Origin of the sequence: Pseudomonas sp. B5(2017) (assembly GCF_002112825.1) — a bacterium.
GTDB lineage: Bacteria > Pseudomonadota > Gammaproteobacteria > Pseudomonadales > Pseudomonadaceae > Aquipseudomonas > Aquipseudomonas putida_Z.
Genome location: NZ_NEIR01000016.1, coordinates 55,535 through 160,947 on the forward strand (window position 1 = coordinate 55,535; position 105,413 = coordinate 160,947).

Genomic DNA, 105,413 nt, shown 5'->3' on the forward strand with positions numbered 1-105,413 from the left:
CCGAGGCGGGCCAGCGGGTGGCACTGAACATCGCTGCCGAACGGCTGGCGGTGGAGCAGGTGCGCCGGGGTGACTGGCTGGTGCCCGAGTGGCTGCATGCGCCCAGCGTGCGGGTGGATATCGAGCTGAACCTGTTGCCGGGCGAGACCCGTACCTTCGAACATTTCAGCGCTGTGCACGTGCACCTCGGCACCCAGGACGTAACCGCCCGGGTGGCCTTGCTCGAAGGTGAAACCCTGGCGGCGGGCCAGCGCATGTTCGCCCAGTTGCTGCTCAACGCGCCGCTGCAGGCGGTACACGGCGACCGTCTGGTGCTGCGCGACCAGCGTGCCCAGCGCACCCTGGGGGGCGGCAAGGTGCTCGACCCGTTCGCGCCAAGCCGTCAGCGTCGCAGCGATGAGCGCCTGCGCCAATTGCAGGTGCTGCGTGATGCCGAGGACCTGGAGCAGGCCTTGCCGGCACTGCTCGCCAGCGCACCAGGGGGTATCGACCCACAGCGTCTGGAGCGGCAGTTCAATCGCCTGCGCGAAACCTGGCAGTTGCCGGAAGACGTGCTGGTGGTGGCCACGCGGCAAGGCCAACTGCTGTTTGCCAGTGCCCGGTGGCAGGCGCTCAAGCGCCAGGTGCTGGAGCAGCTGGCGCGGTTCCATGAACAGGAGCCCGACCAGCTCGGCCCGGACCGCGACCGCCTGCGCCGCTTTGCTGCCTTGCCGCTGGAGCGGCCCGCTTTTGTCAGTCTGCTGGATGAGTTGCTCGAGGACGGCGCCATTGCCAGCAGCGGGCCTTGGTTGCATCTGCCCGATCACAAGGTGCAGCTGAGCGAAGCCGACAGTGCGTTATGGGCGAGTCTGCAACCGAAGTTGCTGGCGGGGCAATACGATCCGCCCTGGGTCAGGACGCTGGCGAGCGAGGAAAATTGTGCCGAAGCCGATGTGCGCCTGTTGCTGCGCAAGCTGGCCCGGTTGGGCATGGTGCACCAGGTGGTGCGTGACCTGTTCTACCCCGAGGCGACGCTACAGCGCATGGCAGAGCTGCTGCTGGGGCAGGCCAGTGAAACGCCGATAGTGCAGGTTGCCGCGTTTCGCGATATGTTGGGCATCGGTCGCAAGCGCAGTGTGCAGATTCTGGAGTACTTCGACCGCATCGGCCTGACCCGGAGGGTGGCCGATCAGCGTCACATTCGCGCCGACAGCGCCCTGGCCCAGCAGCAGGCCAGGCACTGAGTTCAAGGAAGGCAATCGCGCCCGGTGGCGCGGCCGGGCTTCAAACCCGGTTGGGGACGGCAGCCGTTCCCGGGCAGGTTCGACTCCCGCTGCCTTCCGCCAATCATTTGTACAGGGGCTGCTTTGCAGCCCATCGCGACACAAGGCCGCTCCTACACAGGACTGCGCCGTACCTGTAGGAGCGGCCTTGTGTCGCGACGGGGCGCGAAGCGGCCCCAGTCAATCAGGCCCGCTCCCCACACAGGTCCAGGGCAAACCACCGCTCCGCCGTGTCGACATCCAGCCCGGCCCCCAGCAACGCAACCATCTTGGCCAGCGCCGCCTCCCGGGTCATGCCACCGCCACTGACCAGCCCGGCCCCGCGCAAGCGGTTACCCGCCGCATAGGTATCGAACACCACCGACCCCTCTGGGCACTGGCTGATAGCCGCCAGCATCACGCCCCGCTGGCGTGCCGCGCTCAGCACATCCAGCAACGCCTGGTCGTCCGACGGCCCGGTACCGCTGCCGTAGCACTCCAGCAGCAACCCCTGCACGCCGCTGCCCAGCAGTGCCTGCAAATGCCCGGCCTGCAGGCCCGGGAACACCGGCACTACCGCCAGGTTGACCGGCTGGCGCGGGTGCTTGTAGCCAAGCTCAGTAGGGATCGCCGTTGCGCGCTCACTGTCACGATGGCGCGGCAGCGCGGCAAAGGCATCGAACGCCTCGCTGCGCAGCTTCGACGCCCGGCAGCCATGCAGCAACTGCCCATGGAAGTACAGTTGCACGCCATCTTCCAGCCCCTGTTCGAACTGGCGCAGTGCGCCGCACAGGTTGTCCCAGGCGTCGCTGTCCGCGGTACCCGCCGGCAGCATCGAGCCGGTCAGCAGCACCGGCACCGGCAGGCCCAGCAGCAGGAACGACAACGCCGCGGCGCTGTAGGCCAGGCTGTCGGTACCATGCAGTACGAGCACGCCATCATGGCCAGCCACCTCTACCGCTGCGACGATTGCATCGCGCATCGCCAGCCAGTTGTGCTGTTGCATGTTGGCGCTGTCGAGCAGCGGGTTCAGTTCCTGCAAGGTCCATTGCACCTGAGGTGCATCGGCCAACTGGGCAAAGTGTTCGCGCATGCGTGCTTCGAAGCCACCGGCCGGCGCCAGGCCTTCGGGGGTTTCGAGCATGCCGATGGTGCCCCCGGTATAGAGCACGAGGAGATTCTTTACTGCTCGCATGGGAAGTATCCGTAGCGGTGAGCGGAAGAAGGTAAGCCGCCCACGGACGGGGCGGCTGGCAGGGGAGAATATCAGCGCTGCGTCTGGACTTCGCCGACTGCTTTGTCAGTGGCTGTTTCCGCCTGCGGATTGGCAGGCCAGGCATTGCGGTCCAGGTCCAGGTCGGTGAACTTGGCCGAGTCGAACACTGGCTGGTCGACGCCCGCCTTGCGCTGGTCGTCGTAGTCGCGCATCACCCGCAGGCCGACCTTGAACAGCAGGGCCAGGGCCACCAGGTTGACGAAGGCCAGGCAGGTCATGGTGATGTCGGCGAAGGCGAACACGGTCGACAGGTCTTGCATCGAACCCCATACCACCAGCGCCAGCACCAGGCCACGGAACACCATCAGTACCACGCGGTTGCGGCTGAGGAACTGCAGGCTGTTTTCGCCCAGGTAGTAGTTGTAGAGGATGCAGGTGAAGACGAACAGCGACAGCGCCACGCTGACAAACACGCGGCCCCAGTCACCGACCACGGCGGCCAGCGAGTTCTGGGTCAGGACGATGCCGTCACCTTCGAAGCCCGGGGTGTAGAAGCCCGACAACAGGATCAGCAACGCGGTGCAGGTGCAGATCACGAAGGTGTCGAGGAACACGCTGAAGGCCTGGACAACGCCCTGGGCACCAGGGTGTTTCACGGCGGCCACGGCGGCGACGTTCGGCGCACTGCCCAGGCCCGCTTCGTTGGCGAACACACCACGCTTCACGCCCATGACGATGGCGCTGCCGAGCAGGCCGCCGAATGCCGGGTCGAGGCCGAAGGCGCTCTTGAAGATGGTTTCCAGCATGGCTGGCACGTGCTCGATCTGGGTACCGATCACGTACAGGGTTACGCCGATGTAGGCCAGGGTCTTGACCGGTACCAGCAGGTCGGACACCGCAGCGATGCGCTTGATGCCGCCGATGAAGGTGATGGCCAGCAGCACGGCGAGGACGATGCCGGTGTGCTTGGGGTCGAAGGCAAAGGCGTTCTGCAGCGAGTGGGTCACGGTGTACGACTGCAGGCCGATGAAGGCGAAGCCGTAGGTGACCAGCAGCAGGATCGAGAACACGATGGCCATGCTTTTCAGCTTGAGGCCGTGCTGGATGTAGTAGGCCGGGCCACCACGGTACAGGCCGTCGCCATCGGCGCGCTTGTAGACCTGGGCCAGGGTGCATTCGAAGAAGCTGCTGGACATGCCCACCAGTGCGGTGACCCACATCCAGAACACAGCGCCTGGTCCACCCAGTGTCACGGCAATGCCGACACCGGCGATGTTACCGGCGCCCACGCGGCCGGCCAGGCTCAGCATCAGGGCCTGGAAGGAGCTCAGCTGGCCTGCCTGGCCACGCAGCGATTCTTTGAACACACCGAACATGTGGCCAAAATGGCGGAACTGGACGAACCGGGAACGGATGGTGAAGTAGCTACCCAGCCCTACGATCAGCACAATGAGAAGTTTCCCCGAGAGGAAATCGTTGAGTACTTCGAGCATTGGAAAATGACCTCGATTCTTATTGTTCGTGTGGAAAGATCAGCGGACGGCAGGCGCACCGCTATTCGTGGGGCGCATGGTTGGCTATGACAAGAGCGGTTACAATTTCGCGGGTTGCTCTGATTTGGTGCAACTTGATGCTACAATTGCGCCATTCGCGTCACCTGAGTCCCGAGTCATGAGCGATCATTTCGCTACCAACCTCAAACTGGCCTGCAGCCACTACCGCTCTATCTCCGAAGTTTGCCGCCAGCTGTCGATCAACCGCGCGCAGTTCAACAAGTACCTGAGCGGGCAGAGCCGCCCGACGGCCTACAACCTCAAGCGCATCGGCGATTTCTTCGGGGTCGAAGATTACGAATTGCATTTGCCACCCGAGCAGTTCAGCCGCCTGATCGGTGCTCGCGTGTCGACCCCGGCCGAGCAGCCTGGCGACCCGATCAGTGATCTGTTCCGTCCGTTGCACGCCCATGCGGGGAACCTGTCGCGCTATTGCGGTTACTACCTGGAATATTCCAACTGCATGTCGGTTCCGGGCACGGTCCTGGTGTCATTGGTTCACCTGTGGGAGGAGCGCGGGCAGTTCCTTTTCGAACGCCAGGAACGCCAGGAGCGTTCCAGCGCCACCAACCCCCATGCCGAGGTGCGTTGTCGCTATCTGGGAGCGGCGTTCCAGTTGCAGGACCGGATGTTCCTGGTCGATTACGAGTCGCTGACGTTCAACGAGATGAGCCAGACTATCCTCATCCCCAGTTTCAAAAGTCGCATTACCCGCCTCAACGGCCTGAAGGCCGGTGTATCCAGCGGAGACCGGCGCAACCCGGCCTGCACTCGGGTTGTGTGGGACTACCTGGGAGAGGAGATCAATCGCATAAATGTCTACCGGCAGGTAAAACTGTACCAGCCGGATGATCCCCGCATAGATGACGATGTGCGTGAGCGCCTCAGCGTGGGGCCGTTGCGTAACAGTCTGTTCGAAATCGAGTGATGCTTTTTTCAGAGAACAAGTTGATGTAACCACTCGCCAACAGGGTTGCCTGGGTCGAGCAGCAACTTGATTGCCATGATGCAGCAAACACAGACCAGCAATGGCTTGATCAGCCGTGGGCCAAAGTGCACTGCACAGCGTGCGCCCAATTGAGCCCCCACAAAAGCCGCGAACGCCATTGCCAGCGCCAGTGGCCAGATGATCGCCCCGCTCAGTGAAAAGACTGACAATGCGCCCAGGTTACAGGCTGCGTTCAAAAGCTTGCTGGTGCACACGGCTTGTATCAAGTGCTGGCCCAAGAGGATCACGCAGGCCAGCATGAAGAACGAGCCGACACCAGGGCCGAAGATACCGTCATAAAAGCCAATGATCGGTGCAACCGCCACGCAGAACAGGCTGGTCGATACCTTTGCCTTGCGCGCTTGTTCATTCGGCTTTGGGCTGAAGGCAAAGTAGGCGGCTATCAGAATCAGCAGTGGTGGGACGCACGCCTGCAGAACGCTTTTGGGCACGTAAGTTATCGACAAGGCACCCAACGCCCCTCCGATAAACGACATGACAGCCATTGGACTGCCTCGTCGCCAGTCGATCATGCCTTTGCGGGCAAAGGCGCACGTAGCCGAAACCGTAGCCGAAGCCGCCTGGAACTTGTTGGTGGCAATTGCCGCCAAGGGTTCGATACCGGCAATGAACAACACCGGGAGCGTGATCAGGCCGCCACCACCGGCGATGGCATCGAAAAAGCCGGCCATCAGTGCCACCAGTGCGAGTGTCAGAACAAGCGTTACGTCGAATTCGATCATGGGGTGTTTTCCTGTGATCAGCCACGCACGAGCAGTGGGTCTTCAGCGAGCACCAACGGTACTGCGAAGGGGGAGTATCCGAATTGACGGATGAGCAGCCGCCGGTTGTCCTGGACCATGTCGCGGCCGTGCAAGGCTCGGCTGTTGTTGATCAACAGTGCGCTGTCAGGCTGCAGGACAAACGCCAGTGGTCGAGTGTTATCCAGTGCTTTCTGAAAGGCGTCGAAAGCGCGCGCCACTGCGCTGCAGGCGCGTTCATTCAGGCTGAAGCGATAGCTGTTGTAACGAACAGAGAAACCACCATTGGGCTCGAATTGCAGCATTGAAACTGCTTTGCCTGCATTGCCTTGTCCGTGAGCGAAGCAGTCACTGCGGGTAAAGTCGAAGGACGTTGAAGTCAGCGCAAGTGTGTCCAGGCTACCCAGGCGTTCGATGATTTCCCGGAGCGGGAAGACATTCGTAGGTTCATTGGCGGGGTTCCAGCGCGCAGTCAGAATCAGTGCAGAGGGAGCAGGGGAGTTGGCATTGGTTGAAATTGTCGAGCAGTTGTAGGGCGCTTCAGTGTGCGGCCCCAAGCGCAAGCCCGCATGCGAGCTGGTTTCAACTTCCAGGCAGGGATTTTCGTCGAGCCGCGGGATGCGGCCACCGCCCTTGAAGTTGCCGACCAGGCGAACCTGTTTACCATCGTTGTCTATATCGAAGGCGAAACTGCGGTAGCGCACGAGCTCCAGCAGCAGTTGATTGCGGGAGGCAAGGTATTGGCAGCGAGGGTTTTGCGCCAGGGCGGAAATGTCGGGCAGGTACTCTGGTATTGGCTCGTTGGCACAAGGCATCTGCCTGTACATCAAGGCAGATAGCTGGCCTTCACTGAAGCGTTGTAACAGTGCACGCTGTTCCTCACTCAAGGCTTGCTCGAGTTGATCGGCGAATACACGAGCCTGAAGTGCTACTCCTTTGGTCTCCGGGCCACCCAAGTCAGCAATGGTCTGGCTTGCAAAGCTTATGGCCTTGCTTTGCTCCGGGCTGAAATCCAGGTATGCAACTTCCGAACGAGGCATTGAACGTTCCCTGTACTTGTTTTTGTGAAGCTCCCCGGCTGGCAAGTGGGGGAGTCAACTATTCAATGCGGTTGTGCTGCGGCATGGAAGTCAGCTCGTTCCTGGTATGTCGTAGGAGATTTCTGCCTATGGTGGTATTGAACTGTGGAACTTTGGAATCAATACCGCCTGTGGCATCGAACGGGTCCGGTGTTGGACTTCCCGGGCAGGAAACCGCAAAATGGCCCCTTTCCTTCAACCAACCTCTCCGGATCTGCTGACTCTATGCGTATGCGCCTAATGCTGTTGGGTGGTGGCAATGCCCTCGGGCAAGCGCTGATTCGTCTTGGGGCCGAGGAGGACATCGCATTCCTGGCGCCGCGCCCGCCCGAGAACGGCTGGACGCCGGCCAGCCTCACCCAGCTGCTCGACGATCATCGTCCCGATGCCCTGGTCAACCTGGCCTATTACTTCGACTGGTTCCAGGCCGAGTCGGTCAGTGAGCAGCGCCTGGCCCAGCAGGAGCGGGCTGTGGAGCGCTTGGCGGAACTGTGCCAGCACCACCAGATCACCCTGGTGCAGCCTTCCAGCTACCGCGTGTTCGATGGTTCGCGGGCCACGGCCTACAGCGAAAAGGACGAGCCGGTACCGCTGGGCCTGCGTGGCCAGGCCCTGTGGCGCATCGAGCAGAGCGTGCGCGCGGCTTGCCCGCAGCACGTGCTGTTGCGCTTTGGTTGGCTACTCGACGAAAGCATCGACGGGACACTGGGGCGCTTCCTGACCCGCGCCGAGCAACCACAGGAACTGCTGCTGGCCGATGACCGGCGTGGCAACCCGACGCCGGTCGACGACGCCGCCCGGGTGATCCTTTCGGTGCTCAAGCAACTCGATTGCAGTGCGCCGCTGTGGGGCACCTACCATTACGCCGGCAACGAGGCGACCACGCCGCTGGCGCTGGGCCAGGCGATCCTTACCGAAGCAGGCCAGTACCGCCAGCTGGCTGTGCAGGCACCGACGCCGCAGGCCCATGCCGCACGGCCGGATGCCAGCGAAGAGCCGCAGCACGCGGTACTGGCCTGCAAGAAAATCCTTCATACCTTCGGCATCAAGCCGCGCGCCTGGCGCGCCGGCCTGCCGCCTCTACTGGACCGGTTCTACCGCCATGGCTGACGCCCCCATCCTGATCACCGGCGGTGCCGGCTTCATTGGCTCCCACCTGTGCGATGCGTTGTTGGACAAAGGCTACGCCGTACGCATTCTCGACGACTTTTCCACAGGCCAGCGGGGCAACCTGCAGGTCGGCCACCCACGCCTGGAACTGGTTGAAGGCGATGTTGCCGATGCCGGTCTGGTCACGCAGGTTGCGGCTGGCTGCAGTGCCGTGGTGCACCTGGCAGCGGTGGCCTCGGTGCAGGCCTCGGTCGAGGACCCGGTGCGGACCCACCAGAGCAATTTCATCGGCACCCTCAACGTGTGCGAAGCCATGCGCGTGCATGGGCTGCGCCGGGTGTTGTTCGCCTCCAGTGCGGCGGTGTATGGCAACAATGGTGAAGGCGAGTCGATTGCCGAAGACACCCCCAAGGCGCCGCTGACCCCGTATGCCGTGGACAAGTTGGCCAGTGAGCAGTACCTGGACTTCTACCGTCGTCAGCATGGCCTGGAGCCGGTGGTGTTCCGCTTCTTCAATATCTTCGGGCCGCGCCAGGACCCGTCCTCGCCGTATTCCGGGGTGATCAGCATTTTCTCCGAGCGCGCTGTGAAGGGTTTGCCGATCACGGTGTTCGGTGATGGCGAGCAGACCCGGGACTTTCTCTACGTGGGCGACCTGGTGCAGGTGATGGTGCAGGCGCTGGAGCAGCCGCAGGTCGAGGAGGGGGCGGTGAATATCGGCCTCAACCAGGCCACGTCGCTCAACCAGTTGCTGGCAGCGCTTGAGAAGGTGGTGGGTAGCTTGCCGGCGGTCAGCTATGTGGCGGCACGTTCGGGTGACATTCGCCATTCGCGGGCGGATAACCAGCGCTTGTTGGCGCGGTTCGAGTTTCCGCAGGCGACGCCGATGGTCGAGGGCTTGTCGCGGCTTCTGGGCAAGGGCTGAATTGCTTGGGGGCGCTTTGCGCCCCTATCGCGACACAAGGCCGCTCCTACAGCGATCGCGCCAGGCCGAGGTTGCGCGGTCGCTGTAGAAGCGGCCTTGTGTCGCGATGGGCTGCGCAGCAGCCCCAGAATCACTCATGCCGCACCACTTTTCGCAGGCAATCCCCTGCCGCCAGCACCCGCCCGTCCCGGGCCCGCACCTGCAGCGTTTCCAGCGCCTGCCCCGTATCACCATCCACCAACTCCGAACGCACCTCGCCCGCCTCGAACAGAAACCGCTCCCCCCACTGCCTCAAGCCAACCACCACCGGGAATACCGATCGCCCTTTCTCGGTCAGCACATATTCCTTGTAGGCACTGCCATCCGACGCCGGCTGCAGCGTCAGCAGCCCGCTCTCCACCAGCCACTTCAGCCGTGAGGCGAGGATGTTCTTCGCCAGCCCCAGGTTCTTCTGGAATTCACTGAAGCGCCGCAGCCCATCGAAGGCATCGCGCAGGATCATCAGCGCCCAACGGTCTCCCAGCACCTCCAGGGCCCTGGCGACGGGGCATTGCGTATTGTTTTCATCGAGCATGGACGGGGCCTTTCGTGATCATCTGGTTGCAGATTAAAACCACATTTGCTAAATAGCCAGCATGTGGTTTCAATTCGAAACCAGATTGACGAGGCCAGCCCGATGAACCCTGCACTGACACTGACACGCTGGATAACCCTGCTGCTGGCCATCACCAGCGCCATGGCCGTGGCGACTGTGTATTTCGCCCAGCCTCTGCTCGAGTCGATGGCCGCTGACCTGGGCGTGGCGCAGCAGCAGATCGGTTGGGTAGTAGGCGCGACCCAGGCGGGCTATGCACTGGGGTTGATGCTGATCGTGCCGCTGGGTGACCTGATCGACCGCAAGCGCCTGTTGCTCGGGCAGTTGCTGTTCTCGGCCCTGGCGCTGGTTGGGGTAGGCATGGCACCCAACTGGGCGCTATTGCTGCTGGCCCTGGCCATCACCGGGCTGATGGCGGTCATGGTGCAGGTGATGGTGGCGCATGCAGCGAGCCTTGCCGCCCCCGGCCAGCAAGGGCAGGCCGTGGGCACCGTCACCAGCGGCATAGTGCTGGGCATTCTGCTGGCACGGCTGGTCTCGGGCGGGCTTGCCGACCTGGCTGGCTGGCGCAGCGTGTACCTGATTGCCGCAGGGCTGTTGATGCTGCTGGCCCTGGTGCTGTGGCGCAGCCTGCCCGCGGGGCAACCGGTGTCGCTGCGGTCTGGCTACCGGGCGCTGATCGTTGCCCAGTTCAGGCTGTACCGGCACGACCGGCTGCTGCGTCAGCGCGGGCTGTTCGGCGTGTTGATCTTCGCTGCGTTCAGCGTGCTCTGGAGTGCCATGGTCATGCCCCTGAGTGCCGAGCCACTGGCGCTGAGCCATACCGAGGTCGGTCTGTTCGGCCTGGCGGGTGTTGCCGGCACATTGGCGGCAGCGCGCGCCGGTCGCCTGGCCGACCAGGGGCTGGGGGAGCGCACCACCGGTCTGGCGCTGGTTCTGCTGGTGCTGTCATGGCTGCCCACGGCCTTCGTCGGGCATTCACTGATGGTCTTCGGGTTGGGTGTGCTGATGCTGGACTTTGCCGTGCAGGCGGTGCATGTCATCAACCAGAGCCTGCTGCTGGCCGGGCGTGGTGCAATGGCCAGCCGGTTGATCGGCGCCTACATGTGCTGCTATTCGCTTGGCAGTGGAGTGGGGGCAGTGCTGGCGAGCTGGGTGTATGCCCATTGGGGTTGGGCAGCGGTGTGTTGGCTTGGGATGGGCATCAGCGCGGTGGCGCTGGGGTACTGGCGATGGCTGCAACGCGCGAGGGCGGCCGAAGCCGCCCTGCAGTGTTCAGGTCAGAACTTGTAGCCAAGGCCGACCATGTACACCCACGGGTCGACATCGACGTCGACCTTGGTCTTGCTGTAGCCCAGTGCGCTCGGGCCGTTGACGCTGGCCTTGGTGTCGATGTCGACGTACCAGACCGATGCGTTGACCAGCAAGTTGTCGGTGATCATGTAGTCCATGCCCAGCTGACCGGCGATGCCGACCGAGTCTTGCAGCTTCAGGTTGCTGAAGCCCTGCTGCTTGCGTGCACTACTGAGGTCTTCATCGAAGAACAGGGTGTAGTTGATGCCGACGCCGGCATACGGCTGGAACTTGGAAGTCGGTTCCATCGGGTAGTACTGCAACGACAGGGTCGGTGGCAGCTGCTTGATGTCGGCGAGCTTGCCGTCCAGGCCGCCGCCCAGGCCTTTGACGCCGACGGTGTGCTTGAACGGGGTGGCAGCCAGCAGCTCGAGGCCGATATGGTCGGTGAGCATATAGGCGAAGGTCAGGCCCAGTTGGGTGTCGCTGTCCAGAGTCGCCTTGGTGCCCGAGACTTTGTTGCCGTCGAATTTCAGGTCGCCGCTGCTTTCGTTGGGAGCTGTGGTAATGGCACCTGCGCGGACGATGATATCGCCTGCCTGGTGGGCGTGGGCGACAGGGGCAGCGAGCGCCAGGGCCGCGAGGGCGGCGCTGAGCAAGGACTTGTTCATGGAAGCTCCCAGAGGACGTGAGTAATCGAGTAGTCCAATGGTACGGATGCCGTTAAACAGAAAGTTTGACCCAGCTCAAAGAAGCGTCGTCACGAATTCGAAACAGTTCTCATCTCAGCTCATAAGCGTATATTTTCTCGGCTTCCATCTGATAGCCGGCATCGGCCAGTTCGCTGCTGGAGGCTCTAACCTGCAGCTTTCCCTCGATCCAGTAGGGCTGGTAGAGGTCTTCTACGCGCACGCCCATTTCGCTGAAGATGTGCACGATCTGGTTCGAGGGTGGTGGTGGCACGTGGATGCACGCGCCGTAGTAGGGGACTAGCAGGAATTCGGTGGTGCGGCCTTCTTCGCTCACCTCCAGCGGCACGATGTAGCCGGGCAGTTTGATCTGCTGGCCGTCGAGGCTTTTTACCACCGGGGCGTCGGGTGCCTGCTGGCGCGCCGGTGGGGCGGACTCGGCGGACAGGGCGTTGCTGAGCTGCGACATGTCGTGCAGCGGCGCGAGTTGGGGCGGGATGACCGGGGCGCCTTCGGGGATGAGGGCGGGCCAGTCAAGTTCGCGGGGTTCCGAGGCCCAGGTGGGCGATGCCAGTGAAAGCAGCATGACCAGGAGTAGTTGTACTGCCTGTACTGGCCTCTTCGCGGGTGAACCCGCTCCCACAGGTCCTGCACAGGCTTTGAAGCTTGTGGTGGACCTTGTGGGAGCGGGTTCACCCGCGAAGAAGGCAGTGAGGTATTGGATCATTGCACGCCCTCAGAGGTGAATGGACAAGCCATCGGCCAACGACTGCCGATAGGCCCGCCACGCCGGCACGCTGCCCATCAACAGCGCAGCTCCCAGGATGATAGCCAGCAACGTCCATTCATGAGCGCTCGGCATGGCCAGCGGCAAATACAAACCGTAGTTGGCTTGCACATACCCCTGTGCCAGGGCGATTCCCGCATACAGCAAGCCAAGCCCGGCAGCGATCCCGATCGCCGCCAGCGACAGTGCCTCCAGCACCAGCAGCCCTGCGATATGCCACGGCCTGGCGCCAACCGAGCGCAATATCGCCATCTCCCTGCGCCGTTCATTGAGGCTGGTGAGAATCGCCGTAAGCATGCCGATCAGGCCAGTCAGCACCACGAACAGCGACACCACGAACAACGCCTGCTCCGCGGTGCCCATCAGGCTCCACAGCTCCTGCAGGGCTACCCCGGGCAGGATCGCCAGCAACGGCTCGCTGCGGTATTCATTGATCTCCCGCTGCAGGCTGAATGTCGCGATCTTGCTGTTCAGGCCGAGCATGAACGCAGTGATGGCGGCAGGCTGCAGGTCCATGGTCCGTGCCTGCTCGGCGCTGATACGCCCGGCGCCACGGGCCGGCACACCGTTGTGCCAGTCGATGTGGATGGCTTCCATGCCGCCCAGGCTGATATGCAGCGTGCGGTCTACCGGCGTACCGGTGCGCTTGAGCACACCGACCACGGTGAACGGTTTGTCATCGTGCTTGACCAGGCTGATCGCGGCGACACCATGTGCCAGCACCAGCTTGTCGCCCAGCTTGTAGTGCAACGCCTCGGCCACTTCGGCACCCAGCACCACCTCGAACGGATCATCGGCAAACGCGCGGCCCTGGCTCAATTCCAGGTGCTGGCGGCGGCCGTACTGGTAATGGCTGAAGTAGTCGCCGGTAGTGCCCATCACTCGATAACCACGGTGCGAATCGCCCAGCGAGATGGGGATGGCCCATTTCACCCGCGGGTCCTTGGCGTAGTGCTCATAGCTGTCCCAACGGATGTTGTTGGTGGCGTTGCCGATGCGGAACACCGAGTACAGCAGCAGGTTCACCGAGCCGGAGCGGGCGCCGACGATCAGGTCGGTACCGCTGATGGTGCTGGCGAAGCTGGCCCGGGCTTCGGTACGGACCCGTTCAACGGCCAGCAGCAGGCACACCGACAGGGCGATGGCGAAGGCGGTGAGGAATGCGGTGAAGCGGCGGTTGGCCAGGCTGGCCAGGGCAAGGCGGAGCAGGTACATCAGGCCTCCCGGGGCTTGGCGGCACGGTTGAGTTCGGCCAGCGACAGGTGGCGGTCGAACAGCGGCGCCAGGCTCTGGTCGTGGCTGACGAACAGCAGGCTGGCACCGGCGGCGCGGCATTCATCGAACAGCAGGCGGATGAACGCTTCACGGGTGTCGGCATCCAGCGCCGAGGTCGGTTCGTCGGCGATCACCAGTTCGGGTTGGCCGATCAGTGCGCGGGCGGCAGCGACCCGTTGCTGCTGGCCGATCGACAGGCTGTCGGCGCGGCGGGCGAGCAGGGCGGGGTCGTCCAGGCCCAGGTGGGCCAGCAGCGTGCTGGCTGCCTGGTCGACACTGCCATGGCGCTGCTCGGCGCGGGCCTTGCGGCTGCGCGAGAAGCGGCAGGGCAGCTCGACGTTTTCGCGTACCGAGAGGAACGGCAGCAGGTTGAACTGCTGGAAGATATAACCGGTGTGGTCGACCCGGAAGCGGTCACGGGCGCCTTGGCCCAGGCGGCCGAGGTCCTGGCCGAGCAACTGGATGCGGCCCTGGCCCGCTACGTTCACCCCGCCCAGCAGGCCCAGCAATGTGGTCTTGCCACTGCCGCTGGGGCCCTTGAGAAACAGGGCCTCGCCAGCTTCCAGGCGGAATGCCGGAATATCCAGCAGCGCCGGCTGGCCGGGCCAGGCGAACACCAGGTCATGCAGTTCGATCAACGGCTGGCGCATTCAGAACGCGACCGCGGCCTTGGCCGGCGTGGTTTCCACGCCTTTCTGGCCATTGGGGCCGATCAGTTGAACGTTGATCTTCTGGGTGGCCGGGAAGGCCTTGAACAGCGGAGCGAGGTCCACCTCCGTCAGTTTGTCGGGGTTGGCGCAGGTCAGTTGGTAATGGGCGCCGATGTCGCTGTGCTGGTGCTGGTGCTCGTCCCCATCGTCGTCGGCTTTCGGGGCATCACCGAACAGCGGGCTTTCCAGTTCCTGCTGGTCTTCCTTGCAGCCTGCGGCAGCGGGCAGGCCGAACAGCTTCAGTGGCTGCTCCAGCTGCTGGCGCACCGCCGCGACCTTGGCCTTGTCGGCGTCGCTGTTGGCGGCGTGTTCGAAGCCGACCAGGTTCATTGCCGGGCTGTCCAGCTCCAGCTCCAGGGTGTTGCCATCGAGCACGGCGTTGAGCTTGGCCACGCCATGCTCGTGGGCGCCGAGGGTGCCGTGGGCGTGGTCGTGATCATGGTCATCATCGTGGGCTTGGGCCACGGCCAGGGGCAGCAGGGCGAAGGGCAGGGCGAGCAACAGGCGACGCATGGACGACTCCGGAGCGGGCGGGAAGATTGGGTTATGTTATAACAACTTTTCGGCGTGCTGCCAGCCTGCGTGGCGCAGGTTTCATGTTGGGGTAGGATGGTGGCATTGACTTGGGTTCAGGGAATGCAGCATGAGAATTCGTGGACAGATTGGTGACTGGCCTGTGGATCTGACCATCGAGCTGGCGCCTGAAGAGTGGGCGCAACTGGGGCGGCAGATCGAATTGCCCGCTGTGCCGCAGAATGCAGCAACGGAAACCGTGGCGACAACTCGTCAGGATGACGGGCAATGGACTGCGGCACGTGAGGTGTTGCGCCTGGCAGGGCAGATGAGCGGGCCGGAATTGCTGGATCGGTTGGAGGGGCTGGCGGGGAGTACGGCGGCGGGTAAACGGCTGCTGGTGCGCTTGCGGCATAGCAGTGAAGTCAAGGTGGAAAGTGGCGTGGACGCGCCGGTATATCACTGGGTGGGATAAATCTGTATTGCCTGTGCTGGCCTCGTTCGCGGGCTTGCCCGCTCCCACAGGTATACCACCAGTATTGAATTCAGTGCATACCCTGTGGGAGCGGGCGTGCCCGCGAACGAGGGCAAAGCCCTCGCAATAGGCCTCAGGTCAGAACATCGCCGCCGACAACTTGCGACGATACACGCCGACCAGCGGGTGATCACCGCCCAGCAACTCGAACACCTGCAGCAACGCCTTCTGCGGCAGCCCGTTCTCATAACCACGGTTACGCTGGAACAGCTTCAGCAACCCTTCCAGCGCCGCTTCATACTGCTGGCGCGCCAGCTGCTGGATGCTCAGCTGATAGGCCGCCTCGTCATCCTGAGGGTTCTGTGCCAGGCGGCTTTTCAGGTCGGCCACTTCCGGCAGGCTGGCAGCCTGGCGCAGGAAGGTCAGCTGGGCCTTGGCGCCGGCCAGCGCAGCCTTGTGCTCGTCGGTCTTGACCGCATCCAGCACCACCTGGGCTTCACCCAGCTCCCCGCGCTCGGCCAAACAACGGGCATACAGGATCAGCGCCTCGGCATTGCTGTTGTCCTCACCCAGCAGTGCCTGCAACAGTGCTTCGGCCTCGGCAAAACGGCTTTCGGCAAACAGCCCCTTGGCCTGCTCCAGCGGAGATGCGCTGGGTGCGGCGGGCAGTTGCACATGTGGCTCGAGCATGGCGCGGATCGCCGATTCCGGCTGTGCACCGGCAAAGCCGTCCACCGGCTGGCCGTCCTTGAACAGCACCACGGTCGGCAGGCTGCGGATGCCGAACTGGGCAACCACCTGTTGCTCCACATCACAGTTGATCTTGGCCAGCAGCAGCTCGCCCTGGTAACCCTCGGCGATCTTCGCCAGCAGTGGCATCAGTGCCTTGCACGGTGCGCACCACTCGGCCCAGAAGTCCACCAGCACCGGTTTGTGGAAGGAGTTCTCGATAACCAGTTGCTGGAAGGTGGCATCGGTAGCGTCGAAAATGTAAGGCGTGTCTTGGGTCATCGCGACTCTCGCAAACTCGTGGATAACACCACTATAAGGTGTCGCGGCTGGCGTGGTACAGGCTGACCCGGCGGAATTCGTGCGGCTCGGCCAGGTCCGGCAGGGTCAGCGCTTCCAGCACGCCCAGCTGCTGGTACAGCGGGTGGCTGAAGTCGCGTACCCGCGAGTCGGCCACCAGCGCCTGGCGGCCGCGGCCGAGGAAGGCATCCAGCAGCGGCAGGTTGGCGCGGTCGTACAGCACGTCGGCAACCAGGATCAGATCGAAGCGGTCGTCTTCGGCGAAGAAATCGCTGCTGTAACCCAGTTCCACCCCGTTCAGCGCGGCATTCGCGCGGCAGGCATCGAGTGCCAGCGGGTCGAGGTCGCAGGCCACCACTTCCAGCGCACCGGCGCGGGCGGCGGCAATACCGGCGATACCGGAGCCGGCGCCAAAGTCCAGCACGCGCTTGCCGGCTACCCATTCCGGGTGCTGGGCCAGGTAACGGGCCATGGCCAGGCCGCTGGCCCAGCAGAAGCTCCAGTAGGGCGGTTCTTCAAGAATGCGCCGGGTCTCTTCGCTGCTGAAGGCGCGGTCCATGTTCTGGTCGTCGATCAGCCACAGCTTGAGGTCGCAGCCGGGCAGCTCGCTGACGACAAGACGCGCTTCGCCGATCAGGCCGCTGAGGGCCTGTTGCAGGGGCTGTTGTAGGCAGACTGGCGCCACTTACGGCGCCTTCTCGAAACGTAGCGGGCCGATGGCCTGGGTCTGGGCCTGGGTAATGCGCACCGGCGGCAGGTGCATGATCAGCTGGCCAGAGCTGCTGGCGCGGCCGCGCAGCTCGACCCGGGCACCGGCGGGGAAGGCCTCGGGGTTGAAGCGCAGTTGGTAGGGCAGGGCCTGGCCGGTGCCAGTCAGGTTGCTGCTGGCCAGCAGGCGTTGTGGGCGGTCGCGTTCGTCGATGACCAGCAAGGCCAGCTCCACGTCGGCACCGGCCGGGATTGCCAGCAAGGTGCCGCTCAGCTCGCGCTGGTAGGCCGGCAGCGGGCCCAGTACTGCGGCCGGCTTGGCCGTGCGGGCTGGCGTGGGGGCCGGAGGGGTGTCGGGCTTCGGCCTGTCGCTGCCGCAGGCGGCGAGCAGGGCGGCGCAGCACAGCACGACGAGCGCTCGGTAGTGCATGGGGTAGTCCTTCACGGGCAGATTTCCCATGGATGTTAACCCCTTTGGCTTGTCTTGCCAGTGGGATGCGCTACCATGGCCCTCCCTTTTTTTGTTGCCTGCCACCATGCACTGTCCCTTTTGCGGTGCCAACGACACCAAGGTCATCGACTCTCGCCTCGTCGCCGAGGGCGAGCAGGTGCGCCGCCGCCGTGAATGCGTCGCCTGCGGCGAGCGCTTCACCACCTTCGAAACCGCCGAGCTGGTGCTGCCCCGGCTGATCAAGCAGGACGGCACGCGCCAACCCTTCGACGAAGAAAAACTGCGCGCCGGCATGCAGCGGGCACTGGAAAAACGCCCGGTCAGCGTCGAGCGCCTGGAAGCTGCGCTGGCGCATATCAAGAGCCGCCTGCGTGCCACCGGCGAGCGTGAAGTCAAATCGCTGGTGGTGGGTGAAATGGTCATGGCCGAGCTGCGCAAGCTCGACGAAGTGGCCTATATCCGTTTTGCCTCGGTTTACCGCCGCTTCCAGGACCTCGACGAGTTCCGCGAAGAAATCGACCGCCTGGCTCGCGAGCCGGCTAAAGAGTGACCATGCCCAGCCAAGCTGCCATCCTCGACGCCCACTACATGGCCCGCGCGCTGGAGCTGGCGCGCAAGGGCCTGTACACCACCCACCCGAACCCGCGCGTAGGCTGCGTGATCGTGCGCGATGGCGAGGTGGTCGGCGAAGGCTGGCATGTGCGCGCCGGCGAGCCACATGCCGAAGTGCATGCCCTGCGACAGGCTGGTGAGCGTGCCCGTGGCGCCTGTGCCTATGTCACCCTCGAGCCGTGCAGCCACCATGGCCGCACGCCGCCGTGCGCCGAAGCGCTGGTCAAGGCCGGGGTAGCACGGGTGGTAGCCGCCATGCAGGACCCCAACCCGCAAGTGGCGGGGCAGGGTCTGCGGCGCCTGGCCGAGGCCGGTATCGAAGTGGCCAGCGGCGTGCTCGAGGCCGAGGCCCGCGCACTCAACCCCGGTTTCCTCAAACGCATGGAGCACGGCCTGCCGTTCGTTCGCGCCAAGCTGGCCATGAGCCTGGATGGCCGCACCGCCATGGCCAGTGGCGAAAGCAAGTGGATCACCGGCCCGGCCGCCCGCTCGGCGGTGCAGCGCCTGCGCGCCCGCTCCAGCGTGGTGCTGACCAGCGCCGCCAGCGTGTTGGCCGATAACGCGCGGATGACCGTGCGCGGCGCCGAGCTGGGCCTGGATGCCGAAACCACCGCCCTGGCACTCAGCCGCACACCGCTGCGCGTGCTGGTCGATGGCCGCCTGCGCCTGCCGCTGGATGCACCGTTCTTCCAGGCTGGCCCGGTGCTGGTGGTGAGCGCTGTCGCAGATGACCCGCGCTATGCCGCTGCCGGCCACGAACTGCTCAGCCTGCCGGGTGACAATGGCCAGGTAGACCTGCCGGTGCTGCTGCAGGCCCTGGCAACCCGTGGCGTCAACGAAATCCTGCTGGAAGCCGGTGCCGGCCTGGTCGGCGCCTTCGCCCGGCAAGGCCTGATCGACGAGTACCAGTTGTTCGTCGCCGGCACTTTCCTCGGTTCCCAGGCCCGCCCGCTGCTGGACTGGCCACTGGACAAGATGAACGAAGCACCGCGGCTGAAAATTACCGAAATGCGCGCAGTGGGCGATGACTGGCGGGTCACGGCCATCCCCCTGCCGGCGCCCGGCGTATAATGCCAGGCTTGCCCCGCGCAAACCGTTTTTGAGGAAGACCCCATGTTCACCGGCATCATCGAATCCATCGGCACCATCCGCAGCCTGACCCCCAAGGGTGGCGACGTGCGCGTCTACGTCGAAACCGGCAAGCTCGACCTGGGTGACGTCAAGCTCGGCGACAGCATCGCCGTCAACGGCGTGTGCCTGACCGCCGTCGAACTGCCGGGTGACGGCTTCTGGGCCGACGTCAGCGTCGAAACCCTCAAGCGCACCGCCTTCATCGACCTCAAGAGCGGCAGCAAGGTCAACCTGGAAAAAGCCCTGACCCCCACCACCCGGCTGGGCGGGCACCTGGTCAGCGGCCACGTCGACGGGGTCGGCGAAATCATCTCGCGCAGCGATAACGCCCGCGCCATCCAGTTCCGCGTGCGTGCACCGAAGGAACTGGCCAAGTACATCGCCCACAAGGGTTCGATCACCGTCGACGGCACCAGCCTGACGGTCAACGAGGTCAATGGCGCCGAGTTCGAGCTGACCATTGTCCCGCACACCCTGTCCGAAACCATCATGGCCGACTACCGTGCAGGGCGTCGGGTAAACCTTGAGGTCGACCTGCTGGCCCGTTACCTGGAGCGTCTGCTGCTGGGTGACAAGGCCGCCGAACCGAGCAAGGGCAGTGGCATTACCGAAAGCTTCCTGGCCGCCAACGGCTTCTTGAAATCCTGATTGAGAAGGGGGTGCCGCGTGGCGCTCAACAGCATCGAAGAACTGGTCGAAGACATCCGCCAGGGCAAAATGGTCATCCTCATGGATGACGAAGACCGCGAAAACGAGGGCGACATCATCATGGCAGCCGAGTGCTGCCTGCCCGAGCACATCAACTTCATGGCCAAGCACGCCCGTGGCCTGATCTGCATGCCGATGACCCGCGAGCGTTGCGAAACGCTGAAGCTGCCGCTGATGGCGCCGCGCAACGGCTCGGGCTTCGGCACCAAGTTCACCGTGTCGATCGAAGCCGCCGAAGGTGTCACCACCGGCATCTCCGCCGCTGACCGTGCACGCACCGTGCAGGCGGCCGCTGCCAAGGACGCCAAGGCCGAAGACATCGTCAGCCCAGGCCACATCTTCCCGCTGATGGCCCAGCCTGGCGGTACCCTTGCCCGTGCCGGCCACACCGAAGCTGCCTGCGACCTGGCGCGCATGGCCGGTTTCGAGCCGAGCGGCGTGATCTGCGAAGTGATGAACGACGACGGCACCATGTCGCGCCGCGCCGAGCTGGAAGTGTTCGCCGCCGAGCACGGCCTGAAGATCGGCACCATCGCCGACCTGATCCACTACCGCATGATCCACGAGCGCACCGTGCAGCGCGTCTCCGAGCAACCGGTGGAGAGCGAGCTGGGCGAGTTCAACCTGGTCACCTACCGCGACGCGGTGGAAGGCGACGTGCACATGGCCCTGACCCTGGGCAAGATCTGCGCCGAAGAGCCGACCCTGGTGCGCGTGCACAACATGGACCCGTTGCGCGACCTGCTGCTGGTCAAGCAACCGGGCCGCTGGAGCCTGCGCGCCGCCATGGCCGCCGTGGCCGAGGCCGGCAGCGGCGTGGTATTGCTGCTGGGCCACCCGCTGGACGGCGACGTGCTGCTGGCGCACATCCGCGAAAGCGCGGGCGATGCACCCGCCAAGGCACCGACCACCTACAGCACCGTGGGTGCCGGTTCGCAGATCCTGCGTGACCTCGGTGTGCGCAAGATGCGCCTGATGAGTTCGCCGATGAAGTTCAACGCGATATCCGGATTCGATCTGGAAGTTGTAGAATACGTGCCCTCCGAGTGACTTGAGGCGGCAGTGACGCCCTCCAGCTCGAGTCCATACCCCTGTCGAGGCCGCCAGCATGCGGCCTCGCTCTTGAAGATGAGAATATCGGAATGACCCTGAAGACCATCGAAGGTACCTTCATCGCCCCCAAAGGTCGCTATGCTTTGGTGGTTGGCCGCTTCAACAGCTTCGTCGTCGAAAGCCTGGTAAGCGGTGCCGTTGACGCCCTGGTACGCCACGGTGTCAGCGAAAGCGACATCACCATCATCCGTGCCCCGGGTGCATTCGAAATCCCGCTGGTGGCACAGAAGGTCGCCCAGCAAGGCGCCTACGACGCGATCATCGCCCTGGGCGCCGTGATCCGTGGTGGTACCCCGCACTTCGAATACGTGGCGGGCGAATGCACCAAGGGCCTGGCCCAGGTGTCCATGGAGTTCGGTGTTCCGGTGGCCTTCGGCGTACTGACCGTCGACTCCATCGAACAGGCCATCGAGCGTTCCGGCACCAAGGCCGGCAACAAAGGTGCTGAAGCTGCCCTGTCCGCTCTGGAAATGGTCAGCCTGCTGGCGCAGTTGGAGGCCAAGTGATTAGCGACGAAAGCGATCGTTTCAACCCGCGCGATCCAAAACCTGCGGATGCCGGCAAGCCATCGAAGAGCGCCAAGCGCCGCGAAGCCCGCAAGCTCGCGACCCAGGCACTGTACCAGTGGCACATGGCGCAGCATTCGCTGAACGAGATCGAAGCGCAGTTCCGGGTCGATAACGATTTCACCGATGTCGACGGTGCCTATTTCCGCGAGATCCTGCATGGGGTCCCGGCAATCAAGGGCGAAATCGACAAAGCGTTGGTGCCGTGCATGACCATCGCACTGGAAGAGCTCGACCCGGTCGAGCTGGCCGTGCTGCGCCTGTCCACCTGGGAACTGATCAAGCGCGTTGATGTGCCGTACCGCGTAGTGATCAACGAAGGCGTGGAACTGGCCAAGGTCTTCGGCGCCACCGACGGCCACAAGTTCGTCAACGGCGTGCTGGACAAGCTCGCCCCGGCCCTGCGCGAAGCAGAAGTCAAGGCGAACAAGCGCTGATCCTGGCGCTTGCGGACCATGGGTGAGTTCGAGCTGATCAGCCATTACTTCGCCGCCGCGCCCTGTGCGCAAGGCGGTGAAGGCGTGGCCCTGGGCATCGGTGACGACTGCGCCCTGCTGAGCCTTCCCGCCGGCGAGCAACTGGCGGTGTCTACCGACACCCTGGTTGCCGGGGTGCATTTTCCGGCGGTGTGCGACCCCTGGTTGCTCGGCCAGCGCTCGCTGGCCGTGGCGGCCAGCGACCTGGCTGCCATGGGCGCCACTCCCATCGGTTTCACCCTTGCCCTGACCTTGCCCGAGGTCAGCGCCGACTGGCTGCAAGCCTATGCCAGCGGCCTCAACCGCATGGCCGGCCACTGCCAGCTGAGCCTGATCGGTGGCGATACCACCCGTGGCCCCCTGAGTATCACCATGACCGTGTTCGGCCGGGTTCCGGCGGGGCAGGCGTTGCGCCGTGACGGCGCTCGCCCGGGCGACCTACTGTGCGTTGGTGGCGAGTTGGGCAACGCGGCAGGGGCCTTGCCGCTGGTGCTGGGTCAGCGCCAGGCTGATGCCGCGCTGGCGCAACCGTTGCTCGATCATTATTGGTCGCCATCGCCACAGTTCGCCCTGGGCCGACTGCTGCGCGGGCGTGCCACCTCGGCGCTGGATATTTCCGACGGCTTGCTGGCCGACTGCGGGCATATCGCCAAGGCCTCCCGTGTGGCGCTCGAGGTGAACCTGGAGCAGGTACCGGTGTCAGCCGCTCTGCAGGGGTTCCTCGGCGCCGAGGCCGCCGTGCAGGCGGCGCTGACCGGTGGCGACGACTATGTGCTGGCGTTCACCTTGCCGCCAGCCGAGCTTTCATCCCTGCAGGCACAAGGCCTGGCGGCGTTCCATGTCATCGGGCGGGTGCTCGAAGGGCAGGGTGTCAGCCTGCGCGATCAGCAGGGCCAGGACATCACCCCGCGGCAACGCGGCTATCAACACTTTAGGGAGACACCGTGACCGATCACCCCAACCAGGTGCCTGCGGAGTTCGTTCCGCCTTCGGTCTGGCGCAACCCGTGGCACTTCATCGCCTTCGGTTTCGGTTCCGGCACCTTGCCCAAGGCGCCGGGCACCTGGGGCTCGCTGGTGGCCATACCGTTCATTCCGCTGTGGCAGATGCTGCCCGACTGGGGCTACTGGCTGTTGCTGGGCGTGAGCATGCTGTTCGGCTTCTGGCTCTGCGGCAAGGTCGCCAATGACCTGCGCGTGCACGACCATGAAGGTATTGTCTGGGACGAGATCGTCGGCATGTGGATTACCCTCTGGCTGGTGCCGGAAGGCTGGCAGTGGCTGCTGGCGGGGTTCCTGATGTTCCGCTTCTTCGACATCCTCAAGCCTTGGCCGATCCGCTGGGTTGACCGCCATGTGCATGGGGGTGTCGGGATCATGCTCGACGATATCCTGGCCGGCGTGTTTGCCTGGCTGGGGATGCAGGTTCTGGTGTGGGCGGTTGCCTGATACAGGGAGCGTGTAAATGGCCATGAGGACGGTGCTGCTGGCAATGCTGCTGAGCGTTGCCCCGTGGGCGGCGGCTGCCGAAAGTGTGCCGAAGCAGATCCACCTGGTCAGCGAAGAGTGGCTCGACTACACCAACGCCGACGGTACCGGGGTGGCCTGGGACGTGCTGCGCAAGGTGTTCGAGCCGGCGGGGGTCAAGGTGGTGACCCAGAGCGCGCCTTACAGCCGTGCGATCGGGCTGGTCAAGCGTGGCGAGGCTGACGCCTGGGTAGGCTCGTACAAGGACGAGAACGACGACAACCTGTACCCGCGCTGGCACTTCGACATGGACCACATCTACGCCCTGGGGCTGGTCAGCAAGCCTGTGCCTACCCAGCAGACCATAGGCCATTACCGCCTGGCCTGGGTGCGTGGCTACGACTTCGGCAGCTACCTGCCCAATGTGCATGACTTTCGCGAAGTCCAGCGCCGCGAAGGCATTTTGCCGATGCTCGAGCATGACCGCGTGGACTACTACATCGATGCGCTGACCGAGGTCGACTACGTGCTCGGCCAGACCTCCCACCCCGAGCGTTTCCGCCGCACCCATGTGGCCGAGCTGCCGCTGTACCTGGCCTTTGCCCGCAACGACCAGGCCAAGGCCCTGCGCGACCTGTTCGACAAGCGCATGGCCGAGCTGGTGCGCAGTGGCGAGCTGAAGCCGATCTTCGAGCACTGGCAGCAGCCGTATCCGTTCAGCCCGAATAGCAAACCGCATTGAGGCGCAGAGCACCAAGGCCTGTGCGGTCCCTGTGGGAGCGGGTTTACCCGCGAACACCGGCGAAGCCGGTGCCAGGCACCGCGTTACCTTCTTCGCGGGTAAACCCGCTCCCACAGAAGCCCGCGTAGGGGGCAGGGTTGATCGATGGCCTAATAAGCATCGAACTTTTCGATCTTAAGCCACGGTATTCAGCCAGCCCACATCCCCCAACCTGCTGATACAATCGGCCCACGAGAAATTTTCAACTTATTCCAGGAGCACAACGTGCCCGTCGTCTTTGTTGCCGCCTCTAAACTCCCGACTCCCTTCGCGACCTTCACCATGCATGGCTTCCTCGACGAAGCCACTGGCCGTGAGCACGTGGTGCTCAGCCTGGGTGACATCGCGGACGGCCAGCCGGTGCTGGGGCGCCTGCACTCGGAGTGCCTGACCGGCGATGCCCTGTTCAGCCAGCGCTGCGATTGCGGCTCGCAGCTGGAAGCCGCGCTGCAGGCCATCGCCCGTGAAGGCCGTGGCGTGCTGCTGTACCTGCGCCAGGAAGGCCGTGGCATCGGCCTGCTGAACAAGATTCGCGCCTACGAGCTGCAGGATGGTGGCGCCGATACCGTCGAGGCCAACGAGCGCCTGGGCTTTGCCGCCGACCAGCGCGACTACGCCATGTGCCTGCCGATGCTGGAGCACCTGGGCGTGAAGTCGCTGCGTCTGATGACCAACAACCCGCGCAAGGTCAAAGCCCTGACCGACATGAACATCGTCGTCGCCGAGCGCGTACCGCTGCACACCGGGCACAACCCGCACAACCGCTACTACCTGGCAACCAAGGCCGGCAAGCTGGGCCACATGCTGGGTAACGAGCACCAGGGCGAGGTGCCTCAGGCGTGACCCGCGCCGAGGTCAAGCGGCGCCTGGCGCTGGCCTGGTGGCAGTACCTGGCGGTGGGCCTGGTGCCGCTGCCAGTGATGGCCTGGGCCTTCGGTGGCGGTGATGCGCTGGCCTCGGTGCTGGCCATGCCACTGTTCATTGCTGGCGCGGCGACCATGTTCCTCAGCCTGCCGCGCTTCGGTGCCTACAAGCGCGCCCTCATCGCTACGTCCAAGGTGCTCGGCACTGGCGAAGAGCCTGCCGCCTGGATCGAGCTGGCGCGGGTGCGGCGCCTGGCCATGCTGTATGCCTGCTTCCCGGCCTGGGTCGCCGCCTTGTCGGTGCTGGTCGGCCTCGAGGCGGTGCCGCAGATCCTGCTGGCGTTGTCCACCGCAGTAGTGCTGTACCTCTATCGCATTCCACGCCAGCTCGGCTGATGCGCCTGCTGCCCGGCCTGCTGGCGCTGTTCGCCTGTTCCGCACTGGCCGCCGAACCCCTGCGGGTGGTCAGCCTGGCCCCGTCGATGAGCGAGATCATGCTCGAACTGCAGGCCGATGACCTGCTGGTAGGTGTGCTCGACGGTGGCGAACGGCCGGCGGCGCTGCGCGAGCTGCCCTCGGTGGGGCGCCAGGGGCAACTGGACCTCGAACGCTTGCTCAGCCTTCGCCCCGACCTGTTGCTGCTGTGGCCGGGCAGCGTGTCGCCGGCCCAACGTGGCCAGCTCAAGCGCCTGGGCATCGCAACGTACAGCGCAGAACCCCATGACATCGACCAGCTGATCGAGCAGATCGAAGCCATAGCCGAACGTATCGGCCGTGCCGAACAGGGCCATCGGTATGCCCAGGCCCTGCGTGACCGGCTGCGGCAGCTGCGCCAGCAGTATCGACGGGACGAGCCCCTGCAGGTGTTCTACCAGGTCTGGGACCGACCGCTGTATACGCTCGGTGGCCGGCAGGTGGTCAGCGATGCCCTGGCCGTTTGCGGCGCGCGTAATGTCTTCGCCGATCTCACCCAGCCGGCGCCGCAGGTAAATGTGGAGTCTGTGCTGCTGCGCAACCCGCAGGTCATTCTGGCGGGTGATGAGGCGCAGCTGGAGAGTTGGAAGGCCTGGCCGCAACTGCGCGCGGTTGCCGATGATCGTTTACTGGTGGTGCCAGACAAAGGCCTGGAGCGGCCTAGTGGGCAGATGATCGAAGCTACGGCGCGCTTGTGTGCGCTGCTCGAGGCTAACGCGCCAGTATCCAAGTGAGCTTTTGCGAGGGCTGCGCCCTCGATCGCGACGCAAGGCCGCTCCTACAAATAACTGCGCGGTCCCTGTAGGAGCGGCCTTGTGTCGCGATGGGCCGCAAAGCGGCCCCAAAAAATCAAAGCCCGAGCCTGGCCATGCGGGCCTTCACCGAAGCCCCGATCCCGGCCGCATCAAGCCCACACTCAGCCAGCATCTGCGCAGGCTTGGCATGCTCGACATAGATGTCCGGCAACCCCAGGTGCAGCAGCGGTTTCACGATCGCCTGGCTGGCCAGGAACTCACCCACAGCCGCACCGGCACCGCCCATGATGGCGTTTTCTTCGATGGTCACCAGCAGCTCATGGTTTGCGGCCAGTTCCAGCACCAGTGCCTCGTCCAGCGGTTTGACGAAGCGCATGTCGACCACGGTAGCGTTGATCTGCTCAGCCACCTGCATGGCCTCGGCCAGTTGCACGCCGAACACCAGCAAGGCGACTTTCTCGCCCTGGCGACGGACCACGCCCTTGCCGATTTCCAGCGGTTCCAGGTCACCACTGATCGGCGCGTTCGGGCCGGTGCCACGCGGGTAGCGCACAGCCGCCGGGCCGTTGTACAGGTGGCCGGTGCTGAGCATCTTGCGCAGCTCGTTCTCGTCGCTTGGGGTCATCACCAGCATGCCCGGGATGCAGCGCAGGTACGACAGGTCGTAGCTGCCCGCATGGGTCGGGCCGTCTTCGCCGACCAGGCCGGCGCGGTCGATGGCGAACAGCACGTCGAGGTTCTGTACCGCCACGTCGTGGATCAGCTGGTCGTAGGCGCGCTGCAGGAAGGTAGAGTAGATCGCCACCACCGGCTTGCTGCCCTCGCAGGCCATGCCGGCCGCCAGGGTCACGGCATGCTGCTCGGCGATCGCCACGTCGAAGTAACGCTCCGGGTAGCGCTCGCTGAAGTCGACCAGGTCGGAGCCTTCCTTCATCGCCGGGGTAATGCCCACCAGGCGGTTGTCGGCGGCAGCCATGTCGCACAGCCACTGGCCGAACACTGCGGAGTATTTCGGGCCGCTGGCTTTCTTCGGTGCGGCGGGTTTGTCGGCCGGCTCCAGCTTGGTGATGGCGTGGTAGCCGATCGGGTCGATCTCGGCCGGGGCGAAGCCCTTGCCCTTCTTGGTCACCACGTGCAGGAACTGCGGGCCCTTGAGGTCACGCATGTTGCGCAGTGTGGCAATCATGGTCGGCAGGTCGTGGCCGTCGATCGGGCCGATGTAGTTCCAGCCCAGTTCTTCGAACAGCGTGCCCGGCACCAGCATGCCTTTGGCGTACTCCTCGGTGCGGCGGGCGATTTCCCAGGCGCCCGGCAGGCGCGACAGCACTTTCTTGCTGCCTTCGCGCATGCTCGCGTAGGTGCGGCTGGAGAGGATCTTGGCCAGGTAGTTGGACAGGCCGCCGACATTGCGCGAAATCGACATGTCGTTGTCGTTGAGGATCACCAGCATGTCGGCGTTGACTTCCTGGGCGTGGTTCAACGCCTCGAAGGCCATGCCGGCGGTCAGCGCGCCGTCGCCGATCACCGCGATCGACTTGCGGTTGCTGTTCTGCAGGCGGGCGGCAATGGCCATGCCCAGTGCGGCGCTGATCGAGGTGCTGGAGTGGCCGACGCCGAAGGTGTCGTACTCGCTCTCGCTGCGGCGCGGGAAGGCGGCGATGCCGTCCTTCTGGCGCAGGCTGAGCATGCGGTTACGGCGCCCGGTGAGGATCTTGTGCGGGTAGGCCTGGTGGCCCACGTCCCACACCAGCCGGTCGTCGGGGGTGTCGAAGACGTAGTGCAGGGCGATGGTCAGCTCGATGACACCCAGGCCGGCACCAAAATGCCCACCGGTCTGACCCACGGTGTAGAGCAGTTCCTGGCGCAGTTCGTCGGCCAGGGTCTCCAGGTCGGCTTCGGCCAGCCGGCGCAGGCCGGCAGGCGTGTCAGCGCGGTCGAGCAACGGCGTGACCGGGCGTTCGCGGGGGATCTCTTGAAACGTCGTGGGCATCAGGCGAGTCGTTATAGGTGTGTGAAGACGCGGCAGTTTACCCCATTGTAGGAAATACTGCCCATTCAACCACGGGTTACGCGGCCCCTGTGGGAGCGGGTTCACCCGCGAATGCGGCGGTAGACTCAACATCGCATTCGCGGGTAAACCCGCTCCTACAGGGATTGGTGTCGTTGCTTAATTGCGGCGTTCGACGATGTAACGCGCCAACGCCCGCAGCGGCTCGGCCTTGTCGTCGAACCCACTCAGTGCGACCAGCGCCTGGTCGCGCAGTTCGATCGCATAGGCCTTGGCCGCTTCCAGGCCCAGCAGTGCCGGGTAGGTCGGTTTGTCACGGGCGATATCGGCCCCCTGGCGTTTGCCCAGGGTGGCGGTATCGCTTTCCACGTCGAGGATGTCGTCCTGCACCTGGAACGCCAGGCCGATGGCCTGTGCATAGGTCTGCAGGGCATCCAGTTGCGCCTGTTCGGCGCGGGCGCTGGCCAGGGCGCCGAGGCGCACGCTGGCTTCGATCAGCGCACCGGTCTTGTGCCGGTGCATGAACTCCAGGGCCTGCTGGTCCAGCTTCAGGCCAACCGAGCCCAGGTCGATGGCCTGGCCACCGACCATGCCTGCCGGGCCGGCAGCCTTGGCCAGGGCCTGGACCATGGCCAGGCGAATGCTGTCGGCCTGCGGGCTCAGGCGCGGGTCGAGCAGGGCGCTGAAGGCCAGGCTCTGCAAACCGTCGCCGGCGAGGATCGCGCAGGCTTCATCGAAGGCTTTGTGGGTGGTCGGCTGGCCGCGGCGCAGGTCGTCGTCATCCATGGCCGGCAGGTCGTCATGCACCAGCGAGTACGCGTGGATCAGTTCCACCGCACAGGCTGCGCCGTTGGCCTGTTCGGCCGGGGCGCCCAAGGCTTCGCAGGCCGCATAGGCCAGCAGCGGACGAACGCGTTTGCCACCGTTCATCACGCTGTAGCGCATGGCGGCGTAAAGGCGTTCGAGTTCCTTGGTCGGGGCGACGAACAACGGTTCGAGGGCGGCGTCGACCCGCGCCTGGCAGCTGGCCTGGTAGGTGCCGATCATGCTTCCGGCTCCGCGTCGAAGGGCTGTGCTGCCAGTTCGCCATCGCGTTCCAGCAGGATCTGCACCTTCTGTTCGGCCTGGGCCAGGGCGCCCTGGCAATCGCGGGTCAGGGCGATGCCTTGCTCGAAGGCGGCCAGCGACTCTTCCAGCGACAACTCGCCGTTCTCCAGGCGCTCGACCAGTGCTTGCAGGTCTGCGAGGGATTGCTCGAAATCGAGGGAGGCTTTTTTGCGGGCCATGGCGACTGTCTCGGTGGCATTCAGAACGGCGCGACACTAGCAGAGCGGGGCGGGGGGAGCAAACTTCCGGCAACCTGAGGTTGGACTTGCCGGCCTCTTCGCGGGTAAACCCGCTCCCACAGGTACTGCACCGGTTCCGAGTCTGCGCGGTCCCTGTGGGAGCGGGTTTACCCGCGAATGGGCCGCAAAGCGGCCCCGTGCGGTGGATCAGGCTGGCTCTGCTTGCAGCTCCAGCATGGCCTCACGGTACCGCGCCAGTTCCTCGATGGTCAGCACCGGCAGATTGTATTGCCGCGCATACACCGCCACCTGTTCGCCACGGGCCATCGTGCCATCGGGGTTCATCAGTTCGCACAGCACTGCCGCCGGGCGCAACCCAGCCAGGCGTGCCAGGTCCACCGAGCCTTCGGTGTGGCCACGGCGGGTCAGCACCCCGCCATTGCGGGCGCGCAGCGGGAACACATGCCCCGGGCTGACGATATGGCGCTGGTCCGCGGTGGAGCGCAGTGCCGCGCCAATGGTGGTGATGCGGTCCTGGGCGGACACCCCGGTGGTGATGCCTTCCGCCGCCTCGATGGTGACGGTGAAGCCGGTGCCATGGCGGGCCTGGTTGTTCTGTACCATGGGTGCCAGTTGCAGTTCGTCGACGGTGGCCTCGTCCAGGCACAGGCAGACGATGCCGCTGCAATCGCGAATCATCATGGCCATGGTCTGCAGCGAGATGTTCTCGGCGGCGGCGATGATGTCCGCTTCGTCCTCGCGGTCGTCGTCGTCGAGCAGCAGCACAGGGCGCCCGGCCTGGAAGGCGGCGATGGCGGCGCTGACATTGGGGAATTGCGGGTGGTGCTTGGTGGACATGAAACGCTCCTCGTGAATGATCGATGAACGTCTCGGGGCGAACAAAATGCGCGCGCAGGGGCGCCCGGATGGCCCCTGCCTGACGCCTTCTTTCATCCGGACTATGACCGTCGGCTCTGGAGTCTCACCAGATCTGCTGACCCCCGGCATGGCCGGGGCGCTCGCGGGCTCATCTTTCGATTTACCGCCGGTGGGGACTTTCACCCCGCCCTGAAGACCCGCCAAGCATACAGCACATTGCCACCTCGCTGGCAACCCACGGCTCTACGACCTTTGGCGGTACCGCTTGCCCATGGTGCTTTGGCTTATCAGGGTAGCCTAGGTCAGTATCGCGGTTTCTTCCTCAGCCGGCCTGAGTTTAATAGAGATCATTGGCATTTATCAGATCAATTATCAAACACTCAAGTAGGTCACTGAGCCATTTCACTTCGATGACTTCCTTGTTGCTCAGGCCAATGATCCTGTCAAGGCGCTCTCCGTGAGCGGATTTGTTTCTAACGAAGTAAGCATACTTGATGCAGAGGATGGCAATGACTTCCTGGCTTTTCGATAAGCCTGCCTTGAGGTGTTTTTCTATATGTGCCTCTACGGCGCCGATGTGCTGGGCTTTGGTGAGCGAATCCTTACGGTAAGACAAAGTCTCTTTGAATACTTGCATGAGTCTTGCGTCTGTGTACCTCAGTACGAAATCTTTGAATGCGCCTGCCTTGCCGTCATGTTCGTAATCGTTGAGGATCAACTGCCTCCAGCGGAGTTTTTGGCGTAGTTCATCTGCTGTTATGTCTCCCAGCAAGGTTCTCGAGCTTTCCGACGCTCGGGCATGATCTAGGAGAAGTGATCTGGTCGTCTGTTGACATTCGAAATCAGTGCTTTTCCTGGCGATAGTCCGATAAAGAGCATTGAATGACTTCCACAGGGAGTCAAACCGGTCATAAATGTCATGTTTGGTTTTCGAACGAGTCAGGTGAGATACAGCCTTAAGAAGACCTGCACCTTTTTCTGATTCTGCGAGGATGGCTTCAAGTCGATCAATCTTGAAGCCAGAAAGGAATTCGCATGTGAGCTTGGCGTGGCTTTTGAAGTCGGTATCTTCGATCTTCTTTACACCGGCCGGGCGGTCGCGATATTGGGTAGATATGGTTATGGAGGTTAGTTCTGGGATTGTCGTTTTTCTGCAGATGTAGAAGAATATGGCTTTAGTGATCTGCCCATACAGTGCGCTTTGGTAGTTGTTGAATACGCCATTCAAATCTATTTTCGAGGCTCGGGTGCAGTTTATTGAGATTTTTCGGTTTGTGATTACCAGTTGGTCTTGATACGAACCGCCGCCGCTGTAATCGATAAACCCAGAAAAAAGTGTTTCTGGCTTTTCGCTGTTTTTCAGGTCTATCTCAATAAGGTAATGGTATCTTTGACGCATCGTTCATCCATGATTCAGAGAGCACATGAATGAACCGTATCAGTAAATCATGAGTGATGGCTATAGGCCATTTCTGGCGGCAAGGCAGTACTTCGCCCAGGCATCATGGTTTCCCTTCATTTCAATGTGTTCAGATCGTCATCGGCTCAACTGTGACATCCCTTCAATCACCCGCTTCAGCGAAGCCGGTAACATCGGCCCATGCCCCAGCCCGTCAATCCGCTCGAACCGTGCCTGCAACCCCGGCACCTTGGCCAGGTCTGCCACCAGCTCCCGCGCCGCCCGTTCTCCATCTCCTTGCACCGGCATGCGCGGGTTAGCCGGCTCCTCACTCCCGCGCATCAGCAACAATCGAGGCCGGCTGCTACCCAGGCGCTGGTCAAGCCCCTGCGCCTCACGCACGATCGCACCGTCATGCCACCACAGCGAAGGGCTGGCCGCCACATAGTCGCTGAAAGCCCCAGGCCGGGTGAACAGCGCATGCAGCACGGCCAACCCACCGTAGGAATGCCCCCACAACGTCTGCCGCTGCAGGTCGATCGGTGCCACACCCGCCACCAGCGGCCGCATGCGCTCGCTCAGCAGATCGAGGAACTCGTCCACGCCACCGCTCGGTTGCCCGGTCAACGGGTCCAGTTGCGCAGCCGGCCCAGGCAACGCCGGGGTGTAGTCATAGGTACGCCCGACCCGCTCGATCCGCTGATCGGTCTGGTACCCCACGGCCACCAGCAATGGCGCCTGGCCGGCGGCAAGCTTGCCCAGCAGCAGGCTGTCCAGCGCCCCCAGCGCGGCGTTGCCATCGAGCATCCACAGCACCGGGTAACCCGCCGCTGGCGCCGGGCGGTCTGGTTTGCCGATCCACAAGCGGTAATGACGCTGGCCATCGGCCGAGTCCAGGTCGAGCTGGCTGAAGCGGTAGGCCAGGTCCTGGCGCTGCAGCAGCGAGGTATCCATCCTCTGTTGATGCTCGGGCTGCGCCAGGGCGGCAGGGGCCGCAAGGGCCAGTGCCAAAGCCAGCGTCAGGGTCATTTTGCTCATCAGGTGTCTCATCAGGGCTTTGCAAGGAGCGCAAGGCAGAAACGCCAAGATGATAATCAGTCCTGATTGAGCGTAAAGCGCATTAACTTTCTAAACAGTCCCGGGCCATCGGCAAAGTCATGTGCAGGCACAGGCCTGGGTGACCGTTGCTGGCCCACAAGCGACCGCCTTGCAGTTCGATGGCGCGGCGGGCGATGGCCAGGCCCAGGCCGAAGCCCGCGCCGCTGTCGGCCAGCCGCTGGTAGGGCTTGAAGATGCGTTCGAGCTCGGCGTGCGGCACCCCGGGCCCCTGGTCACTCAGGCGCAGGTGCCAGCAGTCGCCCTCCAACCAGCCATCCAGGCTGACCCGGCCCTCGGCCGGCGAGTGGCGGATGGCATTGCGCATCAGGTTCTCCAGGGCTTGGGCCAGGCTGTCCAGGTGGGCTTGCACCACGCAGTCGGGGCCGAGCGAGCAGGGCAGGCGGGCGCGGTCCCAGCCGCTTTCGAAGCAGATGTCCTGGCACAAGGCTTCCCACACCGAAACCATCAATACCGGTTCGGTCGGCAAGCTGGGCTGTTCGGTGTCCATCCAGGCGAGGTCCAGCGTGTCCTCCAGAAGCTTCTGCATGTCGGCGACCTCGCGGTCCAGGCGCCCGCGCAACTGGGCCGGCGGCAAGCCGCTGTCATGGGCGATGCGCAGCCGCGCCAGCGGCGTGCGCAGTTCGTGAGACAGCGTGCGCAGCAACAGGCGCTGCTGCTCCAGGCTCTGGCGCAGGCGCCCGGCCATGTGCTCGAAGGCCTGCGCCAGTTCACCAAGCTCATCGCGCCGCTCCTGCAGGGGCAGGGCCGGGCTGTCGAGGTCGTCGGCACGCAGGGCGTCGGCGCGGTCGCGCAGGCGGTTCAGTGGCACCACAAGGTGGCGGTACAGCGCCAGAACCAGCAGCAGGGCGAGTAGCGTGGGGGCAACGCCATGGGTGATTACATGGGTCCATGGGGTCAGGCCGGTAGGCAACAGGTGTTCGGGCAATTGCATTACCAGGCGACCGTGCTCGGGGTGTCGCGGGAACTCGATGCTGACGTAGGGCAGTTCATCCTGCAGGCGCCGGCTCATCGGCCAGTCGAGCTTGCGCATGAAGGTCAGGTGGCTAGCTTCCTCAGCGCTCAGTGGGGTGCTGCCAAGGCTCTGCAGGTGCGGCCCGACCAGCGCCACCCAAGTGCCCTCGGCCTGTTCCAGTTGCCTGCGCCAGGCCTCGGCACCCTCCGCGCCGCCTTGCTCCCAGGCCTGTTCGGCTTGCTGTGCAAAGCGCGCCAGGTAGTCCTGGTCGGCTTGGGACAGGAAGTAGGTACTGCGCTCCACCGACAGGCCCCAGGTCCAGATCAGCCAGGTCAGCAACAGGCAGAAGCCAACCTGCAGTACGGCCAGTTTCCATAGCAGGGGATGACGGCGCATCAGGCTTTTTCCGTGTCGACCAGGATGTACCCCTGGCCGCGTACGGCCTGGATCTGCAGGTGCTGGGCATCGATGTCGGCCAGCTTGCGGCGCAGGTTGCACACATGCACATCCAGGCCGCGATCCAGGCGGGTGTAGGCCCGGTGCAGCACGGTCTGGTAGAGAAATGGTTTGCTCAAGGCTTCGGCGGGGTGGGCCCGCAGGGTGGCCAGCAAGCGGAATTCGGACGCGGTGAGACCGGCAGCCCTGCCGTTGTGGATAACGTCCTGGCGGTCCTGGTCGAGCATCACCTCGCCGACGTCGGCACGCAGCGCCGTACCACGATCGAACGCCACACGCCGCAGCAATGCATCGACCCGGGCGTCCAGCTCGGCCAGGCTGAAGGGCTTGGGCAGGTAATCGTCCGCGCCCCGGGTAAAGCCACTGATGCGATCCTGCTCGGCCCCCAGCGCCGACATCAGCATGACCGGCACCGCCTGCTGCTGGCGCAACTCGTCGAGCAGGCTGAGGCCGTCGATGCCTGGCAGCATGATATCCAGCAGCACCAGTTCGAACCGTGATTGCTGTATGGCAGCCAGGGCCTGGGCGCCGGTGGCGCATGCGTGCACCCGGAAACCCCGGTTTCGGAAATGGCGTTCCAGGTCCTGACGCAGGCTTGTGTCGTCTTCGGCTAGGAGGAGTGAGGTGGGCACGGCGAGCCTTGAATGAGAATTCGTATCAGTTACGAATCATCCCATTGCCGGCAGGGCGAGGGCAACGCCTGGATGTGTTAAGAAGGTTAATCCTGCTGCACCCCCGATTTCCCTTCGGTATCGTTCGCAAAAAGCAACTTGTTTCGTTTGCGAATTGCTACCATTTGGGGAAAGGGTGTGTCATGAGCAGTTTCAAAAGTTTGGGGGACTCGCGACGGGGTCGGGGCTGGCTGGTGCTGGGGCTGTTGGCGCCGTTTTCGTTGTCGGCACTGGCCGAGACGGTAGCGACTCAGGCGTCTGCCGAGGACAGCGCGCTTGACCTGCCGGCATTGACCATCGAAGGCAACCGCCTGTATGACATGCTGCCGTCGGAAGAAACTGGCGGCTACAGCGTGGATGCCGCCACCGTGGGCACCAAGACCCCCGCAGCGCTCAAGGACATCCCGCAATCGATCACCGTCTACACCCAGGACTACGTCAAGGACCGCCAGTTCGTGCACCTCGATGACCTGGCCAAGTACACCGCCGGCCTGCGCACCCTGACCAACGACAGTGGCCGTTCGTCGATCTACGCCCGTGGCTACGAGTACAGCGAGTTCAATATCGACGGCCTGCCGGCGCCCATGGCCAGCATCTTCGGTACAGTACCGTCGCTGGCGGCATTCGACCGTGTCGAGATCATGCGTGGCCCGGCCGGGCTGTTCAGCAGCACCAGCGAACTGGGCGGCATCGTCAACATGGTGCGCAAGCGCCCGACCGCCGAGTTCCAGGGGCATGTCGAAGGCAGCTATGGCACCTGGGACACCAACCACGAAGAAATCGACCTGAGCGGGCCGCTGGATGATGCCGGCCGCGTGCGCGGGCGCTTCATCGCCTCACGTGACGACACCAATGGCGAGGTCGACTACAACGCCAACACCAGCAACAGCTACTACGGTGCGCTGGACGTCGACCTGGACGACGCCACCACCCTGTCGTTCGGCCTGATTCATGAAGTGAAGAACATCACCCCGCACAATGGCTATCCGGCAACGCTGTCCGGCGAAGTGCCCGACTTCAGCCATTCGAAGTTCCTGGGGGCTGACTGGAATTACTTCGACGGCAAGACCACCGACCTGGTCGCCGAGCTGACCCACCGCTTCGACAACGGCGGCTATGGCCGTGTCGCAGCCCGTGGCTCGCATCGCGACACCAATTACCTGTACGCCTTCACCGCGACGAACGCCATCACTGGCGTGAACTCCGAGCGCGCCAGCGCCCGCGATTTCACCCAGGACACCTACTCGCTGGACGCCAGCTACAGCCAGCCGTTCGAAACCTTCGGCCAGGTCAGCGAATTCGTGGTCGGCAGCGACTACAAGAATTACGACACCGAGTACCTCAACGGCACAACCAACCTGGGCGCCATCAACGTCAATACATACTCGCCCAAGCAGTTCGCCAAGCCATCGCCCAACTACAGCACCGAGACCGGTATGCAGGAAGAGGAATACGGCCTGTACTCCAAGGTCACCTTCCGCCCGGTCGAGCGTCTGGCGCTGATCGCCGGGGGCCGCTTCAGCTGGTATCGCGGTGATTTCTACACCACTACCCTCAGCAGCGGCGCCACCACCAACGACAGCAAGCGCGTGGATGGCCACTTCACCCCGTATGGCGGCCTGGTCTACGACCTGACCGAGAACCATGCGCTGTACGCCAGCTATTCGCAGGTTTTCAAGCCGCAGTCCGACACCGACAGCAATGGCCGGGTGCTCAAGCCGCGTGAGGGCGAGCAGTACGAGTTCGGTCTCAAGAGCAGCTACTTCGGCGGCGACCTGAATACTCGCTTCTCGGTGTTCCGCCTGACGGACAAGAACCGCGCGACCACCGTGTATGACGCCGACGGTGTGGCTACCACTGACTCTGTTGCATCCGGCAAGACCCGTGTGAAAGGCGCCGAAGTGGAAGTGAGCGGCAAGCTGACGCCGAACTGGGAAGTGCTGGCCGGCTACACCTGGATGGAAACCGAAACCCTCAAGGGCGATGCCGAAACCACCTTCTTCATCATGCCGCGCAACCAGGCATCGCTGTGGAGCAAGTACACCATCAGCCAAGGGCCGCTGAACGGCCTGGCCATTGGTGGCGGTATTTCGGCGATGAGTAACTTCTATTCCGAGAACGGCGGTGTGCGCATCGACGCGCCAGGCTATGCGACGGTGGATGCAATGCTGTCTTATCCGGTTACCTCGAAGCTGACGGCCACCTTCAACATCAACAACCTGTTCGACCGGGACTATCTGTCGCGGGTGGGGTCGACCTCGACGTTCAACTTCTACGGGCCGTCGCGGAGCATGATGGTTGGGGCGCGTTATGACTTCTGATAATCAGATTTTTCCCGTTGCGCGTAGGCCATTTCTGAAATAGCTTCCTAGCGCCCTTGAGCCATTGCGGTGGTGCTCCTGGCGGCCTAGTGTGGCCCAGTCGTTGCCAAATCAGCGACCGGGCCTGCAAGCCCGCTCAGAGAACGATTACCGATCACCAATAGCCAATGGCATGCCATTGCGCGCGCTTGATGGTGGCTGCGTACGGGAGGTTTTCGAACCTGCCGGTTTCGTTCTCTGCCGGTCTTGCAGACCTGTACGTGGCCGCCACCCATCACACTGCAAGTAATGAATGGCGGTTCTGGCCAATCAACTGAGAACCTCACCATGCTTAAGATTGTCCCCGATCCACCCCACGATATTCATTCCCTTGAAGACACCCTGATCCAGGCCACGGACTATGCGCTGTGCGCTGCGACCGTTGTGCATCAGGCCATGCTGCTGCAGCCCAAGTCGCCGGCGTCGGCTTTGATGATGACGTCGATGCATGAACTGGAGACGCTGCGGGCTTTGCTGGAGTCGGCATTGATTCAGGTGCAGATGCCCACTGGGGCCAGAACTTTGCACTGAGGCTTGAGTGATGTGTTGTCTGGGCAAGCCCTTTCGCGGGTAAACCCGCTCCCACAGGATCACCACAGTCTTCAAGACTTGCACAGTACCTGTGGGAGCGGGTTCACCCGCGAAAGGGCCCGTCCAGGCAGTCGAGAACTTTCAGGGGATTCAAAAATGACCACAGAAGACACCCAATTCACTGTCGGCAAGACCACGTTCTACCAAGGCGAACATGGCACCCACCCACTGTTCCGCATCGAGCCCGGCATCCCCTGCCGCGATGCCCGAGAGCAGTCTTCGGAGTTGATGGGCTATGTCCGCGAACTGACCATCACCGGCCTGATGGATGAGAAGCCGATGATGATCTGGGCTGCGCACTACCTGAGTGCGATGGCCAAGGCGCTGATGGATGATGCTGAGTTGGGTATGAAGCAGTGAGTGTTTGCCTTCAGGTTGTGTGAAGGCCGCAAGGGGTTCGCCTTGGCAATTGCAGCGCCTATGAGACCGAGCGCCGCCCGCGCGGCGCTCGGTCTCATAGGCGCTGCAAACCTGTCGGTATACACCTGATGGCCCGCTTGATTAGAGTGGCGCCTGGGGTAATACAGGCCAGTCAAGCCTTTCGACAAGCGAGGTGCAGGTGAGCGTTGATATCGAGTGTGTGGTGGTCGGGGCCGGTGTGGTCGGCCTGGCGGTGGCGCGCGCCTTGGCCCAGGCTGGCCATGAAGTGCTGGTGGTGGAGGCGGGAGAGGGCATTGGCGTCGGGGTCAGCTCGCGCAACTCCGAGGTGATCCACGCCGGCCTGTATTACCCCGATGGCAGCCTCAAGGCGCAGCTGTGTGTCGAGGGCAAGCAACGCCTGTATGCCTATTGCGACAGTCGGGGCGTTGAATACCAACGCCTCGGCAAACTGATCGTCGCCACCGATGCGGCCCAGGTCGAAGGCTTGCAGCGCCTGCTGGAGCAGGGCCGGCGCAATGGTGTCGATGACCTGCAATGGCTCGACGCCGACCAGGCGCGTGAGTTGGAGCCGGCGCTGTCATGTGTCGCCGCGCTGTGGTCGCCGTCCACCGGCATCATCGACTCCCACGGTTTGATGCTCGCCCTGCTGGGTGACGCCGAGGCTGCGGGCGCCACCTTGGTACTGCATACCCCACTGCTTGCCGCGCGGGTGATCGAGGCTGGTTTCAACCTGGACATGGGCGGTGCCGAGCCGATGAGCCTGACCTGCCAGCGGCTGGTCAACTGCGCCGGGTTATCGGCAGTTGAAGTCGCTGGGCACATCACCGGCCTCGACCCGGCCCATGTGCCCCAGGCCTATCTATGCAAAGGCAGCTATTTCAGCCTGAGCGGTCGTGCGCCATTTCGGCACCTGGTGTACCCCGCACCGGAACACGCCGGCCTGGGCGTGCACATGACCCTCGACCTGGGCGGCCAGGCGCGCTTCGGCCCGGATGTGGAGTGGGTGGAACATATCGACTACCCGGTAGACCCCCGGCGCGGCGACAGCTTCTATGCCGCCGTACGGCGCTATTGGCCCGACCTGCCCGACGCCAGCCTGCAACCGGCCTACAGCGGCATCCGCCCGAAAATCAGCGGCCCGCAGGACCCGGCGGCGGACTTCGTCATCAGTACGCCCGCCGAGCATGATGTGCCGGGGCTGGTGAACCTGTTTGGCATCGAGTCACCGGGGTTGACCAGTTGCCTGGCATTGGCGGATCGCGTGCTGCATACCCTGCGTGACAACTGAGGGCAGTGCGAAGCTGCCTTCAGTCTTTATGCATGTGCTGCTTGCCATCGCGATGAGTATGGGCCTTTGAATGCCCCTCATCATGCTGGCCTGCGCCCGAGGCCTGCTCACCATGATGGCCAGGCACGTTGCCGCGGTGCTGGCCTTCATGATTGTGCATTTCACTTTCGCCACCACCATGCTGGTGGCCGCCACTGGCCGCGACCATCGTTTTGTATTGTTCTGCGTTCAACTGGGGTAACTGGTCCAGGAAGGCGACGATGCCCCAGATGTATTCATCGCCCATGCTCTTGCCCCAGGCCGGCATGCCAGAGGCCTTGATGCCGTGCTTGATGATCCAGAACGCCGCAGCGGGGTCGCCACCAATCCCGCTTTTGGCCAGGTTGGGGGGCGATGGATACAGAGCCTGGCTGAGCTCCGTCTTCTCGACGCCAGGGGCAAGGTGACAACCGATGCACATGGCGTTGTAGTTACCGGCGCCGGTACCAATCAGCGTTTTATCTTTCAGGTCCGGCACCTCGATGTCCCTGGCCCGTACTGCGATCGAGCGGTCCCGTGCCATGGCCAGAAAGGCATGCACGGCGGGGAAATGGGGATCATCGGCCCCGACGTTGACCAGGCCGGAGTACGCAGCACCCAGCACGGCCACGCTGGCCACCGCGCCTGCTGCAACAAGCGTTGTTATTGTTCTTTTCATGTCTGGTTCTCAAAACCACATGCGGATACCGGCCACGAAACGCGCTTCATCCACATCACCACCCTCGTCGCGGATGAAATCGGCGGTCTTGCCGTAGGAGCGGTTCCAGGTGATGCCGATGTAGGGGGCGAACTGGCGGACAATTTCATAGCGCAGGCGCAGCCCGACTTCGGTATTGGCCAGGCCGGAACCCACACCGCGCCCAGGGTCGTTCTTGCCGTAGAAATTGGCTTCAGCGGTCGGCTGCAGGATCAGGCGATTGGTCAGCAGAATGTCGTAGTCGCCTTCCAGGCGCGCGGCAGTCTGGCCGTTCTCGCCAATGAACGCGGTGGCTTCGGCTTCGAAGTCGTAAAGCGCCATGCCCTGGATACCGAACGCCGCCCAGGTCTGGGGGGATTCAGGCTTGAAGTCCTGTCGCACCCCGGCAACCACATCCCACCATGGGCTGATCGAGCGGCCGTACAGCAGCTGCAATTCGGCATCCTCGGTGACACCGTTGGTACGTTCACCTTCGGAGCGGATCCACAGCCGGTTGATATCGCCGCCTACCCAGCCAGAAGCATCCCAGGCCAGCGTGCTGCCTTCATCGGCGTCCTGGTACTCGAGTTGATCCAGCAGGAAAAAGCTGTTGACCGCACTGTCGTGCATCTGATGCCCGCCCAACGGGGGGAAGGCTGCCTGGCGGTCGGCATCGGTCAGCACCGGGATAGGGGTACGGCTGGTCGTCGGCGTATTCGCCGAGCCGTGGTTCATTTTCGAATGATCCATCGCTTCATGGTTCATGGCTCCATGATCCATGGCCCCATGATCCATGCCCGGCATGCTGCCATGATCCATCTTGCCGTGGTCCATCATCGAATGGTCCATTTCTTCAGCGGCGAAGCTGGGCGCAGCGCCCAGCACGCCGAGCGAAACGGTCAATGCCAGCAGCGATGGTCGTGCCAGGCTATTGAGCATCTTTCCCTGCCTCGGCTTTGTCGCTGCCATGGGATTCCATCATCTTGCCGTGGTCCATGCCTTGCATCGAGCCATGGTCCATACCCTTCATCGAACCGTGGTCCATGCCCTTCATGGCGCCATGATCCATGCCCTTCATCGAACCATGGTCCATGCCTTGGGCACCCTTGGCTTTTGCGGCATCGGCAGGCTGCTGATTGTTGTCGCCGGACCACGACGACGGGGCATAAACGGCAAACAGGCCGGCCATTGCAGCAGAGAGGAAAAACGCGCTTCGTTTCATTGGTTTGCTCATCTCGGATCTCCAGTTCATTCGTCCACACGGACTTCGCGGAACATGCCCATTTCCATGTGGAACAGCAGGTGACAGTGATAGGCCCAACGTCCTAAAGCATCTGCAGTGACGCGGTAGCTTCGTTTTGAGCCAGGCGGCATGTCGATCGTGTGTTTGCGCACCATGAAGTTGCCGTTCTCATCCTCCAGGTCGCTCCACATGCCATGCAGGTGGATGGGGTGGGTCATCATGGTGTCGTTGACCAGGGTGATGCGCAGGCGCTCGCCATACTTGAGGCGCAGTGGCTCGGCATCGGAAAACTTGATGCCGTCGAAGGACCAGGCGAACTTTTCCATGTGGCCGGTAAGGTGCAGCTCGATTGTGCGACCAGGCGCGCGGCCGTCCGGGTCCGGGAAGGTGCTGCGCAGGTCCGCATAGGTCAGCACGCGGCGGCCGTTGTCACGCAGCCCGATGCCCGGATCGCCCAGTTTTGGTGTCGGCGTCATCGTCTGCATGTCGACCAGCGGGTTGTTGCTCTCGGAGTCTGGGTGGCTCTGCATGGGCGCGCTGGTACCAGCCATGTCGCCATGGTCCATGCCGGCCATGTTGCCGTGGTCCATGCCAGCCATGTCGCCGTGATCCATGCCCATATCGCTCATGGAAATGATCGGCCGTGGATCGACAGCTGGAACAGGGGCTTGCAAGCCTTCGCGAACAGCCAGGGTGCCCCTGGAATACCCGGTACGGTCCATGGATTGAGCGAAGATGGTGTAAGCCTGCTCGCTTTCGGGCTCGACGATGACATCGTAGGTTTCGGCAACGGCGATGCGGAACTCGTCGACCGCAACGGGTTTGACATGCTGCCCATCCGCCGCGACAACCGTCATCTTCAGGCCGGGAATTCGCACATCGAAATACGTCATGGCCGAGCCGTTGATGAAGCGCAGGCGGATTTTCTCGCCCGGCTTGAACACGCCCGTCCAGTTACCGTCCGGGGCCTGGCCGTTCATCAGGTACGTGTAGGTGTAGCCGCTCACGTCAGCGAGATCGGTGGGGCTCATTTTCATCTCGGCCCACATCTTGCGGTCGGCTACCGCGGCGGACCAGCCCATTTCGCTCACATCGTTGACGAAATCACCCACCGTGCGCTTGTGGTAGTTGTAGTAGTCAGACTGCTTCTTGAGCTTGGACAGCACCTGTGCAGGGTCTTCATCCGTCCAGTCGCTGAGCATGACCACATAGTCCCGGTCATAGCTGAACGGCTCAGGTTCTTTCGCGTCGATGACCAGGGCACCATACACCCCGACCTGCTCCTGGAAACCGGAGTGGCTGTGGTACCAGTAGGTGCCGTTCTGCTGGACCTTGAACCTGTACTCATACATGCCGTCGGGGGCGATGCCATGGAAGCTCAGGCCCGGCACGCCGTCCATGTTCGCCGGCAGGATGATGCCGTGCCAGTGGATGGAGGTGTCCTGTTGCAAGCGGTTGCGCACACGCAGTGTGACGGTATCGCCTTCGCGCCAGCGCAGGATGGGCCCGGGAATGGAGCCGTTGATGGCCATCGCTGTACGCGCAGTGCCGGTAATGTTGACCGGCAGCTCACCGATGTAGAGGTCGAAGTCGGTGCCGCTCAGCACATTCGGTTGGCCGGGGCTGGTCACGGCCCAGACCGGCGTGCGCCACATGCCCAGCCCGCCAAGCAGTCCGGTAGCGGCCAGGCCTTTGACGAAGGAGCGTCTGGTGGTTTTGCTTTGCATGCCGTTGCGTCCAGTCAGTCGAAAAGTTGCTGGTGTTCAGGCGGTTGAACGCCCCAGCCCGTGGGTCGAGAAGCCCCACAATCTTCCTTCACGCTAGCGGACCTGCGCTGTCAGCTGGCTGAGCTTCAGATTACTTTTCTGTCAGCTTGCGGTGGGTCAAATTCAGTAAGCGCGCCGCGCACCCTGTGGGAGCGGGTTCACCCGCGAAGAATGCGACGCGGTGTATGGCACCGGCTTTGCCGGTGTTCGCGGGTAAACCCGCTCCCACAAGGCCCTGCGAAATTTTTGGGTTATGTATTCTGTGGGAGCGGGCGTGCCCGCGAAGGGCTGCAAAGCAGCCCCATCAAGCGGCTCTTTGGCCTGGCCGCTACTCGATGCGCAGCGCCGCCACCGGATGCAAGCGGGCCGCCCGCACGGCCGGAGCCAGGCCGGCGAGAATGCCGAGCATCGCCGCCAGCAGCAGCGCCAGCAGCAGAAACAGCGGTTGCAGCGCCAAGGGCAGGCTCGGCATGGCCAGGTGCAGTAGCCCCAGCAGCATGCCCATCAACAGCAGGCCAAGCAGGCCACCGGCCAGGGACAGCAGCGTCGCTTCAGCGAGAAACAACCCAAGTACCTGCCGCGGACTGGCGCCAATCGCCCGCAACAGGCCGATTTCTGCCGTGCGCTCGCCCACAGTGGTCGTCATGATGGTGAGAATGCCGACGGCGCCGACCAGCAGCGAAATGCCCCCCAAGGCACCAATGGCCAGGCTCAGGGTGCCGAGAACGCGGTTGAAGCTGCGCAGCATGTCGTCCTGGGTGGTCAGGCTGAAATCCTCCGCACCGTGTCGTTCGCCGAGCACCTCGCGAATCTGCCGGCTCAATGCCCTTGAAGTGGTACCGGCGCCGAACACCACATGGGCTTTGACCACCCCGGTGCGGTTGAACAGGCTTTCCGCCCAGTCCACCGGGATGTAGGCGATATCGTCGAGGTTGAAACCGAGCAACTGGCCTTTCTCCGCCATCACGCCGATTACCCGGAAACGCACGCCGCCGACGCGGATCAGCTCACCCAGCGGGTTGCGCGCCCCAAACAGCTCGGTACGCAGCTGATGGCCGAGCACCACATAGGGCGGCGAACGGCCGTCGCGGGCCGGAGGCAGGAACTCGCCCAGGCTCAGTTGCATGCGCCAGGCCTGCGCCATCTGATGGCCGCCACCGAGAATGTCGCTGCGCCGGCTCAGTTGACCGAACTGGATATTCCCGCTGCCCTGAATGATCGGCACCGCCGCCTCGACATGCGGCAAGCGCCGCAGGGCGTCGGTGTCACTGATGGTCAGTGGCCGCACGCTGCCAAGCAGGCCGCCGAGGCCGCTGGTCTGGGTCTTGCCCGGGCGCACGGTGATGATCCGCGTACCAAACTGCGAGAAGTTCTCCAGCACATAGCCGCGCACGCCTTCGCCTATGGCCGTGAGCAGTGCCACGGCGGCTATGCCGATCGCTACCCCGAGCAGGGTCAGCAGGCTGCGCAGCGGGCGGCAGGTCAGCGCCGAGCTGGTCAGCCGGAAACCATCTTGCCAGCGCATCAGTGCGCCCCCGGCGGGCGTAGCGCCGCCACCGGCTCCAGCGCCGAGGCCCGAGCGGCCGGCAGCCAGGCGAACAGCAGCGCCGTGCCGAGTGCCAGCAGCACTGCGCCAGCCCGCGCCCACCAGGGGGCATAGAGCGGCAGATCGAACGCCAGGCGCCCCAGCCAGAGCAAGGTTTCGGCCAGCAGCAGCCCTGCCAGTGCCCCTGTCAGGGCCAACAGCGCCGCCTCGCCGAGGAACAGCAGGCGCAGCTGCGCCGCCGTCACGCCTATGGCTTTGAGCAGGCCGATCTCGGCGCTGCGCTGGCTTACTGCAATCCAGGTCACGTTCATGATCAGGATGCCTGCCACCAGCAGGCTGATCGCGGCAATGCCGGCCACCGCCAGGGTCAGCACCGCGAGTATCTGGTCGAAGGCGCTGAGCAGGCTGTCCTGGCTGACCAGGGTGACGTCCTCCTCTCCCTCGTGACGCTCCTTGAGCGCGGCGAGTATCAGCTGCTTGCTACGGTCGAGAAAGCTCGGACCATGCACCTCGACAAACACCCGCGACAACCCCTCGCTATTGAACAAGGCCTGGGCGCTGGCCACCGGAATGATCAACATCTCGGCGAAATCCATCCCCAGCGATTCGCCCCGCTCATCGAGAATGCCGACCACCCGGAAGCGCCGGTCGCCAGCGCGCAACCATTCACCCAGGGCCGGGCGAGCCCCGAACAGCTCGCGCCGGAGTTTGCCGCCGATCACGCAGACGGCCTCGGCCTGTTCAGGGTCCAGCGTCGGCAGGGGTTGGCCCTGGACGACCGTCAGTTGGCGAATGGCGAAGAAGTCCCGGGTGGTGCCCAGCGTCAGCACCTCACGATTGCGGTTGCCGACTATCACCGCCATCTGCCCGGCCTGCTGCGGCGCGACCCGGCGGATGCCCGGCAACCGGGTGATGGCCTGGACATCCTGCAAGGTCAACTCGTGTGGCGTCAGCCCGGTGAGCGGCGGCATTCGCCCGGTGGTTTCCTTGCGCCCCGGGAAAACGATGAGGATGTCGCGCCCGAGCAGCGAGAACTCGTTCAGGACGAAGGCCCGCGCGCCCGCGCCAAGACCGGTGAGCAGGTTGACCGCGACCACCCCGATAGCGATGGCCAGCAGTAGCATCAGGCTGCGTGAGCGATGCCCACGCAAGGCACCTAGCCAGAAGCCCAGGGCATCGGCAGCGCGCATCAGGCCAGCGCCCACTGCGGCGCAATACTGTGGATCCGCCCGTCACGCATGTGCAGCTGGCGCTGTGCACGGGCGCCCAGGCTGGCATCGTGGGTCACCACTATCAGGGTCAGACCCTCGCCGTTGAGCTCCTCCAGCAGGCTGAAGACCTCTGCGCCGGCCTGGCTATCGAGATTGCCGGTGGGTTCGTCGGCCAACAGCAGCGCCGGTTGCATGACCATCGCCCGGGCGATCGCCACGCGCTGGCGCTGGCCACCGGACAGCTCGGCCGGGCGGTGGGCAATGCGCTCGCCCAGCCCCAGGCGTGCCACCAATTGGCTGCTGCGCTTGCGCCGTTGTGCCGCACCAATGCCGGCAAGGACCATCGGCAGCTCGATGTTTTCCAGCACCGTCAGTCGTGCGATCAGGTGGTAGGACTGGAACACGAAACCTATCAGTCGGCTGCGCAACTGGGCGCGGCGCGCCTCGCTCAGCGCCGCCGTGGCCTCGCCCTGCAGCCAGTATTCGCCGGCGCTCGGCGCGTCGAGCAGGCCGAGGATGTTCAGCAAGGTCGACTTGCCCGAGCCCGACGGGCCCATCACCGCCATGTAGTCACCGGCGGCGATGTCCAGGTCCAGGCCATCCAGGCCCATCACCTGCTGTTCGCCCAACTGGAAGCTGCGGCTGCCGCCGCGCAGGCGGATCATTTCTTGGTCTCCGCGGCATCCACCGGGATCACCGCCACGGTATCCTTGAGCCCTTCCTGCTCGTGGCTGGCGACTATGCGTGCGTCCTCGTCCAGCCCTGCGAGCACCTCGGTCCAGCGCCAGTTGCTCAGCCCGGTTTGCACCTGTACCTCGCGCAACACCCGGGCGCTCGGGTCATATCGCAGCACACGCTGCCCCTCCAGCAGGGTCTCGGTGGGGATGCGCAAGGCACCCGCGTGCTGCTCCAGGAGGATCTCGACATCGGCGCTATAGCCGGTGAGCAGGGCCAGGTCTGCCGGCGGCTGGTCGAAGCGCACCTCGACATCGACGGTGCGCGCCTGCTTCTCCAGTTCGCGCACATAGGGCGCAATGCGGCTGACGCGGCCGGTGAAATGCTGACCACGGAAGGCATCCAGGCTGATCCGTACGGCGGTTCCTGGGTGAACCCGGGCAGCGTCCACCTCATCGATCGGTGCCTCTACAAACAGGCAGCTGTCGTCGATCAGGTCGACTGCCGGCGGCGTGGGAATACCTGGCGGCGAAGGGGTGACGAACTCGCCGAGTTCGCCGTTGATTTCTGCGACGATGCCAGCGAATGGTGCACGCAGGGTTGTCTGTTCCAGCAGTGAACGCTGCAACTGCAGGCTGGCGTCGGCCTCGCGGATCAGCACGGCACTGGCACTGCACATCAGTTTCGCCAGGTTGGCCTTGGTCGCCGCCTGATCGAGGCGGTCGGCGGCAATCAGCTTGCGGTCGGCCAACTGGCCGAGGCGATCAAGGTCGCGCCGGTCCAGCAGAGCTTGCTGGCAGCGCTGTTCGCGGGTGTTGCGCTGGGCCTCCAGCCGCGCCTCGGCTTCCTGCAGCCTGGCCTGTTGCTCGTCCTGCCGCAGGCGCATGAGCACCTGATCCGGCTGGACCCGCTGGCCCTCGCTGACCAGCAACTCGGCAACCTGGCCGCCGACATTGAAGGACAGGTGCGAGCGTCGACAGGACTTCAGCGTACCCGCGCGCGTGTTGGCCACCACCGTCTCCACCGGCCCCCGCTCAACTTCCAGCAGCCTGACCGGCACCGGCTGCGGTCGACTCAACCAGCCGCCCAACACCACGAGACAAGCCAGGATCGACGAGCCAATCAATAATTTGCGCATGGACTACACCTCCTCCCATATGGCTTGAGCCTAGATCAGGAGGGTGAAAGCTCCACGCGAAACGTCATTTATCCGACGATTTTCGGATGAGCGTTAGTTTAGTGTCAGATAAATGGCGAATGAGATTTTTTTCGCTCACGCAACGGCGATTCCCCGGCCATGGGAAGGCTGCAGAAAGTTTCAGAGGATGAGAATGGCGGGCATTAAAAAGCCGGCTTGTGGCCGGCTTCTCGGGGACGCTTCCGACTAATTTATGGTAAGCCGCAATCGCCTTAACTGTGTGGCCATCAAGGGCCTGAAAGAGATGGCAGATGCCCGTGTGGGATATCGCCGAGCCCTCTGGACCGCGGCTCGCGCCGGTCGGGGCTGAATGTGCGGCGTAGCATACAAGGGCGCGCGCAGGATGCCCAGCAAAAAATGGCACAGGTTGTTTCAGTCGGGCCGTTGCTGGCGGAAATGCGACCAGTGGAACACCCAGCCCAGAATCTCCAGCCTTTGTGTCTGGCGCTGGGCGGTGGTGTAGCGTTCGACCGCATAGTTGCGCCGATCATGGCTGTGCAGGTACAGCGTGCCGTTCTGGCCGAGGCTGAGGTTGTTCACCCTGAGCACGCCGTTGTGCAGCAGGGCATAGGTTTCGCCCTCGAACACCTGGGTCATGCCCAGGTCGATGGCCAGGGTGGCCTGCAGCGGAATCAGCGGGGTCATGTTGCTGGCGGGCATCGCCAGGCAGATGGCGTTGTCGGCATGCACTCCCAACCCTTTCAGGGCTTTTGCGGGCAGGCACATGTGCTTGCCCGCCACGGGTGACAGCAGGCCGTTGTGCAGTTCGTAAAAGGGCACCTTCAGTGCCCGGCCGCCTTGCGCTGACAGCGGCGTGCGCGGGTTGGCAGGCGCCGGCCCTGGCGGGCAGCTGCGCAGGATCGGGTTGTGGTGTTTGGGGCCTTCGCCCGTGCGCAACCAACGACGATGCACGCAGAACAGGTCGGCCATTTCGTCCAGCCGTGCCAAAGGCACGCCGCGCTTGAGCCAGTTGTTGACGTGCTGGGGGGTGACGCTGCGCTGGGCGGCGAAATCGGAAGAGGTCAGGCCACATTCGTGGAGGAGGGCTTTGAGTCGGTCGCCGGATGTGTTCATGGCGGCGAGTGTAGCGGCGGGGTGCCAGCAAGGATATGAACCGGATGTTGATGGGGCTTGTGTGAAAAGCGCCTGTTTGTAGGGCGTTGGAGTAGGACTGCGTAGGATTTATTACCGCATCAGACGTTGGCGCGGTAGCTGTAGGAGCGGCCTTGTGTCGCGACGGGACGCGAAGCGTCCCCAAAACCATCCCGCACGATTTACCTGAGAGACCGCATTTGCTGATTTTACGGCCGCTTCGCGCCCGATCGCGACACAAGGCCGCTCCTACAACCGACCGCGAAGGCAGGTCATTCAACAAGAAGGCTGCGAACGAAGGTCGCTGACGAATGGCCATAAAAAACCCCGCCGAGGCGGGGTTTTTCATGCAACCGGCATCAGCCCTTGTAGGCAGCAACCGATTTGGTGATCGCGGCGCGGGCGGCGTCAGCGCCTTCCCAGCCTTCGATCTTGACCCACTTGCCCTTCTCGAGATCTTTGTAGTTGGCAAAGAAGTGCTCGATCTGCTGGATCAGCAGGGCTGGCAGGTCGGTGTACTCCTTCACATCGACGTACAGCTGCGACAGCTTGTCGTGAGGAACAGCGATGACCTTGGCGTCGCCGCCGCCGTCGTCGGTCATGTTCAGCACGCCGACCGGACGGGCGCGGATAACCGAACCTGGGGCTACCGGGTAAGGGGTAACGACCAGCACGTCCAGCGGATCACCGTCATCGGCCAGGGTGTTCGGGATGAAGCCGTAGTTGGCTGGGTAGAACATCGGGGTAGCCATGAAACGGTCGACGAACAGGGTATCGCTGTCCTTGTCGATCTCGTATTTGATCGGCGCGTGGTTGGCCGGGATCTCGATGGCGACGTAGATGTCGTTCGGCAGGTCTTTGCCCGCCGGAATCTTGCTGTAGCTCATTGGGCAGTGCCCCCGTGTTTGACCAAAAAAGTGGCGGCGATTATAGGCACATTCTGCATGGGCATGCCACGCCTGGCCTGATGTGCGGCCCCGTCAGGCGTGGCTTTCGCGGTATTCCGGGTGTTCGGCCTGCAGCCGGCACAGGCGCGCCAGTGGGTCCTGGCGGTAGAACAGCGACAACTGGCGGTAGACCTGTGGATAAGCCTGTTGCAGCAGGTCGGGGGCACTAAAGAAGTACTCGCTGGTGACGGCAAAGAACTCCGCGGGGTTCTCCGCGGCATACGGGTCGATGGCGGTTTCGGCGTCGGGGTTGGCGTCCAGCTGGCGGTTGAGGTCGTCATAGGCCTGTTGCATGGCGGTTGCCCATTCATCCACAGGCATGCCGCTGTGCAGCGGCGGCAGGCCGTTGGCATCGCCATTGAGCATGTCGAGCTTGTGCGCCAGTTCATGGATGACCAGGTTGTAGGCCTCCCAGCCACCGCTTGCCAGCACGCCGTTCCAGGCGAGGATGATCGGGCCCTGCTGCCAGGCCTCGCCGCTGTGCTCGCCGTCCCACACGTGCTCCACGCCACTGGCATCGCGGTGGCGCTGGGGGCTCTTGAAGTCGTCGGGGTAGAGGATGATTTCGTGGAAACCCTGGTACCAGTTCAGCTCGCCCAGGTGCAGCAGCGGCAACTGCGCCTGGGCCGCCAGCAACAGGCGCTGCTCGTCATCCGGCTCGACGCCGGGCAGGCAGGTGAGGTGCTTGTCGAGCAGGAACAGGATGCAGGCTTCACGCAACCAGCGATCTTCTTCGTCCGTGATGCCGTCCAGCATCGGCAGGCGCTCGCGCACGGCCTGCCATTGCTGGGGGGTGATGGGGTAGCGCGCCAGGGTGCGCTTGCGCCGCCAGGCGCTGAACGACCACATCTGCAGGTTTCAGTGGGCCTTGGCCGTGCGGCCCAGGCGGCCACGCAGCAGGCCGAGGATCATCGGCACCAGCGACAGGATGATGATGCCCACTACCATCAGCGACAGGTGCTGCTTGATGAATGGCACGTTGCCGAAGAAGTAGCCCAAGGTCACCAGGCCGCCGACCCACAGCAGCGAACCGGCGACGCTGAAACCGAGGAAGCGCGGGTAGTGCATGTGGGCGATACCGGCGACGAACGGTGCAAAGGTGCGCAGGATGGGCAGGAAGCGCGCCATGGTCACGGTCTTGCCGCCGTGGCGTTCATAGAAGTCGTGGGTACGTTGCAGGTAGTCGCGACGGAAGATCTTCGAGTTGGGGTTGTTGAACAACCGCTCGCCGGCCGTGCGGCCGATCACGTAGTTGGTGCTGTCGCCGAGGATTGCGGCGGCCATCAGCAGGCCGGCCAGCAGCAACGGGTCCATGCCGCCACCGGCGGCCACGGCGCCGGCAATGAACAGCAGCGAATCACCGGGCAGGAAGGGCATGACCACCAGCCCGGTTTCACAGAAGATCACGGTGAAGAGGATGGCGTAGATCCAGGGACCGTAGTTGGTGACCAGCAGATCGAGGTAGGCATCGAGATGCAGGATAAGGTCCAGCGGGTTGAAATCCATGTACAGCACCTGTGTTCTTGGGCGTAGGCTCGGTTACCTGGGGATGGGTAAATTTTCACACATGACAGGTGGGCCATTATACGGCTAAGTCAGGAACATGCCCGGGGAGTTTGTAGCGGGGGGTTACGGCAGGGGGGTATTCCTGTACCGGCCTCTTCGCGGGTAAACCCGCTCCCACAGGTACAGCACCGACTTCAGATGCGCCGCTATGCCTGTGGGAGCGGGTTTACCCGCGAAGAGGCCAGCACAGTCAATCCTGGCTGATCGGCAGGATATAGCTCTTGAACTCGTTATCCTCACGAAACCCGATGGATTCGTAAGTCTTGTGCGCTACCTCATTGTCCGCACTGGTCGACACCCGCATGCGCACGGCGTTGGTTTCCTTGGCCATTTTCTTCGCCTCGCGCATCAGGTGGTCGGCCACCAGCATGCGCCGCGAGTCCTCGGCCACATAGATATCGTTGAGAATCCATACCCGCTTCAACGACAGCGATGAGTAGCTTGGGTACAGCTGGCAGAATCCCAGCAGTTTGCCGTCGTCATCATCGGGTAGCGCCAGGTAGATCACCGACTCATCCCGCTTCAGGCGCTTTTCCAGGAAACTGCGCGAGCTGTCAGGGTAGGGTAGCTGCCCATAGAACTCACGGTATTTGACGAACATCGGCGTGAGCAGGTCGAGGTGTTCCAGGGTTGCCTTGATGATGCGCATGTGCGGCCCTCAGAGTCCATTAGGGGAAACAGCGGATTGCCATCAGCCTTCAAGGGCATGCTGCCCAATGCGCGGTGCAAGTGCAATCCGCCTTCCGTGACATGTTTTTTACCCTTTGCCGAGCAGGAAGTTACCTTTCTGGCCGGTGCTGTGTTCACTCTCCAGGCTATGGACCTCGGCTTCGTCCTTCAGATTCACCCCGGAAAGCTGGCGCCGGCAGGCTTCGCGCATCAAGTACAGCAAGCGGTGCGCCGCCATGCCATAACTCAGGCCCTCCAGGCGGATGTTGGAAATGCAGTTGCGGTAGGCATCGGTCAGGCCGACCTTCGGTGCATAGGTGAAGTACAGGCCAAGGCTGTCGGGCGAGCTGAGCCCCGGGCGTTCGCCGATCAGCATCACCGTCATCCGTGCGCCCAGCAGCTCACCAACCTCGTCGGCCACTGCCACGCGGCCCTGCTGCACCAGCACCACCGGGGCGCTGGTCCAGCCGTCGGCGGCGGCCTGTTCCTCGAAGCGCGCCAGGAACGGCAGGGTGTGGCGGTGCACGGCCAGTGCCGACAGGCCGTCAGCGACGACGATGGCCAGGTCGACCCCGCCGGGGTTGGCCTGGGCGTGCTGGCGCAGCGCGGCAACCGAATCTTCGTTCAGCCGTCGCCCCAGGTCCGGGCGTTGCAGGTACTGGTTGCGGTCGCTGGCGGCGCTGTGCAGCACCAGGCTTTCGCGCCCGCGGTCACTCAGCTGGGTAGCCAGGCCGGCATGGTCGAAGGCCAGGTGCACGGCATCGCGGGCCTGGGCGTGGGCAAACTGGAAGTCCAGCTGCGCACCGGTCGGCAGGCTGGTGCCGGTGCGGCCCAGGGCTATGCGCGCCGGGGTCAGGTTGCGCAGGGCCAGCCAAGGGTTGTCGGGGGTAGGCGTGCGGTGGTCCATGGTCATCCCTATGCAAGCTGTGCCAAGGCCTGGCGGAAGGCCGGCGGCAGGTTGTCACCAAAGCGCACCCGGCCATCGGCCTGGGTGAAGATGCCGGTGCGGGCCAGCCATGCCTCGAACTCCGGCCCGGGCTTCAGGCCCAGGGTCTGGCGCGCGTACAGCGCGTCGTGGAACGAGGTGGTCTGGTAGTTGAGCATGATGTCGTCGGAGCCGGGGATGCCCATGATGAAGTTGATCCCGGCCACACCCAGCAGGGTCAGCAGGGTGTCCATGTCGTCCTGGTCGGCTTCGGCGTGGTTGGTGTAGCAGATGTCGCAACCCATCGGCACTCCCAGCAGCTTGCCGCAGAAGTGGTCTTCGAGGCCGGCGCGGATGATCTGCTTGCCGTTGTACAGGTACTCCGGGCCGATGAAGCCGACCACGGTGTTGACCAGGAATGGCTTGAAGTGGCGGGCCACGGCATAGGCGCGGGTTTCACAGGTCTGCTGGTCGACGCCGTGGTGGGCGTTGGTCGACAGCGCGCTGCCCTGGCCGGTTTCGAAGTACATCAGGTTCTGCCCGAGGGTGCCGCGTTTCAGCGAAAGGCCCGCTTCGTAGCCTTCCTGCAGCACGTTCAGGTTGATGCCGAACCCGGCGTTGGCCGCCTCGGTACCGGCGATGGACTGGAACACCAGGTCCAGTGGCACGCCACGGTTGATCGCCTCGATCGAGGTGGTGACGTGGGTCAGCACGCAGGCCTGGGTGGGGATGTCGTAGCGCTGGATGATGGCGTCGAGCATTTCCAGCAGGGCGCAGATCGAGGCGATGCTGTCGGTGGCCGGGTTGATGCCGATCATGGCGTCGCCGTTACCGTACAGCAGGCCGTCGAGAATGCTGGCGGCGATGCCGGCTGGCTCGTCGGTGGGGTGGTTGGGCTGCAGCCGCGTCGACAGGCGCCCGCGCAGGCCCATGGTGCCACGGAACCGGGTGACCACGCGGATCTTCTGTGCCACCAGCACCAGGTCCTGCACGCGCATGATCTTCGACACCGCGGCGGCCATTTCCGGCGTCAGCCCGGGTGCCAGGTTGCGCAGGCTGTCCTCGTTGGCCTCTTCGCTCAGCAGCCAGTCGCGCAGGCCACCCACGGTCAGGTGGCTGACCGGGGCGAAGGCCTGGGCATCGTGGGTGTCGATGATCAGGCGCGTGACTTCATCATCTTCGTAAGGGATCAGCGCTTCGTTGAGGAAATGCGTCAGCGGGATATTGGCCAAGGCCATCTGCGCGGCGACCCGTTCGCCGTCGTTGCTGGCCGCGACGCCCGCCAGGTAGTCCCCCGAGCGGGCGGGGCTGGCCTTGGCCATCACTTCCTTGAGGCTGTCGAAGCGGTAGACCAGGTGGCCGACCGTGTGTACGAAACTTGCCATACAGACTCTCCAGAGCCGCGGGTTGCCCCGCGGCGGGTGGCGGCGATCAGTGCAAGGCCTCTTCGGCCTTCTGGATCGCGGCGAATTCCTCTTCCGGTGTACCCGCGACCAGGTGGTGGCGGCTGTAGAAAGCAAAGTAGGCAATTAATACCGCATAGATCACTGCGGCGCCAATCACCACCCGTGGGTCGACCAGGAAACCGGCGACCACGGCGATGCAGGCCAGTACCAGTGCCAGGCCCGAGGTGAAGATGCCACCGGGGGTGCGGTATGGGCGCTCCATCTTCGGCCGGCGGATGCGCAGGGTGATGTGCGCGGCCATCATCAGCACGTACGACAGGGTAGCGCCGAACACCGCCACCAGGATCAGCAGGTCACCCTGGCCGGTCAGCGACAGGGCAAAGCCGATGATCCCGGGGATGATCAAGGCCAGTACCGGGGCCTTGCTCTTGTTGGTTTCCGACAGTTTGCGCGGCAGGTAGCCGGCGCGGGACAGGGCGAAGATCTGCCGGGAGTAGGCGTAGATGATCGAGAAGAAGCTGGCGATCAGTCCGGCCAGGCCGACCAGGTTGACGAAGCCGCCCATCCAGGTGCTACCGCCGTAGGCTTTGGACAAGGCTTCTACCAGCGGGTTGCCGGACGCTTTCAGTGCTTCGGAGCCTGCGCCGCCCGGGCCGACCACCAGGATCAGCAGGGCGAAGGCCAGCAACACCAGCATGGCGCCGATCAGGCCGCGTGGCAGGTCACGCTTGGGGTTCTTGGTTTCTTCGGCAGCCAGCGGCACGCCCTCTACGGCGAGGAAGAACCAGATGGCATAGGGGATGGCCGCCCACACGCCGACATAGCCGAACGGCAGGAAGCTGCTGGCGCCCACGGCGTCCGTTTTGGCGATGTCGAACAGGTTGGCTGCATCAAAATGGGGCACCATGCTCACCAGGAACACGGCCAGGGCGATGGCGGCGATGGCGGTGATGATGAACATCAGCTTCAACGCCTCACCCACGCCAAAGATGTGGATGCCGATGAACACGATGTAGAACGCCAGGTAGATCATCCAGCCGCCGATGCCGAACAGTGACTGGCAGTAGGCGCCGATGAACACCGCGATGGCGGCGGGGGCGATGGCGTACTCGATGAGGATCGCCGTCCCGGTGAGGAAGCCGCCCCAGGGGCCGAAGGCACTGCGGGCAAAGCCGTAGCCGCCGCCTGCGGTGGGGATCATCGACGACAGTTCGGCCAGCGAGAAGCACATGCACAGGTACATGGTGGCCATCAGCAGGGTGGCGAGGAACATGCCGCCCCAGCCGCCCTGGGCCAGGCCGAAGTTCCAGCCGGCATAGTCGCCGGAGATGACGTAGGCCACGCCCAGGCCGACCAGCAGGACCCAGCCGGCGGCACCTTTTTTCAGTTCACGTTGCTGGAAGTAGTCCGAGCCGACTTTTTCGAAGTCGACGGAAGAGCCTGCCGGCGAGCCGGCGGAATGATCGCTTGGCATAGATTCACCTGTTGTTTTTCTTGGTGGCCGGACGGGTTCCGGGCCGATGGTGATGGGTACTGCAGGAAGCGAGCCAGAGCGGTTGGTGCACGGTTACCGCTCTGGGTTTTGTATATGCAGGCCTGGCCTCTTCGCGGGCTTGCCCGCTCCCACAGGGACTGCACAAGTTTCAAGACCAGTGCAATACCTGTGGGAGCGGGCGAGCCCGCGAAGGCCGCGACGCGGTTTAGAAGAAGCCCAACGGATTGATGTCGTAGCTCACCAGCAGGTTCTTGGTCTGCTGATAGTGGTCGAGCATCATCTTGTGGGTCTCACGCCCGACCCCCGACTTCTTGTAGCCACCGAACGCGGCATGCGCCGGGTACAGGTGGTAGCAGTTGGTCCACACGCGGCCAGCCTTGATCCCACGGCCCATGCGGTAGGCACGGTTGATGTCGCGGGTCCACACGCCGGCACCCAGGCCGAACTCGGTGTCGTTGGCGATCGCCAGGGCTTCGGCTTCGTCCTTGAAGGTGGTGACGCTGACCACCGGGCCGAAGATTTCTTCCTGGAACACGCGCATCTTGTTGTTGCCCTTGAGCAGGGTCGGCTGGATGTAGTAACCGGTGGCCAGCGAGCCTTCCAGTTTCTCGACCTTGCCGCCGGTCAGCAACTCGGCGCCTTCCTTCTGGGCGATGTCGAGGTACGACAGGATCTTCTCGAACTGCTGTTGCGAGGCCTGGGCGCCGACCATGGTGTCGGTGTCCAGCGGGTCGCCGCGCTTGATCTGCAGCACCTTCTTCATCACCACTTCCATGAACTGCGGATAGATCGACTCCTGTACCAGTGCCCGTGACGGGCAGGTGCATACCTCGCCCTGGTTGAAGAACGCCAGCACCATGCCTTCGGCCGCCTTCTCGATGAAGCTTGGCTCGGCTTGCATGATGTCTTCGAAATACACGTTCGGCGACTTGCCGCCCAGTTCGACGGTGGACGGGATGATGTTCTCGGCGGCGCACTTCATGATGTGCGAGCCGACCGGGGTCGAGCCGGTGAAGGCGATCTTGGCGATGCGCTTGCTGGTGGCCAGTGCTTCACCGGCTTCGCGGCCAAAGCCTTGCACCACGTTGAGCACGCCTTTTGGCAGCAGGTCACCGATCACTTCCAGCAGCACGGTGATGCCCAGCGGGGTCTGTTCGGCCGGCTTGAGCACCACGCAGTTGCCGGCGGCCAGTGCCGGGGCAAGCTTCCAGGCGGCCATCAGGATCGGGAAGTTCCACGGGATGATCTGCCCGACCACGCCCAGCGGCTCGTGGATGTGGTACGCCACGGTGCCTTCGTTGATTTCCGCGGCGCCGCCTTCCTGGGCGCGGATGCAGCCAGCGAAGTAGCGGAAGTGGTCGACCGCCAGCGGAATGTCGGCATTGAGGGTTTCGCGGATCGGCTTGCCGTTGTCCCAGGTTTCGGTGATTGCCAGCAGTTCGAGGTTCTGCTCGATACGGTCGGCGATCTTCAGCAGAACGTTGGAGCGGTCCTGCACTGAGGTGCGGCCCCAGGCGTCGGCCGCAGCGTGGGCGGCATCCAGGGCTTTATCGATGTCTTCGGCAGTGGAGCGAGGGAATTCAGCGATCAGCTTGCCATTCACCGGGGAGGTATTTTCGAAGTACTGCCCCTTTACCGGAGGAACGAACTCACCACCGATGTAGTTGCCGTAGCGGCTCTTGAAGGAAACCTTCGCGCCTTCGGTACCGGGATGTGCGTAACGCATGGTGTGTCTCCTGGCTATTGTGTTTGTTAGGGAGTTGGAAAGCGTAGAGCAAAGGTTGGGCCAGCGTTTCGAGCACCAGGCAAATCAATGACTTGGCTCGGTTCTTTGGGCCTGGCCCACGGTCGCTGTGCCAGCGCCGGTACGCGCGGGGGTGACACTTTGTGCCATTTGCGACACGTAACCGGAGGGTGCATTGCAAAGCCTTCCCGGGTGGAGGATGCTGGCGGGACTCTCTATCTGCGGAGAACTACAACAATGCAGAGCAATCATTTCAGTCGCCATGCCCAGCAAGTCCATACCGTCGCCCATGGTGGGGCCGGGGAGGGCGGCAGTGACCCGTCCATCGCCCGCTCCTGGCTGCGCTGCCTGGAGGACTACCACCTCGACCCGTCGGTGATCGAGGCTCCGGTGGTGCTCGAGCATGGGCGCCTGCTGGAAAGCCGCGAGCGCCTGCGCCAGGTGCTGCAGATTGCCGACCATGAAATGAACAGCCTGCACCAGCAGCTTTCCGGGGCCGGCCATGCAGTGCTGCTGACCGATGCCCGTGGGGTGATCCTCAATTGCGTCAGCGCGCCGACCGAGCGGCGCAGCTTCGAGCGCGCCGGGCTGTGGCTGGGCGCTGACTGGAGCGAGGCGCGCGAGGGCACCAACGGCATCGGCACCTGCCTGGTCGAGCGCCAGGCGCTGACCATTCACCAGAACGAGCACTTCCGTGGCCGCCACACCGGCCTGACCTGCTCGGCCAGCCCGGTGTTCGACCCGCATGGCGAGCTGCTGGCAGTGCTGGATGTGTCTTCGGCGCGGCCCGACGTTTCCCGGCAGAGCCAGTTCCATACCATGGCCCTGGTCAACCTGTCGGCGAAGATGATCGAAAGCTGCTACTTCCTGCGCCATTTCGAACAGCAATGGCTGCTGCGTTTTCACTTGCAGGCCGAGTCGGTCGGCCTGTTCAGCGAAGGCCTGCTGGCGTTCGGCGGTGACGGGCGCATCTGCGCCGCCAACCAGAGCGCGCTGAACCTGCTGGGCACGGTGCGTGGTGGCGTGCTGGGCAAACCGCTGGAACGCTTTTTCGCTTGCAGCCACGACGAACTGTTCAGTCGCGCCACGCCCGGTGGCAGCACGGCCTGGCCGCTGCATACCCTGGACGGGCGCCAGGTGTTCGCCAGCCTGCGTGGCCAGGCGCGCGCACCGGTGTGGTCGGTGCCGGCCGCCCAGCCGCGACCCGCACGGGAAGTGGAACCGCTTATCTGCCTGCTCGACCCGGCCTTGCAGAACGACTTCCGCCGCAGCGTGCGGGTGTTCGAGCGCGATGTGCCGCTGTTGCTGCGCGGCGAGACCGGCTGTGGCAAGGAGGCCTTTGCCCAGGCCGTGCACCAGGCCAGCGAGCGGCGCGGCAAGCCGTTCGTCGCCATCAACTGCGCCTCGATCCCGGAGAGCCTGATCGAGAGCGAACTGTTCGGCTACCGCGGCGGCAGCTTTACCGGTGCGCGCAAGGAAGGCATGCGCGGCAAGCTGCTGCAGGCCGATGGCGGCACCTTGCTGCTGGACGAGATTGGCGACATGCCACTGGCCCTGCAAACCCGCCTGCTGCGCGTGCTGGAGGAGCGCCAGGTGGTGCCGATCGGTGGCGAGCCGCAGGCGGTCGACGTGCGCATTATCAGCGCTACCCACCGAGACCTGCTGGAACGGGTGGAGCAGGGCAGTTTCCGCGAGGACCTGTATTACCGGCTTAATGGCCTGGAAGTGGCATTGCCTGCGGTGCGCGAGCGCAGTGACAAGGCGCAGTTGCTGGACTTTCTGCTGCGTCAGGAGGCGCAGGGAGAACCGATCGATATCGAGCCCAGGGCACGGCAGGCACTGCTCGACTTCGCCTGGCCGGGCAACGTGCGGCAGATGCGCAACGTGCTGCGTACCCTGGTGGCACTTTGCGAAGACTCCCGCATCATGTTCCCGGATCTTCCCGCCATTCTCCGCAACGGCACCGTCCCTGCAGGAGCGGCCTTGTGTCGCGAAAGGGCCGCAGAGCGGCCCCAGGGTCCCAGCCGCGCCGACCAATTTGCAGGGGTTGCTTCGCAGCCCGATCGCGACACAAGGCCGCTTCTACAGGATGCGGAGCGGCAAGCATTGTTGGAGACGCTAGAGGCAAAACACTGGCACCTCACCCGTGTCGCCGAGCACTTGGGCATCAGCCGCAATACCTTGTATCGAAAACTGCGCAAACACGGCATCACCAGGGCCGACTGAGCGAAACATCTGGTGCGATTTGTCGCGCCCTGGGCTACCCTGCCTCGATGTTTTGCGAGGTCGACCATGCATATTCACATTCTCGGTATTTGCGGCACTTTCATGGGCTCGCTGGCGGTGCTGGCCAAGGAACTTGGCCACCGCGTCACCGGCTCGGACGCCAACGTGTATCCCCCGATGAGCACCCAGCTCGAAGCCCAGGGCATCGAGCTGACCCAAGGCTATGACCCGGCCCAGCTGGATCCGGCGCCAGACCTGGTGGTCATCGGCAATGCCATGTCGCGTGGCAACCCGGCGGTGGAATACGTGCTGAACAAGGGCCTGCCCTATGTTTCCGGCCCGCAGTGGCTGGCCGACCACGTGTTGCAGGGCCGCTGGGTGCTGGCCGTTGCCGGTACCCACGGCAAGACCACGACCAGCAGCATGCTGGCCTGGGTGCTGGAACATGCCGGCATGAGCCCGGGCTTCCTGATCGGCGGTGTGCCGCAGAACTTTTCGGTGTCGGCGCGCCTGGGCGATACGCCGTTCTTCGTGGTCGAAGCCGACGAATACGACAGCGCCTTCTTCGACAAGCGCTCGAAGTTCGTCCACTACCACCCGCGCACGGCGATCCTCAACAACCTTGAGTTCGACCATGCGGACATCTTCCCCGACCTGGCCTCGATCGAGCGGCAGTTCCACCACCTGGTGCGCACTATCCCTAGCGAAGGCCTGGTCATCCACCCCACCACCGAGCTGGCGCTGGAGCGGGTGATCGGCATGGGTTGCTGGACCCCGGTGCAGACCACCGGCGAAGGTGGCCAGTGGCAAGCCCGTCTGCTCAGCCCCGACGGCTCGCGCTTCGAAGTGCTGTTCGACGGCGAAGCGCAGGGCGTGGTGGACTGGGCGCTGACTGGCCAGCACAACGTCGCCAACGCCCTGGCCACCCTGGCAGCGGCGCGCCATGTAGGCGTGGTGCCAGCCATGGGCATCGAAGGCCTGAGCGCCTTCAAGAGCGTCAAGCGGCGCATGGAGAAGGTTGCCGAAGTGCAGGGCGTGACCATCTACGATGACTTCGCCCACCACCCGACCGCCATCGCCACCACCCTCGACGGCCTGCGCAAGCGCGTCGGCGAGGCCCCGGTGATCGCCGTGATCGAGCCGCGTTCCAACTCGATGAAGCTCGGTGCCCACCGTGACGGCCTGCCGGAAAGCGTCAACGACGCCGATCAGGTGATCTGGTACGCCCCGGCCAACCTTGGCTGGGACCTGGCTGCCACCGCCGCGCAATGCAAAGTGCCCAGCGTGGTGGCCGACAGCCTCGAAGCGATCATCGAGCGGGTCAAGGGCCAGGCTCGCCCAGGTACCCATGTGGTGATCATGAGCAACGGCGGCTTCGGCGGCCTGCACGGCAAGCTGGCCGAGGCACTGAAGTGAGCGGGCCGGAACGCATCACCCTGGCCATGACGGGCGCCTCTGGCGCCCAGTATGGCCTGCGCCTGCTCGACTGCCTGGTGCGTGAGGACCGCGAGGTGCACTTCCTGATCTCCAAGGCCGCGCAACTGGTGATGGCTACCGAGACGGACGTGGTGCTGCCGGCCAAGCCGCAGGCGATGCAGGCCTTCCTCACCGAATATACCGGCGCTGCCGACGGGCAGATCCGCGTGTATGGCAAGGAGGACTGGATGTCGCCGGTGGCCTCGGGTTCCGGCGCCCCGGCGGCAATGGTAGTGGTGCCTTGTTCCACCGGCACCTTGTCGGCGATTGCCACCGGTGCCTGCAACAACCTGATCGAACGTGCTGCCGACGTTACCCTCAAGGAGCGTCGCCAGCTGATCCTGGTGCCGCGCGAAGCGCCGTTCTCCACCATTCACCTGGAGAACATGCTCAAGCTGTCGCAGATGGGCGCGGTGATCCTGCCGGCGGCGCCGGGCTTTTATCACCAGCCGCAGACCATCGACGACCTGGTCGACTTCGTGGTGGCGCGCATTCTCAACCTGCTGAACATTCCCCAGGACATGTTGCCGCGCTGGGGTGAGCACCACTTCGGGGTGGATGATTGAAGCGAGCGCTGGCGGGTTTGCTGGCGCTGGTGCTGCTTGGTGGCTGCGCCACGGTGCGCACGCTGGATGCCAACAAGCCCGGGGCACCGGTGGTGTATGCCGGTACCCGGTTGGACTTGTATGTGATCAATGGCGGGTGCTGCCCGCGGGATCATTACGGGGCTGATGCGCCGGCGTATCCGGGGCTGGACCTGCCGGGGAGCATGTTGCTCGATACCCTGTTGCTGCCGTTGTCTTTGCTGACAGCGGCCGGTGTAGGCTTCCAGGCCACCGGCGGCCTGTAAGGGCCCTTTCGCGGGTAAACCCGCTCCCACAGGTACTGCACCAGGTCTGAAATCGATGCAAATCCTTGTGGGAGCGGGTTTACCCGCGAAGAGGCCCTGGCAGGTAAAGCCTAATTCTTGCCCAACCTGCGCAACTCATCCGACTCCACAATCCGCACACCGTCCTCTTCCTCCAGCGCCAGCCGCCACAGCGCCCGGGCCAAGGTACAAGCCTCGATCCCCCGATACTTTCCGGGTATCAGCTTGGCAAACGGCGAAGCCAACTGTTCGCTGAGCCGCGGCTCGACCCGCTCGCCCAGCAGCAACGATGGCCGCACGATGGTCAGCTGCGGCCAATCCTGGGCCTTGAGTGCCTCTTCCATCTCGCCTTTGACCCGGTTGTAGAAAACCGACGATTTCGGGTCGGCGCCCAAGGCACTGACCACCAGCAGATGCCGTGCGCCCAACTCCCGGGCGCGCTTGCTGAACGCCACCACCATGTCCAGGTCCACCGCGCGGAAGGCCGATTCGGAACCGGCCTGCTTCAGCGTGGTGCCCAGGCAGCAGTAGGCGATATCGACCCGCCCGGCCAGCTGTGGAAGGAACACCGCCGGGTCGCCTACCGGGTTTTCCAAGTGCGGGTGCTCGGCCAGTGGCCGGCGGGTTGGCGCCAGTACGCGGGTGATGGTGGGCTCGTTGAGCAGGCGGTCGAGCAGGTGTTCACCTGTCAGACCCGTGGCACCGGCAAGCAGGACATGCTGAGGCGTCAAATACATGATGTCTCTCCCTTGTTACACACAAGCTTAGTGGTTGCGTGGCGTTTGCGCCTGTTCCCCCACGTTGGCCTGTGTGGCGTTACGCAATGCTTCTTCGGCCTGTTGCCGGCGCAGGTGCTGCCAGTGCTCAAGCACATTCGGCGGCGCCCACAGCTGCGGTTCGGAGGCCTCGAAACCTTCCCTTTGTTCTCTTTCGGCAACGCTGGCGCGCGCCAGTTCAAACGCCTGTTTCAGGTCGTCGGTCTGGTTCAGCGCTTCGGCGAACAGGGCATCGCCGAAGTAGGTGAAATCGGCTTCTTCCGAGCAACCGAAGGACACGCGGTCGGCCCGGGCGGCGGTCATGATCAGCGTGCGCTCATCCTTGAGCGGGGCGATATAGCCCCCTGAATAGCACGCGGATATGACAATGACCTTGTCGCGGTCCTTCAGCGGTGCCAGGGCGCTGGCGAGTTCGTCGGCGGACAGGTCGGCCAGCTGCAGGCGCGGTTGGTCGAACACCAGCTGGTGGTCGTGGCTGCCATGGCTGGTGAGGTAGATGAACACCAGGTCTTCGGGGCCGCTGCGCTCGGCCAGGGTTCGGGCGGCGCGGGTAAGGTTTTCACGCGTGGCCATGGGGCGGGTGGTCATGTGATCGCGGTGGTTGACCAAGGTCACCTGGCCACGGGCGCCAAAGCGCACCTTGAGCATGTTGCTGACGTAGTCGGCTTCGCGCATGAACACGCTCTGCTGGCCATCGCCGCCAACCACCAGGCTGTACAGCTGGACTGCTGGCGCCGACCGCGGCACCCGGGCCAGCGCTTCGTCCAGCAAACGGCCCTGGTTGAGCAGCGCCAGGTCCAGCGGGTCGGGCAACAGTTTGCCGTTCTGGTCCCGTACGCGCACGCCGTTGCTCCAGGTGCCGCTTTCGACCTTGCCGTTGGTCATGATCAGCCGGCCTTGGCCGTGGTAGGCATCGTTGAGGAAGCCACCGATGTACTTGCTGCCGTCGGCCAGTTGCAGGCTGCCCTGGCCCGACAGACGCCAGTCGGCGAAGGTGCCCTTGTAGTGGCTGCCATCGCTGCCCAGCAGTTCGCCTTCGCCGACCAGCGAGCCGTCCTTGAATTCGCCGATCCACACATCACCGTCGGCATTTTCGAAGCGGCCACGGCCTTCCAGGCGGTTGTCCTTGAACTCACCGATGTACTGCTCGCCGTCGACGCTGTCGTAGGTGCCGCTGCCTTCCAGCTGGCCGTTGATGAAGTGGCCGCTGAACTGGTTGCCGCTGGCATCGCTGCGTACCCCGGCACCGTTGGGCTTGCCCTTGGCGAACAGGCCCTGGTAGCGGCTGCCGTCGGCCAGTTCCAGCTCGCCGGCGCCTTCGTACAGGTCGTCCTTGAACTGGCCGCGGTAGGTCTGGTCGGCTTGCTTGAGGGTGCCTTCGCCGTCGCGGCGGCCGTGGCTGAAGGTGCCGGCATAGTGGCTGCCCGGGGTATTCAGCTCACCCAGCCCCTGGAACAGCCCCGCGGCGAACTGGCCGCGGTACACCTCGCCGTTGCGGCCGTGCCATTCGCCCTGGCCGTGCCATTGGCCGTCCTTGAAGGTACCGGCGTACCAGCTGCCGTTGGGGTAGTCGATCCGTCCTTCGCCTTGCAGCAGGCCATCGACCACCTGCCCCCGGTACCGCCCACCGTCAGGCAGGCGCGCGTCCGGCGGGAGCAGCGATTCGCCATCGCCGCAGGCGGCGAGCAGCAGGACCAGGGTGACGGGGAGCAGTGAACGCATGGCGAGAACCGGGCAATAGGTCTGCCGAGTATGACGCAGAATGGGATCCTGAAACAGCGAAGGCATGTGCTGGCGCAGCTCTCGAGCCTGCACTGCATCCAAAGCTGGCACGGAACCTGTGGGAGCGGGCGTGCCCGCGAACACCGGCGAAGCCGGTGCCATCCACCGCGTCGCCTGCTTCGCGGGCACGCCCGCTCCCACAGGTTCCGTGTTGCCTTTGAGGTGCAATCAGCGCACGCCCGGCGAAACGATGATCTTCACGTTCTCCTCCTTGTTGTTGACCAACTCCTCGAAGCCCAGCTCGACAATCTGCTCCAACCCGATCCGCCCGGTCACCAGCGGGCGAATGTCCAGCCTGCCGTCAGCGATGAAGGCAATCACATCGGCAAACTCGCCGTTATACGCCAACGCTCCCAGCACCTGCTTTTCGGGGGACACCAGTTCGAAGAAGTTGAACTCGCTAGGCTCCTCGAATATCCCCACCAACACGCACTTGCCCGCCTTGCGGATGGTGTCGATGGCCAGCTTGGCCGTGTGCTTGTTGCCGATGCATTCAAAACTCACATCCGCCCCCAGCCCGGCAGTCAGCTTGCGGATTTCCGCCAGGGCGTCGCACTGGCTGGGGTCCAGCACCACGCTGGCGCCAACCTCTTTGGCCTTGGCCTTGCGTGCCGAGGACATTTCCAGGGCGATCACCTGCGCCGCGCCTGCCGCCTTGGCACACATGATGGTGCACAAACCGATAGTGCCGGCCCCAACTACCACCACCGTCTGGCCAAGCAGGCTACCGGCCTTCTTTACCGCATGCATGCCCACCGCCAGCGGTTCGATCAGCGCCCCGGCCTCTGCCGGGAAACCCTGCGGCAGCCGGTACAGCAGGTTGGCGGGCACGTTGACCAGTTCGGCAAAGGCGCCGTTGTTCATCAGGCCGGTGAAGGCAAGGCGCTCGCAGATGTTGTACAGGCCGTGGGTGCAGTAGTAGCAGGTGCCGCAATGCTGGCAGGCGTCCGCAGCCACCGGGTCACCGACGGCAAAACCTTCCACGCCTTCACCCAGCTTGGCGATCTGGCCGCAGAACTCGTGGCCGAGGATGCACTGGCCCTGGATGCCGGTCAGCGGGTGCGGTGCCTCCACCGGGATGAATACCGGGCCGGCGACGTATTCGTGCAGGTCGGAGCCGCAGATTCCGCACCAGTCCACCTTGATCTGTACCCAGCCGGGCGCAGGGTCGGCCGGCAGGGGCACCTGTTCGACGCGAATATCATTGCGGCCATGCCAGACGGCGGCACGCATGTGGGTGTGGCTCAGGTCATTCATTGTTGTTCTCCAGGCTCACGGAAAGGGCTTAGTGCTTGCGCAGGAACGCGAGCAGTTGCTGGTTGACCTGTTCGGCCGCCTCCATCTGCACCATGTGCCCAGCCTCGGGCAGTACCAGCACTTCAGCCTCCAACCCTTCGGCATGGCTAGCCGGGATGATCGCGTCCTTGCCGCCCCACACCACCAGGGCCGGGTGCTGCCCCAGCACCCCGCGCAGGTCGTGGCGCTGCCGGTCGCCGTCGGCGATGGCCGATGCCAACAGGCGCAACGCGTCGTCCACCCCTTCCAGGCGCTTGAACTTGAGCATGTCCTCCAGCATCTGCCGGGTGACCAGTGCCGGGTCGGCAAACAGCTGCACCATCTGCGGCTTGAGGGCATTGCGGTTGGCGGCAGCGACGAAGCCTTGCAGGTACTGCCCGTTGATCGCCTCGCCCAGCCCGGCACTGGCCACCAGGCTCAGGCTGGCCACCCGCTGCGGCGCCAGGCGCGCCACGTTCAGGCTGACCGCGCCGCCCATGGAGTGGCCGGCCAGGTGGGCCTTGGCGATGTCCAGGTGGTCGAGCAGGGCCAGCACGGTTTCGCTCAACTCATCCAGGTCGCCCCGTTGCAGGGCCTTGGCCGACTCGCCATGGCCCGGCAGGTCGAGGGCGATCACCCGTCGCTCGGCAGCCAGCGCCGGGTGGTTGAACAGCCAGTTGTTGAGGTCGCCGCCAAAACCGTGCACCAACACCAGTGGCGTGCCGCCTTCGCCCAGCTCGAACCAGCGCAGCAGGCGGCCCCCCACTTGCGCCTTCTGCGGGGCCGGCCCCTGGGCCTGGTCGGCGCCACCCTCGGCGACGAACTCGGCCTGGAAGCGCTGCACCACGGCATCGATCTCAGCCTCTTCGGCTTCGCCTTCCACCACCACCGCCAGCAGGGCACCGACCGGCAGGGTTTCATCAGGCCTGGCCACCTGGCGGCGCAATACGCCGCTGAACGGGGCTTCGACGCTGCTGCTGATCTTGTCGGTCTCGACGTCCAGCACCTCGTCGCCCTTGTTGATTTCGTCACCTTCCTGCTTCAGCCAGGTGTCCACCCGGCCCTCGGTCATCGACAGGCCCCACTTGGGCATGGTCAGGGTATGGATCTGGCTCATGCGGCACTCCTTGCGGCTTCGATCACTTTGCGTACCGCAGCCTCGATCTTCGCCGCGTCAGGGATGTACAGGTCTTCCAGGGCATCGGAGAACGGCACGGGAGTATGCGGGGCGGTGACCATTTCGATCGGGCCCTTGAGCGCGCCGAAGGCCTTCTGTGCCACCAGCGCGCTGATGTCGGTGGCCATGGAGCAACGCGGGTTGGCTTCGTCGATCACCACCAGGCGGCCGGTCTTTTCCACGCTTTCCAGGATGCTGTCCTCGTCCAGCGGGCTGGTGGTGCGCAGGTCCAGCACCTCGCAGTCGATACCCTGGCGGGCCAGGTTGTTGGCTGCTTCCAGCGCCACATGCACCATGCGGCCATAGGTGACCAGGGTCACGTCGTCACCATCGCGCAGGAAGTTGGCTTCGCCGAACGGTACGGTGTAGACCTCTTCCGGTACCTCGCCTTGCATGCTGTACAGCAGCTTGTGCTCGCAGAAGATCACCGGGTCGTTGTCGCGGATCGCCTGAATCAACAGGCCCTTGGCATCGTACGGCGAGGACGGGCAGACCACCTTCAGGCCGGGAATGTGCGTCCACAGCGAGGTGAGCATCTGCGAGTGCTGGGCCGCCGCGCGCAGGCCGGCGCCGTACATGGTGCGCATCACCAGCGGGGTGACCGCCTTGCCGCCGAACATGTAGCGGAACTTGGCGGCCTGGTTGAGGATCTGGTCCAGGCAGCAGCCGGCGAAGTCGACGAACATCAGCTCGCACACCGGGCGCAGGCCCTGGGTGGCAGCACCAACGGCGGCGCCGACGTAGCCGATTTCCGACAGCGGCGCGTCGAGCACGCGCCCCGGGAACTGATGGTAAAGGCCCTTGGTCACGCCCAGCACGCCACCCCAGGCGTCATCCTCGCCGGGGGCACCGGCGCCGCCGGCAACGTCTTCGCCAATGATGAACACCGTGTTGTCGCGGCGCATTTCCTGGGCCAGGGCTTCGTTGATGGCCTGCTGGTAGCTGATCTTTCTTGCCATGGTGATTCTCCTGTTGTTCTTGTAATCCGCAGCTCAGGGGTAGGCGACGTAGACGTCGGTGAGCAGGTCGGCGGGCTGTGGCTTGGGATCGGACTTGGCGCGGCGCACGGCGTCTTCGATCAGGTCCTCGACGCGGGCGTCGATGGCGTCCAGTTGCGCAGCCGTGAGCAGGCCGGCGCGGGTGGTCTTGTTGCGGAACTGCATGAGGCAGTCGCGGGATTCGCGCAGGTTCTTCACTTCGTCCGGGGCGCGGTAGGTTTGTGCATCGCCTTCGAAATGGCCGTAGTAGCGGCTGAGCTTGACCTCGATCAGCGACGGGCCTTGCCCGGAGCGTGCACGTTCGATGGCAGCACCGGCGGCCTCGTACACGGCAAAGAAATCGAAACCGTCGATGGTGACACCGGGCATGCCGAACCCGGCCGCGCGATCGGCGATATGGTCGCAGGCAACCGACCAGGTCGAGGCGGTGGCTTCGGCGTAGCCGTTGTTCTCGGCCACGAAGATGCACGGCAGGTTCATGATCGAGGCCATGTTCATGGCTTCGAACACGGCGCCTTCGTTGGAAGCGCCATCGCCGAAGAAGGCCACCGACACATCGTCGCTGCCCTTGATCTTGGCCGCCAGCCCGGCCCCGGCCACCAGCGGTGCACCGGCACCGACGATGCCGTTGGCGCCGAGCATGCCTTTTTCCAGGTCGGCGATATGCATCGAACCGCCCTTGCCACCGCACACGCCGGTCTTCTTGCCGTAGATTTCGGCCATCATGCCGTACACATCCACGCCCTTGGCGATGCAGTGGCCATGGCCACGGTGGGTCGAGGCGATGCAGTCGCTGTGGCGCAGGTGGGCCATCACCCCGGCCGCGGAAGCCTCTTCGCCGGCATACAGGTGGACGAAGCCGGGGATCTCGCCGGTGGCGAACTCCACGTGCAGGCGTTCTTCGAAGGCGCGGATGGTGCGCATCACTTCATAGGCATGCAGCAATTGTTCGGTACTGAGTTGATTGGACATCTTGTTGTTCTCCAGGGTTGTCTCAACACGGGTTTGCAGGGTGCAACCGGTGGCCGCGCGGTACGGCCAGCAGGTGATGGCGGGCGGCATGCGCCAGCACGGCCTCGACATCCACGCTCAACGGGCCTTGGTGATCGAGGGTGATGGTTGGGGTGTCGTGCTCGGAAAATTCGATTTCGCGCTCGCCGTCCAATGCCAGGGTGCCGCTGGCCAGGCTCAGGCGATGGGCTACGCCGGGCGTCAGTGGGCCGCTGGCGGTGATGCCGCAGCCTTGCAGCAGGCCGGGTGCCAGTGGTGCGAGCAGCGCCTGCTCGGCGCCGGGGTTCAGGCGTACCCAGGCGCCGTGCGGGTCCTGGCGCGAGACCGGGCACCACAGGCCGCACAGGGCCGAGAGGCCAATGGCATGGGGTTCGGCGAAACAGGCGAAGACTTCGCAAAGGTCCTCGCTGCGGCTCAGTGCCCGAGCGCCGATGAAGCGCTGGGGCGACACCGCCACCTCCACCAGGGCCCATTCGGCAAGCTGTTGTTCGGGCACCTTAACCAGCAGGCGCTTGTTGCGGCGCAGGCCGATGCTGGCCGGTACCCGGCCGCTGGCAAGCAGGCCACCGGCCAGGCCGGCGCTGGTGGCCTCGCGCAGTTCGGGGAAGGCATTGTTGGTGCCGGTGGACAAGGTCAGCAGCGGTACGTCACCGGCCTCGGCAGCAACTGCCTTGTGGGTGCCGTCGCCGCCGAGCACGGCGATCATCGCCACACCGCGTTCGACCATGCGGCGGGTGGCTAGGCGGGTATCGGCAACGGTCTGGGTCAGCGGCAGGTCGAGTATTTCGATGGCCGGCCAGTGCTGGTCACGGGCGACCGGGCCCAGGCTGGCCTTGAGCACGGCGGCGGCAATGCCGGTCATGTCACTGGGCAGCAGCACCTGGCCGATGCCGGTGGCACCGAAGGCGGCCAGCAGGCGCTGGATCGCCGAAGCCTTGTCGGTACTCGAATAGAGCCCGGCGTTGGCGGTCAGGCGGCGCAGGTCGCGGCCAGAGGCAGGGTTGGCAATGATCCCGACGGTTGGGGCGGGTAGCGGCATGGCGCACCTCGTATTCTTGTTTTCCAGGGCAGGAGCAAGCACGGTGCCAGCTTCTTTGGAATTGGCTGAAGTGCCTGCAATAGAGCGGTTTTATTGCGCTCCGGCAGGTGCTGATGGTTCTGCTGGCGAGACGCCCGGTGCCAGTGCGGGGCCGACGTTGCCGAGACGCTGAGACGCTGCGTCTCAAGCGGGCCGGTAATCACGCAGTGCTTGTCGGGGCATGCCCGGAAGCGCTTAATGGCCGGACAACGATAAAAACAGCAACGAGAACCGGAGGGCCTGAATGCTTGCCGCGAACTCCCGAGCCCATGTCGACTGCGTCAGCAGGGTGCTGAAGAATGCCGACCGCCTGCCGCAGGCGCCGGTGCCACCGCTGATCCTCGATTCATGGCGCCGTTCCATGGAGCTGTACCGCCTCGACCCCGGGTCCCAGCAGGGGCCGCGCATCCTGTCCCAAAGCCTGCTCAACGAATGCCGTGAGCGCGCCGAACTGTTCCTGCGTATCGCCAGCGATGCCGTGGCCCGCCTGCATGAACGGGTGCGCGGTGCCGACTACTGCGTGCTGCTCACCGATGCCTTGGGGCGCACCATCGATTACCGGGTCGAGTCGGCCATCCGCAACGACTGCCGCAAGGCCGGGCTGTACCTGGGCACCTGCTGGTCGGAGGGCGAGGAGGGCACCTGCGGCGTGGCGGCGGTGTTGACCAGCAAGGCGCCGGTCACGGTGCACAAGCGCGACCACTTCCGCGCTGCGTTCATTGGCCTGACCTGTACGGCGGCACCGGTGTTCGACCCATTGGGCGAGTTGCTGGGCGTGGTGGATGTCTCAGCCTTGCAGTCGCCGGACGACCGCCGCAGCCAGCACCTGATCCGCCAACTGGTCGAGCAGACTGCCCGCGAGATCGAAAATGCCTTTTTCATGCACAGTGCCCAGGGCCATTGGGTGATGCGTGCCCATGGCACGCCGGGTTATGTGGAAAGCCAGCCCGACTACCTGCTGGCCTGGGATGGCGATGGCCGCCTGCAGGCGATCAACAGCCTGGCGCGCCAGCGGCTGGTGGAGCACCTGGGGCGTTTGCCCGAGCACATTGGCGAGCTGTTCGACATGGACCAGCTGCGCCGCGTGAACGCATCGTCCGCTCAACGCCTGCCGGGCCTGGGTGGGCTGTACGGCCGGGTCAGCGCACCCCGCCAGCGCCAGCGTGCGCAGCCGTTGCGCCAGGCCCAGGACGCCCGCATCGAGCAGCATTTGCGCCTGGCCACGCGGGTCAAGGACTGCAACCTGGCGGTGCTTGTGCAAGGCGAGACGGGGGCCGGCAAAGAGGTATTCGCCCGCCAGCTGCATCAGCAAAGCCTGCGTCGCGATGGCCCGTTCGTCACCCTGAACTGCGCGGCCATTCCGGAAAGCCTGATCGAGAGCGAGCTGTTCGGCTATGTGGCCGGGGCCTTCACCGGGGCTTCCAGCAAAGGCATGCAGGGGCTGTTGCAGCAGGCCGATGGCGGCACGCTGTTCCTCGACGAAATAGGCGACATGCCGCTGAACCTGCAAACCCGGTTGCTGCGCGTGCTGGCCGAGGGTGAAGTGGCGCCGCTGGGCGCAGCGCGGCGGGAGCGGGTGGATATCCAGGTGATTTGCGCGACCCACCGCGATTTGGCGGCGATGGTGGAGGATGGGCGTTTTCGTGAGGACCTGTACTTCCGCCTGGCCAATGCCCGCTTCGCGTTGCCGCCGCTGCGCGAGCGTGAGGACCGCTTGGGGTTGATTCACCAGTTGCTGGCCGAGGAGGCCGAGGCCTGCGGGGTCGAGGTGGTGTTGGCGGATGATGCGCTGCAGGCGCTGCTGGTTTACCGCTGGCCGGGGAACCTGCGCCAGCTGCGGCAGGTGTTGCGCTATGCCTGTGCGGTGAGCGAGGGCGGGCGGGTGCAGGTGCAGGACCTGCCGCAGGAAGTACGCGGCGAGGTGCTCGCTTCGGCGGAAAGCAGCATGTCTTGTCCGGCCCGGCAGTTGCTGCTGGATGCGCTGATCCGCCATCGCTGGAAGCCGGCCGATGCGGCGCGGGCTTTGGGAATATCGCGGGCGACCTTGTACCGGCGGGTGCATGAGCACCACATCGAGATGCCGCGGATGAAGGGGTAGGGCCCTGGGGGCGCGTTGCGCCCCTTTCGCGACACAAGGCCGCTCCCACAGGTACAGCGTCAACCTTGAGACCTTGCGAAACCCTGTGGGAGCGGCCTTGTGTCGCGATGGGCCGCAAAGCGGCCCCAGGATCCCCCAGGCAATAAAAAACCCCGGCACAAGTCCGGGGTTTCGGTACATCACACTACGCGATCACTCCTGGCTAGCCAGTTTGTGCTCGAGGTAGTGAATGTTGACGCCGCCTTTGCAGAAACCTTCATCACGCACCAGGTCGCGGTGCAGCGGGATGTTGGTCTTGATGCCGTCGACGACGATCTCGTCCAGGGCATTGCGCATGCGCGCCATGGCTTCGTCGCGGTCCTTGCCGTAGGTGATCAGCTTGCCGATCAGCGAGTCGTAGTTCGGCGGAACCGAGTAACCGCTGTACAGGTGCGAATCCACACGCACGCCGTTGCCGCCCGGGGCGTGGAAGTGCTTCACCTTGCCTGGGCTCGGGATGAACTTCTTCGGGTCTTCGGCGTTGATACGGCATTCCAGCGCATGGCCACGGATGACCACGTCTTCCTGGCGGAACGACAGCTTGTTGCCAGCGGCGATGCTCAGCATCTCCTTGACGATGTCGATACCGGTCACCATCTCCGACACCGGGTGCTCAACCTGCACGCGGGTGTTCATCTCGATGAAGTAGAAGCGGCCGTTCTCGTACAGGAACTCGAAAGTACCCGCACCACGGTAGCCGATCTCGATGCACGCATCGACGCAGCGCTTGAACACTTCCTGACGGGCTTTCTCGTCGATGCCCGGGGCTGGCGCTTCTTCCAGTACCTTCTGGTGACGGCGCTGCAGCGAGCAGTCACGGTCGCCCAAGTGGATGGCGTTGCCCTGGCCGTCGGACAGTACCTGTACTTCCACGTGACGTGGGTTGGTCAGGAACTTCTCCAGGTAGACCATCGGGTTGCCGAAGGCTGCACCGGCTTCGGTACGGGTGAGCTTGGCCGAGGAAATCAGGTCCTCTTCCTTGTGCACCACGCGCATGCCGCGACCACCACCGCCACCGGCGGCCTTGATGATCACCGGGTAGCCGACGTCACGAGCAATCGCCAGGGCGACTTCTTCATCTTCCGGCAGCGGGCCATCGGAGCCCGGCACAGTCGGTACGCCCGACTTGATCATCGCGTCCTTGGCCGAAACCTTGTCGCCCATCAGGCGAATGGTGTCGGCTTTCGGGCCGATGAAGGCGAAACCGGATTTTTCCACCTGCTCGGCGAAGTCGGCGTTTTCCGCCAGGAAGCCGTAGCCCGGGTGGATCGCGGTGGCGCCGGTCACTTCGGCGGCAGCGATGATCGCCGGGATATGCAGGTAGGAATCCTTGGACGATGCAGGGCCGATGCAGACCGACTCGTCTGCCAGGCCCAGGTGCATCAGTTCACGGTCGGCAGTGGAGTGCACGGCGACGGTCTTGATGCCCAGCTCTTTGCAGGCACGCAGGATCCGCAGGGCAATTTCCCCGCGGTTGGCGATCAGGACTTTTTCGAGCTTCCCAGACATCGTTGGCTCTCCGCGATTCAAACGACGGTGAACAGCGGCTGGTCGAACTCAACCGGCTGGCCGTCTTCTACCAGGATGGCGTCGATGACACCGCCAACATCGGCTTCGATGTGGTTCATCATCTTCATGGCTTCGACGATGCACAGGGTGTCGCCTTTCTTCACGCTCTGGCCAACTTCAGCGAAGTTCGGCGAGGTCGGCGAAGGCTTGCGGTAGAAGGTACCTACCATCGGCGAGCGGATCACGGTGCCTTTCAGGGCCGGGGCAGCGGCAGCGACTTCAGCGGCCGGAGCGGCAGCGGCGACCGGGGCAGCAACAGGGGCAGCGGCTACCGGAGCCGGTGCGAAGTACTGCTGGGCAGCTGGGGTCTTGCTGTGACGGCTGATACGGACCGACTCTTCGCCTTCCTTGATCTCCAGTTCGTCGATGCCAGACTCTTCCAGCAGCTCGATCAGTTTCTTGACTTTACGGATATCCATTAATCATCAACTCCCAAAGGTTCGGTCAGGGGGCGAAATACAAAAAACGTATCTGAAACGTTTCTCTCGAACCCTGGCCCACTGAGGCCAGGGTTTTCATCATTTGGGCTGTGCGTTGGCAGCCAGTTGTTCCAGCGCGGACTCCAGGGCCAGGCGATAACCGCTGGCGCCCAGGCCGCAGATCACCCCTACGGCAACATCGGAAAAGTAGGAGTGGTGGCGGAACGGTTCGCGTTTGTGCACGTTGGACAAATGCACTTCGATGAATGGGATGCTCACCGCAAGCAATGCGTCACGTAATGCGACGCTTGTGTGGGTGAAAGCAGCCGGATTGATCAGGATGAAGTCCACACCCTCGTTGCGTGCGGCGTGAATGCGGTCGATCAGTTCGTATTCGGCGTTGCTCTGCAGGTACTGCAGATGGTGGCCTGCGGCGCGGGCACGTTGCTCCAGGTCCTGGTTGATCTGGGCCAGGGTCACGGCGCCGTAGTGGCCAGGCTCGCGGGTACCGAGCAGGTTGAGGTTGGGGCCGTGGAGCACCAGTAGCGTTGCCATCTGCGGATTCCTTGGATTTGTAGGGCAATTCGACACAGCGCGGCGAGTGTGCCGTAAAGCGACGGCAAGTGTCCAGTTCCCGGCAATAGCCAGCACGATGTCCGAGGTTCGCGCGAAGTATGTGACCAAATAATTAAATTTGGTCACTGATTTCAGGATTTTTCACAGCTCGCGGGAAGTTATAGACCGACTTTGCCGCGCACGCGTGTCAGAATTTGCGCGAATTCACCGGCATTTATCTCGCCAATGACCCGATCAGCGGTTATTTCGCTACCGTTCGCGGCAAAGAACAACAGGGCGGGAGGGCCGAACAGCTGGTAGCGGTCGAGCAGGCTGCGTTGTTCGGCATTGCTTTCGGTGATGTCGAAACGCAGCAACTTGAAGCCAGCCAGTTGCGCTTGCACCTGCGGGGCGGTGAGCACCTCGCGCTCGATCACCTTGCAGCTGATGCACCAGTCGGCGTACCAGTCCAGCAGTACCGGCTGGCCGGCCGCCTTGGCCCGGGCCAGGGCGGCGTCCAGTGCGGCGGGGGTAGTGATGGTCTGCCAGCTATCCGCCTGCACCGCCGCCCCGTTGCCGGTGGCCACAAGGGTTGCCGGCGGCAGCGGGCGCAGTGGGTCGCCGTGGCCGCTGAGGGCGCCGTACCAGCAGGCCAGGGCGTACACCAGCAGGGCCAGGCCGAGCAATTGGGCCAGGCGCTGGCGCGCGGTCTTGACGACAAATTCGAGGGCACCGAGGAACAGCGCCACGCCAGCGGCGAGGAAACCGACCAGCAGCAAGGTCAGCGGGCCTGGCAGCACACGGCTGAGCAAGCCGATGGCCAAGCCCAGCAGCAGGACGCCGATGGCGTTCTTCACCGTGTTCAGCCAAGGGCCGCTTTTCGGCAGCCAGGCCGCGCCACCGGTAGCTACAAGCAGCAATGGTGCGCCCATGCCCAGGCCCAGGGCGAACAGCTTGAGTGCGCCGCCCAGGGCATCGCCGCTGGCGCTGATGTACAGCAACGCACCGGCCAGCGGCGCCGACACACAGGGCGAAACCAGCAGGCTGGAGAGTACGCCCAGTATTGCCGCGCCCAGCAGCGAGCCGCCCCGGGTGTGGCTGGCGACATTGTTCAGGCGGTTGCTCAGGGCTTGCGGCAGTTTCAGTTCGAACAGGCCGAACATGGCCAGGGCGAACACCACGAAGAACAGCGCGAAGGGCACCAGCACCCAGGCCGACTGCAGGCGCGCCTGCAGGTTCAGGCCGGCGCCGAACAGCCCCATCAGGGCGCCGAGTACCGCGAAGCTGGCTGCCATCGGCAGCACGTAGGCCAGCGACAGCGCCAGCCCGCGCAGGCCGCCGGCCTGGCCACGCAGCACCACGCCGGAGAGGATCGGCAGCATCGGCAGCACGCAGGGGGTGAACGTCAGGCCCACCCCGGCGAGGAAGAACAGCAGCAGCGACTTCCAGGTCCAGGCGTGTTCAGCGCTGGCCGGGGTGCTTGCGCCGCCTTCGCCATCAATGCTCAGGCGTGCGGTTTCCGGGGGGTAGCACAGGCCTTTGTCGGCGCAGCCCTGGTAGCCCACCAGCAGGGTGAAGGCACGCGGGTCGTTGCGCGGCAGCTCGATATCGAGCACGCCGTGGTATACCTCGACATCACCGAAGAACTCATCGTGCTTGGCCTCGCCCTTGGGGATGTTTGGTGTGCCCAGGGCAATGTCGGCCGGTTCGGTGCGGAACTGGAAACGGTGGCGATAGAGGTAGTAGCCGTCGGTAGCGACGAAGCGCAGCTTGATGGTTTGCGCATCGGCCTGGACCAGGCTGAGCTTGAAGGCCTCGTGTACCGGCAGGAAGTCGGCGTTGTTGGCCAGCGAAGCTGCGCCGAGGGTGGCGCTGGGGCGGTTGTCGAGCAGGCCCGTGGCGAAGGCAGGGCTGGCCAGCAGCAGGAACAGCAGGAAAAACAGGCGGCGCATGGCGGACTCGCGAGGTGGAACGTGCTGGGCATGATAGCGGAGTTGGTGCAGGTTGGGGCCATGCGGGTGGCGGGGGCGACACATGGCCGCTGGCTCATGTACTGCCTGTGCCTGCCTCTTCGCGGGTAAACCCGCTCCCACCTCGACCGCATAAACCTCAAGCCATGCGCTATCCCTGTGGGAGCGGGTTTACCCGCGAAGAGGCCGGTACAGGCCAACCTAGACCCTGAAGGCCCGCACCGCCCGGTTCAGCTCACCGCCCAGGCTCAGCAACTGCTCGCCTTGCTCGCGCCCCTCGCCAATGCGCTGCAGGTTGTCCTCACCCAGCTCATGAATCCGCTCGCTGTGGTCGCGAATCTCGCTCACGGCACCACTCTGCTGCGCCGTGACATCGGCAATCCGCACCGCAGTGTCCGAAATGGTGCGAATGGCACAGACAATCTCGTCCAGCGCCCCATCCGCCGCCTGCGCCTGGTTGGCCGTGGCCTCGGCATGCTCAAGCTGCGCACGCATCCCGGCCACCGAACTTCTGGCTGCCTGCTGCAAGCGGTCGATCAGTGTCTGAATCTCGCCGGTCGCACCGGTGGTGCGCTGTGCCAGCGAACGCACCTCATCGGCTACCACGGCGAAACCACGGCCCATCTCACCGGCGCGGGCCGCTTCGATCGCGGCATTCAGCGCCAGCAGGTTGGTCTGCTCGGCAATCGAGCGGATCACCGTCAGCACGCCACCGATGGTGGCCGACTCCTCCGCCAGTTGCTCGATCATGCGGGCGTTGCCCTGCACCTCGTCGACCAGCTCACGCAACCCCGACAGGCTCTGGCCGATCACCGCCTGGCCCTGTTCCACTGCACGCCCGGCATCGCGGCTGGCGTCGGCTGCGGCACTGGCGTCGCCGGCCACTTGCTGGATGGTCGCTTCCAGCTCACCCAAGGCATCGCGGATCTGCCCGGTGTCGCCGGCCTGGCGTTCGGCGCCGTCATGCAGGGCGGCGCTCATGCCGGCCAGGGCGTGGCTGCTGCCAGCCACCTGCTCGGCGTTGTGGCGGATGGTGCCGACCAATTCCACCAGGTATTGGCGCAGGCGGTTGAGCGATTCCTGGATGTCGCGCAGTTCGCGGTTGGTCCTGCCCAGGGCGATGGCCTCGGCGAAGTCACCCTCGGCCCAGCGCGACAGGGCCGGGGCCAGGCCGGTCAGGGTGCGCGCCAGGCGGCGTTGCAAGGTGTCGATCAGCAGGGCGATAAGCAGGATCAGGCCGATCATCAGGCCCTGGATGATGCGCACTTCGCCGGCAATTTTCCCATGCTGGGCGCGTACCTCGGGCTCCAGCGCCGCAATGGCCTGTTGCACGGCCTCCAGGCGTTGGCTGGTGCTGGCCGCCAGGGCGACGCGGCGCTCGATCTGTTCGCGGGTGCGCTGCAGTTCGGCCGGGTAGCGGCCGAGCAGGCTCTGCAGTTCGCGCTTGAGGCCGACGGCAATGTCTTCCTGCTGGGCGCTGGCCTGGGTTTCCAGGCCCATCATCGCGGCGAAGTCGTCGGCACCGGATTCGGCGCTACGGGTTACGCCCAGCAAGGGCAAGGCGTCGATCGCCTGGGCCTGGGCACGGATCAGTTGCAGCTCGCGCTCCACTTCGTCGGCCAGCTCCGGGCGACCGCTGCTGACCAGCTTGTCCCGGGCCAGCGACAGGCGACCGAGGTGCACGGTGGCGTCGAGCAGTGGCACCAGGTAGCGGTTGGCGTCGGCGCTGCCGCTGTCGCGGGCGTAGCCGGCCAGTTGTTCGAAGTTGGCACCCAGTTCCCGCTCGGCCTGCAGCAGCAGGGCTTGCGGGTCGCCGGCCAGCTTGCCAGCGGCCAGCAGCTCCGCGGCGGTAAAGGCCTGCAGGCTGTCCAGGCTGGGGCGCAGTTTGTCGGCCAGTTCGCTGGGCCATTCGGCCAGCGCGGCCTGCAGTTGCTGGTTGGCCTCCATCGCCGCGGCGTGGCGCAGGGCATCGCCACTGCCCAGGTACCCCTGGATGTTGCGGGCCGCCTGGTTCTGGAACTGCTGGGACAGGCCCAGGTAGCGCTCCATCAACTGGTAGGGGCGCTCAAGGGCCCGCTGCGACCACCAAAGGGTGGTGCCCAGGGCGATACACACGGTTACCAGCAACAGGGTGTTGAAATTGGTCAGCCACTTCAGGCGCATAGCCGCGAGCTTCCTGCGGGGGAGGGGGAGGTCGGTGGCTGAAGTTATTGCGATTTTGTGACGGGGTGATGACGACAGGGGGTTGGCGCCATAAAAAAGTGGCACAGTGCCTCCATATCAATCTGTGCCGGCCTCTTCGCGGCTAAAGCCGCTCCCACAGGGACTGCGCAATCCCTCAGTCCGGTGGATTACCTGTGGGAGCGGCTTTAGCCGCGAAGAGGCCGGCACAGGCAAAGCCTGATTCAGGGCTCTACACGCACCACGCAATTACGCCCGGCATGCTTGGCCCGATACAGCGCCTCGTCCGCCGCACTGGCCATGGTCAGCGCATCCAGCCCTTCATCCATTTGCACCACCCCGGCACTGAAGGTGCACTGCAAGTCCCGTGGCTGCGCCGGGTAGAGAATCTCGGCAAAGCGCCGGCGGATTTCGTCCAGCACCTTGTGCGCCGCGTCCAGCGCGGTATTGGGCATGACAATGGCGAACTCTTCACCACCGTAACGGCCAATGAAATCGGTCTTGCGCAAGCGTTGCTTGAGAAACAGCGCCAGGCTCTTGATCACCCGGTCGCCCATGGGGTGGCCGTGGCGGTCGTTGATCTTCTTGAAGTGGTCGATGTCGAGCATGGCAAAGCTCAACGGCTGCTGCTCGCGACGGGCGCGGAAGCTGCAGTCTTCCAGCAGTTGCAGGATGTGGGTGTGGTTGTACAACCCGGTCAGGCTGTCGCGCACCATGCGCGCCTTCAGGTGCCGGGCGCGGGCGGCGCGGTTGCGCACGGTGGTGATCAGGTGGCGTGAGCGAAATGGTTTGGTCAGGAAGTCATCACCGCCTTCGCTCATGGCATCCAACTGCTTGTCCAGGTCGTCCTCGGCAGACAGGTAGATGATCGGCACGCTCACATAACGGTCGCTGTGGCGGATCACCTTGGCCAGCTCAGGGCCGGTGCAGGCCGGCATGTACAGGTCGAGGATGATCAGGTCGGGCTGGAAGTCGGCCAGCTCGGCCATGGTGCGGATCGGGTCGGTCAGGCTGCGGGTGATCATGCCGGCACTGGCCAGCACGCGCTCGGTGTACAGCGCCTGGGTGCGTGAGTCGTCGATGATCAGCACGCGCAACGGGTCATGCTGGGTGGCATTGGTCAGCAGTTCGACCTTTTCCAGCAGGCTGGAGGCTTCCAGGGTGCCGGTGAGGAAGTCCTGGCCACCGGCGCGCACGGCGGCCAGGCGGGTCGGGGTGTCGGTTTCGTGGTGGCTGAAGAACAGCAGCGGTATATGCCGGGCCAACCCCTGCTGCACCTGGGCAGCCAGCAGCAAGCCTTGGCCGGCACCGTTGAAGTCGACATCCATGATGATGGCCGAGGGCGGGTATTCGCCGATCGAGGCCTGAAACGCCGCGGCGCTGGCCAGCGCCTGCACCACCAGGCCAAAGAATTCCAGTTGCTGGGCCAGGCGCTGGGCACGTTCGTGGTCCTGCAGCAGGATATACACCGGCTTGCGCAGGGGCGGCAGCAGCACCTGGTCGAGCGGGTCGTCCTTGCGCAGGCCGCTACGCGTCAGCTGTTGGGCGGGGCACAACGGGCTCGGCTCGGCTGCTTGGCTCATGTCCTGGCTACTTGTAGGTTGGGGTGTGCAGGGGCGATGATGGCTCTATGCTAGCAGTTCTTTTCAGGCGCGTGAGTGCGCTGCCTCAACAAAGCGGCCAGAACGAATATTCAGTTGCTGACCGATTGGTCGCTTATGCGTAAGGCGGTGTCTGCTTTATAGTGCTGCCACGCGGGCTTGCCGTGGCACCCTGGCGCAGGCCTGTGGTCCAAGCCCCTGAACCGTCGTGACTGATTAAGGACAAAGCCATGCTGGACTGGAAAAACCGCGAGGCCAAAGCCGAGCCCCGCGAGCGTGTCGACGGCCGTGGCGCCGCCGCCCGTAGCTACCTTGGCGGCCTCTGGAGCCGTGCCCTGGGGACCCTGATCGGGTTGTACCTGCTGGTGTGTATCGGCCTGGGCTGGTACTGGAGCCAGGAGCCGGAGCTGTTCCCGGTGCAGCAGAACGCCCAGGCCGCAGCCGAGCGTACCGGCCAGCAGATGGTGGTGGGCTACACCACTATCGAAACCCTCAAGACCGTGGCCGGCACCTTGCTGAACAAGCCCGGTGGCTACATTTCCAACGACCGCTTCCCGCCAGGGCTGTGGATGGACAACATGCCGAGCTGGGAATATGGCGTGCTGGTCCAGGTGCGCGACCTGTCCCGTGCCCTGCGCAAGGACTTCGCCCGTTCGCAGTCGCAGTCGACCGAAGACGCCGACCTGGCCAAGGCCGAGCCGCGTTTCAACTTCGACAACAAGAGCTGGATCCTGCCATCGAGCGAGTCGGAGTTCGAAGAGGGCATCAAGTCGCTGACCCGCTACCAGACCCGTCTGGCTGCCGGCGACAAGGGCGCAATCTTCTACACCCGTGCCGACAACCTGAACAACTGGCTGGGTGACGTGGCCACCCGCCTGGGCTCGCTGTCGCAGCGCCTGTCGGCCAGCGTTGGCCGGGTCAAGCTCAACACCACGCTGAAGACCGAGTCGCTGGTCGCCGGCCAGGCACCGCAGGTGGACGAGGAGCTGGTGGAAACCCCATGGCTGCAGATCGACAACGTGTTCTACGAAGCCCGAGGCCAGGCCTGGGCGCTGTCGCACCTGCTGCGCGCCATCGAGGTGGACTTTGCCGACGTGCTGGCGAAGAAGAACGCCACGGTCAGTGTGCGCCAGATCATCCGTGAGCTGGAAGCCTCGCAGGAAGCCCTGTGGAGCCCGATGGTACTCAACGGCAGCGGCTTCGGCATGTGGGCCAACCACTCGCTGGTCATGGCCAACTACATTTCCCGGGCCAACGCGGCGGTCATCGACCTGCGTCAGCTGCTGTCGCAGGGTTGATGATGGCGATCAGCCCGAACGAGGCCGCCCACCGGGCGGCTTCCGACCGAGAACTGGTCACCTGGGTGGACGAAGCCGACCAGGTGCTGGGTGCCTTGCCCCGCGCCGAACTGCGCGAGCGCGGCCTGATCGGGCGTTGCACGTTCATTCTGCTGTTCAACAGTGCCGGTGAGCTGTGCGTGCACCGGCGCACCCTGAGCAAGGCGCTGTACCCGGGGTACTGGGATGTGGCGGCAGGCGGCATGGTGACGGCCGGGGAGGCGTATGCCGATTCGGCGGCGCGGGAGCTGGCCGAGGAGCTGGGGATCGACGGTGTGGAGCTGCGTTTTCATGAGCGGTTCTACTTTGACCAGCCGGATAGCCACTTGTGGTGTGCGGTGTATTCGGCGGTGTCGGATGCGCCGTTGCGGTTACAGCCGGAAGAGGTGATCGAGGCACGCTTCATTGGCCTGGAGCAGGCTGAGCAAGAAAGCCTGACCAAGCCGTATTGCCCGGACTCGTTGGCGGCGTTGCAGCGCTATAAAGCCAGCCTCAAATAGATGCGTGGCCCATGCCGGCCCCTTCGCGGGTAAACCCGCTCCCACAGGGATTTCACAGGTCGTGAAACCTGCGCAGTACCTGTGGGAGCGGGTTTACCCGCGAAGGGGTCGCAAAACATTCGCAAAATGCCGCATTCCAGTACTTAGCAACGGCCGGATTTATCGTTACACTGCGCGCCCTTTTCGGGCTGCCGCAGGTCTTGCGGTGGTAGCGCCGCCCCTGCCAGAGTGGGGCTTCGCGGTCGGGCTCAACCCCCTGGGGCCGACCAGTTTTTGTCCTCAGCACAGAGGAACAAAAGTGGCCAAGAAAGCTTCTTCCTTCGCCGCCCTTGGCGGTCTCGTTTACTCCACCGACACCGGTCGGCACTGCCCCGACTGTAGCCAGCCGGTGGATGCCTGTACCTGCAAGCAGCAGGTCATCCCCGAGGGCGATGGCATTGCCCGTGTGCGCCGCGAAAGCAAGGGCCGCGGCGGCAAGACCGTGACCACCGTCACCGGCGTGCCGCTGCCGCTCGATCAGCTCAAGGAGCTGGCCTCTACCCTCAAGCGCCGCTGCGGTACCGGTGGCGCCCTGAAGGATGGGGTCATCGAAATTCAGGGCGACCATGTCGAACTGCTGATCGGTGAGCTGACCAAGCAGGGCTTCAAGGCGAAAAAATCCGGCGGCTGATGCGGCCACGCGATTTTTTGCCCAGTGCTTTCTAAACTCGTTGCCGTGACCAGGGTCTACCCGAGGGCACGGACGAATCGTCATTTTTGGCTTTTACACTGCGCCCGCCTCCTTGCGGGGCAGTGTCTTCGACTTATCTATAGGGGACTTGAATGTCCGTACGACGCACACGCAAAGACGATGGTAGCCAATGGACCGTGGCCGACAGCCGCAGTGTTTATGGTATCCGCCATTGGGGCGCTGGTTATTTCGCCATCAATGAAGCCGGGCGCGTCGAAGTACGCCCCAACGGCCCCAAAAGCGCACCGATCGACCTGTTCGAACAGGTCGACGAATTGCGCCAGAGCGGCCTGTCGCTGCCATTGCTGGTGCGCTTCCCCGACATTCTGCAAGACCGCGTGCGCCAGCTGACCGGCGCCTTCGATGCCAACATCGCGCGCCTGGAATACCAGAGCAAGTACACCGCGCTGTACCCGATCAAGGTCAACCAGCAGGAAGCGGTGGTGGAAAACATCATCGCCACGCAGAACGTCTCCATTGGCCTGGAAGCCGGCTCCAAGCCCGAGCTGCTGGCAGTGCTGGCGTTGGCGCCGAAGGGCGGCACCATCGTCTGCAACGGCTACAAGGACCGCGAGTTCATCCGCCTGGCGCTGATGGGCCAGAAGCTCGGCCACAACGTGTTCATCGTCATCGAGAAAGAGTCGGAAGTGGCCCTGGTGATCGATGAGGCTGCCGAACTCAAGGTCAAGCCGCAGGTCGGCCTGCGCGTGCGCCTGTCGTCGCTGGCCTCGAGCAAGTGGGCCGACACCGGTGGCGAGAAGTCCAAGTTCGGCTTGTCCGCCGCCCAGCTGATCTCGGTGGTGCAGCGCTTCCGCGATGCCGGCCTGGACCAGGGTATCCGCCTGCTGCACTTCCACATGGGTTCGCAGATCGCCAATCTGGCCGACTACCAGCACGGCTTCAAGGAAGCCATCCGTTACTACGGTGAGCTGCGTGCGCTGGGCCTGCCGGTCGACCATATCGACGTTGGCGGTGGTTTGGGCGTGGACTACGACGGTACCCACTCGCGCAATGCCAGCTCGATCAACTACGACATGGACGACTACGCCGGCGTGGTGGTGGGCATGCTCAAGGAGTTCTGCGACGCGCAGGGCTTGCCGCACCCGCACATCTTCTCCGAGAGCGGCCGTTCGCTGACCGCGCACCACGCTATGCTGGTGATTCAGGTGACCGACGTCGAGAAGCACAACGACGATGTGCCGACCATCGAGAACAAGGAAGCCCTGCCCGAGACCGTGCAGTGGCTGGTCGACCTGCTCGGCCCGACCGACATCGAGATGGTGACCGAGACCTACTGGCGCGCCACCCACTACATGGGTGACGTGGCTGCGCAGTATGCCGATGGCAAGATCAGCCTGGCCGAGAAGGCCCTGGCCGAGCAGTGCTACTTTGCCGTGTGCCGCCGCCTGCACAACTCGCTGAAAGCCCGCCAGCGCTCGCACCGCCAGGTGCTGGACGAGCTCAACGACAAGCTGGCCGACAAGTACATCTGCAACTTCTCGGTGTTCCAGAGCCTGCCGGACACCTGGGCCATCGGCCAGGTACTGCCGATCATCCCGCTGCACCGCCTGGACGAAGAGCCGATGCGTCGTGCCGTGCTGCAGGACCTGACCTGCGACTCCGACGGCAAGATCAACCAGTACGTCGACGAGCAGAGCATCGAGACCAGCATGCCGGTGCATGCGGTGAAGGAGGGCGAGGACTACCTGCTGGGTGTGTTCCTGGTCGGTGCCTACCAGGAAATCCTCGGTGACATGCACAACCTGTTCGGTGACACCGACTCGGTGAACATCTACCAGAACGCCGACGGTAGCGTGTACCACGCTGGTATCGAGACCCACGACACCATCGAAGACATGCTGCGCTATGTGCACCTGTCGCCGGAGGAGTTGATGACGCACTACCGTGACAAGGTGGCCAGCGCCAAGATCACTGCGCGGGAGCGGACCCAGTTCCTGGATGCCCTGCGCCTTGGTCTGACCCGGTCTTCGTACCTGTCGTCATAATTGCCAGGCCGCTCCCGCTTTTTTGTGGGAGCGGCCTTGCGTCGCGATATGAGGGCGAAGCCCTCACCGCGTCATACCTGGTAATGGTCCAGTCCTCGCCTATCGCATCAGCGCCGCTACCTTTGAATGCAATGTTCAAAGGAGGATGACATGGAAAGTCCCGGCTCCCATCGTTTACGTAGTGGCCGAGTGTCCGATCCAGGGCGTCTCTACCTGCTCACCACGACCACCCGCAACCGAACACCGTTGTTCAAAGACTTCTTGTTCGCCAGAACAGTTATCCAGCAATTGCGGCTCAGCGAAGAGCGCAAGGCGTGTCGGTCTCTGGCGTGGGTCTTGATGCCGGATCATCTTCACTGGCTTGTCGAGCTTGGGCCGTCGACCCTGGGTAGGCTGATGTGCGAGTTCAAGTCCAGAAGCAGTTGTGCGCTGTACAAGGTGGGGGCTGAAAGGCGGCATATCTGGCAGACCAGCTTTCATGACCGGGCTTTGCGCCGCGAGGAGGATGTGAAGGCAGTGGCGCGCTACATCATAGCCAATCCCATTCGGGCTGGCCTGGTGCGGCGGGCTGGTGATTATCCACATTGGGATTGTGTGTGGCTGTGAATCCGCAGGTGAGGGCTTCGCCCTCATTTCGCGACACAAGGCCGCTCCCACAAAGTCCTGAGTACGCCGATCAATGTGGGAGCGGCCCCGGCATTACTGAACCCAAAGCCCTTTTTCCTGCAACCGCCACCCCACCCACCCCAACGTCACCGCCCGCAACGCCATGAACCCGAGAAACGCCAACCACAACCCATGGTTGCCAAACCCACCCATGAGCACTCCCAAAGGCAGCGCAATCACCACCGACAGCAACATCGCATTACGCATCTCCCGCGCCCGTGTCGCGCCGATGAACAAGCCATCCAGCAAGTAACTCCACACCGCAATCAACGGCAGCAATGCCAGGTACGGCAGGTACGGATAGGCCGCTGCCCGCACACTCTCGATGTCGGTCTGCAAATCGATGAACAGGTGCCCGCCCAGCAGGAACAACCCGGCAAACCCCAGGCTGGTGATCAGCGACCAGCCACAGGCCACCACCAGCGAGCGGCGCAATGTGTCGCGGTCGCGGGCGCCAATGGCATGGCCGCACAGGGCCTCCACCGCATGCGCCAACCCGTCGAGCGCATAGGCAGTCAGCAGCAGGCCGTTGAGCAGCAGGGCATTGGCCGCCACGGTGGCTTCGCCCAGGCGAGCGCCCTGTACGGTTATCAGCAGGAACACCAGTTGCAGCGCCAGGCTGCGCAGGAAGATGTCGCGGTTCACCGCCAGCAGCGGCCGCCAGGCCTGCCAGCGCTTGAGCGCCGCCCACACGATCTGCCCCGGGTAGGCGCGCAGGGCCGGGCGGGTCAGGGCCAGGCCGAGCAGGGCGGCGCTCCACTCGGCAATCACCGACGCCCGCGCCGAGCCCAGCACGCCCCAATTCAGGCCAAGCACGAACCACAGGTTCAAGGCGATGTTCAGCAGGTTGGTGGTCAGCAGGATGGCCAGCGGCGCCCGCGCGTGCTGGGTGCCGAGGAACCAGCCGACCAGGGCGTAGCTGGCCAGTGCCGCGGGCAGGCCGAGCAGGCGGGTATGGAAGAAGTCTTCGGTGGCTTGCTGCAGGGCCGCGCTAGGTTGCATCGCCTGCAGCGCCAGCTGGCTGAAGGGCAGGGCCAGCAGGCCGATCAGCAGGGCGAAGCCGACCGCCAGCAGCAGCCCTTGTACCAGCACCTGGCGCAACGCTGCACCGTCGCCACGGCCGGCGGCCTGGGCGGTGAAGCCGGTGGAGCCCATGCGCAGGAAGCCCATCAGGCCGACCATGAAGGTGAACAGCGTGGCGCCCACGGCTACGGCACCCAACTGGTGGGCGTGGGGGAGGTGGCCGATGACCGTGCTGTCGACCAGGGCTACCAGCGGCACGGAGATGTTGGACAGGATCATCGGCGCGGCCAGGGCCCAGACCTTGTGGTGGGTGGGGCGGTGCTGCCAGTCGGTGGTCAGTGAGGTCATCGGGTGTCCTGGGGAATCCTGGGGCTGCTGCGCAGCCCTTTCGCGACACAAGGCCGCTCCTACAGGAACTGCAAGGCCTTCCAGGTTGCCGCGGTCTCTGTAGGAGCGGCCTTGTGTCGCGAAAGGGGCGCAAAGCGCCCCCCGCTTTTCTGAATAGCCAGCAGTGTACCGGCCATGCAGCCAATTCGCGCGACCACAGTCACACCTGACGCGCAACGCCAGGTACTGCACCCGCCATTGCGCTATAGTTGCTGCCCTCACGTACACGCTGCCAAAGAGTTCTACTCCATGTTCAACAAAGGATTGTTGCTGGCCTGCGCGCTGGCCTTGCTCAGTGCCTGTGACTCTTCGACGCCGGACAAGCCGGCGCCATCCGAAAAGCCGGCGGCCACAGCGCCCGCCGCCACCCCGGCACCCCAACGCGAAGACCCGGCCGTACTCGCCAAACGCTACGAGGGCCGCGAGCTGACGGTGCTGGATGTTTCCGAAGTGCAGCTCGATGGCGCCGCGACGCTGTCGATCAGCTTCTCCGCGCCGCTGGATGCCAAGCAGGACTTCGCCAGCAAAGTGCACCTGGTCGACACCGTCAAAGGCAAGCTCGACGGCGCCTGGGAGCTCTCCGACAACCAGATGGAGCTGCGCCTGCGCCACCTGGAGCCGCAGCGCAAGCTGGTGCTGACCGTCGACAAGGGCCTGCTGGCGGTCAATGGCAAGCAACTGGACAGCGAGTCGATCAGCCGCCTGGAAACCCGCGACATGCAGCCGACCATCGGCTTCGCCAGCCGCGGTTCGCTGCTGCCCACGCGCCTGGCCGAGGGCCTGCCGGTGATCGCCCTCAACGTCGACAAGGTCGATGTCGAGTTCTTCCGCGTGAAGCCGGACATGCTCTCGACCTTCCTGGTCAACTGGGGGCGCAACAGCAGCCTTTACTACTACCAGTCCAAGGAAACCCTGGACATGGCCGAACTGGTCTACAGCGGCCGCTTCGACCTCAACCCCGCACGCAACACCCGCGAGACCGTGCTGCTGCCGATCGCCGGCATCAAGCCGCTGCAGGAGCCAGGCGTGTACCTGGCGGTGATGCGAGCCTCGGGCACCTACGACTACTCGCAACCAGCGACCCTGTTCACCCTCAGCGACATCGGTGTGTCCGCGCATCGCTACCGCGACCGCCTCGATGTGTTCGCCCAGGCCCTGGAAGGTGGCAAGGCGATGAACGGCGTCAACCTGGAAATCCATGACGACAAGGGCAAGCTGCTGGCCCAGGCCAGCACCGATAGCGATGGCCACGCCCAGCTGCCGATCACGCCCAAGGCGGACACCCTGATCGCCACCCAGGGTGTGCACACCACCCTGCTGCGCTTGAGCAGCGCGGCGCTGGACCTGGCCGAGTTCGACATCACCGGCCCGCAGGCCAACCCGCTGCAGTTTTTCATCTTTGGCCCGCGTGACCTGTATCGCCCCGGTGAAACGGTGTTGCTCAACGGCCTGCTGCGCGACCAGGACGGCAAGCCGGTCAAGGCGCAGCCAGTGAGCGTGGAAGTGCGTCGCCCGGATGAGCAGGTCAGCCGCAAGTTCGTCTGGGAAGCCGACGGCAATGGCCTGTACCAGTACCAGCTGCAGCTGGCCAGCGAGGCCCCGACCGGCCGCTGGCAACTGCTGCTCGACCTGGGCGGCGGGCGCAAGCAGGTGTATGAATTCCTCGTCGAAGACTTCCTGCCCGAGCGCCTGGCGCTGGAACTCAAGGGCAGCAGCAAACCGTTGTCTCCGGATCAGGATGCGCGCATCCATGTAAATGGCCGTTACCTCTACGGCGCCCCGGCTGCCGGCAACCGCCTGAGCGGCCAGGCCTATGTTCGCCCTCTGCGCGAGGCGGTACCGGCGCTGCCTGGCTACCAGTTCGGCTCGGTCACCGAAACCGAGCTGAACCAGGATCTTGAGCTGGACGAAGTCACCCTCGACCAGGCCGGCAAGGCCGTGGTCGATATCGAAAGCCGCTGGGCCGAAGCCCGCTCGCCGCTGCAACTGACCGTGCAGGCCAGCCTGCAGGAGTCCGGTGGCCGGCCGATCACCCGGCGCCTGGAACAACCCATCTGGCCGGCCGAGCGCCTGCCAGGCCTGCGTGGCCTGTTCGACGGCGAGGAAACCGACAGTGACGGGCCGGTGGAGTTCGAGTTCCTGGTGGCCGACCGCAACGGCAAGAAGCTGGCAGCCAACGACCTCAAGGTGCGGCTGGTACGCGAGCGCCGCGACTACTACTGGAACTACTCGCAGAGCGATGGCTGGAGCTACGCCTACAACGAGAAGTTCCTCACCCAGAGCGAAGAGACCGTCAGCGTCAAGGCCGGCTCCACCGCCAAGCTGAGCTTCCAGGTGGAATGGGGCCCGTACCGTGTCGAGGTGGAGGACCCGGAGACGGGCCTTGTGTCCAGCGCGCGCTTCTGGGCTGGCTACCGCGCCCAGGACAACGCCGAAGGCGGCGCGGTGCGACCGGACCAGGTCAAGCTGGCACTGGACAAACCGGCCTACGCCGACGGCGCTACCGCCAAGGTCACCGTCACCCCGCCCGCAGCCGGCAGTGGCTACCTGATGATCGAGTCCAGCGATGGCCCGCTGTGGTGGCAGGAGATCGACGTGCCCGCCGAGGGCAAGACGTTCGACGTGCAGCTGGACAAGCAGTGGGCCCGCCACGACCTGTACATCAGCGCGCTGGTGATCCGCCCGGGTGAGCGCAAGGCCAACGCCACGCCGAAACGCGCGGTGGGCGTGCTGCACCTGCCGCTGAACCGCGCCGAGCGCAAGCTGGCGGTGAGCCTGCAGGCGCCGGAGAAAATGCGCCCGAAACAGCCGCTGACCGTGAAGGTCAAGGCTGCAAATGCCGATGGCAGCGTGCCGAAACAGGTGCATGTGCTGTTGTCGGCGGTGGATGTGGGCATCCTCAACATCACCGACTTCAAGACCCCCGACCCGTTCGCCAGCCTGTTCGGGCGCAAGGCTTACGGTGCTGACCAGCTGGATATCTACGGCCAGTTGATCGAAGCCGGCCAGGGCCGCCTGGCCAGCCTGGCATTTGGTGGCGACGCGGCGATGGCCAAGGGTGGCAAGCGCCCCAACACCACGGTGACCATCGTCGCCCAGCAGAGCCTGCCGGTGACCCTGGACGACAAGGGTGAGGGCCAGGCCACGGTCGATATCCCCGACTTCAATGGCGAACTGCGGCTGATGGCCCAGGCCTGGACCGAGGAACAGTTCGGCATGGCCGAAGGCAAGACCGTGGTCGCCGCGCCGCTGATCGCCGAGCTCTCGGCGCCGCGTTTCCTGGCCGGTGGCGACCGCACCAACCTTGCGCTGGACCTGGCCAACCTGTCGGGCCGTGCCCAGCAGCTGAACGTGGAGATCAGCACCGAAGGGCAGCTGAGCCTGGCGGCCAACGCCGTGCAGAACGTTGCCCTGGCTGAAGGCCAGCGCTCGACGCTGATGATCCCGGTGCAGGCCCAGGGTGGCCTGGGGCAGGGCAAGGTGCATGTGCGGGTCACTGGCCTGCAACTGCCGAACGAGCCGACCGGCGCGTTCGAGCGCGAGTGGACGCTGGGCGTGCGCCCGGCCTACCCGGCGATGCTCAAGCACTACCGCGTGGCCTTGAAGGACCAGCCATGGACCCTGCCTGAAGCAGACCTGGCCGCCTTCGAACCCGCCGGGCTTGAAGCCAGCCTGGCCTTGTCAAGCCGGCCACCGCTGAACCTGGCCGAGCAGATCCGTGCCCTCGAAGCCTACCCCTACGGTTGTCTGGAGCAGACCACCAGCGGCCTCTACCCGTCGCTGTATGCCGATGCCGACAGCCTCAAGCGCCTGGGTATCAAGGGCGAGCCTGCCGATGTGCGCAAGCGCAAGATCGAGATGGGTATCGAGCACCTGCTGGGCATGCAGCGCTACAACGGCAGCTTCGGCCTGTGGAGCTCGGACAGCGAAGAAGAATACTGGCTGACCGCCTATGTCACCGACTTCCTGCTGCGCGCCCGTGACCAAGGCTATGGTGTGCCGGCCGAAGCGCTGAAGAAGGCCAGCGAGCGCCTGCTGCGTTACCTGCAGGAGCGCAACCTGATCGAAGTCGACTACAGCGAGAACGCCGAACACACCCGCTTCGCCGTGCAGGCCTATGCGGCATTGGTGCTGTCGCGCAGCCAGCAGGCGCCGCTGGGTGCCCTGCGTGGCCTGTTCGAACGCCGCGCCGATGCCCGCTCCGGCCTGCCACTGGTGCAACTGGCGGTGGCGCTGGACAAGATGGGCGACAAGCCGCGTGCCGAGCAGGCCCTGCAGGCGGGCCTGGGCATCAGCCGCGGTAAAGGCTGGATGGCCGACTATGGTAGCGCCCTGCGCGACCAGGCACTGATCCTGGCGCTGCTGCAGGAAAGCAACCTGGCCAGCCGCCAGGTCGACCAGCGCCTGTTCGCCCTGTCGGATGAACTGGCGGCCAACCGCTGGCTGTCGACCCAGGAGCGCAATGCGCTGTTCCTGGCCGGCCGTGGCCTGCTGGGCAAGCCGGAAGGCCAGTGGCAGGCGCGCCTGGACAGCGCGGGCGAAGTGCGCGAGTTCAACAATGCCGAGGCCGGCATGAAGCTAGAAGGCCCGTTGCTGGCGTCGCCATTGAGTGTGCAGAACCAAGGTAGCGAAACGCTGTACCAGCAACTGACCTTGTCGGGTTACCCACGCCAGGCGCCTGCGGCCGGTGGCAACGGCATGCAGATCCGCCGTGAGTACCTGGGCATGAATGGCCAGCCGTTGGACCTGCACAACCTGCGCAGCGGCGACCTGGTGCTGGTGCACCTGGCGCTCAAGGCTGAAGACCGGGTGCCGGATGCGCTGGTGGTGGACTTGCTGCCGGCAGGCCTGGAACTGGAGAACCAGAACCTGGCGCAGAGTGCCGCCAGCCTGGACAACGCCAGCAGTGCGGTGAAGGAATGGCGCGAGTCGATGCAGAACGCCAGCGTGGTGCACCAGGAGTATCGCGATGACCGTTACGTCGCTGCGCTCAAGCTGGACAGCTACGGCACCACCCACCTGCTGTACCTGGCTCGGGCAGTGACCCCGGGCACCTACCGCGTGCCGCCGCCGCAGGTCGAATCGATGTACCGGCCAAACCTGCAGGCCGTGGGGGATGGGCAAGGGGAGATGACCGTAAAAGCCCGCTAAGCACCTGCCTTGCGCGCACTATGTGGGAGCGGCCTTGTGTCGCGAAAGGGCCGCAAAGCGGCCCCGGCATTTCAAGCGGCGGAGCTGAGATCCTGGGGCTGCTCCGCAGCCCTTTCGCGACACAAGGCCGCTCCCACAGGTCTGCGCCGGGCAGTTCAATGTCAGTGAATCACCCAGCTCATCACCCACAACCCCAGCAGCAGCCAGATGATCCCGAGGATGATCGAGGCGCGCATGAACGCGCGGATTGCCGAGTACAGCAGCACCAGCCCGATGATCAGGGCGAGGATGCTGAGCAGCGAGGTTTCCATGCCCAAGGTGCGCGCCAGGCCATCGATGAAATTGCCTCCGGCACTGGCCAGCAGGTTGAACAGCCCGCTCAATGCGTCGACGATGAAGCGGATCAACGACCCCAGCGCCTGGCCCAGCCACTCGAAAAAACCTTCTACATGCATAGTTGCTTCCTGATGAACGAATCGGCGATGTTGCCGTTCCCAAGCCTTTGGCCATCACCTGGCCAGGTCGGTTCCCGATGCCAAGCTTAACGCGGCCGCGTACCCGTGCGGGCAGGCTATTGCGCGCCACGGTGATCGGCATGCTGGTGCTGTTCGGCCTGTTGTGGCTGGCCGACCGCCTCTGGCCGCTGCCCATGCCCGGCGACGACCTGGCCCGCGTGGTGCTGGCCGAGGACGGCACGCCGTTGTGGCGCTTTGCCGATGCCGATGGCGTGTGGCGCTACCCGGTCAGCCCCGACGAGGTTTCGCCGCTGTATCTGCAGGCGCTGCTGACCTACGAGGACCGCTGGTTCTACAGCCACCCCGGGGTCAACCCGTTGGCCCTGGCCCGCGCTGCCTGGCTGAACCTGCGTGGCGGGCGTGTGGTGTCGGGCGGCAGCACGCTGTCGATGCAGGTCGCGCGCCTGCTCGACCCGCATGAACGCACCCTGGCCGGCAAACTGCGCCAGCTGTGGCGCACGGCGCAGCTGGAATGGCATTTGTCCAAGCGCGAAATCCTGCAGATCTACCTGGACCGCGCGCCTTTCGGCGGCACCCTGCAGGGCGTGGCGGCCGCCAGTTGGGCATACCTGGGCAAGTCGCCCATGCACCTGACCCCGGCCGAAGCGGCGCTGCTGGCCGTGCTGCCCCAGGCGCCCAGCCGCCTGCGCCCGGACCGTCACCCCGAGCGTGCCCAGCGCGCCCGGGACAAGGTGCTGCAACGCCTGGCCGAATACCAGGTGTGGCCGGCCCAGCAAATCCGTGAGGCAGGTGAAGAACCGCTGGTGCTGGCGCCACGTCAGGAACCGGCCCTGGCGCCGCTGCTGGCCCGGCGCCTGAACAGCGCCGACAGCCCGCCGCTGATCCGCACCACGCTCGACGCCGTGCTGCAGCGTCGCCTCGAAGACCTGCTGCTGGGCTGGCGCGCACGGCTGCCGGAGCGCACCTCCGCCGCCATCCTGGTGGTCGATGCGCAGACCATGGCGGTGCGTGCCTACCTGGGCTCCATCGACCTGGCCGACGAGCGCCGCTTCGGGCATGTCGACATGGTGCGTTCGTTGCGCTCGCCGGGCTCCACTCTCAAGCCGTTCCTCTACGGCATGGCGCTGGATGACGGCCTGATCCATTCCGAGTCGTTGCTGCAGGATGTGCCGCGACGCTATGGCGACTATCGCCCCGGCAACTTCTCCATGGGTTTCAGCGGGCCGGTGTCGGCCAGTTCGGCGCTGGCGCTGTCGCTCAACCTGCCGGCGGTGCAGCTGCTGGAGGCCTACGGCCCGAAACGCTTTGCCGCGCAACTGCGCATGGCGGGCATGCCGCTGATACTGCCGCCCCTGGCCGAGCCCAACCTGTCGTTGATCCTGGGTGGGGCGGGCAGCCGCCTGGAGGACCTGGTGGGTGGCTACGCGGCTTTGGCGCGGGGTGGCAACAGTGCGCGGGTGCGCCTGCAACCGCAGGATCCGTTGCTGGAACGGCGCCTGCTGTCACCAGGGGCTGCGTGGATCATCCGGCGTATCCTCAGCGGCCAGGCGCGCCCCGACCGCGACCCGCATGCCGAGCTGGTACAACGCCCGCAACTGGCCTGGAAAACCGGCACCAGCTACGGCTTTCGCGATGCCTGGTCGATCGGCGTGGGCCCGCGCTACCTGATCGGCGTATGGATCGGCCGCCCCGACGGCACACCGGTACCCGGCCAATTCGGGCTGGCTTCGGCGGCGCCGCTGATGCTGCAGGTGCACGACCTGCTGAGCAACCGTGACAGCCAGCGTGGCATCGGTGTGCCGGTGGAGCGGGTGCCGGCCAATGTCGGCGTGGCGGCGATCTGTTGGCCGCTGGGCCAGCCTATGAACAAACAGGACCGCAACTGCCGGCGTCAGCGTTTCGCCTGGACCCTGGACGGCACTACGCCGCCAACCCTGCAGGCCGCTGACCAGCCACTCGGCCTGGGCCTGCGCGAAAGCGTATGGGTCAACGACCAGGGGCTGCGCGTCGATGGCAGTTGCCCGGGCGCCAAGGCCCGCGATATCGCCCTATGGCCCGCCCCGCTGGAGCCTTGGCTGCCACGTGTGGAGCGGCGTGCGGCGCGCCTGCCGGCCATCGACCCGGCCTGCCCGCCGCAGGTGCCGGCCAGCGCGCCACCGCTTTCGATCGTGGGCGTGCGCCCGGGCGACAACCTGCGCCGCCCGGCCACCAGCAGCGAGCCGTTGCAACTGTATGTGTCGGCGCTGGGCGGCGGCGGGCGGCGCTGGTGGTTCCTCAACGGCCAGCCATTGGGCGAAACCCAGGGGCAGGACAGCCTGCTGGTGCGCTTCCAACAGGTAGGCCAGGCGGAAATCAGCGCGCTGGATGAAAGCGGCGAGACGGCGCGCGTGGCGTTCCAGGTCAGCGAGTAGCCGTTCGACGAGGGCCGAGGCAGCACCTACGCTTGCAAGTAACGGGTGTGACCGGCTGACGCCCCTGATGCCTGTCAGTCAAGCAATTTGGGGCCGCTTTGCGGCCCTTCGCGGGCACGCCCGCTCCCACAGTTCAGGAAATGCGCGATCTCTGTGGGAGCGGGCGCGCCCGCGAAGGGCTGCAACGCAGCCCCTGGGAACATGGAGCGCCCTATGCGTCCTCTGGCCGTGCCCCTGTTGTTGCTGCCTTGGGCGCTTGCGGCCCATGCCGAACCTTTGCCGGGTTTTCTCGACAGCCATGAGTACGAACGTCGCCTGCTCGGCGCCAACCTGCCAATAGACGCCTACCGCCCGGTCAGCGCTCACCTGCAGCTGGCCGGGGTGGAGGGTGACAGCCCCGCGTGGGCGCCTGCGAATACCCCGCTGGTGCTGCATAAAGTGCGCTTCGAAGGCGGCACGGTGTTCCCCTTGAGCGACCTGCGCGAACACTACCAACCGCTGATCGGGCGCCAGACCACGTTGGGCGAGCTGCAGCAGTACACCGCGCGCCTGACCCAGCGCTATCGGCAGGAAGGCTACCTGTTGTCATACGCCTACCTGCCGCCGCAGGAGGTGGCCGATGGCCGGGTCAATGTGGTGCTGGTCGAAGGCTATATCCGTGATTACCGCGTGGACGGCGATATCGGCCCGGCCGGCGCCTATCTGCACCAACTGCTGGAGCGGCTTGCAACCGAGCGCCCGCTGACCCGGGAAACGCTGGAGCGCTACCTGGGCCTGGCCGAGCGCCTGCCGGGGGTGACGATAGATCCGCAGCTGGCCGTGGCGCAAACCGCTGATGGTGCTGCGCAGTTGACCGTGCATGCGCAGCGCAAGCCGTTCAGCGCTGCGGTTACCGTTGCTGATGGCAACCGCGACGATGCACAGGCGCTGATGACGGCAACCAGCCACGCCCAGACTCGCTTTGCCGAACAGATCGAGGCCAGCCTGTTGCTGCCGCCGGGGGATGACCAGGTGCATTACCAGCGCCTGGCCTACAGCCAGTACCTGGACGCGGGCGGCAGCCAGCTGCTGCTGTCGGCTTCGCGCTACCGCAGCGAGCCCGGCACGCGGATTCGTCTGGACGATGGCCGTGACATCACCCGCAAGCGCGACAGCGATCGCTATGCGATCGGCCTGCGCCAGCCGGTGATCGTCAGGCCCGATGAATGGATGGTGGTGCAGGGGCAGGTGTATTCGCTCAGTGAGCACTTCGAGGACCGGGTGGATGGGTTGCCATCGGCACGGGACTACGACACCTACGTGCGTGCGCTGTCATTCGAGGGCGACTGGCGCAAGGTGGAAGAGGGCCGTTTGCGTATCGTCAGCGCCGGGGTCTATCAGGGCCTGGATTACCTGGGGGCGCGCAGCGATGCCGACTACGATCTGGATTTTCTGCGGTTGCGGCTTTCCGGTTTGCAGAGCGACAGGCTGCTCGGTAACTGGCAGGGGGTGGTGTCCGGGGCGCTGTACTGGAGTGATGACCGCTTGCCCGACAGCGAGCGTGCGGGGTTTGGCGGGCAGAGTTTCGGCCGTGGCTACCCGCGCGACCAGGCGGACGGGGACAAGGGCTGGGGTGTGGCTTACGAGGTGAATTACAGCATGCACGCCAACTGGCTGGCGTTGGTGCAGCCCTATGTGGTGTTGGATACGGCGCAGGCCTGGCATAACCGGGGGCCTGTGGAGGATGCCCACCTGGCTTCGACGGCGCTTGGTGTGCGGTTGGGCGATGGGCGCTTGTTCAATGTGGCGCTGGAGCTGGCCAAGCCTTTGGCGGATGTGGCCTTGGACAGCCTGGACCGTGGGCCTCGGCTGACTTTGACGCTTGGCGTTCAAATGTAAGGGGGCGCTGTGGGAGCGGGCGCGCCCGCGAAGAATCCAACGCGGTGCATGGCACCGGCTGCGCCGGTGTTCGCGGGCGCGCCCGCTCCCACAGGTGTCGCGATGTGCTGTAACGCAGCCGCCAAAATCTTGAAGCTACCTGCTTAGTGGGTAGTAAACCGCTGATGCACCGGCGACGAACTGGGTGTCAGTGCCAGGGCCAGCTGGGTGCGGTTGTGCATGTGGGTCAGGCGCAGCACCTGCGACACATACAGCTTCACGGTGTTCTCGGTAATGCCTAGCTCACAGGCGATCTGGTAGTTGGTCTTGCCCTTGCTCACCAGGCGGGCCACCTCCAGTTGGCGTGGCGACAGCTTCTCGAACGCCGCTGGCAGCTCGCTTTCGCTTTCTTCCACATCCGTGGCACGCCGATGAGTACCTTGGCCCCGTGCCTTTTCCAAATCCTGGTAAAGCTCGTCAATCGACTCGGCCAGATCCTGCAGACGTTGATTCAATCCGCCAAGGTCGCGGAAGTTGCGCTGGCGTTCCAGCAACGCCTCTTCCTGCCGACGAATGCCTTCCAGCAGTTCATCGAGATCCACCGGCTTCTGGTAGTAATCGGCAAAGCCTTCGCGCAGCGCGCGGATCACGTCCTGTTTCTCGGCACGCCCGGTCAACATGATGGCTTCGAACATGCGCTGGCTGCCGTCGAACTGCTTCAGGGTGCGCATCAGTTCAACGCCATCCCGTCCCGGCATGTGCAGGTCGCAGATAAGCAGACCGATGGCTGGGTCTGCCATATAGCGCTCGATGGCTTCGTCAGCAGAATGGGCCGGTACGCAAACATAGCCCTTGGTTTCGAGGAATTCACAGAGTTGTTCGACAATGACCGGTTGGTCATCCACCACCAAAACCTTCAACTCACTCACTTGTCTGGACACGATCCACTCCCTGTTCGTATACGGCCCTGCTCCCGGGCCAGACGCTCTGGCAGTTTAAAAATAGTCGCACCAAGCGAATATGTACAAGTTTTGTACAAGGTGTCGGACCACAGGCTGGCTCATTGGACCCATACCGCTGTCAACAGAAAGCCGGCCAGCACATAGGGGACGAACGCCTGCTTGTCACCCATTTCTTCGGTCAGGGCCTGCAAACGCTTTTTCACCTTTGGGTTGAGCAAGGTCCACAGGCGCCGGCGGGTGAGCAGCCACAGCAGCACGCTGACACCGGCGCCGATGAAGGTGCCAAGCACGTATTGCGGGCTGGTGGCCAGGGCCAGTGCGCCCATCAGCTTGACGTCATCGGCGCCGAAACGGCCGAGCATGTAGCCGGGCAGGGTCAGCAGCATGACGATGGCCAGCGCCCAGCCTGCATCGCTGGCATCGGCGCCGATCCAGCTATGACCGGTGGCGAACAGCCAGGCCAGGGCGCAGGTAGCGACGCCAAGGGTGAGCATGTTGGATATCTGGCGTTGACGCACGTCCTGTTCGGAGCACAAGGCAAGCCACAGCAGGAGAACAATGCTTTGCATTGGCAGGTCGCCCTTTCCCAAATGTTGAACACATCTACCCGGTCAGTCAGGTTTCCTTAAGTGAAGATAGACGGGAACCTGCGGGGAGTGGAGCGGGAGAGGGAAAAAGGCGTGGCCGGGATGGATTTTGTCGCTGTTGAAACAGGCCTCGCAGGCGACCCTTGTGGGAGCGGGTTCACCCGCGAACACCGGCAAAGCCGGTGCCATGCACCGCGTTGTTTTCTTCGCGGGTAAACCCGCTCCCACAGGGGCTGCGGCGCCTGCATAACCGCGTTCGGTGTTACTTCCTGCTCCCCGGCGGGTAGTTGGCCAACACCTTGGTCACGGTGTTCTGGATCGCGCTGTTGCGTTCCTCGGGGCTTGGCGGGTAGTTGTTCATGATCTGCTCGGCACTGCCGCGCCACACCAACTTGCTGTCACGCCCATCGAAGAGGTCGATCTGGATGGTGGCGACCTTGTAGTCGACGCTGCGGGTTTCGTTGTACATCGGCCCACCCCAGTAGCCGCCCCAGTAGCCCCCCCAGCCACCGCCGTAGTTGGTGGTGATCTGTTGCTGGCGCTGCTCGACGATCAGGTACGCGCGCACTGTCAGGTCTGGCCGCGCGCCACTTTGCACCGGGCGCAGGCCGCGCTGGTCGAGTTGGTTTGCGACTGCCTGGCGAATGCGCTGCTCGGTCAGGTCGCTCTTGATTCGTGGGTCGTCCGGGCGGTACTGCAGGCCCGGTTCCTGCCATGCCCAGCTGCGGTAGGCGGCAAAGTCACGGCTGGCATCGAAATCCTGCTGGACGTTATTGCTGGAGCAGGCGGCGAGCAATAACGCGAATGACAGTAGAACGAGACGGCGCAACATGATGGTTCTCCGTTGGATATCAACTGGGAGGATAGCCGTTGAGCGCCTTGTGCACAGAATCGCGCAGGGCGCTTTCGCGTTCACGCGGCGAGTCCTTGTCGCTGCCGCTTTCGGCGCTGGCACTCCATACCGGCTGGCCGCTGCGGGCGTCGTACAGGTCGATACGCACCACCATCACTTGCACCTCGTAGGTGCGCACGATGGGCACGCTGGCATAGCCACCATAGCCATGGCGGTAGCCGCCATAACCGACACCACCGTAGGGGTACGGGCCGTAGTAAGGGTCGTAGGCATCGTAGTCACGTACCTGGCGCAAGCGCTTTTCCAGGCGTATGTCGGCGCTGACCAGCAAGTCGCCGGGGCCGCCCCGGGCGGGGCGCAGGCCATGCTGGTCCAGCGCGCCGCTGACGGCATCGGCCAGTTGCCCCGGGTCGGTATCGACCGAGCCACTGGGCAACTGGCCGTTGCGCCAACTCCAGCTACGGTAGTGCCCGTAATCTCGGGCCGGTGTCGGGTAGGCACTGGCATCGAAGGTGCTGGCCGCCTGGGCAGGCGCCGGTGGTAACGGGCGGCTGCTGGCCACATAAGGGTTGCTGCCCTGGCAGCCAGCCAGGGCAAGCGGCAGCACGGCCAGGCACAACAGACGGTACGGCATGTATTCCTCCCGGCGGGCAGGTCAGCGGGGGCGGCAGACCCAGTGCAGGTAGCGGCCGAGCCCGGCGAAGCTGGGGTGTCGACGGTAGGCCAGTTCCATTTCCAGCAGGTCGAGCAGCTCGGCCTTGCCTTGGAATTCCTTGGGCATGTAGTCGTGGAACACCCGCACGCCACTTTCGCTTTCAACCTGCCACATAGGATCAAGTTGCGCTCTGAGTTCGCGTGGATCAAGCGGTTTTTGCGGGGTCAGGCTCTGCTTTTCACCTTCCAGCCGGTTGCTGCGCAACTTGCGGAAATGGCCCTTGAGCAGGTTGCGATAGACCAGGGCGTCGCGGTTGTAGAAGGCCAGCGACAGCCACCCGGAAGGGGCCGTGAGCTGGTGCAGCACCGGCAGGATGCTTTCGGGCTCGGCCAGCCATTCCAGTACGGCGTGGCATAGCACCAGGTCGTAGGGTTCGGTCAGCTGGCCGAGCAGGTCTTGCCAGGGGGCCTGGATGAAGGTGGCCGGTTGTCCGGCTTCGGCAAAGCGCGCCCGTGCGCCGTCGAGCATGGGCGCGGCGGGTTCGGCCAGGGTCAGCTGGTGGCCGCGCTGGGCCAGCCACAAGGCCATGTGACCCAACCCGGCACCGATGTCGAGGATGCGCAGCGGGCGGTCGGGCAGGGCTTCGGCCAGGTCGGCCTGCAGCACGGCCAGGCGGATGGCGCCCTTGGCGCCGCCGTAGATCTTCTCGGCAAAGCGGGTGGCCAGCTCATCGAAATGACGGTCGTTCATCGGGCGAAGCGCCTCTCGCTGTCGGACAGCTTGGCTCGCACCACCTGGTCCATGTCCAGGCCTAGTTCGCTGCACAGCAGCAACAGGTACAGCACCACATCGCCGATTTCCTGGCCGGCATGGGCCAGCTTGTCGGCGGGCAGCTGGCGCGATTGGTCTTCGCTCAGCCACTGGAAGATTTCCACCAGTTCGGCCATTTCGACGCTGGCGGCCATGGCCAGGTTCTTCGGGCTGTGGAAGCCACGCCAGTCGTTGTTGTCGCGGATCTGGTGCAGGCGTTGGGTGAGTTCTTGCAGGTTCATCGGGGGTCTCCTAATGCTGCATAGCTTCTGCGCAGGCCCGATGCAAAGCAAGCGTATACCGCCAAGACAGGCATGGTCCCTGTAGGAGCGGCCTTGTGTCGCGATGGGGCGCGAAGCCGCCCCAAATTATCAGCTTCGCCGCTGGCATCGCCGGGGCCGCTTTGCGGCCCATCGCGACACAAGGCCGCTCCTACAGAGTTGCCCAGCGCCCGACCATGTGCAGCATCCCTCCATGCCCATCCAGCCGCAGCTCTCCCGCAGCCCCCGCCTCACTGGCACCGAGCACCACCTCCGACGGCAACCGCACCGGTTTGCGGAAATCCACCTCGAAGGCATAGCCACTGTGCGGCAGGTGCCCGCGCAGTGCCGCCAAGGCCATGGCCTTGCTCCACATGCCATGGGCAATGGCCGTGGGGAAGCCGAACAGCCGCGCACTGGTTGCGCTGAGGTGGATCGGGTTGTAGTCCCCGCAGACCTTGGCATAACGCCGGCCGATATCGCTGTCGGCGTACCAGCGGGTCGCCTCTGGCAACGCTTGCGGTTCGTCCTCGGCAGGCTCACCTGCCTCGCTTTCCAGCTTCAGCCCGCGCACCAGCATACGGCTGGTCTCGCGCCAGAGCAGGCCGATGCCGTCTTCGGCTTCGGTGACCAGGTCGAAGGTGCCGCCCTTGGCATGCGCCTCCAGATTTCCTGCATGCACCGCAAAGCGCAGCCCTTCGATCCCGCCCAGTGGGCGCAGCACTTCGATGCGGTTGTGCAGGTGCACCAGGCCGAGCAGCGGGAAGGGGAAGTTTGGCGCGGTCATCAACTGCAACTGCAGCGTGAACGCCATGACATGTGGATAAGTACCCGGCAGGCGGCCATCGTCGGTGAAGTGGCACAACCGTCGATAGGCGGCCAGGTTGCCCGGCTGGACGCGGATGAAGCAGCGCAGGCCGTCGTCCGGCAGCTGGTCGCCGCTGATGCTGCGCTTGCTGGCCGCGCGAAGGTAGAGGCTGGCGCGCGAAGCCGGGCTGTGCAGGTCGTGCCAGTGTCGGCTCATGTTCAGGCCCCCATCAAGGCCTGGCCGCATACCCGCAGCACCTGGCCGTTGACTGCGCCGGAGCCCGGCTGGCTGAGCCAGGCGATGGCTTCGGCGACATCCTGCGGGCGGCCGCCCTGGCCCAGCGAACTCAAGCGTCGCCCGGCCTCGCGCAGGCCCATGGGCATGGCGGCGGTCATGTGAGTTTCGATGAAACCGGGTGCCACGGCATTGATGCTGCCGCCGCGCTCGGCGAGCCGGGGCGCCCACGCCTGGGCCAGGCCGATCAGCCCGGCCTTGCTCGCGGCATAGTTGGCCTGCCCGCGGTTGCCGGCGATGCCGCTGACCGAGGCCAGCAGGGTGATGCGCGCGTTTTCACCCAGGGCGCCGTTGTCGTACAGCGCCTGGGTCAGCACCTGCGGTGCCTTGAGATTGACCGCCAGCACCGCGTCCCAGTATTCCGGGGTCATGTTGGCCAGGGTCTTGTCACGGGTGATACCGGCGTTGTGCACCACGATGTCGATGCCGTCGGGCAGGGCCGCAAGCAGTTGCGTTGCCGCGTCGCCGGCGCAGATGTCCAGGGGCAGCGCCTTGCCGCCCAGGCGTGCGGCCAGGGCGTCGAGGTCCTGGCTGGCTTGCGGCACATCCAGCAGCAGTACGTCGGCACCGTCCCGGGCCAGGGTTTCGGCAATGGCGGCGCCGATGCCGCGCGCGGCACCGGTTACCAGGGCGCGGCGCCCAGCCAGCGGCCGGGTCCAGTCCTCGACCTGGCTGGCGCAGGCATGCAGGCGCAGCACCTGGCCGGAGATGAAGGCGCTTTTGGGCGAGAGGAAGAAGCGCAGGGCGCCTTCCAGCTGGTCTTCCGCGCCGGGGCCGACGTACAGCAACTGCGCGGTCGCACCGTTGCGCAGCTCCTTGGCCAGCGAGCGGCTGAAGCCTTCCAGGGCCCGTTGGGCAATGCTGGCCAGTGGGTCGTCGAGGCTTTCTGGCGCGCGGCCCAGCACCACTACATGGGCGCACGGCGCCAGGCTGCGCAGCAGTGGCTGGAAAAATTCGCGCAACTGCTTCAACGCGTCGCTGTCGGACAGGTGACTGGCATCGAATACCACGGCCTTGATCTTCGGCCCCAGGCCAGCCACCCACGCTTCGGCCTGGAGGTTGTCGGTATTGAAGCTGTAAAGCGTGTCGGTCAGGCGCGGGGCAATGGCTTCGACCTGGCTCGCCAGTGGCCCGCCACCCAGTACCAGGGCACCTTCGACCGGGCGCAGGCGGCCGGCCTGCCAGCGCTCCAGCGGCGCCGGGCGTGGCAGGCCAAGGGCATCCACAAGACGGCGGCCGAGGTTGGAGTTGGCAAAGCCGAGGTAGCGATCGCTCATGAGTGGGTCTCCCGGAAGGCAAGCTTGAAAGTGTGGACCAACTTTGTGGCAAGGTCGTTCGAATGCGGTAAAAACACCTAGGCTGTACGGATCAAATTGTTTCAGGAGGAACAAGCGCATGCGTTCACTTCGCCGGGTCGCGATCCTGGGCGGCAACCGAATTCCCTTCGCCCGCTCCAATGGCGCCTACGCCACGGCCAGCAACCAGGCGATGCTCACCGTCGCCCTCGAAGGGCTGATCGAACGCTACCGCTTGCATGGGTTGCGCATGGGGGAAGTGGTGGCCGGTGCGGTGCTCAAGCACTCGCGTGACATGAACCTGACCCGTGAGTGCGTGCTGGGCTCGCGGCTGTCGCCGCAGACGCCGGCCTACGACATCCAGCAAGCCTGCGGCACCGGGCTGGAGGCGGCACTGCTGGTGGCCAACAAGATTGCCCTGGGGCAGATCGACTGCGGCATTGCCGGCGGCGTGGACACCACCTCCGATGCGCCGATTGCGGTAAACGAAGGCCTGCGCCACATCTTGCTGCAGGCCAACCGCGGCAAAAGCCTGGGCGAGCGGCTAAAGCCATTCCTCAAGCTGCGCCCTCACCACCTGAAACCCGAATTGCCGCGCAACGGCGAGCCGCGCACCGGGTTGTCGATGGGCGAGCATTGCGAACGCATGGCCCAGGCCTGGCGCATTGGCCGTGCCGAACAGGACGAGCTGGCGCTGCTCAGCCACCAGGCGCTGGCTGCCGCGTACGCCGAAGGTTGGCAGGATGACCTGCTGACGCCGTTTCTGTCGTTGACCCGTGATAACAACCTGCGCCCCGACCTGACCCTGGAGCAACTGGCCAGGCTCAAGCCGGCCTTCGATCGCAGCGGGCAGGGCACGCTGACGGCGGGCAATTCCACACCGCTGACCGATGGTGCTTCGCTGGTGTTGCTGGGCAGCGAGGAATGGGCCGAGCAGCAGGGGCTGTCGGTGCTGGCCTATCTGGTCGATGGCGAAACTGCTGCGGTGGACTTCGTCACTGGTCGCGAAGGCTTGCTGATGGCGCCGGTGTATGCGGTGCCGCGGCTGCTGGCGCGCAATGGCCTGACGCTGCAGGACTTTGATTATTACGAGATTCACGAAGCCTTTGCTGCCCAGGTGCTGTGCACGCTCAAGGCCTGGGAAGATGCCGATTATTGCCGTGAGCGGTTGGGGCTGGATGCGCCGCTCGGGGCGATCGACCGTAGCAAGCTCAACGTCAAGGGCAGTTCGCTGGCGGCCGGGCACCCGTTTGCCGCGACCGGGGGGCGGATATTGGCCAACCTGGCCAAGTTGCTGGCGAGGGCGGGGAAGGGG

Annotated in this window: 97 protein-coding genes, 1 tRNA gene and 1 riboswitch (1 of these 99 cut by a window edge); of the genes, 37 read left to right on the forward strand and 61 right to left on the reverse strand. The window is 64.5% G+C overall.

The window, feature by feature from the left end:
- A protein-coding gene (gene selB, locus CAG00_RS22625; RefSeq protein WP_075044440.1) for a selenocysteine-specific translation elongation factor crosses the window boundary here: on the forward strand, nucleotides 1-1,223 show its 3' portion. It extends 700 nt beyond the left edge of the window; the window shows 1,223 of its 1,923 coding nt (coding positions 701-1,923); its start codon lies off the left edge, out of view; it ends in the stop codon at nucleotides 1,221-1,223.
- Between the two features lie 6 nt (nucleotides 1,224-1,229).
- A tRNA-Sec gene (locus CAG00_RS22630) sits at nucleotides 1,230-1,325 on the forward strand.
- Between the two features lie 121 nt (nucleotides 1,326-1,446).
- Here the strand turns inward: CAG00_RS22630 and CAG00_RS22635 are convergent.
- Both CAG00_RS22635 and CAG00_RS22640 read right to left on the reverse strand, forming a co-directional pair.
- The gene (locus tag CAG00_RS22635; protein ID WP_085665373.1) at nucleotides 1,447-2,436 is read right to left on the reverse strand and encodes an asparaginase; all 990 of its coding nucleotides are present in this window, start codon (nucleotides 2,434-2,436) and stop codon (nucleotides 1,447-1,449) included.
- A 71-nt stretch (nucleotides 2,437-2,507) separates the two neighbouring features.
- Entirely contained in the window at nucleotides 2,508-3,950 is a 1,443-nt protein-coding gene (locus CAG00_RS22640; protein ID WP_085665374.1) for a sodium:alanine symporter family protein, read from the reverse strand.
- 178 nt (nucleotides 3,951-4,128) lie between these two features.
- On the opposite strand from CAG00_RS22640, the gene CAG00_RS22645 reads away from it, so the two are divergent.
- Nucleotides 4,129-4,938, forward strand: a complete 810-nt coding sequence (locus CAG00_RS22645) for a helix-turn-helix transcriptional regulator (RefSeq protein WP_025337507.1) — start codon at nucleotides 4,129-4,131, stop codon at nucleotides 4,936-4,938.
- An 8-nt stretch (nucleotides 4,939-4,946) separates the two neighbouring features.
- On the opposite strand, the gene CAG00_RS22650 is transcribed toward CAG00_RS22645, so the two are convergent.
- Nucleotides 4,947-5,741, reverse strand: coding sequence for a TSUP family transporter (locus CAG00_RS22650; RefSeq protein ID WP_085617784.1), 795 nt, complete (start codon nucleotides 5,739-5,741; stop codon nucleotides 4,947-4,949).
- Nucleotides 5,742-5,758: 17 nt separating this feature from the next.
- Nucleotides 5,759-6,799, reverse strand: coding sequence for a hypothetical protein (locus tag CAG00_RS22655; RefSeq protein WP_085665375.1), 1,041 nt, complete (start codon nucleotides 6,797-6,799; stop codon nucleotides 5,759-5,761).
- 264 nt (nucleotides 6,800-7,063) lie between these two features.
- Between CAG00_RS22655 and CAG00_RS22660 the strand changes: the two genes are divergently transcribed.
- Both CAG00_RS22660 and CAG00_RS22665 read left to right on the forward strand, forming a co-directional pair.
- On the forward strand, nucleotides 7,064-7,948 hold the full coding sequence (locus CAG00_RS22660; RefSeq protein WP_085665376.1) for a sugar nucleotide-binding protein: 885 nt from the start codon (nucleotides 7,064-7,066) through the stop codon (nucleotides 7,946-7,948).
- The gene (locus CAG00_RS22665) at nucleotides 7,941-8,873 is read left to right on the forward strand and encodes an NAD-dependent epimerase/dehydratase family protein (RefSeq protein ID WP_025337510.1); all 933 of its coding nucleotides are present in this window, start codon (nucleotides 7,941-7,943) and stop codon (nucleotides 8,871-8,873) included. Before CAG00_RS22660 ends, CAG00_RS22665 begins: the two co-directional genes overlap by 8 nt.
- A gap of 130 nt (nucleotides 8,874-9,003) precedes the next feature.
- Here CAG00_RS22665 and CAG00_RS22670 read toward each other — a convergent pair whose 3' ends face one another.
- Entirely contained in the window at nucleotides 9,004-9,447 is a 444-nt protein-coding gene (locus CAG00_RS22670) for a helix-turn-helix domain-containing protein (protein ID WP_085617788.1), read from the reverse strand.
- 102 nt (nucleotides 9,448-9,549) lie between these two features.
- On the opposite strand from CAG00_RS22670, the gene CAG00_RS22675 reads away from it, so the two are divergent.
- A complete protein-coding gene (locus tag CAG00_RS22675) occupies nucleotides 9,550-10,761 on the forward strand; it encodes an MFS transporter (RefSeq protein WP_085665377.1) in 1,212 nt (403 codons plus the stop codon).
- On the opposite strand, the gene CAG00_RS22680 is transcribed toward CAG00_RS22675, so the two are convergent.
- The 5 genes from CAG00_RS22680 to CAG00_RS22700 all read right to left on the reverse strand — a co-directional run bounded on the left by CAG00_RS22680 (nucleotide 10,749) and on the right by CAG00_RS22700 (nucleotide 14,735).
- Nucleotides 10,749-11,432 carry an OmpW family protein gene (locus CAG00_RS22680; RefSeq protein ID WP_046615944.1) on the reverse strand — a complete coding sequence of 228 codons (684 nt, stop codon included), beginning with the start codon at nucleotides 11,430-11,432 and terminating at the stop codon, nucleotides 10,749-10,751. The genes CAG00_RS22675 and CAG00_RS22680 overlap by 13 nt on opposite strands.
- A gap of 109 nt (nucleotides 11,433-11,541) precedes the next feature.
- The gene (locus CAG00_RS22685; RefSeq protein WP_075044449.1) at nucleotides 11,542-12,036 is read right to left on the reverse strand and encodes a DUF3299 domain-containing protein; all 495 of its coding nucleotides are present in this window, start codon (nucleotides 12,034-12,036) and stop codon (nucleotides 11,542-11,544) included.
- Nucleotides 12,037-12,186: 150 nt separating this feature from the next.
- Nucleotides 12,187-13,452: an ABC transporter permease gene (locus CAG00_RS22690; RefSeq protein ID WP_085665378.1), complete on the reverse strand. Its 1,266-nt coding sequence runs from the start codon at nucleotides 13,450-13,452 to the stop codon at nucleotides 12,187-12,189.
- Nucleotides 13,452-14,162 (reverse strand): ABC transporter ATP-binding protein, encoded by a 711-nt coding sequence (locus CAG00_RS22695; protein WP_085665379.1) that lies wholly within the window; start codon nucleotides 14,160-14,162, stop codon nucleotides 13,452-13,454. The genes CAG00_RS22690 and CAG00_RS22695 overlap by 1 nt, the downstream gene beginning before the upstream one ends.
- A complete protein-coding gene (locus CAG00_RS22700) occupies nucleotides 14,163-14,735 on the reverse strand; it encodes a DUF2796 domain-containing protein (protein ID WP_085665380.1) in 573 nt (190 codons plus the stop codon). It lies immediately after the preceding gene.
- A 130-nt stretch (nucleotides 14,736-14,865) separates the two neighbouring features.
- Here CAG00_RS22700 and CAG00_RS22705 point away from each other — a divergent pair, with 130 nt between their 5' ends.
- Nucleotides 14,866-15,210: a hypothetical protein gene (locus tag CAG00_RS22705; protein ID WP_085665381.1), complete on the forward strand. Its 345-nt coding sequence runs from the start codon at nucleotides 14,866-14,868 to the stop codon at nucleotides 15,208-15,210.
- Between the two features lie 138 nt (nucleotides 15,211-15,348).
- Here the strand turns inward: CAG00_RS22705 and trxA are convergent, their stop codons facing one another.
- The 3 genes from trxA to CAG00_RS22720 are packed head-to-tail and all read right to left on the reverse strand — an operon-like array spanning nucleotide 15,349 to nucleotide 17,377.
- Complete coding sequence (trxA, locus tag CAG00_RS22710) at nucleotides 15,349-16,221, reverse strand: thioredoxin (RefSeq protein WP_025337519.1); 873 nt, start codon at nucleotides 16,219-16,221, stop codon at nucleotides 15,349-15,351.
- A gap of 31 nt (nucleotides 16,222-16,252) precedes the next feature.
- Complete coding sequence (locus CAG00_RS22715; RefSeq protein WP_085665382.1) at nucleotides 16,253-16,924, reverse strand: methyltransferase; 672 nt, start codon at nucleotides 16,922-16,924, stop codon at nucleotides 16,253-16,255.
- Nucleotides 16,925-17,377, reverse strand: a complete 453-nt coding sequence (locus tag CAG00_RS22720; RefSeq protein ID WP_025337521.1) for a YbaY family lipoprotein — start codon at nucleotides 17,375-17,377, stop codon at nucleotides 16,925-16,927.
- Nucleotides 17,378-17,483: 106 nt separating this feature from the next.
- On the opposite strand from CAG00_RS22720, the gene nrdR reads away from it, so the two are divergent.
- From nrdR to CAG00_RS22780, 12 genes are all read left to right on the forward strand, one after another.
- Nucleotides 17,484-17,948 carry a transcriptional regulator NrdR gene (gene nrdR / locus CAG00_RS22725; RefSeq protein ID WP_003255402.1) on the forward strand — a complete coding sequence of 155 codons (465 nt, stop codon included), beginning with the start codon at nucleotides 17,484-17,486 and terminating at the stop codon, nucleotides 17,946-17,948.
- A 2-nt stretch (nucleotides 17,949-17,950) separates the two neighbouring features.
- On the forward strand, nucleotides 17,951-19,081 hold the full coding sequence (gene ribD, locus CAG00_RS22730; protein WP_085665383.1) for a bifunctional diaminohydroxyphosphoribosylaminopyrimidine deaminase/5-amino-6-(5-phosphoribosylamino)uracil reductase RibD: 1,131 nt from the start codon (nucleotides 17,951-17,953) through the stop codon (nucleotides 19,079-19,081).
- 42 nt (nucleotides 19,082-19,123) lie between these two features.
- Entirely contained in the window at nucleotides 19,124-19,789 is a 666-nt protein-coding gene (locus CAG00_RS22735; RefSeq protein ID WP_003255399.1) for a riboflavin synthase, read from the forward strand.
- 18 nt (nucleotides 19,790-19,807) lie between these two features.
- Complete coding sequence (ribBA, locus tag CAG00_RS22740) at nucleotides 19,808-20,899, forward strand: bifunctional 3,4-dihydroxy-2-butanone-4-phosphate synthase/GTP cyclohydrolase II (RefSeq protein ID WP_016484697.1); 1,092 nt, start codon at nucleotides 19,808-19,810, stop codon at nucleotides 20,897-20,899.
- Nucleotides 20,900-20,991: 92 nt separating this feature from the next.
- On the forward strand, nucleotides 20,992-21,468 hold the full coding sequence (gene ribE / locus CAG00_RS22745; RefSeq protein ID WP_003255395.1) for a 6,7-dimethyl-8-ribityllumazine synthase: 477 nt from the start codon (nucleotides 20,992-20,994) through the stop codon (nucleotides 21,466-21,468).
- Nucleotides 21,465-21,965, forward strand: coding sequence for a transcription antitermination factor NusB (gene nusB / locus CAG00_RS22750; protein ID WP_003255393.1), 501 nt, complete (start codon nucleotides 21,465-21,467; stop codon nucleotides 21,963-21,965). The genes ribE and nusB overlap by 4 nt, the downstream gene beginning before the upstream one ends.
- A gap of 18 nt (nucleotides 21,966-21,983) precedes the next feature.
- Nucleotides 21,984-22,952 carry a thiamine-phosphate kinase gene (gene thiL, locus CAG00_RS22755; protein ID WP_085665384.1) on the forward strand — a complete coding sequence of 323 codons (969 nt, stop codon included), beginning with the start codon at nucleotides 21,984-21,986 and terminating at the stop codon, nucleotides 22,950-22,952.
- Nucleotides 22,949-23,452: a phosphatidylglycerophosphatase A gene (locus CAG00_RS22760; protein WP_004376077.1), complete on the forward strand. Its 504-nt coding sequence runs from the start codon at nucleotides 22,949-22,951 to the stop codon at nucleotides 23,450-23,452. The genes thiL and CAG00_RS22760 overlap by 4 nt, the downstream gene beginning before the upstream one ends.
- Nucleotides 23,453-23,468: 16 nt before the next feature.
- Nucleotides 23,469-24,212 carry an ABC transporter substrate-binding protein gene (locus tag CAG00_RS22765; protein ID WP_085665385.1) on the forward strand — a complete coding sequence of 248 codons (744 nt, stop codon included), beginning with the start codon at nucleotides 23,469-23,471 and terminating at the stop codon, nucleotides 24,210-24,212.
- 264 nt (nucleotides 24,213-24,476) lie between these two features.
- Complete coding sequence (gene ribA / locus CAG00_RS22770; RefSeq protein ID WP_003260612.1) at nucleotides 24,477-25,094, forward strand: GTP cyclohydrolase II; 618 nt, start codon at nucleotides 24,477-24,479, stop codon at nucleotides 25,092-25,094.
- Nucleotides 25,091-25,510 carry an MFS transporter gene (locus tag CAG00_RS22775; protein WP_075044459.1) on the forward strand — a complete coding sequence of 140 codons (420 nt, stop codon included), beginning with the start codon at nucleotides 25,091-25,093 and terminating at the stop codon, nucleotides 25,508-25,510. The genes ribA and CAG00_RS22775 overlap by 4 nt, the downstream gene beginning before the upstream one ends.
- Entirely contained in the window at nucleotides 25,510-26,322 is an 813-nt protein-coding gene (locus tag CAG00_RS22780) for a cobalamin-binding protein (protein ID WP_085665386.1), read from the forward strand. Before CAG00_RS22775 ends, CAG00_RS22780 begins: the two co-directional genes overlap by 1 nt.
- A gap of 115 nt (nucleotides 26,323-26,437) precedes the next feature.
- On the opposite strand, the gene dxs is transcribed toward CAG00_RS22780, so the two are convergent.
- The 8 genes from dxs to CAG00_RS22820 all read right to left on the reverse strand — a co-directional run bounded on the left by dxs (nucleotide 26,438) and on the right by CAG00_RS22820 (nucleotide 35,074).
- Nucleotides 26,438-28,333 carry a 1-deoxy-D-xylulose-5-phosphate synthase gene (gene dxs / locus CAG00_RS22785; protein ID WP_085617815.1) on the reverse strand — a complete coding sequence of 632 codons (1,896 nt, stop codon included), beginning with the start codon at nucleotides 28,331-28,333 and terminating at the stop codon, nucleotides 26,438-26,440.
- Nucleotides 28,334-28,510: 177 nt separating this feature from the next.
- Nucleotides 28,511-29,398: a (2E,6E)-farnesyl diphosphate synthase gene (gene ispA, locus CAG00_RS22790; RefSeq protein WP_085591990.1), complete on the reverse strand. Its 888-nt coding sequence runs from the start codon at nucleotides 29,396-29,398 to the stop codon at nucleotides 28,511-28,513.
- Nucleotides 29,395-29,637, reverse strand: coding sequence for an exodeoxyribonuclease VII small subunit (locus CAG00_RS22795; RefSeq protein ID WP_003255380.1), 243 nt, complete (start codon nucleotides 29,635-29,637; stop codon nucleotides 29,395-29,397). The genes ispA and CAG00_RS22795 overlap by 4 nt, the downstream gene beginning before the upstream one ends.
- A gap of 207 nt (nucleotides 29,638-29,844) precedes the next feature.
- Nucleotides 29,845-30,495, reverse strand: coding sequence for a 3,4-dihydroxy-2-butanone-4-phosphate synthase (ribB, locus tag CAG00_RS22800; protein ID WP_085665387.1), 651 nt, complete (start codon nucleotides 30,493-30,495; stop codon nucleotides 29,845-29,847).
- 80 nt (nucleotides 30,496-30,575) lie between these two features.
- A riboswitch (FMN riboswitch) is annotated at nucleotides 30,576-30,717 on the reverse strand.
- Nucleotides 30,718-30,853: 136 nt separating this feature from the next.
- On the reverse strand, nucleotides 30,854-31,915 hold the full coding sequence (locus CAG00_RS22805; RefSeq protein WP_085665388.1) for a hypothetical protein: 1,062 nt from the start codon (nucleotides 31,913-31,915) through the stop codon (nucleotides 30,854-30,856).
- A gap of 138 nt (nucleotides 31,916-32,053) precedes the next feature.
- Nucleotides 32,054-32,953: an alpha/beta hydrolase gene (locus CAG00_RS22810; RefSeq protein WP_085665389.1), complete on the reverse strand. Its 900-nt coding sequence runs from the start codon at nucleotides 32,951-32,953 to the stop codon at nucleotides 32,054-32,056.
- An 82-nt stretch (nucleotides 32,954-33,035) separates the two neighbouring features.
- Complete coding sequence (locus tag CAG00_RS22815; protein WP_085665390.1) at nucleotides 33,036-34,382, reverse strand: sensor histidine kinase; 1,347 nt, start codon at nucleotides 34,380-34,382, stop codon at nucleotides 33,036-33,038.
- Nucleotides 34,382-35,074: a response regulator transcription factor gene (locus CAG00_RS22820; RefSeq protein WP_085665391.1), complete on the reverse strand. Its 693-nt coding sequence runs from the start codon at nucleotides 35,072-35,074 to the stop codon at nucleotides 34,382-34,384. Before CAG00_RS22820 ends, CAG00_RS22815 begins: the two co-directional genes overlap by 1 nt.
- Before the next feature lie 182 nt (nucleotides 35,075-35,256).
- On the opposite strand from CAG00_RS22820, the gene CAG00_RS22825 reads away from it, so the two are divergent.
- The 4 genes from CAG00_RS22825 to CAG00_RS22840 all read left to right on the forward strand — a co-directional run bounded on the left by CAG00_RS22825 (nucleotide 35,257) and on the right by CAG00_RS22840 (nucleotide 39,733).
- On the forward strand, nucleotides 35,257-37,434 hold the full coding sequence (locus tag CAG00_RS22825) for a TonB-dependent siderophore receptor (protein WP_085665392.1): 2,178 nt from the start codon (nucleotides 35,257-35,259) through the stop codon (nucleotides 37,432-37,434).
- Nucleotides 37,435-37,761: 327 nt separating this feature from the next.
- Complete coding sequence (locus tag CAG00_RS22830) at nucleotides 37,762-38,004, forward strand: hypothetical protein (RefSeq protein WP_085665393.1); 243 nt, start codon at nucleotides 37,762-37,764, stop codon at nucleotides 38,002-38,004.
- Between the two features lie 156 nt (nucleotides 38,005-38,160).
- On the forward strand, nucleotides 38,161-38,424 hold the full coding sequence (locus CAG00_RS22835; protein WP_085617830.1) for a DUF3077 domain-containing protein: 264 nt from the start codon (nucleotides 38,161-38,163) through the stop codon (nucleotides 38,422-38,424).
- A 199-nt stretch (nucleotides 38,425-38,623) separates the two neighbouring features.
- Nucleotides 38,624-39,733 carry an NAD(P)/FAD-dependent oxidoreductase gene (locus CAG00_RS22840; protein ID WP_085665394.1) on the forward strand — a complete coding sequence of 370 codons (1,110 nt, stop codon included), beginning with the start codon at nucleotides 38,624-38,626 and terminating at the stop codon, nucleotides 39,731-39,733.
- Nucleotides 39,734-39,752: 19 nt separating this feature from the next.
- Here CAG00_RS22840 and CAG00_RS22845 read toward each other — a convergent pair whose 3' ends face one another.
- The 17 genes from CAG00_RS22845 to CAG00_RS22925 form a co-directional block, all read right to left on the reverse strand.
- Nucleotides 39,753-40,430, reverse strand: a complete 678-nt coding sequence (locus CAG00_RS22845) for a c-type cytochrome (RefSeq protein WP_085665395.1) — start codon at nucleotides 40,428-40,430, stop codon at nucleotides 39,753-39,755.
- A 9-nt stretch (nucleotides 40,431-40,439) separates the two neighbouring features.
- Nucleotides 40,440-41,387, reverse strand: a complete 948-nt coding sequence (locus CAG00_RS22850) for a copper resistance protein B (RefSeq protein WP_085665396.1) — start codon at nucleotides 41,385-41,387, stop codon at nucleotides 40,440-40,442.
- On the reverse strand, nucleotides 41,377-41,700 hold the full coding sequence (locus tag CAG00_RS22855; RefSeq protein ID WP_085665397.1) for a hypothetical protein: 324 nt from the start codon (nucleotides 41,698-41,700) through the stop codon (nucleotides 41,377-41,379). The genes CAG00_RS22850 and CAG00_RS22855 overlap by 11 nt, the downstream gene beginning before the upstream one ends.
- Nucleotides 41,697-43,418 (reverse strand): copper resistance system multicopper oxidase, encoded by a 1,722-nt coding sequence (locus tag CAG00_RS22860; RefSeq protein WP_085665398.1) that lies wholly within the window; start codon nucleotides 43,416-43,418, stop codon nucleotides 41,697-41,699. Before CAG00_RS22860 ends, CAG00_RS22855 begins: the two co-directional genes overlap by 4 nt.
- A 367-nt stretch (nucleotides 43,419-43,785) precedes the next feature.
- Nucleotides 43,786-44,982: an ABC transporter permease gene (locus tag CAG00_RS22865; RefSeq protein WP_085665399.1), complete on the reverse strand. Its 1,197-nt coding sequence runs from the start codon at nucleotides 44,980-44,982 to the stop codon at nucleotides 43,786-43,788.
- Entirely contained in the window at nucleotides 44,982-46,193 is a 1,212-nt protein-coding gene (locus tag CAG00_RS22870; protein ID WP_085665422.1) for an ABC transporter permease, read from the reverse strand. Before CAG00_RS22870 ends, CAG00_RS22865 begins: the two co-directional genes overlap by 1 nt.
- A complete protein-coding gene (locus CAG00_RS22875; protein WP_025337543.1) occupies nucleotides 46,193-46,879 on the reverse strand; it encodes an ABC transporter ATP-binding protein in 687 nt (228 codons plus the stop codon). The genes CAG00_RS22870 and CAG00_RS22875 overlap by 1 nt, the downstream gene beginning before the upstream one ends.
- A complete protein-coding gene (locus CAG00_RS22880) occupies nucleotides 46,876-48,027 on the reverse strand; it encodes an efflux RND transporter periplasmic adaptor subunit (RefSeq protein WP_085665400.1) in 1,152 nt (383 codons plus the stop codon). Before CAG00_RS22880 ends, CAG00_RS22875 begins: the two co-directional genes overlap by 4 nt.
- Before the next feature lie 432 nt (nucleotides 48,028-48,459).
- On the reverse strand, nucleotides 48,460-49,161 hold the full coding sequence (locus CAG00_RS22885) for an XRE family transcriptional regulator (RefSeq protein WP_085665401.1): 702 nt from the start codon (nucleotides 49,159-49,161) through the stop codon (nucleotides 48,460-48,462).
- A gap of 377 nt (nucleotides 49,162-49,538) precedes the next feature.
- Nucleotides 49,539-50,066 carry an inorganic diphosphatase gene (gene ppa / locus CAG00_RS22890; RefSeq protein WP_003255365.1) on the reverse strand — a complete coding sequence of 176 codons (528 nt, stop codon included), beginning with the start codon at nucleotides 50,064-50,066 and terminating at the stop codon, nucleotides 49,539-49,541.
- 93 nt (nucleotides 50,067-50,159) lie between these two features.
- Nucleotides 50,160-50,975, reverse strand: coding sequence for a zinc-dependent peptidase (locus tag CAG00_RS22895; RefSeq protein WP_025337546.1), 816 nt, complete (start codon nucleotides 50,973-50,975; stop codon nucleotides 50,160-50,162).
- A gap of 9 nt (nucleotides 50,976-50,984) precedes the next feature.
- Nucleotides 50,985-51,632 (reverse strand): DedA family protein, encoded by a 648-nt coding sequence (locus tag CAG00_RS22900; protein WP_025337547.1) that lies wholly within the window; start codon nucleotides 51,630-51,632, stop codon nucleotides 50,985-50,987.
- Between the two features lie 250 nt (nucleotides 51,633-51,882).
- Nucleotides 51,883-52,341, reverse strand: a complete 459-nt coding sequence (locus tag CAG00_RS22905) for a GNAT family N-acetyltransferase (protein ID WP_003257044.1) — start codon at nucleotides 52,339-52,341, stop codon at nucleotides 51,883-51,885.
- Between the two features lie 108 nt (nucleotides 52,342-52,449).
- Nucleotides 52,450-53,268: an ethanolamine ammonia-lyase subunit EutC gene (eutC, locus tag CAG00_RS22910; RefSeq protein ID WP_025337548.1), complete on the reverse strand. Its 819-nt coding sequence runs from the start codon at nucleotides 53,266-53,268 to the stop codon at nucleotides 52,450-52,452.
- Between the two features lie 8 nt (nucleotides 53,269-53,276).
- Nucleotides 53,277-54,671, reverse strand: coding sequence for an ethanolamine ammonia-lyase subunit EutB (locus tag CAG00_RS22915; protein WP_085665402.1), 1,395 nt, complete (start codon nucleotides 54,669-54,671; stop codon nucleotides 53,277-53,279).
- A 46-nt stretch (nucleotides 54,672-54,717) separates the two neighbouring features.
- Nucleotides 54,718-56,166: an ethanolamine permease gene (gene eat, locus CAG00_RS22920; protein ID WP_013970695.1), complete on the reverse strand. Its 1,449-nt coding sequence runs from the start codon at nucleotides 56,164-56,166 to the stop codon at nucleotides 54,718-54,720.
- Nucleotides 56,167-56,392: 226 nt separating this feature from the next.
- The gene (locus tag CAG00_RS22925; protein ID WP_025337551.1) at nucleotides 56,393-57,913 is read right to left on the reverse strand and encodes an aldehyde dehydrogenase family protein; all 1,521 of its coding nucleotides are present in this window, start codon (nucleotides 57,911-57,913) and stop codon (nucleotides 56,393-56,395) included.
- A 255-nt stretch (nucleotides 57,914-58,168) separates the two neighbouring features.
- Between CAG00_RS22925 and CAG00_RS22930 the strand changes: the two genes are divergently transcribed.
- The 4 genes from CAG00_RS22930 (at nucleotide 58,169) to CAG00_RS22945 (ending at nucleotide 62,483) form a co-directional block, all read left to right on the forward strand.
- Entirely contained in the window at nucleotides 58,169-60,157 is a 1,989-nt protein-coding gene (locus CAG00_RS22930) for a sigma-54-dependent Fis family transcriptional regulator (RefSeq protein WP_085665403.1), read from the forward strand.
- Nucleotides 60,158-60,223: 66 nt separating this feature from the next.
- On the forward strand, nucleotides 60,224-61,573 hold the full coding sequence (gene mpl / locus CAG00_RS22935; RefSeq protein WP_075044477.1) for a UDP-N-acetylmuramate:L-alanyl-gamma-D-glutamyl-meso-diaminopimelate ligase: 1,350 nt from the start codon (nucleotides 60,224-60,226) through the stop codon (nucleotides 61,571-61,573).
- Nucleotides 61,570-62,199, forward strand: coding sequence for a flavin prenyltransferase UbiX (ubiX, locus tag CAG00_RS22940; protein WP_013970698.1), 630 nt, complete (start codon nucleotides 61,570-61,572; stop codon nucleotides 62,197-62,199). Before mpl ends, ubiX begins: the two co-directional genes overlap by 4 nt.
- The gene (locus CAG00_RS22945; RefSeq protein ID WP_025337554.1) at nucleotides 62,196-62,483 is read left to right on the forward strand and encodes a YceK/YidQ family lipoprotein; all 288 of its coding nucleotides are present in this window, start codon (nucleotides 62,196-62,198) and stop codon (nucleotides 62,481-62,483) included. The genes ubiX and CAG00_RS22945 overlap by 4 nt, the downstream gene beginning before the upstream one ends.
- A gap of 110 nt (nucleotides 62,484-62,593) precedes the next feature.
- Here CAG00_RS22945 and CAG00_RS22950 read toward each other — a convergent pair whose 3' ends face one another.
- From CAG00_RS22950 to CAG00_RS22985, 7 genes are all read right to left on the reverse strand, one after another.
- Nucleotides 62,594-63,238 carry an oxidoreductase gene (locus CAG00_RS22950; RefSeq protein WP_085665404.1) on the reverse strand — a complete coding sequence of 215 codons (645 nt, stop codon included), beginning with the start codon at nucleotides 63,236-63,238 and terminating at the stop codon, nucleotides 62,594-62,596.
- A 27-nt stretch (nucleotides 63,239-63,265) separates the two neighbouring features.
- Nucleotides 63,266-64,999: a C13 family peptidase gene (locus tag CAG00_RS22955; RefSeq protein WP_085665405.1), complete on the reverse strand. Its 1,734-nt coding sequence runs from the start codon at nucleotides 64,997-64,999 to the stop codon at nucleotides 63,266-63,268.
- A gap of 228 nt (nucleotides 65,000-65,227) precedes the next feature.
- Nucleotides 65,228-66,292: a 2,3-butanediol dehydrogenase gene (locus tag CAG00_RS22965; RefSeq protein WP_256579110.1), complete on the reverse strand. Its 1,065-nt coding sequence runs from the start codon at nucleotides 66,290-66,292 to the stop codon at nucleotides 65,228-65,230.
- A gap of 52 nt (nucleotides 66,293-66,344) precedes the next feature.
- The gene (locus CAG00_RS22970; protein WP_085665407.1) at nucleotides 66,345-67,451 is read right to left on the reverse strand and encodes an acetoin dehydrogenase dihydrolipoyllysine-residue acetyltransferase subunit; all 1,107 of its coding nucleotides are present in this window, start codon (nucleotides 67,449-67,451) and stop codon (nucleotides 66,345-66,347) included.
- Nucleotides 67,448-68,470 carry an alpha-ketoacid dehydrogenase subunit beta gene (locus tag CAG00_RS22975; protein ID WP_013970705.1) on the reverse strand — a complete coding sequence of 341 codons (1,023 nt, stop codon included), beginning with the start codon at nucleotides 68,468-68,470 and terminating at the stop codon, nucleotides 67,448-67,450. Before CAG00_RS22975 ends, CAG00_RS22970 begins: the two co-directional genes overlap by 4 nt.
- 33 nt (nucleotides 68,471-68,503) lie before the next feature.
- A complete protein-coding gene (locus CAG00_RS22980; protein WP_085665423.1) occupies nucleotides 68,504-69,481 on the reverse strand; it encodes a thiamine pyrophosphate-dependent dehydrogenase E1 component subunit alpha in 978 nt (325 codons plus the stop codon).
- 22 nt (nucleotides 69,482-69,503) lie between these two features.
- A complete protein-coding gene (locus CAG00_RS22985) occupies nucleotides 69,504-70,559 on the reverse strand; it encodes an ATP-NAD kinase family protein (protein ID WP_085665408.1) in 1,056 nt (351 codons plus the stop codon).
- 283 nt (nucleotides 70,560-70,842) lie between these two features.
- On the opposite strand from CAG00_RS22985, the gene CAG00_RS22990 reads away from it, so the two are divergent.
- Entirely contained in the window at nucleotides 70,843-72,696 is a 1,854-nt protein-coding gene (locus CAG00_RS22990; protein WP_085665409.1) for a sigma-54-dependent Fis family transcriptional regulator, read from the forward strand.
- 192 nt (nucleotides 72,697-72,888) lie between these two features.
- Here CAG00_RS22990 and accC read toward each other — a convergent pair whose 3' ends face one another.
- The 6 genes from accC to CAG00_RS23020 form a co-directional block, all read right to left on the reverse strand.
- The gene (gene accC, locus CAG00_RS22995; RefSeq protein ID WP_003257054.1) at nucleotides 72,889-74,244 is read right to left on the reverse strand and encodes an acetyl-CoA carboxylase biotin carboxylase subunit; all 1,356 of its coding nucleotides are present in this window, start codon (nucleotides 74,242-74,244) and stop codon (nucleotides 72,889-72,891) included.
- A gap of 17 nt (nucleotides 74,245-74,261) precedes the next feature.
- Nucleotides 74,262-74,723 (reverse strand): acetyl-CoA carboxylase biotin carboxyl carrier protein, encoded by a 462-nt coding sequence (accB, locus tag CAG00_RS23000; protein WP_085665410.1) that lies wholly within the window; start codon nucleotides 74,721-74,723, stop codon nucleotides 74,262-74,264.
- A 99-nt stretch (nucleotides 74,724-74,822) separates the two neighbouring features.
- Nucleotides 74,823-75,278: a type II 3-dehydroquinate dehydratase gene (aroQ, locus tag CAG00_RS23005; RefSeq protein ID WP_003255330.1), complete on the reverse strand. Its 456-nt coding sequence runs from the start codon at nucleotides 75,276-75,278 to the stop codon at nucleotides 74,823-74,825.
- Nucleotides 75,279-75,457: 179 nt separating this feature from the next.
- Nucleotides 75,458-77,230, reverse strand: coding sequence for a protein-disulfide reductase DsbD (locus tag CAG00_RS23010; RefSeq protein ID WP_085665424.1), 1,773 nt, complete (start codon nucleotides 77,228-77,230; stop codon nucleotides 75,458-75,460).
- A 219-nt stretch (nucleotides 77,231-77,449) separates the two neighbouring features.
- Nucleotides 77,450-79,411: a methyl-accepting chemotaxis protein gene (locus CAG00_RS23015; RefSeq protein WP_085665411.1), complete on the reverse strand. Its 1,962-nt coding sequence runs from the start codon at nucleotides 79,409-79,411 to the stop codon at nucleotides 77,450-77,452.
- 242 nt (nucleotides 79,412-79,653) lie between these two features.
- Entirely contained in the window at nucleotides 79,654-81,012 is a 1,359-nt protein-coding gene (locus CAG00_RS23020) for a diguanylate cyclase (protein WP_075044488.1), read from the reverse strand.
- A 248-nt stretch (nucleotides 81,013-81,260) separates the two neighbouring features.
- On the opposite strand from CAG00_RS23020, the gene CAG00_RS23025 reads away from it, so the two are divergent.
- From CAG00_RS23025 to CAG00_RS23045, 5 genes are all read left to right on the forward strand, one after another.
- Entirely contained in the window at nucleotides 81,261-82,328 is a 1,068-nt protein-coding gene (locus CAG00_RS23025) for a DUF2333 family protein (protein WP_013970713.1), read from the forward strand.
- A 2-nt stretch (nucleotides 82,329-82,330) separates the two neighbouring features.
- On the forward strand, nucleotides 82,331-82,867 hold the full coding sequence (locus tag CAG00_RS23030) for an NUDIX hydrolase (RefSeq protein ID WP_085665412.1): 537 nt from the start codon (nucleotides 82,331-82,333) through the stop codon (nucleotides 82,865-82,867).
- Between the two features lie 298 nt (nucleotides 82,868-83,165).
- Nucleotides 83,166-83,537, forward strand: coding sequence for a translation initiation factor Sui1 (locus tag CAG00_RS23035; RefSeq protein ID WP_003257057.1), 372 nt, complete (start codon nucleotides 83,166-83,168; stop codon nucleotides 83,535-83,537).
- 152 nt (nucleotides 83,538-83,689) lie between these two features.
- Nucleotides 83,690-85,603 (forward strand): arginine decarboxylase, encoded by a 1,914-nt coding sequence (gene speA, locus CAG00_RS23040; RefSeq protein WP_025337567.1) that lies wholly within the window; start codon nucleotides 83,690-83,692, stop codon nucleotides 85,601-85,603.
- Between the two features lie 150 nt (nucleotides 85,604-85,753).
- On the forward strand, nucleotides 85,754-86,209 hold the full coding sequence (locus tag CAG00_RS23045; RefSeq protein ID WP_085665413.1) for a transposase: 456 nt from the start codon (nucleotides 85,754-85,756) through the stop codon (nucleotides 86,207-86,209).
- Nucleotides 86,210-86,302: 93 nt separating this feature from the next.
- Here the strand turns inward: CAG00_RS23045 and CAG00_RS23050 are convergent, their stop codons facing one another.
- A complete protein-coding gene (locus CAG00_RS23050; protein ID WP_085665414.1) occupies nucleotides 86,303-87,640 on the reverse strand; it encodes an MATE family efflux transporter in 1,338 nt (445 codons plus the stop codon).
- A 288-nt stretch (nucleotides 87,641-87,928) separates the two neighbouring features.
- Here CAG00_RS23050 and CAG00_RS23055 point away from each other — a divergent pair, with 288 nt between their 5' ends.
- Complete coding sequence (locus tag CAG00_RS23055) at nucleotides 87,929-92,830, forward strand: alpha-2-macroglobulin (RefSeq protein WP_085665415.1); 4,902 nt, start codon at nucleotides 87,929-87,931, stop codon at nucleotides 92,828-92,830.
- Between the two features lie 161 nt (nucleotides 92,831-92,991).
- Here the strand turns inward: CAG00_RS23055 and CAG00_RS23060 are convergent, their stop codons facing one another.
- Nucleotides 92,992-93,285, reverse strand: coding sequence for a hypothetical protein (locus CAG00_RS23060; protein ID WP_025337571.1), 294 nt, complete (start codon nucleotides 93,283-93,285; stop codon nucleotides 92,992-92,994).
- Nucleotides 93,286-93,362: 77 nt separating this feature from the next.
- Here CAG00_RS23060 and pbpC point away from each other — a divergent pair, with 77 nt between their 5' ends.
- On the forward strand, nucleotides 93,363-95,717 hold the full coding sequence (gene pbpC, locus CAG00_RS23065) for a peptidoglycan glycosyltransferase PbpC (RefSeq protein ID WP_085665416.1): 2,355 nt from the start codon (nucleotides 93,363-93,365) through the stop codon (nucleotides 95,715-95,717).
- A gap of 213 nt (nucleotides 95,718-95,930) precedes the next feature.
- On the forward strand, nucleotides 95,931-97,595 hold the full coding sequence (locus CAG00_RS23070) for a ShlB/FhaC/HecB family hemolysin secretion/activation protein (RefSeq protein WP_085665417.1): 1,665 nt from the start codon (nucleotides 95,931-95,933) through the stop codon (nucleotides 97,593-97,595).
- 143 nt (nucleotides 97,596-97,738) lie between these two features.
- Here the strand turns inward: CAG00_RS23070 and CAG00_RS23075 are convergent, their stop codons facing one another.
- The 8 genes from CAG00_RS23075 to CAG00_RS23115 all read right to left on the reverse strand — a co-directional run bounded on the left by CAG00_RS23075 (nucleotide 97,739) and on the right by CAG00_RS23115 (nucleotide 104,080).
- Entirely contained in the window at nucleotides 97,739-98,515 is a 777-nt protein-coding gene (locus CAG00_RS23075; RefSeq protein ID WP_085665418.1) for a response regulator transcription factor, read from the reverse strand.
- A 119-nt stretch (nucleotides 98,516-98,634) separates the two neighbouring features.
- A complete protein-coding gene (locus CAG00_RS23080; RefSeq protein WP_075044498.1) occupies nucleotides 98,635-99,105 on the reverse strand; it encodes a prepilin peptidase in 471 nt (156 codons plus the stop codon).
- A 280-nt stretch (nucleotides 99,106-99,385) separates the two neighbouring features.
- Entirely contained in the window at nucleotides 99,386-99,955 is a 570-nt protein-coding gene (locus tag CAG00_RS23090) for a DUF4136 domain-containing protein (RefSeq protein WP_025337576.1), read from the reverse strand.
- A 19-nt stretch (nucleotides 99,956-99,974) separates the two neighbouring features.
- Nucleotides 99,975-100,610 carry a DUF4136 domain-containing protein gene (locus CAG00_RS23095; protein ID WP_085617875.1) on the reverse strand — a complete coding sequence of 212 codons (636 nt, stop codon included), beginning with the start codon at nucleotides 100,608-100,610 and terminating at the stop codon, nucleotides 99,975-99,977.
- 21 nt (nucleotides 100,611-100,631) lie between these two features.
- Nucleotides 100,632-101,381: a methyltransferase domain-containing protein gene (locus tag CAG00_RS23100; RefSeq protein WP_015268825.1), complete on the reverse strand. Its 750-nt coding sequence runs from the start codon at nucleotides 101,379-101,381 to the stop codon at nucleotides 100,632-100,634.
- Nucleotides 101,378-101,683 carry a MazG-like family protein gene (locus CAG00_RS23105; protein WP_085665419.1) on the reverse strand — a complete coding sequence of 102 codons (306 nt, stop codon included), beginning with the start codon at nucleotides 101,681-101,683 and terminating at the stop codon, nucleotides 101,378-101,380. Before CAG00_RS23105 ends, CAG00_RS23100 begins: the two co-directional genes overlap by 4 nt.
- 190 nt (nucleotides 101,684-101,873) lie before the next feature.
- Nucleotides 101,874-102,725 (reverse strand): MaoC/PaaZ C-terminal domain-containing protein, encoded by an 852-nt coding sequence (locus tag CAG00_RS23110; RefSeq protein WP_085665425.1) that lies wholly within the window; start codon nucleotides 102,723-102,725, stop codon nucleotides 101,874-101,876.
- Between the two features lie 2 nt (nucleotides 102,726-102,727).
- Nucleotides 102,728-104,080, reverse strand: coding sequence for a 3-oxoacyl-ACP reductase (locus CAG00_RS23115; RefSeq protein ID WP_025337579.1), 1,353 nt, complete (start codon nucleotides 104,078-104,080; stop codon nucleotides 102,728-102,730).
- A 118-nt stretch (nucleotides 104,081-104,198) separates the two neighbouring features.
- Between CAG00_RS23115 and CAG00_RS23120 the strand changes: the two genes are divergently transcribed.
- Nucleotides 104,199-105,413 (forward strand): acetyl-CoA C-acetyltransferase (locus CAG00_RS23120; RefSeq protein WP_085665420.1); only part of this gene is annotated, 1,215 nt, incomplete at its 3' end.

Excerpts from the sequence above, each read along its gene's own strand:
- CAG00_RS22700 (WP_085665380.1), bottom strand. The coding sequence starts at position 14,735 with ATGCGTCGCCTGTTGCTCGCCCTGCCCTTCGCCCTGCTGCCCCTGGCC.
- CAG00_RS22845 (WP_085665395.1), bottom strand. The coding sequence starts at position 40,430 with ATGAAAAGAACAATAACAACGCTTGTTGCAGCAGGCGCGGTGGCCAGC.
- CAG00_RS22815 (WP_085665390.1), bottom strand. The coding sequence starts at position 34,382 with ATGCGCCGTCATCCCCTGCTATGGAAACTGGCCGTACTGCAGGTTGGC.
- ribB (WP_085665387.1), bottom strand. The coding sequence starts at position 30,495 with ATGTCCACCAAGCACCACCCGCAATTCCCCAATGTCAGCGCCGCCATC.
- CAG00_RS22925 (WP_025337551.1), bottom strand. The coding sequence starts at position 57,913 with ATGCGTTACGCACATCCCGGTACCGAAGGCGCGAAGGTTTCCTTCAAG.
- CAG00_RS22650 (WP_085617784.1), bottom strand. The coding sequence starts at position 5,741 with ATGATCGAATTCGACGTAACGCTTGTTCTGACACTCGCACTGGTGGCA.
- CAG00_RS22765 (WP_085665385.1), top strand. The coding sequence starts at position 23,469 with ATGGCCATGAGGACGGTGCTGCTGGCAATGCTGCTGAGCGTTGCCCCG.
- CAG00_RS23030 (WP_085665412.1), top strand. The coding sequence starts at position 82,331 with ATGGCGATCAGCCCGAACGAGGCCGCCCACCGGGCGGCTTCCGACCGA.
- CAG00_RS23050 (WP_085665414.1), bottom strand. The coding sequence starts at position 87,640 with ATGACCTCACTGACCACCGACTGGCAGCACCGCCCCACCCACCACAAG.
- CAG00_RS22665 (WP_025337510.1), top strand. The coding sequence starts at position 7,941 with ATGGCTGACGCCCCCATCCTGATCACCGGCGGTGCCGGCTTCATTGGC.
- CAG00_RS22880 (WP_085665400.1), bottom strand. The coding sequence starts at position 48,027 with ATGCGCAAATTATTGATTGGCTCGTCGATCCTGGCTTGTCTCGTGGTG.
- CAG00_RS23080 (WP_075044498.1), bottom strand. The coding sequence starts at position 99,105 with ATGCAAAGCATTGTTCTCCTGCTGTGGCTTGCCTTGTGCTCCGAACAG.
- CAG00_RS22905 (WP_003257044.1), bottom strand. The coding sequence starts at position 52,341 with ATGCGCATCATCAAGGCAACCCTGGAACACCTCGACCTGCTCACGCCG.
- ispA (WP_085591990.1), bottom strand. The coding sequence starts at position 29,398 with ATGATCGGCACCTACCAGGCCAGCTGCCAGGCGCGGGTCGACGCCGCC.
- CAG00_RS22975 (WP_013970705.1), bottom strand. The coding sequence starts at position 68,470 with ATGGCAAGAAAGATCAGCTACCAGCAGGCCATCAACGAAGCCCTGGCC.
- CAG00_RS23045 (WP_085665413.1), top strand. The coding sequence starts at position 85,754 with ATGGAAAGTCCCGGCTCCCATCGTTTACGTAGTGGCCGAGTGTCCGAT.
- CAG00_RS22980 (WP_085665423.1), bottom strand. The coding sequence starts at position 69,481 with ATGTCCAATCAACTCAGTACCGAACAATTGCTGCATGCCTATGAAGTG.
- CAG00_RS22870 (WP_085665422.1), bottom strand. The coding sequence starts at position 46,193 with ATGCGCGCTGCCGATGCCCTGGGCTTCTGGCTAGGTGCCTTGCGTGGG.
- CAG00_RS22635 (WP_085665373.1), bottom strand. The coding sequence starts at position 2,436 with ATGCGAGCAGTAAAGAATCTCCTCGTGCTCTATACCGGGGGCACCATC.
- accB (WP_085665410.1), bottom strand. The coding sequence starts at position 74,723 with ATGGATATCCGTAAAGTCAAGAAACTGATCGAGCTGCTGGAAGAGTCT.
- CAG00_RS23090 (WP_025337576.1), bottom strand. The coding sequence starts at position 99,955 with ATGTTGCGCCGTCTCGTTCTACTGTCATTCGCGTTATTGCTCGCCGCC.
- CAG00_RS22720 (WP_025337521.1), bottom strand. The coding sequence starts at position 17,377 with ATGCACTACCGAGCGCTCGTCGTGCTGTGCTGCGCCGCCCTGCTCGCC.
- CAG00_RS22695 (WP_085665379.1), bottom strand. The coding sequence starts at position 14,162 with ATGCGCCAGCCGTTGATCGAACTGCATGACCTGGTGTTCGCCTGGCCC.
- CAG00_RS22850 (WP_085665396.1), bottom strand. The coding sequence starts at position 41,387 with ATGCTCAATAGCCTGGCACGACCATCGCTGCTGGCATTGACCGTTTCG.
- trxA (WP_025337519.1), bottom strand. The coding sequence starts at position 16,221 with ATGACCCAAGACACGCCTTACATTTTCGACGCTACCGATGCCACCTTC.
- CAG00_RS22900 (WP_025337547.1), bottom strand. The coding sequence starts at position 51,632 with ATGGATTTCAACCCGCTGGACCTTATCCTGCATCTCGATGCCTACCTC.
- CAG00_RS22680 (WP_046615944.1), bottom strand. The coding sequence starts at position 11,432 with ATGAACAAGTCCTTGCTCAGCGCCGCCCTCGCGGCCCTGGCGCTCGCT.
- thiL (WP_085665384.1), top strand. The coding sequence starts at position 21,984 with ATGGGTGAGTTCGAGCTGATCAGCCATTACTTCGCCGCCGCGCCCTGT.
- accC (WP_003257054.1), bottom strand. The coding sequence starts at position 74,244 with ATGTCTGGGAAGCTCGAAAAAGTCCTGATCGCCAACCGCGGGGAAATT.
- CAG00_RS23025 (WP_013970713.1), top strand. The coding sequence starts at position 81,261 with ATGCTGGACTGGAAAAACCGCGAGGCCAAAGCCGAGCCCCGCGAGCGT.
- CAG00_RS22855 (WP_085665397.1), bottom strand. The coding sequence starts at position 41,700 with ATGAACTGGAGATCCGAGATGAGCAAACCAATGAAACGAAGCGCGTTT.
- CAG00_RS22835 (WP_085617830.1), top strand. The coding sequence starts at position 38,161 with ATGACCACAGAAGACACCCAATTCACTGTCGGCAAGACCACGTTCTAC.
- CAG00_RS22915 (WP_085665402.1), bottom strand. The coding sequence starts at position 54,671 with ATGGCAAGTTTCGTACACACGGTCGGCCACCTGGTCTACCGCTTCGAC.
- CAG00_RS22795 (WP_003255380.1), bottom strand. The coding sequence starts at position 29,637 with ATGGCCCGCAAAAAAGCCTCCCTCGATTTCGAGCAATCCCTCGCAGAC.
- CAG00_RS23020 (WP_075044488.1), bottom strand. The coding sequence starts at position 81,012 with ATGAGCCAAGCAGCCGAGCCGAGCCCGTTGTGCCCCGCCCAACAGCTG.
- CAG00_RS22705 (WP_085665381.1), top strand. The coding sequence starts at position 14,866 with ATGAGAATTCGTGGACAGATTGGTGACTGGCCTGTGGATCTGACCATC.
- CAG00_RS22660 (WP_085665376.1), top strand. The coding sequence starts at position 7,064 with ATGCGTATGCGCCTAATGCTGTTGGGTGGTGGCAATGCCCTCGGGCAA.
- eat (WP_013970695.1), bottom strand. The coding sequence starts at position 56,166 with ATGCCAAGCGATCATTCCGCCGGCTCGCCGGCAGGCTCTTCCGTCGAC.
- CAG00_RS22895 (WP_025337546.1), bottom strand. The coding sequence starts at position 50,975 with ATGTGGTCGTTCAGCGCCTGGCGGCGCAAGCGCACCCTGGCGCGCTAC.
- CAG00_RS22645 (WP_025337507.1), top strand. The coding sequence starts at position 4,129 with ATGAGCGATCATTTCGCTACCAACCTCAAACTGGCCTGCAGCCACTAC.
- CAG00_RS22830 (WP_085665393.1), top strand. The coding sequence starts at position 37,762 with ATGCTTAAGATTGTCCCCGATCCACCCCACGATATTCATTCCCTTGAA.
- CAG00_RS22875 (WP_025337543.1), bottom strand. The coding sequence starts at position 46,879 with ATGATCCGCCTGCGCGGCGGCAGCCGCAGCTTCCAGTTGGGCGAACAG.
- CAG00_RS23060 (WP_025337571.1), bottom strand. The coding sequence starts at position 93,285 with ATGCATGTAGAAGGTTTTTTCGAGTGGCTGGGCCAGGCGCTGGGGTCG.
- CAG00_RS23100 (WP_015268825.1), bottom strand. The coding sequence starts at position 101,381 with ATGAACGACCGTCATTTCGATGAGCTGGCCACCCGCTTTGCCGAGAAG.
- CAG00_RS22655 (WP_085665375.1), bottom strand. The coding sequence starts at position 6,799 with ATGCCTCGTTCGGAAGTTGCATACCTGGATTTCAGCCCGGAGCAAAGC.
- CAG00_RS22950 (WP_085665404.1), bottom strand. The coding sequence starts at position 63,238 with ATGTATTTGACGCCTCAGCATGTCCTGCTTGCCGGTGCCACGGGTCTG.
- CAG00_RS23105 (WP_085665419.1), bottom strand. The coding sequence starts at position 101,683 with ATGAACCTGCAAGAACTCACCCAACGCCTGCACCAGATCCGCGACAAC.
- CAG00_RS23095 (WP_085617875.1), bottom strand. The coding sequence starts at position 100,610 with ATGCCGTACCGTCTGTTGTGCCTGGCCGTGCTGCCGCTTGCCCTGGCT.
- aroQ (WP_003255330.1), bottom strand. The coding sequence starts at position 75,278 with ATGGCAACGCTACTGGTGCTCCACGGCCCCAACCTCAACCTGCTCGGT.
- CAG00_RS22865 (WP_085665399.1), bottom strand. The coding sequence starts at position 44,982 with ATGCGCTGGCAAGATGGTTTCCGGCTGACCAGCTCGGCGCTGACCTGC.
- CAG00_RS23070 (WP_085665417.1), top strand. The coding sequence starts at position 95,931 with ATGCGTCCTCTGGCCGTGCCCCTGTTGTTGCTGCCTTGGGCGCTTGCG.
- CAG00_RS22670 (WP_085617788.1), bottom strand. The coding sequence starts at position 9,447 with ATGCTCGATGAAAACAATACGCAATGCCCCGTCGCCAGGGCCCTGGAG.
- ppa (WP_003255365.1), bottom strand. The coding sequence starts at position 50,066 with ATGAGCTACAGCAAGATTCCGGCGGGCAAAGACCTGCCGAACGACATC.
- CAG00_RS22860 (WP_085665398.1), bottom strand. The coding sequence starts at position 43,418 with ATGCAAAGCAAAACCACCAGACGCTCCTTCGTCAAAGGCCTGGCCGCT.
- CAG00_RS23055 (WP_085665415.1), top strand. The coding sequence starts at position 87,929 with ATGTTCAACAAAGGATTGTTGCTGGCCTGCGCGCTGGCCTTGCTCAGT.
- CAG00_RS22685 (WP_075044449.1), bottom strand. The coding sequence starts at position 12,036 with ATGCTGCTTTCACTGGCATCGCCCACCTGGGCCTCGGAACCCCGCGAA.
- CAG00_RS22675 (WP_085665377.1), top strand. The coding sequence starts at position 9,550 with ATGAACCCTGCACTGACACTGACACGCTGGATAACCCTGCTGCTGGCC.
- CAG00_RS22810 (WP_085665389.1), bottom strand. The coding sequence starts at position 32,953 with ATGAGCAAAATGACCCTGACGCTGGCTTTGGCACTGGCCCTTGCGGCC.
- speA (WP_025337567.1), top strand. The coding sequence starts at position 83,690 with ATGTCCGTACGACGCACACGCAAAGACGATGGTAGCCAATGGACCGTG.
- CAG00_RS22825 (WP_085665392.1), top strand. The coding sequence starts at position 35,257 with ATGAGCAGTTTCAAAAGTTTGGGGGACTCGCGACGGGGTCGGGGCTGG.
- CAG00_RS22970 (WP_085665407.1), bottom strand. The coding sequence starts at position 67,451 with ATGAGCCAGATCCATACCCTGACCATGCCCAAGTGGGGCCTGTCGATG.
- CAG00_RS22885 (WP_085665401.1), bottom strand. The coding sequence starts at position 49,161 with ATGAACACATCCGGCGACCGACTCAAAGCCCTCCTCCACGAATGTGGC.
- CAG00_RS22780 (WP_085665386.1), top strand. The coding sequence starts at position 25,510 with ATGCGCCTGCTGCCCGGCCTGCTGGCGCTGTTCGCCTGTTCCGCACTG.
- CAG00_RS22985 (WP_085665408.1), bottom strand. The coding sequence starts at position 70,559 with ATGCCGCTACCCGCCCCAACCGTCGGGATCATTGCCAACCCTGCCTCT.
- mpl (WP_075044477.1), top strand. The coding sequence starts at position 60,224 with ATGCATATTCACATTCTCGGTATTTGCGGCACTTTCATGGGCTCGCTG.
- dxs (WP_085617815.1), bottom strand. The coding sequence starts at position 28,333 with ATGCCCACGACGTTTCAAGAGATCCCCCGCGAACGCCCGGTCACGCCG.
- nrdR (WP_003255402.1), top strand. The coding sequence starts at position 17,484 with ATGCACTGTCCCTTTTGCGGTGCCAACGACACCAAGGTCATCGACTCT.
- CAG00_RS22965 (WP_256579110.1), bottom strand. The coding sequence starts at position 66,292 with ATGCGTGCCGCCGTCTGGCATGGCCGCAATGATATTCGCGTCGAACAG.
- eutC (WP_025337548.1), bottom strand. The coding sequence starts at position 53,268 with ATGGACCACCGCACGCCTACCCCCGACAACCCTTGGCTGGCCCTGCGC.
- CAG00_RS22955 (WP_085665405.1), bottom strand. The coding sequence starts at position 64,999 with ATGCGTTCACTGCTCCCCGTCACCCTGGTCCTGCTGCTCGCCGCCTGC.
- CAG00_RS22735 (WP_003255399.1), top strand. The coding sequence starts at position 19,124 with ATGTTCACCGGCATCATCGAATCCATCGGCACCATCCGCAGCCTGACC.
- CAG00_RS23115 (WP_025337579.1), bottom strand. The coding sequence starts at position 104,080 with ATGAGCGATCGCTACCTCGGCTTTGCCAACTCCAACCTCGGCCGCCGT.
- pbpC (WP_085665416.1), top strand. The coding sequence starts at position 93,363 with ATGCCAAGCTTAACGCGGCCGCGTACCCGTGCGGGCAGGCTATTGCGC.
- CAG00_RS22805 (WP_085665388.1), bottom strand. The coding sequence starts at position 31,915 with ATGCGTCAAAGATACCATTACCTTATTGAGATAGACCTGAAAAACAGC.
- CAG00_RS23010 (WP_085665424.1), bottom strand. The coding sequence starts at position 77,230 with ATGCGCCGCCTGTTTTTCCTGCTGTTCCTGCTGCTGGCCAGCCCTGCC.
- ribD (WP_085665383.1), top strand. The coding sequence starts at position 17,951 with ATGCCCAGCCAAGCTGCCATCCTCGACGCCCACTACATGGCCCGCGCG.
- CAG00_RS22690 (WP_085665378.1), bottom strand. The coding sequence starts at position 13,452 with ATGTACCTGCTCCGCCTTGCCCTGGCCAGCCTGGCCAACCGCCGCTTC.
- ribE (WP_003255395.1), top strand. The coding sequence starts at position 20,992 with ATGACCCTGAAGACCATCGAAGGTACCTTCATCGCCCCCAAAGGTCGC.
- CAG00_RS22990 (WP_085665409.1), top strand. The coding sequence starts at position 70,843 with ATGCTTGCCGCGAACTCCCGAGCCCATGTCGACTGCGTCAGCAGGGTG.
- CAG00_RS23015 (WP_085665411.1), bottom strand. The coding sequence starts at position 79,411 with ATGCGCCTGAAGTGGCTGACCAATTTCAACACCCTGTTGCTGGTAACC.
- CAG00_RS22640 (WP_085665374.1), bottom strand. The coding sequence starts at position 3,950 with ATGCTCGAAGTACTCAACGATTTCCTCTCGGGGAAACTTCTCATTGTG.
- CAG00_RS22930 (WP_085665403.1), top strand. The coding sequence starts at position 58,169 with ATGCAGAGCAATCATTTCAGTCGCCATGCCCAGCAAGTCCATACCGTC.
- CAG00_RS23110 (WP_085665425.1), bottom strand. The coding sequence starts at position 102,725 with ATGAGCCGACACTGGCACGACCTGCACAGCCCGGCTTCGCGCGCCAGC.